The sequence below is a fragment of the Acidovorax sp. SUPP950 genome, from assembly GCF_030158935.1.
Taxonomy (GTDB): Bacteria; Pseudomonadota; Gammaproteobacteria; order Burkholderiales; family Burkholderiaceae_C; genus Paracidovorax.
This window is the reverse complement of the sequence record NZ_BQXE01000001.1, coordinates 843,772-955,278: the sequence shown is the minus strand read 5'-3', so window position 1 is coordinate 955,278 and position 111,507 is coordinate 843,772. Positions and strand designations below refer to the sequence as shown.

The following is a 111,507-nucleotide window of genomic DNA, read 5'->3' as shown; positions in this document are numbered from 1 at the left end:
GAAAAACCTCTTGTGGATCAAGAAGTTGGGTCGGAAGCGAGCATTCGTTTCCCGCTCCGTTTTGCAAGGGAAGCTTCGGCTTCCCTTTTTTATTGCGCGAGTCGGTTGCTCTTTGGATTGGCCGATCCGCATTGGCAGCGTTGCGCACCTGCGTGGCCCGGGTTACGCTTGAATGCAAGGTGCGCACCGCGCAGCCGGCGCCCCGATGGTGAAATTGGTAGACACTGCGGACTTAAAATCCGCCGCTTCCTGAAAAGGGGCGTGCCGGTTCGACCCCGGCTCGGGGCACCACTACGATTCGATCATGTCAAGTTACAACGCTCCCTTTGAAATCCATGTCCACGGCCAGGTGCAGTTGCGGGCCGATACGGGGTTCGACCAGTTGCAAGAGGCCTTGAAGCCGCTCTGGAAATACGCCGGGGCCCGTTCCTTGGCCGATGGTGCGGCGAGCGCCTATGAGGAAGAGCCCGGCATCCAGTTCGACGCCAAGGAGCACACCCTGCAGATCTGCTGGACGGTGCGCGGTGACGAGGACTTCCGCCAGTCGCTCGACGAGATGTGCATGAGCCTCAACGAGTTGTCGGAGCAGGGCGCGGCCATCGAGGTCACGTTCTATGACACCGACTTCGACGAGGACGAAGAGGATGACGGCACCGAAGCGCGTGACGACTTCCTCATGCTGTTCGTGGGGCCGACCCCCGCGGCCATCATGCAGGTGCAGCGCGATCTGCTCGTGCAGGATGTCGTGAACATGATGGAGCGCCACTTCGACGGCGCCGAACTGGGCGGCGTGGTAGCCGAGATCGACAAGCTGTTCTCGCAGCGTTTCGATGCCCTGGTGAACTCGCTGGAGATCGGCAAGCCGCCACGCGGCAGCGGCGGTTCCGGTGGTGGCCATGGCGGCAGCGGCGGGCGCCGTCCCCGCCATCTGCACTGAGAACACCCCCGTTTTTCCGAACGATCCAATGGCCTCTCATCCAGAGGCGGCCAGCGGGTCGGGACCGATGGCGATCGAACTGCCTTACCTTCGTGCGTACCCGGATGCCTTGCAGGATCAGGTGCGCACGCTCATCGCCGAAGGGGGCCTGGCGGCCCTGCTGCAGCGTCGCTATCCCCAGGCGCATGCCGTGCGCACCGACAAGGCGCTTTACCAATACGCCGCCGACCTGAAGGCGCAGCATCTGCGCAAGGCCGATACGGTGCAGAAAGTGGTGTTCGACAGCAAGATCCATGTGGTGCGGCACGCGCTGGGGCTGCACACCTCGTCGGCGCGCGTGCAGGGTGGGCGCCTGACGGCGCGGCACGAGATCCGCATCGCCTCCATGTTCAAGCAGGCACCGGAAGAGTTTCTGCGCATGATCGTCGTGCACGAATTGGCCCACTTGCGCGAGAAGGACCACGACAAGGCCTTCTACCAGTTGTGCGAGCACATGGAGCCCCGCTACCACCAGTATGAGTTCGATACGCGGTTGTATCTGACCCACATCGAGCATGCGGGTGAGCGCCTCTGGGGCGTCTGATGGCCTTTTCGTCTGCTATTGTTTTTGTAGCTAGACGCCGGGAACTTTATTGCGCCGGAGCCCGATTGGCTTCATGAACCATTGCACCTGCACCTGCACCTGCACCTGCACCGTCCGCCGGCACGGTGGCCGTGCTGCAGCACCGCGCCGGTAGCTGCAGCCAGCGCTGGGCTGCGGCCTGCAGGGGCAGCAGCGAGCCCGTGGTGATCAGTTGCATGCGGTCGCATGCGGCGGGGATTTCGCAGGGGTCCGCCAGCAGGCCGGTCGCCTGCAGCAGGCGGCGGGTTTGCCTGGCAACCGGCTCGCCGGTGTCCACCAGGCGCACCGCCGGGCCGATGAGGGCGCGCAACTCCTCTTCGGCGAACACATAGTGGGTGCAGCCCAGCACCAGGGTGTCGATGTGGCCTGCCGTGGTGCCGAACGCACCCATGGCGGTGATGTAGCGCGTGCACAGTTCGCGCACCTCGGAGGATTCGGCGGCCTCAGGCACCGCATGTTCAGTGCTGCGTTCGATGGCGTAGGCCAGCCCGTCGCAGGGCTGCACCACGAATTCGGCCTGCGACTGCAGCGACCCCAGCAGCAACGCGAACTTGCCGCTGGTGAGCGTGCCCCGTGTGCCGATGACGCCGATGCGCCCGGTCTGGCTGAGCGCCACCGCGGGCTTGATGGCCGGCTCCAGGCCGACGAGGGGCAGGTCCGGGCATTGGGTCCGGACCTCGTGGATGGCGGCGGCGGTGGCCGTGTTGCAGGCGACGACCAGGGCCTTGATGCCGTGCACCGCCTGCAGGTAGCGGGTGATGGCGTGGGTGCGCGCGGCGACATAGGCGTCGCCCCGCTCGCCGTAGGGCGCGTGACCACTGTCCGCCAAGTAGACGAAGCGCTCGTGCGGCAGTTCGGCCTGCAGCGCGCGCAGCACGCTCAGGCCGCCGATGCCGCTGTCGAACACACCGATGGGGCGTTGCTGCGAGGTGGGCGTCATGCGTGCCTTGGTGCCATGTGAACGGAAAAATCAGACAACTCCGGCGGCCCCAGCGGCTGCTGGGCCGATCCGCGGCCCGGGGCCGCCACCAGGCGACGCCTGGAGCCGCCGCCGAGGCCGGAGATGGAGTTCAAGCGGCGACGAGGTCGATGGACTTGAACTCGCCCGTGGCGATGCGCTTTTGCCACTCCGCCGGGCCCGTGATGTGGGCGCTGGTGCCGCCGGCGTCCACGGCCACGGTCACGGGCATGTCCACCACGGTGAACTCGTAGATGGCTTCCATGCCCAGATCGGCAAAGCCGACGACCTTGGCTTCCTTGATGGCCTTGCTGACCAGGTAGGCGGCGCCGCCCACGGCCATCAGGTAGGCGCTCTGGTGCTTCTTGATGGCTTCGATGGCGACCGGGCCGCGTTCGGACTTGCCGATCATCGAGATCAGGCCCGTTTCGGCCAGCATCATCTCGGTGAACTTGTCCATGCGCGTGGCGGTGGTCGGGCCGGCGGGGCCCACGGCCTCGTCCTTGACCGGGTCCACGGGGCCCACGTAGTAGATGACGCGGTTGGTGAAGTCGACGGGCAGCTTCTCGCCCTTGGCCAGCATGTCCTGGATGCGCTTGTGCGCGGCATCGCGGCCGGTCAGCATCTTGCCGTTGAGCAGCAGGGTGTCGCCCGGCTTCCAGCTCGCCACTTCTTCCTTGGTGAGGGTGTCCAGGTTGACGCGGCGGCTCTTGTTGTAGTCGGGCGCCCAGTCGATCTTGGGCCACAGGTCGAGCGAAGGCGCCTCCAGATAGGCGGGGCCGGAGCCGTCCAGCACGAAGTGCGCGTGGCGCGTGGCGGCGCAGTTGGGGATCATCGCCACGGGCTTGGAGGCCGCGTGCGTGGGGTACATCTTGACCTTGATGTCCAGCACGGTGCTCAGGCCGCCCAGGCCCTGCGCGCCGATGCCCAGGGCGTTGACCTTCTCGTACAGCTCCAGGCGCAGTTCCTCGACCTGGTCGAGCTTTTCGCCGCGCGCGGCCTTGGCCTGCAGCTCGTACATGTTCAGGTCGTCCATCAGGCTTTCCTTGGCCAGCAGCACGGCTTTTTCCGCCGTGCCGCCGATGCCGATGCCCAGCATGCCGGGCGGGCACCAGCCGGCGCCCATCGTGGGCACGGTCTTGAGCACCCAGTCCACCAGGTTGTCGCTGGGGTTCATCATGACCATCTTGGACTTGTTCTCGCTGCCGCCGCCCTTGGCCGCGACGGTGATGTCCACGGTGTCGCCCGGCACGATCTGCGTGAAGATCACCGCAGGCGTGTTGTCCTTGGTGTTCTTGCGGGCGAACTGCGGGTCGGCCACGACGCTGGCGCGCAGCGTGTTGTCGGGGTGGTTGTAGCCGCGGCGCACGCCTTCGTTGATGGCGTCTTCCAGGCCGCCGGGAAAGCCTTCCCAGCGCACGTCCATGCCGATCTTCAGGAACACGTTGACGATGCCGGTGTCCTGGCAGATGGGGCGCTGGCCGGTGGCGCTCATCTTGCTGTTGGTGAGGATCTGCGCCATCGCGTCCTTGGCCGCCGGGCTCTGCTCGCGCTCGTAGGCGCGCGCCAGGTGGGCGATGAAGTCGGCGGGGTGGTAGTAGCTGATGTACTGCAGAGACGCAGCAACGGACTCCACGAGGTCGTGGTACCGGATGGTCGTGGTCATGGTGGGGTGTGTTTTGGGGAAAGAACGAACCGCGCAATTATCGCCGCCCGCTCCGGACGGCGCTGGCGGCGGTCAGCCGCGGGGGGCGGCGTCGAACGGCAGGCTTTCGAGCGCCTCGAGCCCGCCGATCACGGAGGGCGCGAAATCCGCCGAGCCTTCCGGCTTGTCGCCCTGGGCCCAGGCCAGCAGCACGTCCGCCGGCATGGGGCGGGCGTAGAAAAAGCCCTGCAGCTCGTCGCAGCGCATGGCCAGCAGGATGTCGCGCTGGCCGCTGGTTTCCACGCCCTCGGCCACCACGCGCAGGCCCAGGGCGTGGGCCAGCCGCACCACGGCATCGACCACGGCGCGGGCGTCTTCTTCATGTTCGAGGTCGTTCACGAAGCTGCGGTCGATCTTGAGCTGCTGGGCCGGCAGCTGGCGCAGGTAATTCAGGCTCGAATAGCCGGTGCCGAAGTCGTCGATGGACAGGAACACGCCGATGCGCGCCAGGCCTTCGAAGGTGCGCTGCGTGGCCTTGGTGTCTTCCATGGCCACCGATTCGGTGATCTCGCACAGCAGTTGCGATGAATCCAGGCCATGGAACTGCAGGGCGTGCTCGATGCGCTCGGCCAGCCCGCTTTCGCGCAGCTGGTGCACCGACAGGTTGATCGCCACGCGCATGCGCAGGCCGCTGCGCGCCCAGTCGGCCATCTGCCGGCACGCCTCTTCGATGACCCAGGCGCCCAGCTGGCCGATCAGCCCGAAGCGCTCGGCCAGGCCGATGAACACCAGCGGGCTCACCATGCCGCGCTTCGGGTGGTGCCAGCGCAGCAGCGCCTCCACGCCGTTGATGCGGCCGCGCTTGCCGTCGATCTTGGGCTGGTAGTGCAGGGCGAGTTCGCCGCGCGACAGGGCGTGGCGCAGGTCGTTTTGCAGCTCCAGCTGGTCGGATGCGTCGGAGCCCATGTGGGGTTCGAACATGGCGTAGCCGTTGCCGCCCGCGCGCTTGGCGGCATACATGGCGGCATCGGCATTGGCGACCAGCTTGTCGCGATCGCCGTGATCGGGGTGCAGCACCACGCCGATGGAGCAGCCGATCTGCACCTGCCGGCCCGCCACCTGGAAGGGCAGGGCGAGCGCTGCCAGGATGCGGTTGGCCACCACGATGCAGTCGGCCGTGTTGCCCACGTCTTCCAGCAGCAGCAGGAATTCGTCGCCGCCCACGCGGGCCACCGTGTCGCTTTCGCGCGCTTCGGCGCGCAGGCGCTGGGCGGCTTCCGATAGGATGGCGTCGCCCGCGGCATGGCCGAAGGAGTCGTTGATGGGCTTGAAGCCGTCCAGGTCCACGAACAGCACGGCCAGGCGGTCCAGCACGCGGTGGTGGTTGGTGCGCTCCAGGCGCAGCAGCGCATGGGCGAGCCGGTCTTCGAACAGCAGGCGGTTGGGCAGGCCGGTGAGCGCATCGGCGAACGCGCGCTTTTGCAGCTCGGCATTGGCCTGCTGCAGCTTGGCGTTGCTGTCCTGGAGCGATTGGGTGAGCCGGCGCGCGACGTTCTGCAGCCGCGCATCGAGGATGGAGATGAACAGCGTGCTGAGCATGAGCAGCAGCGTGAAGATCGCCACCATGGCGGCCAGCCCCGAGCCGCCCAGCGAATCGGCGCTCAGGCACACGGTGCCCTGCGGGAACTGGGCGGCGGCCATGCCGATGTAGTGCATGCCGCAGATGGCCAGCGCCATCACCAGCGATGCCGCGGCCTGGAACATCCTGCGCCGGTGGCCATGCATGCCCCGCAGGGCCTGGAACAGGTAGAGTGCCGTGGCCGAGGCCAGCACCGCCACGGCCACCGACAAGGCGACATAGAAGCCGTTCCACACGATGCCGATGGACAGGTGCATGGCGCGCATGCCGATGTAGTGCATCGCGCTGATGCCCGCGCCCATGGCGAGCGCCCCGACGGTCAGGTGCCGATGCCGCACGCGCTCCATGCTGGCCAGGCCCAGCGCGACGGCCGATGCCGCCACGGCGGCCAGCCAGGACAGGGCGGTGATCGCGGGGGTGAAGCCCAGGGCGATGGGCAGCTCGAACGCCAGCATGCCCAGGAAATGCATGGACCAGATGCCCGTGCCCATCACCAGCGAACCCGCGGCCCACCAGGCCAGTCCGATGCGGCTGTGGGAGGTGCGCACGCGGCGTGCCAGGTTGAGCGTGACGTACGAGGCCAGCACCGCCACGGCGAACGACGCTGCGACCACCAGGGGATCGTGGTGCGACGGCAGGAAGCCGGTCAGCGGTGGGGCGAGCGGGGAGGGCATGGAAGGTGCGGCGGCAGCGGGGCGCCAAAGGTGTCCAAGTGTATCCACCGCGGGCTCTCCCGGGGGCCGGGAGGGTCTCTGCGCCACGCGGTCCCCACCGATGAGAATGGTTTTGTTTCGCGTTATGCTTTTGGACGATGCGCACCCTTGTGCGCCCTTCGTTTCTTCACCACCGGACCCGCCAGACATGACCTCCCGCATCGAACGCGACACCTTCGGCCCCATTGAGGTGCCGGCCCATCAGCTCTGGGGCGCGCAGACGCAGCGATCGCTGCAGAACTTCGACATCTCCGGCGAGCAGCAGCCGCGCGAGATCATCCGGGCCCTGGCGCAGGTCAAGCGCGCCTCGGCCGTGGTCAACCAGGCGCTGGGCCTGCAGGACGCGAAGAAGACCGACGCCATCGTGGCCGCGGCCGACGAGGTGATCGCCGGCCGGCATCCGGGCGAGTTCCCGCTCGTGGTCTGGCAGACGGGCTCGGGCACGCAGACCAACATGAACGTCAACGAGGTGCTGGCCAACCGCGCCAGCGAGATCCTGGGCGGCGAGCGCGGCGAGGCCCGCCTGGTGCACCCCAACGACGACGTGAACCGCAGCCAGTCGAGCAACGACGTGTTCCCCACCGCCATGCACGTGGCGGCGGTGGAGGCGCTCACGCACCGGCTGCTGCCCGCCCTGGCCAAGCTGCGCGCCACGCTGGCGCAAAAGGCCGAGGACTTCGACGGCATCGTGAAGATCGGCCGCACCCACCTGCAGGACGCCACCCCGCTCACGCTGGGTCAGGAGTTCTCGGGCTACGTGGCGCAGCTCGATCACGGTGAGCGCCACGTGCGCGCCGCGCTGCCGCACCTGTGCGAACTGGCCCTGGGCGGCACCGCCGTGGGCACCGGCCTGAACGCTCCCAAGGGCTATGCCGAGCAGGCCGCCGCCGAGCTGGCGCGCCTGACCGGGCTGCCGTTCGTCACGGCGCCCAACAAGTTCGAGGCCCTGGCTTCGGTCGACGCCCTGGTGCATGCGCACGGCGCGCTCAAGACCCTGGCCGCCAGCCTGATGAAGATCGCCAACGACGTGCGCTGGCTGGCCAGCGGCCCGCGCAGCGGCATCGGCGAGCTGAGCATTCCCGAGAACGAGCCCGGCTCGTCCATCATGCCGGGCAAGGTCAACCCCACGCAGAGCGAGGCGGTGACCATGCTGGCCGCCCAGGTGTTCGGCAACGACGTGGCGATCAACTTCGGCGGTGCCTCGGGCAATTTCGAGCTGAACGTGTTCCGCCCCATGGTGGCCCACAACTTCCTGCAGAGCGTGCGCCTGCTGGCCGACGGCATGGTCAGCTTCAACGACCACTGCGCCGTGGGCATCGAGCCCAACCGCGACCGCATCACCGAGCTGGTGGACCGCTCGCTGATGCTGGTGACCGCGCTCAACACGCACATCGGCTACGACAAGGCGGCCTTCATCGCCAAGAAGGCGCACAAGGAAGGCACCAGCCTGCGCGAGGCGGCCGTGGCGTCGGGCCACGTCACCGGCGAGCAGTTCGACCAATGGGTCGTTCCGGGGAACATGGTCGGCCGCTGAAGGCCGGCCGCTGAGCGGGCACTGAAAAGGCGCCAGCGCCCCGTCGCCCGCCGGCTCAGTGCGTGGTCTTGCGCGCGCGCGGGGCGCGCACCGGGCGGTCCTGGTGCCGCAGGAACGCCAGCAGCCGCCGCTCGGCGGCCTGCAGCGCGCGCGGCGTGTTCGTGCCGCCAATGCGCTCCCACAGCACCTGCATGTCCGGACCTGCGTCGGACGTGAGCCGCGACCCCAGCGCCAGCACCGAGGGGTGCACGTACGACTTCTTGCACACGGCCGGCGTGTTGCCCAGTTGCCGCGCCACTTCGATCAGGATGTGCTTGGCCGTCACCGCGGGCGCGCCGGGCTGGGGCGAGCAGGCCAGCCGCGTCAGCTCCAGCGCCTGCACGGTGCCGTGCCAGGTGCGGAAGTCCTTGGCGGTGAAATGCTCGCCCTCCTGCGTGCCGGTGATCTCGCGCAGGTAGTCGTTCACGTCGCCGGAATCGACGGCATGCAGCGCGCCGTCTTCTCCCTCGTACTGGAACAGTTCCTGACCCGGCAGCTGCTGGCAGCGGCGCACCACGCGGGCCACGCGCGGGTCGTCGAGCGTGGCCTCCTGCTGCACACCGCTCTTGCCGCGAAACCGCAGCTGCAGTTGGTTGCCGCGCAGCGCCGCATGGCGGGTGCGCAAGGTTGTCAGGCCGTAGGAGCGGTTGGTGCTGGCGTATTCCTCGTTGCCCACGCGCAGGTAGGTGGTGTCCAGCAGGCGCACCAGCGTGGCGAGCACCCGCTCTCGGGACAGGGTGGGGCCCGACTTGGCCCGCAGGTCGCGCGCCACCCGGGCGCGGATGCGGGGCAGGGCGCGGCCGAAGGCCTGCATGCGTTCGAACTTGGCCTCGTCGCGCTGCAGCCGCCAGTCGGCGTGGTAGCGGTACTGCCGCCGGCCACGCGCATCCAGCCCCGTGGCCTGCAGATGGCCGTTGGGCAGCGGGCAGATCCACACCTCGGTGTAGGCGGGCGGGATGGCCAGGCGCTGGATGCGGGTGATCTCGTCCGGGTCGGTCAGCCACTGGCCGTCGGGCTGGCGGTAGCGAAAGCCCTCGCCCTTGCGCTCGCGGCTCAGGCCCGGCATCTCGGGGTTGACGTAGCGCAGTCCACGGGCCAGGCGGGTGGCGGGCGGGCGGGCCGGCGAAGCGGCGGCAGGGGCGGTGGCGGTGCGTGGCATATGGGAAGGCAGGCGGTGCGGCAAAAAGGGGGCGCGAAGCGCGCCCCCCGATCTCAGCCCAGCCGGCGCGGGCCGGCTGTAGGAGGCAGCCCGCTGCGCCGGTGGGAGTGCATCCGCGCCGCGTCGGTCCGGTGGGCGCTCGCGCCGCGGTCCATGGGTAAAAATGGCCTGCAGTGCAATATCCACTAGGGCATTTTGCTATGAAAAATATAGCATTCGAGGTGGTGCAGCGGTGGCTACCGCGCCGCCGCAGGCACCGCCCGGGCCTCAGAACCGCGCCGTGGCCCCCACGAAATAGGTGCGCCCGCCGTTGTCGTAGTTGCTGCCCAGCTCCCGCGTCTGCTTGTCCGCCACGTTGAGGATGCCGGCCCGCAGGGTGAAGGTTTCGTTCAACCGGTAGCTGGTGGTGAGGTCCACGGTGGTGTAGGCCTTGGCGAAGGTGGTGGCCGCGCCGGTGACGACGAGTTCCTTGCCCACGTAGCGGGCGCTGGCGTCGGCGGTCCAGGCCGGGGCGATGCGCCACTGCAGCGACGAATACACGGTCAGGCGCGGCACGGACAGCAGCGAGGCGCCGGTGGTGAGGTTTTTGGACTCGAACATCTTCGTGGCATTGGTGCGCCAGTCGAGCGACGGCGCCAGCGGCACGGTGGCGTTGGCCTCCAGCCCGCGCGTGCGGGCGCGCTGGGCGTTGGCCATGCGCGTCCACCAAAAGCCGTTGTACAGGCCCAGGGGCTGGTAGTCGATCTTGTTCTTGAAGTCGGTGTGGAAGTAGGTGGCGCCGAAGGCCCAGCCGTCCTGCTCGTAGCCCGTGCCCAGCTCGAAGTTGGTGCTGGTCTCGGGCTGCAGGTCGGGGTTGCCGGCCATGTAGCAGCCGCGCGTGCCGTCGGCATTCACGCGGGTGCTGGTCCAGCCCAGGCCCGCCAGGCTGCGGCAGCCGTTGCCGCCGGACTGCGTGGCGGCATTGGGCGAGTTCTCTTTCAGGCCCGGCGCGCGGAAGCCGCGCGACACGCCGGTGCGCACCGTCCACGCCGAGGCCGGGTGGTAGACGAAGTAGGCGCGCGGGCTCCAGTTGTTGCCGTACTTTTCGTGGTGGTCCATGCGCAGGCCGAGCGTGAGCGCCAGGTTCTCGCGCAGGAAGATCTGGTCCTCGCCGAACAGCGCCCAGGTGGTGGCCGACAGGGACGATCCCGACACCGGCCGCCCGCTGTAGTCGATGGGGGCGAGGCCGATGGTGTCGCGGTTGTCCAGTTCTTCCTGCTTCCATTGCAGCCCGGTGGTCAGCATCTGGTCGAAGCCCAGGAGCTTCAGCGGCATGTCCACGCGGCCGTCCAGCGTGGTTTCGCGCGAGTGGTTGCCGATGGTGTCGCCCAGGTCCTCGTACTCGTGGCGCGACAGGTTGACCTTGGAGCGCACGTCGCCCCAGCGGCCGTCGTGCCCCAGGCCGAACGAGGTGTGCCGCAGCCGGCTCAGGCCCCAGGGGCTGACGACCTGCCCGCCGCTGGCGGTGCGCGCATCCGAGCCGGTGGCGCGCTGCGTGGCCTGGGCCGCCTCGAGCGACACCGACTGGTCGGGCGTGAGCTGCCAGTTCAGCAGCGCGTTCAGGCCCTGATTGCGCGCGCCGGCCGTGGACAGGTAGGTGCCCGCATGCCCGCCCGTGCCTTCATCGGCGTCGCGCTCGGTGTAGTTGCCCGACACGCGCAGGCCGATGCGGTCGGTCACCGGGCCGCTGACGGTGAAGCCCGTCTGCCGCGTGTCGCCGCGCTCCGAATCGGAGGGTTTGGAGTAGTTGACCGTGGCGGAGCCGCCCCAGCGCAGGCCGATCTTGCGGGTGATGATGTTGATCACCCCACCCATGGCGTCCGAGCCGTACAGCGACGACATCGGGCCGCGCACCACCTCGATGCGCTCGATCATCTCGGGCGAGATCCAGTCCAGGTCCTGCTGGCCCAGGTCGTCGCGGTAGTTCACGCCGGCCGAATTGCCCTGGCGCTTGCCGTCCACGAGGATGAGCGTGTACTTCTCGGGCAGGCCGCGCAGGCGGATCTTGGACTGCGCGCCCGTGCCCGACAGCCCGCCGGTCACGCCGGGAATGGTGGACAGCAGCTCGCCCAGGCTGGTGACGGGCTTGCGCTCGATGTCTTCGCGGGTGATCACGCTGATGCTGGCAGGTGCCTCTTTGATGTCCACGGCCGTGCCCGAGGCCGTGACCACCACGGTGGACAGGGCGGCCTGCGCGGGTTGCGCAGGTTGCGATTCGGACGGCTGGGCGGTCTGGGCGTGGGCACCGGCGCTCAGCGCCAGGGCAATCGCGAGGGACAGGGGCTGGGGGCGGAGCGAAGACGGCAAGATCATGAAAGCAGTTTCCTGTAAAAACTGCAAATGATAGTGATTCGCTTTTACTATTTGACCAATCGGTGGGTTTCAGAAGAAATTTCGGGCTTCGCCGAACGGTGGAAGGAGGTATTGAAAAAGCGGCAAGCCGCAGTTTTAGAAAGGGTTTTAAGCTATTGAAAAAATAGCAAAATCCTGTGCCATCGGCCATCGGCCATCGGCCATCGGCCATCGGCCATCGGCCATCGGCCATCGCTCACTGACTGGCTACCCGGCCTCCGCCTGCCGTTCCTGGCCCGACCCCTGTGTCTCGCCCGCGTCCTCATCGAACGCGAAGCCCACCCCGTACACCGACCGGATCCACTCCACGCCGTCGCCGCTGGCGGCCTTGAGCTTCTTGCGCAGGTTCTTGATGTGGCTGTCGATGGCCCGTTCGTTCACGTCCAGCGTGTCGCCGTAGGCCAGGTCGAGCAATTGCGCGCGCGAGAAGATGCGCCCGCTTTGCCGCGCCAGCGCCTGCAGCAGGCGGAACTCGCGCGGCGTGAGCGCCACGTGCGCGCCACGCAGCGTGACCTGCCAGTGCGCCTCGTCCAGCGCCAGCGCCAGCACCGGCGGGCCGGCCGTGGCCGGCGCCTGGGCCATGCCGCGCCGCAGCACGGTCTTGACCCGCGCCACCACCTCGCGCGGGGAGAACGGCTTGCAGATGTAGTCGTCCGCACCCAGCTCCAGGCCGATCAGGCGGTCCACCTCCTCGACGCGGGCGGTGAGCATGATGATGGGCTTGTCCGTGTGGCGGCGCGCCTGGCGCAGCACCGACAGGCCGTCGAGCCCCGGCAGCATCACGTCCAGCAGGGTGAGATCGGGCGGCGTGGGGCCGGTCAGCCGGGCCAGGGCGCCGGGGCCGTCGGCCACGTGCTCGGCCTCGTAGCCGGCGTGGCGCAGGTAGTCGAGCACGATGTGGGCGATGTCGGTCTCGTCCTCGACCACGAGGATGCGCGCTGTCATGAAGAGTTCTCCAGCAAGGGCAGGGTGAGGGTGGTGCGCAGCCCGCCAAGCGGCGAGGGCTGCGCGGTGATGCGGCCGCCGTGCGACTGCACGATGGCGCGGCAGATCGCCAGGCCCAGGCCCGATCCGCCCAGATCGCCCGTGGCGCGGGCGCGCGACGCCTCGGCGCGGTACAGGCGGTCGAACAGGCGCGGCAGGTCGTGCTCTGCCACGCCGGGCGCGGTGTCGTCGAACTGCAGCACGAGCGAGGGCGCGGGCCCGTTGCGCTCGGTCTGCGCCTGGATTTCCAGCCGGCCGCCGGGATCGGTGTAGCGCACGGTGTTTTCCAGCAGGTTCAGGAACACGCGGTGAAGCTGCTGCGCGTCGCCGCGCACCAGCGGCGGGGGCGACAGGCTGGCGAGCGCGGCCAGCCCGTGCGTGTCCACCGCGAGCTCGGCCTGGTCGAAGCGCGGCTGCATGGAGGCCACGGCCTCGGCCAGCAGCGACAGCGGGTGCACGGGCACGAGCGCGGAGGGCGCGCTGCCCGCGGCGGCATCCAGGCTGGCGCGCAGGTCCCCCACCAGCTGGATGAGCCGCATCACCTGCCGGTGCAGGCGCAGCGCGGTCTTGTCGTCGAACGGGCGCACGCCGTCCTGCACGGCCTCGATCTCGGCGCGCATCGCCGCCAGCGGGGTGCGCAACTCGTGCGCCACATCGCCGATCCATTGCCTGCGCGAGGCTTCCATGCCGCCCAATTGCTCGGCCATGTCGTTGAAGTTGAGCGCCAGCCGGGCCAGCTCGTCGTCGCCGTGCACGGCCACGCGCGTGTCCAGCCGGCCCGCCGCCACGCCGCGCGCGCCGTCCACCAGCGCGCCGATGGGGGCGAGCCAGCGGCGGGCCAGCGCCCAGGACAGCAGCAGCGCGAGCGCCAGGCCGGCAATGCCGGTCCACACCACGAAGCCCAGTTGCCGGGCGATGAAGGCGCGGTCGGCCTCGGTCTCCATGTGCGAGGGCGGGCTCAGCACCAGCTCGCCGATGGGGGTGCCGTCGCTGCCGCGCAGCGGCAGGCGGGCGGCATCGGGCGTGGGGCGCACGCCGGCCACCAGACGGCCCTGGGCATCGAGCACGCCGAGCCGCTGCGACAGCATGGAGCCGGGCGGCGGTGGCGGACGGTCGCGGCCATCGGAGGCGATGCGATCGGGCGAATAGCCGTCGGGCGGCGGGCCTTCGCCGGGTTCGCCGAAGTCGGGCGGCGGCGGTGGGCGCTCCCGAAAGCCGCCGCCGCGGCCCTCGTTGCCGGCGGTGGTGTTGTCGCCGCTGCGGCCGTTCGGGCTGGCCGCGCCCTGGGCGCTGCTGCGCAGCGCGGGACTGTCGCCGGGGCGGCGCATCTCGCGCCACAGCTCGGGCTGGGTGCGCAGCGTCTGCCAGCCGCCATGCAGCAGGTGCATGCGCTGCAGCCGCGCGGCCAGCCAGTCCATGCGGGCCAGCTCGATCTCGGCCACGTACGGGCCCAGCCCGCGTTGCAGCCCCAGGCGCGAGAACCCCACGAAAAGCAGCAGCAGCACGGCCAGCAACAGGGTGAGCGCGAGAAAGGCTTTGCTTTGCAGCGTGAGGCGGGGCATGGGCGGCTGGTCGGGGGTCAGCGGGAGGGGGGCGGGCCGCCAGCGCCTGGAGGGGGGCCGCCGGCGGGCATGGCCACGAGGGTGCCGTTCATTGTGCGGCATGTGCCGGGCAGGGTCTTGCCGTCCGGCATGGTCAGCGTGACCGAGGCGCCTTCGGTCTGGCCCTTGCAGGCGGTGTAGGCCTCGGGCGGCGGGCCGGGGGGCTGCCCGCCCGGCGCGCCCTGGGCCAGGGCGCCGCAGGTGAAGGCGGCGAGGGACAGGCCCAGGCAGAGGCCGGCGAGGGTGATGGTCGTGTGGCGAGGAGGGTGCATGGTGTCACGTGCCTTTCTGGCGGGGGGAAGAAGGCCCGGGGCCGGGCCCAGGGGCAGGGAACACACCGGGGCAACGGCCCCGGTGGCGCTCAGGCGGCGATCGAGATCGTGATGGCGGCGGTGTAGCCGCCGCTGCCGTTGCTTTGCATGGTCACCATCTCGAGGTCGGTGCCGTCGCTGAACACGTTGTCGGTGGCGAAGGTGATCGCCGCCAGGTTGGACACGCTGGCGCTGTAGCCCGAATTGGCCGTGTAGATGGAGCGCAGGATGTCCGTGGGGAACGCGAGCTGGGTGGTCTTGACCTTGTTGCTGGCCGTGGTGGCCACCGACAGGCTGGGATACACCTCCAGGTGCATGTGGGGCATGCGCCCGGCATAGCAGCCCGGCACGATGGTGGTGAAGGTGACCGTGCCGCTCGCATCGGTGGCCTGCACGCCGCGCAGGTAGTTGGCGGCGATGCTGCGCTCGGTGTAGACCGAGTAGTCGCCGCCCTGCGAGCAATGCCACAGGTAGATGGCATAGCCCTGCAGCGTCGCGCAGCTGGCACGCGTGTTGGTGAGCGTGATGGTGAGGGTGAGCGGCACGCCGCCCACGGTGGTGGACGCGCCGATGTTGCTGCGGATGTCCTGGCGCACGATGCCGCTGAGCGCGAGCACGTTGTAGTTGGAGTTGCTGGCGTTGGAGCCGTCGGCGGGGTAGGGGCCGGCGGTTTCCTCGGGGACGACGGAGCAGGTGGTGTCCGTGCCGGTTCCCGTTCCGGTACCCGTGCCCGTGCCCGTGCCCGTTCCTGCCCCGGTTCCAGTGCCCGTACCGGTGCCTGTCCCCGTGCCCGTCCCGGTGCCCGAACTGTCGGCCACGGCGTCGGAGCCGCCTCCGCCGCAGCCCAGCAGGGTGGCGATGCCCAGGGAGCCGATGGTGCCGAGTGCCAGGCGCCGCCGCTGGTCCGCGGTGGATGCTGCGATGTCAGTGGCTGCGGTGGCCAATGGGGTGGATGTGTTCATGGTTCCTCTCCTTTTCCTTCGTTGGGGATGGAGGAACTTTGCAATCCAATTGAGGAGAAATTGAGGCGGTGCACGCCTTTCTCCCCGTCAGGCGGGCGGTGCATGATGCTATTGTTTTGATAGCAAAATGCCCTAGTAGTCCATGCGCTGGAGGCCTTTTTCGCCTCCAGTGTGGCCGGCCCGCTGCTCACGCCGCGGCGAACGCCTGGGCGATGTCCTGCGTCACCGCGAGGAACCGGTCCACGTCGGCCGTCGAATGGCAGTGCAGCGGCGAGACGCGCACCGCGCCCGCGAGGCCGAACGACTCCAGCATGCGGCGCGAATACAGGCTGGAGGCCGAACGCTCGTACACCGTCACGCCGCGTGCGCCGTACTCGCGCACGGCGCTGGTGCAGTCCAGGTGCGGAAAGCCGATGCCGACGATCAGGTCGCGCCGGGTGAGGTCGGGGTGGTCCAGGAACACCTCCACGCCCGGCATGGCGCGCAGCCCGGGCACCGCACCCACGCCGTCGCCGCCGTTCAGCAGGCGCGACAGCAGCGCGCGTTCGTGCAGCTCGATGGCCGCGATGCCGGCTTCGAAGCGCGCCCGCCGGTCGCCAGGGGCCGCATCGCCGGCGGGCCCGCCCTCGGGCGCCTGTGCGCCGAGCCAGCACACGTAATCCACGATCTCCGTCACCACGGCGAACTGCCAGGGCGCGGTGCTGCCCAGGTCCCAGAAATCGGCGGGCTTGGCCGACAGCTTGTGGTGCGGCAGGGCGGCCGCGCGGTCGGACAGCCAGGCGAAGCCCGAGCCCCGGCAGCCGAAGAACTTGTAGGGCGCGATGTTGATGCCGTCCACCGGCGTCTTCTGCAAATCGATGAGGCCGTGCGGCGCGTGCTGCACCGCGTCCACCAGGATGTACAGGTCGGGCCGGATGGCGCGGGCCCGGCGCACGATGGCCTCCAGGTCCAGCTTGGCGCCGGAGATGTTGGAGGCGTGGATCACGTTGAGCACGCTGGTGCCCTCGTCCACCAGGGCCACGATGGCGTCCACGTCCACGCCGCCAGTGGCGCGGTTGCTGGGTGCCACGCGCAGCTCGCGGCCCATCTCGCGGGCGTAGCGCTCCATGGCGTCGTACGACGAGGGGTGCTCCAGCACGGTGGTGACCATGTTGGTGCCTGGCACGTTCTGCGCCACGGCCCGCACCATCTCGAACATGGCGCCCGAGGCGGTGAGCGCGGCGTACACGCTGCCGCCCGTGGCGTTGAGCAGCAGCCGCACGTCGGCCACGCCGGCGGCCTGGATATCCTGCAGCTCGCGCGCCGTGGCGTGGATGCGCTCGGTGTTGTCCGGCACGGCATCGATCTGCGCGAAGCGCTCCACCGCCGCCTTCAGCCGGAACGAGCCGCCCGCGTTGTCGAAATACAGCCGCTCGTGGCCGTGGTGGTCACGCTCCACCTGCAGGAAGCGCTCGCGCACCTCGCGCATCAGGGCGTCGGGGAAGAGGCGACCCTGCGGGTAGGGTGTGGTGTTGCTGTGGCCTGCCATCACACGCCCTTGTTGCTGGGGTTGCGGAAGGCTTCGCGCACGGCGTCGGACATGGGGAAGTTCAGGTTCACGTTGCTCGGCGGGATGGGCTGGGTGAACCAGCGCGCGTACAGCCGCTCCATTTCGCCGGAGCGCATCAGGCCGGTGACCGTCTGGTCCACCAGGGCCTGGAACTGCGGGTCGTTCTTGCGCAGCATGATCCCGTAGGGCTCCTGGCGCAGCACCACATCCTTGAGGATGCGGAAGTCGCCCGGGTTGGGCGCAGTGGCGATCAGGCCGGCCAGCTGCACGTCGTCCAGCACGTAGGCGGCGGCGCGGTCGCTGGCCAGCAGCAGGAAGGCGTCGGCCGTGTCCTTGCCCGAGATTTCCTGCACCTCCAGGTTCTCGGCGCGCTTGTAGGTGCGCAGCAGCTGGATCGACGTGCTGCCCGCCACGGTGGCCACCGTCTTGCCGGCCAGGTCGGCCAGCGACTGGATGCCGGAGTTCTTCTTCACCGCCACGGTGATGTTGGTCACGAAATGGCTGGGCGCGAAATTCACGTGCTGCTGGCGCACGACCGAATTGGTGGTGGTGGCGCAGTCCAGGTCCACGGTGCCGTTCTGCAGCAGCGGAATGCGGTTGAGCGAGTTGAGCAGGGTGTATTGCACGCGCAGCGTGGGCAGGCCGAGCTTGGCCTTCACCGCCTCGGCGATCTTCAGGCAGATGTCGTTGGAAAAACCGATGGGGTCGCCGCTGCCGGTGGGCTTGTACGAAAACGGAATGGAGCTGTCGCGGCTGCCGATGATGAGGGTGCCGCTCTCCTTGATCTTGCGCAGGGTGTCGATTTCCTGGGCGCTGGCCGCGGTGGACAGCAGGGCGGCGCAGACCGCCAGGGACAGGGTGCGGCGCAGGGCGAAGGCAAGGGGGCGGGGCAGGCGGTGCATGGCGGGCTTTCGGAAGAGGGCGCTGGGGACCTCGCGTTGGCGAGGGGCTGAAAGGCATTCTCAAAGCGCCGACGCTTTTGAAAAAGCGATTTTTTGTGCTCGAATCGGATGAATAAAAGTGTTCTGAAATCCCCGCCATGATGACCTTCAAGCAACTCGAAGCGCTGTACTGGATCGGCCAGCTCGGCGGCTTTGCGCAGGCGGCCCAGAAGCTGCACACCTCGCAGTCGGCCGTGTCCAAACGGGTGCACGAACTGGAGCTGCTCTTCGACACGCCGCTGTTCGACCGCAGCCAGCGCACGGCGCGGCTGACCGAAAAGGGCGAGGAGATGTTCGTGCTCGCCCGCAAGCTGCTGCGCCAGCGCGATGCGGCGGTGGAGCAGTTCGGCAAGCCCGGCGTGATCGAGCGGCGCCTGCGCATCGGCGTGACCGAACTCACCGCGATGACCTGGCTGCCCCGGCTGGTCGCCCTGGTGCAGCAGCACTACCCCAAGGTGACCCTGGAGCCCGATGTGGACGGCAGCCTGCCCCTGCGCGACAAGCTGCTGGCCGACGAGCTGGACCTCATCATCGTGCCCGATGCCTTCGCCGATGCGCGCCTGCCGGCCAAGGCGATCGGCCAGGTGGAAAGCGCGTGGATGTGCAAGCCCGGGCTGGTGCCGGCCGGCACGGTGCGGTTGCACGAACTGGCGCGCCACCGCCTGCTGGTGCAGGGCAACGCCTCGGGCACCGGGCGGCTCTACGACGCGTGGATGAAGGAGCGCGGGGTGGAACTGGCCGACGCCATCGTGGTGAGCAACCTCGTCGCGCTCACAGGTCTCACCGTGTCGGGCCTGGGGGTGGCCTACCTGCCCCGGCACTGCCTGGCGCCGCTGATCGCGGCGGGCATGCTGGCCGTGATCGACGTGGTGCCCGCGCTGCCCAGCGTGCCCTACGTGGCCATGCACAAGGGCGAGCACCGCAGCGCGCTGGCCGCCTCGATCATCATGCTGGCGCAGTCGTGCTGCGACTTCACGCGCGCCTTCCAGGCGCAGGCCGATGGCGCGGCGTGATGCCCTCGGGCAGCGCGTGCCCGGGGCCTGCGCGCCGCCTCAGGGCCTGGCCGCGGCGAGCGCCTGCTGGATCCAGCCGTCGAAGGTCTTCTGGTGGGCCTTGATCCAGCCGTCGGTGTGGCGCGCCACGTCGGCCGGCTGGTTCTGGCCGTTCTTCATCGCCAGGTTCTGGGCGTTGATGTCGCCCACGGGCAGCTGCATCACCTCGAACAGGCGCGCGGCGGCGGGATTCTTCTCGGCGAAGGCCTTGTTGGCCACGATGCGCTGGGTGTTCAGCACGAAGCCGTAGTTCTTGCCGTCGGGCAGGGCGGTGTCCTGCCCGGCCTGCGCGCCCGGCAACGAAGACCGCGGCACCTGCAGCCACACCACGTCCTGGCCCGGGCGCAGCACGCCGCTCACCCAGTAGGGCGTCCAGGTGTAGTAGAGGATGGGCTGGCCCTGCTTGAAGCGCGCGATGGTGTCGGCGATCAGCGCCGAGTAGCTGCCCTGCACGTGCGTGACCGTGGCGCCCAGGCCGAAGGCCTTCAACTGGTGCTCGATCACGCCCTCGCAGCCCCAGCCGGGATTGCAGCCCGTGAGGTCGGCCTTGCCGTCGCCGTTGGTGTCGAAGAGCTTGGCGAGCTTGGGGTCCTTGAGCTGGTCGATGTGGGTGATGCGGTACTTCTCGGCCGTCTTGCGGTCGATCAGGTAGCCCTGCGCGGCGTTCTGCGAATAGGTGCCTTGGCGCCACAGCCTGGCATCGCCGCCGGCGTTCTTGTAGAAGTCCGCGTGCAGCGGGTCCCAGTGGTCCGCCATGAAGGTGGCGTCCCCGTTGGCGATCGCCACGTGCGCGGTGGCGTACTCGATCTCCTTGATGGGCTGCACGTCGTAGCCCAGCTTTTGCAGCGCGCGGCCGACCAGCAGGGTCTGGAAGGTTTCTTCCGCGATGGAGCTTTGCAGCGGCTGCACGCGCACGCCCTGGCCCGGCAGGGGCTGTGCAGCGGCGCCACCGGCCAGGCCGACGGCCAGGGTGCTGGCGGCCAGCCAGGTGCGGGCGAGGGAGCGCGAGGGGCGCAGGGAAGGGGTGATGCAGGTCATGTGGTCGTCCTTGTTTCTGAGAGGGGATGGGCGGGGCTCAGCGGCTGGCGGTGGCCCATTGCGGGGCGGCACTGGAGCCGCCTTGCGCGCCAGGCGAGGGCGATGCCGCATCGGCTGCGGGGGCCGCCGGGGCGGCGTGGTCGCGCCGCGCGGCGAGGCGCCACACCAGGCCGGCCGGGCCGGTCTGCCACCAGTGGCGCACGCCGCGGCGCGGCTGGCCCATGGACTGGGTGATGCGGTCCAGCGTGATGGCCAGCAGCACGATGCCCAGGCCACCCACGGTCGCCAGGCCCATGTCCAGCCGGCCGATGCCGCGCAGCACCATCTGGCCCAGGCCGCCCACGGCGATCATCGAGGCGATCACCACCATCGACAGCGACAGCATCAGCGACTGGTTGATGCCCGCCATGATGGACGGCATGGCCAGCGGCAGCTGTACCTTGGCCAGCAACTGCAGCGGCGAGGCCCCGTAGGCCCGGGCGGCCTCGATCAGGTCGGGCCGCACCTGGCGGATGCCCAGATTGGTCAGGCGCACCAGCGGCGGCAGCGCGAACACGATGGTCACCACCACGCCCGGCACGTTGCCGATGCCGAACAGCATCACCACTGGCACCAGGTACACGAAGGCCGGCGTGGTCTGCATGGCATCGAGCACCGGCCGCATCACGCGCTGGGCCCGGTCGCTGCTGGCCAGCAGGATGCCCAGCGGCAGCCCGATCACCAGGCAGAAGGCCAGCGAGGTCAGCACCAGCGACAGCGTCACCATGGCCTCGGGCCAGATGCCCAGCATGGCCACGAGCAGCAGCGAGACCACCGTGCCCACGGCCAGCGCGCGCCCCGCGAACTGCCAGGCGAGCACGCCGATCAGCGCGATCATGGCCAGCGTGGGCACGCTGGTGAGCAGGCCTTCCACCCAGGCCAGCGTGCCGTCGATGGGCGCGCGCACGGTCTGGAAGAACGGCCGGAAATGCGCCACCACCCACGACAGGCCGTGGTTGATCCACGACTCCACGGGCAGGCTGCCGTCCCACAGCTGGTGCAGGTGAAAGCCGCCGGCCGTGGGGTCGAAGCCCGTGGCGGCGTCGCCGGGCGTGGCGCTGGCGGGGGCGTTCAGCCAGTCGGTGTTGCCGGCGTCGCTGGGTGCGGTGGACGCGGCCCAGGGATCGGCCGCCGCCTCGGGGGCGGGGGCCTGCTGCGCCGCGGCGGCCGGGCTATCCCAGGGCGAGGCCGAAGCCGCGGGCGGTGCCTCTGCGGCCGGCGTCCAGGGGGTGGACTCGCCGGCCGTGGGGTTGGCGGTGGAATCGAGCGCTGGGGCTGTGGACTGGGTCATGCCGGGCTCCTTTCGGATGGTTCATTGGCGGGCGGGTTGGCGATGGCGGGCGCGGGCGCGGATGGCAAAGGGTCCGGCGGCACGGGCGGCGTGTCGCGGTCGAGAAAGCGCAGCAGCGTGGTCTTGCTGATCGCGCCGCGGAAGCGGCCGCCGTCCTCCACCACCGGCAGCGGGCAGGGCGCCTGCGCCACCTGGCCGAACAGGTCCGCCACCGGCGCATCCACGGGAATGGGCACCACGCCGTCCAGATAGGCGTGCTGCAGGCCCAGCGGGCCCACGTGGCCCTGCAGCGCGGCGCGCAACGAGTCGGCCGACACCGTGCCCAGGTACATCCGCGCCGGGCTCACCACGTAGGCGAAGTCGCGGTCCTGCTCCTCCAGCTGCTGCAGCGCGGCGCGCGAGCCCCGGTCGCGCTGCTCCGACACCACGGTGAGCGGGCGCCGGGCGATGTCGCCGGCCTTGAAGACCGCCGCCGCGTCCACGCCGCGCACGAAGCTGCGCACGTAGTCGTTGGCCGGGTTGCGCAGGATCTCGTCGGGCGTGCCCACCTGCACCACGTAGCCGTCCTTCATGATGGCGATGCGGTCGCCGATGCGCATCGCCTCGTCCAGGTCGTGCGAGATGAAGACGATGGTGCGGCGCTGGATCTGCTGCAGGCGCAGCAGCTCGCTCTGCATCTCGGTGCGGATGATCGGGTCCAGCGCGGAGAACGCCTCGTCCATCAGCAGGATGGATGGGTCCGACGCCAGCGCCCGGGCCAGGCCCACGCGCTGCTGCATGCCGCCCGACAGCTCGTCCGGGTAGCTCTCGGCCCAGCCGGACAGGCCCACCTGCTCCAGCGCCAGTGCGGCCTGGCGCTGGCGCTCGGGCCTGGCCACGCCCGCCAGTTCGAGGCCGAACGCGGTGTTGTCCAGCACCGTGAGATGGGGCATGAGCGCGAACGACTGGAACACCATGCTGATGTCCTTGCGGCGCAGCGCGCGCAGTTGCCGGTCGGACAGCGCGTTGATGTCCTGGCCGTCCACCAGGATGCGGCCCGCCGTGGGCTCGATCAGCCGGTTGAGCATGCGCACCAGGGTCGACTTGCCCGAGCCCGACAGCCCCATGACGACGAAGATCTCGCCCGCCTCGATGGTGAAGCTGGCGTCGAACACGCCGATGGAATGGCCGGTGCGCGCCAGGATGTCCTGCTTGCTCAGGCCCTGGCTGGCGAGTTCGAGCGCGGCTTGCGGCGCATCGCCGAAAACCTTGAACACATGTTCGATGGTGATTTGTTTGGCCACGGTGTGGGTCCTCCCTCGGTTGGAGCGGGTTGAACACGCCCCGGCCGCCCGAAGGCGGGCGGGGCTGCGAAGGCCTGGGCATTCGAGACCCTGATGCGGCAGCCGAACCCGGACGCCCAGGGCGCGCGGGAACAGTAGCGAAAGGGTGGGCACCGAGGTGACCGGGATCGGCCCGAATGGCACGCGAGGCGGTGCGCAAGGGCCTGGGGCGTGCCGGGAGAGGTCGGTCGGAGGACTCCCGGGGATCACGCGGCGCCGAGCCCGACGAACGGGCGGGCGCCTTGGGGCATCAGGGCCGAATGGGTCGGCCATGGGCCAGGGGGAAGCGGCCGGGCCTGGGGCCGGGCCGCCGTTTTCCTGGCGGGATCCGCTCCGGTGAAAGCGCCGCGTTGCGGGCCGGAAAGAGCGGATTACCTGCATTGCAGGTTGTAAAACACTCCAAAAGTATAGTTATTGGGTGTTTTTGTGTCAAAAGACCCGGGTTTGCCCGATGTGTTAATCGCGGGCGCAGCAGCGGAGCCGGGTGGATACCGGATTGCTATGTTTTTGGTAGCAATCAGGCCAATAAGTACTAAGGCAAGAGCCCCGAAAGCCCCCTGTCTGGGGGCCTTGCCGGGGCTCGGTGGGAGAGGGTGTGGGCGCTCAGTGCTTTTCGTGCGAAACGTTCAGCAATTTGTCAGTGTAGGCAATGGCGATGGCGCTCAGCAGGAACACCACGTGGATGATCGTCTGCCACATCAGCACCTTCTCGTCGTAGTTGGCGGCGTTGATGAAGGTCTTGAGCAGGTGGATGGAGCTGATCCCGATGATCGACAGGCCCAGCTTCACCTTGAGCACCGAGGCGTTCACGTGGCCCAGCCATTCCGGCTGGTCGGGGTGGCTTTGCAGGTTGAGCCGGCTCACGAAGGTCTCGTAGCCGCCCACGATCACCATGATGAGCAGGTTGGAGATCATCACCACGTCGATGAGCGCCAGCACGACCAGCATGATCACCGTCTCGTTGAGCGCCGTGACCTCCACGCCCGGCTTGTAGCCGATGCTGGTGACCAGCGACTGCAGCGCGCCCTGGTGGCCGAACGCGGCCTCGATCAGGTGCCACAGCTCCACGAGGAAGTGCCACACGTACACGCCCTGGGCGGCGATCAGCCCCAGGTAAAGCGGCAGTTGCAGCCAGCGGCTGGCGAAGATCAGCGAGGCCAGCGGGGTGAGGGACTTGCTGCCGTTGCGGGAAGCGGGGGGTTGCGGGAGGGCCATGGGAGGGTTTTCTTGAAAATCGCTAGAAATGAAACTCGCGCGATTCTAGAAGCACCGGCCGCTTGCCCTGTGACAGAAACCCGCCGCCTGCACAGGCGTAGCATCGGAGCCTTTGGCGGCCGCCGGCATCCGTCAGTGGCATGTAAGTGCGGCCCCCGAAAGTACCGCCAAATTATGTTGACTCCAGGAGACAAAACCCATGAGTGCGTCCTCGTCCACGATTGAATCCGTGCTGGTGGAAAACCGCGTTTTCCCGCCCTCCGAAGCCCTGCAGAAGGCCGCGCGCATTTCCGGCATGGCCGGCTACGACGCGCTGTGCGCCGAGGCCGAGCAGGATTTCGAAGGCTTCTGGGCCCGCCTGGCGCGCGAAAACCTGCAGTGGGACAAGCCCTTCACGCGCACGCTCGATGCCTCCAAGGCGCCGTTCTACGAATGGTTCGCCGACGGCCAGCTGAATGCCAGCGCCAACTGCCTGGACCGGCACATCGGCACCCCGGTCGAAAACAAGACCGCCATCATTTTCGAGGCCGACGACGGCACCGTCACCCGGGTCACCTACAAGGAACTGCTGGCCCGCGTGGGGCAGTTCGCCAACGCGCTCAAGGCCAACGGCGTGCAGCAGGGCGACCGCGTGCTCATCTACATGCCCATGACGGTCGAGGGCGTGATCGCCATGCAGGCGTGCGCGCGCATCGGCGCCACGCACAGCGTGGTGTTCGGGGGCTTTTCTGCCAAGGCGCTGCAGGAGCGGATCATCGACGCGGGCGCGGTGGCCGTCATCACCGCCAACTACCAGATGCGCGGCGGCAAGGAGCTGCCGCTCAAGGCCATCGTGGACGAGGCCCTGGCCATGGGCGGCTGCGACACCATCCGCAGCATCCTCGTTTACCAGCGCACGGCCACCGCCTGCGCCATGGTGGCGGGCCGTGACAAGACCTTCGCCGAGGCGCTGCAGGGCCAGAGCAGCGACTGCCCGCCGGTGCCCGTGGGCGCCGAGCACCCGCTGTTCATCCTGTACACCAGCGGCTCCACCGGCAAGCCCAAGGGCGTGCAGCACGCCACCGGCGGCTACCTGCTGTGGGCCAAGCTCACCATGGACTGGACGTTCGACCTGCGCCCGGACGACGTGTTCTGGTGCACGGCCGACATCGGCTGGATCACCGGCCACACCTACGTGGCCTACGGGCCGCTGGCCGCGGGCGCCACGCAGATCATCTTCGAGGGCATTCCCACCTTCCCGAACGCCGGCCGCTTCTGGCAGATGATCGAGCGCCACCGCTGCACGATCTTCTACACCGCGCCCACGGCGATCCGCTCGCTCATCAAGGCGGCCGAGGGCGATGCGGCCGTGCACCCCGCGCGCTCGGACCTGTCGAGCCTGCGCATCCTGGGCAGCGTGGGCGAGCCCATCAACCCCGAGGCCTGGATGTGGTACCACAAGAACGTGGGCGGCGAGCGCTGCCCCATCGTGGACACCTTCTGGCAGACCGAGACCGGCGGCCACGTCATCACCCCGCTGCCGGGCGCGACGCCGCTGGTGCCGGGCAGCTGCACCTTGCCGCTGCCGGGCATCGCGGCCGCGATCGTGGACGAGGTGGGCAACGACATCGCCAACGGCACGGGCGGCATCCTGGTCATCAAGAAGCCCTGGCCCAGCATGATCCGGACCATCTGGAACGACCCCGAGCGCTTCAAGAAAAGCTACTTTCCCGAAGAGCTCAAGGGCTACTACCTGGCGGGCGACGGCGCGGTGCGCAGTGCCGATCGCGGCTACTTCCGCATCACGGGCCGCATCGACGACGTGCTGAACGTCTCGGGCCACCGCATGGGCACGATGGAGATCGAATCGGCCCTGGTGTCCAAGACCGACCTGGTCGCCGAGGCCGCCGTCGTGGGCCGGCCCGACGACGTGACGGGCGAGGCGATCTGCGCCTTCGTCGTGCTCAAGCGCTCGCGCCCCACCGGCGACGAGGCCAAGGCCATCGCCAAGGAACTGCGCGACTGGGTCGCCAAGGAGATCGGCCCCATCGCCAAGCCCAAGGACATCCGCTTCGGCGACAACCTGCCCAAGACCCGCAGCGGCAAGATCATGCGCCGCCTGCTGCGCTCCATCGCCAAGGGCGAGCAGATCACGCAGGACACGAGCACGTTGGAAAACCCTGCGATCCTGGATCAATTGGCTGAAACCAATTGATCCAGGGGGCCGCCGCAGGGCGGCCCGGCGCGAAGCGCTTCGCAGGGTTTGACGGCACTCATATCGCCGCAGGCGATGTGAGTGACGGCAAAATCCCCCCACCGTCAGTACGGCGCCTCTGTTTTTATGCTTTCAAAACCACCGCACGCTCGCGTCCGGTGGTTTTTTCACGCCCGCCCCGCACTGTAGGACAGTGCCGGTTTCAATTTCCAGCCAGCGATAACCGCCCCCGCACAGGTTAAAAACGTCCCCCAACCGCGCCTGCCAGGCTGCGGATTTCGACACCTTCCGGGAGATTGACATGAATTTCAGAACCATCGCGCTGCTGCTAATCGTGGCCGCCATGGCCGTGCTGGCCGCGCTCAACTGGACCACGCTGGCCACCCCGTCCGTCATCTCGCTGGGGCTGACCTCCTTCGAGGCCCCGCTGGGCCTGCTCATGCTGGGGCTGACCGTGCTGCTGGGCATTTTCTTCATCGCCTACGTGCTGTCGCTGCAAGGCTCGGTGCTGCTGGAGACGCGCCGCCACGCCAAGGAAATGACGGCCCAGCGCGACCTGGCCGACAAGGCCGAAGCCTCCCGCTTCACCGAACTGCGCGCGTTTCTCGAAAACCAGAACCTGCAGTCCCATTCCGCCCTGATCGCGCGCATCGATGCGCTGGAACTGCACCTGGCCCAGCGCGCCCAGGAATCGGACAACACCACGGCGGCCTACGTGGGCCAGCTCGAACACCAGCTGCGCGGCACCCCGCGCGTCGATTCCCGCATCGACCCGATCTGATGTGGTGATGCGTCGGCGGCATAGCTTGCCTGCCGACCCTCCAAAACGAACGCCGCGCTGCACGGGAACCCTTGCAGCGCGGCGTTTGCGTTGGCGTTGGCGTTGATCGGCAGCGCGATGGATGGATTTACTTCAGAGACAGCACCCAGGCGGCCAGCTTCTTGGCGTCGGCATCGTTCACCTGGGCATTCGCCGGCATGGGCACCGGGCCCCACACGCCCGAGCCGCCCTTCATGATCTTGGCGGCCAGCTTGTCCACCGCATCCTTTTGGCCGGCGTATTTGGCGGCCACATCCTTGTACGACGGGCCCACCAGCTTCTTGTCCACCGCATGGCAGGCCATGCAGTTTTTCGAGGTGGCGAGGGCCTGGTCGGCCAGGGCCGGCACGGCCACCGACAGGGCCATCGCGAGGGTGATCAGGGTGCGCTTCATCGGGGGTTTCCTGTGGGTTGTGGGTTAGTATCCGGCTCAATGAAATTGTAGTGGCGGGGGTTGACCCCTGGCACGTAAAGTCCGTACCGCACAGGAGATCACCATGTACGCGCTGGGTCTGGGAGTGCTTCTTGTGCTGCTCAAATACCTCGAGATCGGGCCCGTGGCCCTGTGGTCGTGGTGGTGGGTTCTGTCCCCCTTTGCCGTGGCCTTCGTCTGGTGGGCCTGGGCCGACGCCACCGGCTACACCAAGCGCCGCGCGATGGAACGGATGGACCAGCGCAAGCAGGACCGCATCAACAAGAACAAGGAAGCCCTGGGCATCCAGCCGCGCAACCGCCGCTGAACGCACCGCCCCGATCGGCACCGACCCATCCAACCAAAAGCCCGCGCGCCTGACCGGCCGCGGGCTTTGTCTTTTGCAATGGCCGGCGCGCGGCCGGCCTGGATCAGTAGGCGTCCAGCACCGCGCCCTTGCTGGCGCTGGCGGCATTGAAGGCGAACTTGGCCTGCACGCCGCGCGTGTAGCGCGGAGCGGGAGGCGTCCAGCCTTCGCGGCGGCGGGCCAGTTCGGCCTCGGGCACGTTCAGTTCGAGCCGCAGCGTGTGCGCGTCGATGGTGATGGAATCGCCTTCGTTCACGAACGCGATGGTGCCGCCCGCCGCCGCTTCCGGTGCCACGTGGCCCACGACCATGCCCCAGGTGCCGCCGGAGAAACGCCCGTCGGTGATGAGGCCCACGCTCTCGCCCAGGCCCGCGCCGATCAGCGCGCCCGTGGGTGCCAGCATCTCGGGCATGCCAGGGCCGCCCTTGGGGCCCAGGTAGCGCAGCACCATCACGTCGCCCGCCACGATCTTGCCGTCCAGGATGGCCTTCAGGGCCGACTGCTCGTCGTCGAACACGCGCGCCGGGCCGGTGATGACGGGGTTCTTCAGGCCCGTGATCTTGGCGACCGCGCCCTCGGGGCTCAGGTTGCCCTTGAGGATGGCCAGGTGGCCCTGCTCGTACATGGGCCGGTCGATGGGGCGGATCACGTCCTGATCGGCGCGGGGCGCGTCCGGCACGTCCTTCAGCACCTCGGCGATGGTCTTGCCTTCGATGGTGAGGCAGTCGCCGTGCAGCAGGCCGGCGTTCAGCAGCACCTTCATGACCTGCGGAATGCCGCCGGCCTGGTGCAGGTCCACGGCCAGGTACTTGCCGCTGGGCTTGAGGTCGCACAGCACGGGCGTCTTCTGGCGCACGCGCTCGAAGTCGTCGATGGACCATTCCACGCCGGCCGCGTGCGCGATGGCCAGGAAGTGCAGCACCGCGTTGGTCGAGCCGCCGGTGGCCATGATGACGGCCACGGCGTTTTCGATGGACTTCCTGGTCACGATGTCGCGCGGGCGGATGTCCTTCTTGATCGCCTCGATCAGCACCTTGGCCGATTCCTTGGCCGAGTTCTGCTTCTCGTCGTGCGGGTTGGCCATGGTGCTGGAGTAGGGCAGGCTGATGCCCAGCGCCTCGAACGCGCTGGACATGGTGTTGGCCGTGTACATGCCGCCGCACGAACCGGTGCCGGGAATGGCGCGCTTTTCGATCTCCTTGAGGTCGAAGTCGCTCAGATTGCCGGCGGCGTTCTGGCCCACGGCCTCGAACACGCTCACGATGTTCAGGTCCTGGCCCTTGTACTTGCCCGGCAGGATGGTGCCGCCGTACACGTAGATGGCCGGCACGTTGGCGCGCAGCATGCCCATCAGGCCGCCGGGCATGTTCTTGTCGCAGCCGCCCACGACGACCACGCCGTCCATCCACTGGCCCTGCACGCAGGTTTCGATGCAGTCGCTGATGACCTCGCGGCTCACCAGGCTGTACTTCATGCCTTCGGTGCCCATGGCCATACCGTCGCTGATGGTGGGGGTGCCGAACACCTGGGCGTTGCCGCCGGCTTCCTCGATACCCTGGATGGCCGCATCGGCCAGCTTCTGCAGGCCCGAGTTGCACGGCGTGATCGTGCTGTGCCCGTTGGCCACGCCCACCATGGGCTTCTTGAAGTCGCCTTCTTCGTAGCCCATCGCGTAGTACATCGAGCGGTTGGGCGCGCGCGACTTGCCTTCGGTGATGTTGGCGCTGCGGCGGTTGATCTGCAGGGGTTTGTTTTCCATGGGGGCGTCCTTCGTGGGAGGAAATTTCGTGTCGCCGGGCCGGCCTCGGGTGGGCGGGCGGCTTTTGGGGCAGCGCGGAGTATGCGCTGTTTGATTGATTGGTTCCAATCCGTTTTCAAGGGGTCATTGATATGATTGGCATATGAATGACGCATTGATCGAGCTGCGCGTGTGGCGCCAGTTCCTGGCCGTGGCGGAAGAGCTGCACTTCGGCCGCGCCGCGCAGCGCCTGCACATGACCCAGCCCCCGCTCACCCAGGCGATCGCTCAGCTGGAGCGCGCGTTGGGCCTGCTGCTGTTCGACCGAACGCGCCGCCGCGTCGCGCTCACGCCGGCCGGCGAGGCGCTGCTGCCCGACGTGCGCGAGGTGCTGGCGCGTGCTCAGGCCCTGCCGGCGCGCGCCCGGGCCGCGGCGCAGGGCGAGGTCGGGCGCATCCGGCTGGCCTTCGTGTCCACCGTGGGCTTCGAGCAGTTGCCCGCCTGGGTGCGCGCCTTTCGCAGCGCCTGCCCGCAGGTGTCGCTGGAACTGGTCGAGGCGACGGGCGACGTGCAGCTGCAGTTGCTGGAGCGCGGAGAGATCGATGCCGGCCTGCTGCTGCATTCGCCGCAGTTCGCCCCGCCGGGCCTGGCCGGCCTGCGCGTGGCGCGCGAGCCGCTGGTGCTGGCACTGCCGGCGGCGCACCCGCTGGCGGTGCAGGCGAAAGCCCCGCCACTGGCCGCCGTGCTGGCCGAGCCGCTGGTGATCTTTCCGCGCCGCATCCTGCCTTCGGTGTACGACGCGATCTTCGCGCTTTACCACGCGGCCGGGCATTCACCGCAGGTGGCGCAGGAAGCCATCCAGATGCAGACCATCGTCAACCTGGTGGCGGCCGGCCTGGGGCTGGCCTTCGTGCCGCAGAGCGTGATGCAGTTCCAGCGCACCGGAGTGGTCTACCGCCGCGTGGCCACGCCGCCCCGCCGGCCGGGGCCGGCGCTGCCCGAGTGCGAAACCCGGCTGGTGTGGAACGCCCCCGCGGCCGGGCCGGCCCTGCTGCGCTTCGTGGCCTTCGTGCAGGCGCTCCAGGGCACGGCGCCGGGCGAAGGAGCGGATCGGTCGAGTGGGGATGGTTTGCTATCAAATGAATAGCTTCCGGGGCAATGAAAACGCCGGCGTGGGGCTTGAACGGCTTGGAAAAAAGAACAGCGCGCACACCGCCCTGGCGTGCGCGCCTTGGCCGGGCGCAGGATCAGTCCGCGGAGGCCGATTGTGTTTGCAGGTAGTTCTGCAGGCCGACCTTGTCGATCAGGCCGATCTGCTTTTCCAGCCAGTAGGCGTGGTCTTCCTCGGTGTCGCGCAACTGGGCGAGCAGCAGGTCGCGGCTCACGTAGTCCCGCACGCTTTCGCACAGGGCCATGCCTTGCTGCAGCGCGGCGCGCACTTCGTATTCGGTGGCCAGGTCCTTGCGCAGCATCTCGGGCACCGTGGTGCCGGGGGTGAACTCCTTCGGGCGCATGTCGGGCATGCCGCCCAGGAAGAGAATGCGCCGCAGCAACGCGTCGGCGTGCTGGGTCTCTTCCTGCATCTCATGGTCGATCCGCGTGTAGAGCTTCACGAAGCCCTGGTCTTCGTAGAGGCGCGAATGGATGAAGTATTGATCGCGCGCGGCCAGTTCGCCGCGCAGCAGGTCCTTGAAATAATCGATGACCTGTGGGTTTCCCTGCATGTGTTTTCCTTGGAATCAGGGCAGGAGTATCGCGCGGCCGCCCGGCCCGCGGGTGAAAGCCCCCGGGCCGGCGCTCTGCATGCGTACCGGGATCAGAAGCGTTCGCGTTGGGGGTGCTTTGATGATGATAGCGCTCGGCGTTGATGGAGCCGATCGGTATTTCGTGCATCGATGGTCAATTGCAGGAAAAGATGCTCGACTTTCAACAAGGAGATGTGCTGCCAATTCGTCAAGCGAGAGTAATTCGTTATTTTTGCCATTGCTTCGTGCTCGATCATTGGGTTTCCTTTGCATTTTTTAAGATGATTTAACGAATTGCATGGAGTCCCCTAATGAAGTCATCGCCCATTGATTCATCATCACGTCGTGGTAACCCGACTGCATCAGGGGAAAGGCCGAGTACCCAACGCCCGCCTCTCAGGCATCGGGCTGCGCTCCATCGCCCATCTGATTTGCCTCCACGCGTCGAGGGCAACTCATCGAGTTCCAGTTCGTCTGCTCCAAGAAAGGCATTTGCGTTTCAGCCCCGTGGACCTGCGCTGGATCGGCGAAGGATGACGGAAATTGCCGAGCGGGTCGCATCCGAGCCGGGGTCTGCCCTGATGATGTCTCCCTCGATAAGGGGTCGATCGGGCAGGGCGGAAATCAGGCCAGTATTGCCACAGAGCAAGAGCGAGCAAAGGGAAATGCTCCAAGATTTTTTGACGAATTGGTCAGGTCCCCAGTCGGTAAAAACCAAAATTCTCAAAGCCCACGAGGAGGAGTCCTTCGTTCTAGACTTGGAAGGGAAACATCTGAGCAGTCTTCCGGATGGGCTTTTCTTGCTGCCACATTTGGGAAACCTCATTGTGAATGGCAACCCTTCACTCAAAAATTTGCCGCCCGATCTGGCTTACGCCCCCGCATTGGCCCGCATCCAGGCAAACGATTGTGACCTGCATGAGTTGCCGGAAAACATCGGTCAGGCGGGGGAGCTGGTCATGCTGGAGATTAAAAATAACGGCCAATTGACCGAACTCCCTGCATCGATGGCGGATTTGAAAAAATTCGAGGTGATCGAGGCGACCCGTTGTAATTTGGTGGTCTTGCCGGAAGGCGGGATGGGCCCAAAAATCCGGCAAATCGATCTCTCTAATAATCCGAGACTCAGCCATTTACCGGAGAAATTAGGCGAGAGCCCCAATATTGAACATCTGGAATTAAAAGGTTGCTCGCTCTCGAGCATTCCTTCTGGTATTGGTGCCCTCCCAAAGCTGAAGTCGCTGAACTTAGCGGACAACGCGGCCATGCAGCAGCTTCCACCAGGCCTGAACTTCAAAAAGGTGCATGTCGGCACGCGAGGCACGCAGATCCGCCTGATGGACTTGGTTTTAAACCAACCCATCAGTCCGCCTGTGCGCAAAGAGCAAGACGCCAAACTCAAGCACGTGCAAAAGCACTGGGGAACGATCCAGAAGCTGATCGAAACCGGCGGCGCTAGAGTGGCACAGAAGGCAGAGGCCGCCCGCTTGGAAGTGGACCAGGGCAGGGCCGGTCTCTCCAATACCGCGCAATCAACACCACTGGCAGGGCGCAATTGGAAGGCCGCCAATCATCAAATCAAAGAATGGATCGGCCAGCACCAGCCGTTGGATACCGACCATCTGAAGCGCCTGAATGCGATGCTGGGCCAAGGCACCATGCCTTTCAACGACCCTGATGCATTTGAAAAATTTGGCGCGCGATTTGGGGAGTTTCGCCGGCAACCGACCGGATTTCCCCAGGGAAGCGCTGCTGCTGCGGTGGTAGACGAGCGAGAAGTGGGTGCGGAGATGGCTCAGTTCGATGAATGGTTTGAACAGGCATCCGCTCAGGTGTCGCAAGGCCAAATGAGTCCTGCCGAACTGTCAGCGGCAACGGTCCAGCGCTTGATGAGCATTCACCCGTTCCCCGATGCCAACGGCCGCACGGCCAGGCTTGCGGGTGACTGGGTTTTGATGAGCTATGGTCTGCCGCCCGCCAACAGTCCAAAACATCCAATCATCGTGTTCTCCAGCGGACGCAACCCAGAAGGTCCTGACGATGCCTTTGCCTTAACGGTCGAGGGCATGACAAAGACCGTCGAGATTTACGAAAAACATTTGGGATTGAAAACCTCAAGGCGTTAAAACTCACTATGTCCAAAGATGCCTTTTGACAAACCCGTCTCCGCACGGCGTGTCCTGCGCAGCACTTTGGTGCTTTGTTTTGTCTCCACCGCTGCGATGGCGCACGCTGGAGGAGCAGGTATCTACCGCTTGGACTGGCCCTACCGCGGCGAAGTGCTCAACTACCGCTCCTGCGGCTGCGCCGACGCATGCTGGGTGGCCGAAGTTCGGATTCAGCGGACAAAGGCCTTGAAAGCCCGGTTGCGGTGCGACTGCGAGTCCCTGCGCTACGCCCGGTCCCCGAGTCTGTCCAAAGAAACGGCGCTGGGGAATTGCGAAACCATCAACCGCAGTGGAAGCAAACCGGAAGCGATTCGCGAAAAGCTGGAGCAGATTCTGCACCCCACCGGCGCGAATCGAGGTTCAGCGTCCTCTGCACCATGAGGCTGACACGGCAACGCCGGCGGCGTTGTTCGGGCCTCTAATTTCCTGCCAGGCAACCTAGCGTCAGAAATCCACAGCCGCCGACAGCATCAGCGTGCGTGGCGCACCCACGGTCACGTAGTTGCTGACCACCCAGTAGTTCTTGTCGAACGCGTTTTCCAGGCTGGCGCGCAGCACCACGGGCTTGCCGGAGACCTTGGTGGCGTAGCGGGCGCCGATGTCCAGGCGCGTCCAGTTGCCCACGCGCAGGCGGTTGGCGGCGTCGGCATAGACCGGCGAGGTGTGGATGACGCGGCCGTTCAGGCTCAGGCCCTGCACCCAGGGGGTGTCCCAGTCCAAGCCCAGGTTGAAGGTGCGGTCCGGCACGCCGGCGGCGTTGTTGCCCTGGTTCAGGCCGCCTGCGGTGCGCGTGAGCTTGGCGTCGTTGAAGGCGGCGCTGGCCATCAGGCGCAGGCCGCGCTGGACTTCTCCGTAGGCCGTTAGCTCCAGGCCGCGGTTGCGCTGCTCTCCGCCGAAGCTGTACACATTGGTGGCCGGGTCGGTGACCGCGCCGGGCTTCTTGATCTGGTAGATGGCGGCCTGCGTGGTGAGCTGGCCCCAGTCCACTTTCACGCCCACTTCGTGCTGCTTGGATTTTTGCGGGGCGAAGGTCTCGCCGGCATTGGCGGTGGTGATCCCGGCGGTGGCACCGCGGGTGAGGCCTGCGGTGTAGTTGGCATAGACCGAGATGTTCTTCGCGGGCTTGAACACCACGCCCGCCAGCGGCGTCACGGCGCTCTTGTCGTAGCGGCTGGTGGAGACGCCGGTGGTGGGCGTGAAGTTTTCCTGCTCCATGGTCTGGTGGCGCAGGCCCAGGGTCACCAGCAGGCGGTCGTCGAGGAAGGCCATGGTGTCGGCCAGGGCCAGGCTCGACTGGTCGGTGACCGAGCTTTTGCCGGGTGCGCCGCGCGCCACGGTCATGGCGGGCAGGGGCGAGGGGTTGTACAGGTTGGAGGCGTTGGTCGTGGCCGAGGTGGCGTAGAAGTAGCCCGTTTCCTGGTTCAGGTAGTTCGCGCCCAGGGCCAGCGTGTGGCCGACGCTGCCGGTCTTGAAGCGCGTGCGCAGGCCGACGTCGGCGGCCTTGGACTTCGTGTACTGGTCGTAATAGGCGTTCGACACCCGGAAGTTGCCCAGCGCGTCGGGCCGGCCGCTGGGGAAGGTCTGCTCGTAGTCCATGTCCATGTAGCCCAGGCTGCCGTAGACGGTGGTGCGGTCGTTCAGGTCGTGCTCCAGGCGCGACATGACCGTCTTCACGTTGTCCTGCAGCTTCGTGCCGGGGTAGAAGTTGAGCCGCGCGTCGGGCACGGCCGGCACCGAGGTGGCCGTGCCGGCGAAGTTGATCTGGGGCCGGAATTCCTTGGTTTCGCCGCGCGTGGCGAAGGCGTCCAGCGACCAGCGCGTGCGGGCGCCGGCGTAGTCCAGGCCGACCGAGCCCAGGCCCAGGTTCTGCTTGCCGCCGTCGATGTTGCCCTCGCCGCCGCGCACCAGGCCGTTCACGCGCACGCCCCACTGGTTGTCTTCGCCGAAACGGCGGCCCACGTCCAGGTGGGTGCCGAACTGCGCCTTGCCCATGTAGGTGGTGGTCAGCCGCGTGAGCGGCACGTCCGCCGCGCGCTTGGTCACCACGTTGATGCTGCCGCCGACGCTGCCGCTCGGGCCCACGCCATTGGTCAGCGCGCCGGGGCCCTTCAGCACTTCGACGCGCTCGATGGTCTCCAGCGGGATGCTGGTGGACGGCGCCAGGCCGAACAGCCCGTTCATGCTGATGTCGCTGTTGGACAGGGTGAAGCCCCGCACCTGGAAGTCGTCGCCGAAGCCGCCGCGCGAGGTGAGCGTGCGCACCGAGGCGTCGTTCATCACCACGTCCGCCACGGTCCGTGCCTGCTGGTTGTCGATCAGCTCCGAGGTGTAGTTGGTGGTGCTGAACGGCACGTTCATCAGGTCGGTGTTGCCCAGGATGCCGAGGTTGCCGCCGCGCGCGAACTGCCCGCCCGAATAGGTCTTTTGCAGGCCGCCGATGGCCTCGGCCTGGTCGGATACGACCACTTCGTCGAGCGCCGTCCGGGCGGCGGTCTGCGCGCCGGCGCCGGTGGCGGCGATGAGAAGGCCGGCGCCGACGCAATGGCGGACGAGGCGGGCGAGCGGGGTGGGGGCGAAGCGGGGTTCTGCGCGGCTGGCGTGTCGGTGCATGGTGTTCAGGAGCGGGCTTTGCGGCCGGCGGGCCGGGGTCCGTGGCCAGGCCGTGAAGGGCCGGGAGAGGACCGCCGGGCGGCGGAAAGCGGTTAGAAGAATGAGAAGCGTTATCAATTATGAAGTCACCACCACGGGCCGATCGGGGTCGTCGGCCGGGCGCGTGGGATTGGTGCTATCAATTAAATAGCGTCGAAGGCAATCAAAACGCCGGCATGGGCCCGATTCGGCCCATATCCCGCCCGGCGGAATGCGATGACGAAGTCCGCCGGGCGAACCGCGGCGGCGCCTGGCCGGCCGGCGCGCCGCGCCGCCGCCGCAGCGGCCGCCGCTCCAGGGCGCCGGCCGGAACCGTCATGCCGGGCGGGCACAATACCGCCCACCATGCTGATGTACCCCCAAATCGACCCCATCGCCCTGCAAGTGGGCCCGCTGGCCATCCACTGGTACGGCCTGACCTATCTGGCGGCCTTCGCGCTGTTCATGTTCCTCGGGGTGCGGCGCCTGCGCCACGAGCCCTTCGCCTCCATCACCGGGCCCGGTGCCTGGACGCGGCGCGACGTGGAGGACATCCTCTTTCTCGGCGTGGTGGGCGTGGTGGCGGGGGGGCGGCTGGGCTACTGCCTGTTCTACAAGCCGGGCTACTACCTGTCCAACCCGCTGGAGATCTTCTACATCTGGCAGGGCGGCATGAGCTTTCATGGCGGGCTGCTGGGCGTGATCGCCGCGATGGTGTGGTTCGCGCATTCGCGCAAGCGGCCCTGGCTGCAGGTGGCCGACTTCGTGGCGCCGTGCGTGCCGACGGGGCTCGCGGCCGGGCGCGTGGGCAACTTCATCAACGGCGAGCTGTGGGGGCGCTTCAGCAGCCCGGACCTGCCCTGGGGCATGGTGTTCCCGCAAAGCGGCTCGCTGCTGCCGCGCCACCCGTCGCAGGTGTACCAGTTCCTGCTGGAGGGCGTGCTGCTGTTCGTGCTGCTGTGGCTCTATGCCCGCCGCGAGCGCCGCCAGGGCGAGGTGGCCGCGGCCTTCCTGGTGGGCTACGGCAGCTTCCGCTTCATCGCCGAATACTTCCGCGAGCCGGATGCGTTCCTGGGCATCCTCTCGCTGGGCATGAGCATGGGCCAATGGCTGTGCGTGCCGATGATCGTCGCCGGCATCGCCATGTGGGTGTGGGCGCGGCGCCAGCCGGTGCTGCAAAGGGCTTGAGGCCCCAGGGGCCTCCAGCACAATAAATACCAGGGCATGTTGCTATTGAAAATATAGCAAACGCCCTGGGGTCGAATCGGCACCGCAGGGTGCCTCAGACCGCCGCGCGCCGCGGCGCCATCGACCACAGCAGGCCCAGTGCCACGGCCAGCAGGACCAGCATGGCCGCATTGATGGCGGTCCATCCGATGCCCGACAGCAGCGCGCCCGAGCCGAACGACATGGCCACGGCCATGCCGCCGTTGCACAGCTCCATCAGCGCCTGGGCCGGGCCGCGTTCGTGCTCCGCATGGTTTTCGGACAGCAGCGTGGTGCCGGCGATCAGCATCAGGTTCCAGCCCACGCCCAGCAGCAGCGAGCTGGCCAGGAACTGAGCGAACCCCAGGCCCGACAGCGCCACCGTCGCGCTGGCCACCAGCGCCAGGGCGCCCGCGCCGGCCACGCGCCGGCTGCCCCAGCGGTCCACCAGCGGGCCGGCGAAGAACGCCGGCAGGAACATGCCCACCACGTGCCACTGGATCACCCGCGCCGCCTGGGCCGTGGAGAAGCCGCACCCATCCATGGCCAGCGGGGTGGCGTTCATGGCCAGGATCATCAGGCCGTGGCCGATGGCCGTCATGCCCACGGCGGCGCGCAGGGCGGGGCGCCGCAGCAGCGCGAGCAGCACCGCGCGCCCGGCGGCGGCCGGCTGCGGCGCCACGCCCTCGCGCAGCCGTGCCATGGTGGCGACGCCCAGCGCCGCCAGGGCCGCGATGGCCAGGTAGGAGCCCACGAACGGCGTGGCCAGCGCATCGCGCGAGCCCACCGCCACGGCCGGCGCGAGCAGCGCGGCGCACAGGCCCCCGCCCACCACGCAGGCGGCGGCCCGGCCCTTGTGGCGCGGGTCCACGGCCTCCAGCGCAGCGTAGCGGTAGTAGCCTGCCGAGGCCTGGTAGACACCGATGCAGGCCGTGCCCACGCACAGCAGCGCGAAGCTGCCCGCCGCCACCGCCAGGGCGCACACCAGGCCCCCGGCCACGCCGAAGGCGGCGCCCAGCACCAGGCCCGGCCGCCGGCCGCGCCGCTGCATGAACAGCGACAGCGGCGACACGGCCAGCAGGTTGCCCAGCACCAGCAGCGCCAGCGGCAGGGTGGCGAGCGCGCCCCAGGGCGACAGCCGCAGCCCGACGAGGGACGTGAGGGTGATGCCGATGATGGAGCACGACCAATAGAGCGCCTGGCCGGCGAACAGCAGACGGATGGCGGGATTGCGAAGCAGCATGGCAGGACCTGTGAGGGAGATGAAAAACGGAAAAGGGAAGGGCGGCCGAGCCGTGGCGCGGTGCGATGGGCCGGCCGCAGCGACCCGGGGCTTTCTCTGCCGGCCGCCGCGTCAGCCCGGCCGGGCTGCGCCGGCCGTCCCGGCGCCGAAGCGCTCGGCATAGGCCTGCGGGCTCACGGCCCGGTGCTTGTGGAAGGCGCGCCGCAGCGTCTCGGGGTGCTGGAACCCGCACAGCCGCGCCACGGTGGAAACCGAGGCCTGCGCCTGGGCCAGCAGGGCCGATGCCGCCTCCACCCGCACCCGCTCCACGTAGCGAGCGGGCGTGGTGCCCAGTTCGCGCTGGAACACGCGGGTCAGGGTGCGCGGCGGCATGCAGGCGCGCGCGGCCAGGGCGTCCAGCGACAGGTCGCCGCCCAGGTGGCCGGGAATCCATTCCAGCAGCGGCGTGAGGCGGGGCGCGTGCGCCGCATCGGGCGCCAGCAGGGGGCTGAACTGCGCCTGCCCGCCCGGGCGGCGCAGGTACATCACCAGGCGCCGCGCCACGGCCAGCGCCATGGCGCGGCCCAGGTCGTGCTCCACCAGCGCCAGGGCCAGGTCGATGCCCGCCGTCACCCCGGCCGAGGTGAAGACGTGGCCGTCGCCGTCGATGCCGCCCGGGTCGTAGGTGTGCAGCCGGTCGCCCGCCACCCGCACCTGCGGATGGCCCTGGCGCAGGCCGTCCACGCTGTCCCAGTGGGTGGTGGCGGGCCGCCCGTCCAGCAGGCCGGCGCGGGCCAGCAGCAGCGCGCCCGAGCACACCGATCCCACGCGCCGGGCGGTGCGCTCGGCCTGCCGCAGCCAGTCCTGCAGGGTCGTGTCGTCCAGCTGGGCATCGACGCCCATGCCGCCGGGCACGAGCAGGGTGTCCAGGCCAGGGAGCGCCACGTCGCGCCGCGCCGCGTCGGCCACCACGGCGAAGCCGGCGGAGCACGCCACCGGGCCCGCCACCTCCGCCACCAGTTGCAGGGCGTAGGCCGGCGGGCGGCCCTGGCGCTCCATCTCGACATTGGCGGAGGCGAAGACCTGCAGCGGCCCCACCACGTCCAGGCTCATGAAGCCGGGGTACAGCAGGCAGGCGATGCGGCGGGGGCGGGGTGGGGTCATGCGCCGCAGTGTCGCGCGGCGCGGCGGTGGCTGCAATGACAACCATCGCACAGATCCGGCCACTGTCTGCGGAGCCAGTCGGCCGCGCAGGCGCCACCGCATGGGGGTTTTCGCGGCCCAGGGAATCCCTGATGGGAAAGTGGCGGCTCCATCGCCATAATTATGTGAAATTACGCACATTGCCGCGCGATGCCGGCAGGTTGCGTTTCGTTGCCACCGCTTGCGAGGTCGATCGAGCCACTCACCGCCCCCCTGCCGCCGCTTTTTTTCATGTCCTCCCTTCCCGCCACCGCGCGCGCACTCCCCCTGTCCTTGCATTCCGAGGCGGCCGAGCGCATCCGCGAGCTGATCTTTGCCGGGCAGCTGCCCCCGGGCGGGTTCGTGGACGAGATCGCGCTGTGCGACCGGCTGGCCATCTCGCGCACGCCGCTGCGCGAGGCGCTCAAGGTGCTGGTGGCCGAGGGCCTGCTGCGCCACGAGCCGCGCCGGGGCTGCTTCGTGGCCGAGGTGACCGAGCGCGACCTGGACGAGATCTTCCCCGTCATCGCCCTGCTGGAGGGCCGCGCGGCGCACGAGGCCACCCTGCGCGCCAGCGAGGCCGACCTGGCCGCGCTGGAGGTGCTGCACGAGCGCCTGCGCGAGCACGCCGCGGCCGGCCGCATCGGCGAGTACTACGCGGCCAACCACGCCATCCACGAGGCGCTCATCACGCTGGCCGACAACCGCTGGCTGGCCCAGGTGATCGGCGACCTGCGCAAGATCCTGCGGCTGGCCCGCCTGCAGCAATTGCGCGCCCCGGGGCGGCTGCAGCAGAGCCTGGCCGAGCACCTGGAGCTGTTCGATGCCATCAAGCTGCGCGCTCCCGAGGTGGCCGAGGAGGCCATGCGCACCCACCTCGTGCGCCAGCGCGCCGCGCTGCGCGACATCGCCCGCAACCCCCCTTCGAGGATCACGCCATGAATGCCACTGCGGAATGGATCACGCGCAGCGTCTCCCGCCTGCGCCCCGCTGACAAGACCACCGGATCGGCCGACGGCGCGGGCAGCGGCCCGGCCAAGGCGCCGGTGCCGCGCTCCACGCACGAGCGCCTGCAGGCCACGCTGCGCCGCGGCCAGGAGGCGCTGTCGCCGCGCGCGCTGCGGCGCCTGCTGGCCGACCTGCAGGAGGTGGGCGCGCCGCAGGTGAGCGAGGTCGAGGGCGGGCGCCGCGCCGAGGCCGTCGCCGCCTGGTACCACGCGGCCGAGCCCGAGGAGCGCCGCGACATGTGGCTGCTGCTGTGCGAGCAGTTCGCGCCCGACGCCACGCGTTTCAAGTCGGCGCGCCAGCGCTACGAGGCGGCGGCCGGCACGGCCGAGGAGGCCCATGCCGAGATCCACCTGCGCCGCGCGCTGGTGTCGCCGCGCACGCGGCTGCTGCAGCGCTTTGCGGTGTTTCCGAACGGCATGCGCTTTCTGCTGGACCTGCGGGCCGAACTGCTGCCGCAGCTCAAGGGCGACAAGCGGCTGCTCGCGCTCGATGCCGAGCTGGAGCAGCTGTTTTCCACCTGGTTCGACGTGGCGTTCCTGGAACTGAAGCGCCTGTCGTGGGATTCGCCCGCCTCGCTGATCGAAAAGCTCATCAAGTACGAGGCGGTGCACGACATCCGCAGCTGGGCGGACCTGAAGAACCGGCTGGACAGCGACCGGCGCTGCTACGGCTTCTTCCACCCGCGCCTGCCCAACGAGCCGCTGATCTTCGTGGAGGTGGCGTTGGTGGCCGACCTGTCCAGCAGCATCACGCCGCTGCTGGACGAGGGCGCGGCGCCGTCCGACCTGTCGAAGGCGACCACGGCGATCTTCTACTCGATCAGCAACACGCAGACGGGGCTGCGCGGGGTGAGCTTCGGCGATTCGCTCATCAAGCACGTGGTGGAGACGCTGAACGCGGAGTTTCCGCGCCTGCGCACCTTCGCCACGCTGTCGCCGATCCCGGGTTTCCGTTCGTGGCTGTCCAAGCACTGCGCCGCCGCGCTCGATGCGCTCGATGACAAGCGCCGTGCCGAGCTGGGCAAGGCCGTGGGGTTCGAGCCGCCGCAGGCCGCCCACGTGCTGGCCGCGGCCGACAAGGCGCTGGAGCTGCCCCCGAAATCGCCCGTGCGCCAGCTGCTGCTGCAGTGCGCCGCGCGCTACCTGGGGCGCGAGCTGCAAGAGGGCAAGCCGGTGGACCCGGTGGCGCGCTTTCACCTGGGCAACGGCGCGCGCGTGGAGCGCCTGAACTGGGCGGGCGACCCGTCGTCCAAGGGCCTCAAGCAATCGTTCGGCCTGATGGTCAACTATCTCTACGATCTCAAGCGGATCGACAAACACCGCGGCCTGCTGGCGCAGGGCCGCGTGCCGATGTCGGGAGACATCGAGAGCCTGTGCCGGGACTGAGGCGGTGTGAGCGGGGCAGAAAGAAAAAAGGCCGGTGCGCGCCATGAAGGAAAGCGCCCGAGCCTTTCGCCCCGCGGGTCAGATGGCACCGGCGCCATGAGCGCGCCTTCCTTGCATGCATGACAAAGACCCACAACGACAGGAGACAGACACCATGAACCATTCCCCTTTGCAGCGCCGCGGCGTGCTGCGTGGCGCGGCCGCGGCCGGGCTGGCGCTGGCCACCGGCCGGGTGTTGGCGGCCGACCCCTGGCCGGCCAAGCCGGTCAACCTCGTCGTGCCGTTCCCGGCCGGCGGCGGCACGGACGCCTTCGCGCGGCCGTTCGCGGCGCAGTTCGCCAAGTCCACCGGCAAGATGCTGATCATCGACAACCGCGGCGGCGCGGGCGGCACCGTCGGGGCCAGCTTCGCGGCCAAGGCGCAGCCCGACGGCTACACGCTGTTCATGGGCGGCACGCACCACGTGATCGCGCCCTCGATGTACCCCAAGCTCGACTACGACATCGAGAAGGACTTCATCCCGCTGGCGCTGCTGGCCAACGTGCCGCAGGTGCTGGTGGTCAACCCGCGCACGGTGCAGGCCACCACCATGCCGCAGTTCCTGGACTTCCTGCGGCGCAACCCGGCCAAGCTCAACTACGCCTCGGCCGGCGCGGGCACCTCGCACCACCTGGCGGGCGAGCTGTTCAAGCTGCAGACCAACACCTTCATCACGCACATTCCCTACCGCGGGGCGGGCCCGGCGCTGCAGGACCTGATCGGCGGCAACGTGGACATGATGTTCGACGGGCTGGGCTCGTCCGCCGCGCACATCAAGGGCGGGCGGATCAAGGCGCTGATGGTGGCCGGCGCCCGGCGCAACCCGGCCTTCCCCGACGTGCCCTGCGCGGCCGAGGTGGGCCTGCCCGACTACACCGTGACCACGTGGTACGGCCTGTGGGCGCCCAAGGGCACGCCGGCCGACCTGCAGGCGCGCATCGTCGAGGAGACGCAGCGCTTGGGCACCGCCGAGGACTTGAAGGCCGTGTGGGCCAAGAACGGCGCCGACTACGGCGGCCTGTCCCAGACGCAGTTCGCCGCCATGGTCCACTCGGAGGTTCGCCGCTGGGCGAAGGTGGTCAAGGATTCGGGCGCCAAGCTCGATTGACCGGGGGCCCCGGGCGGGGCGGCAAGGCGGCCGATGCGGCCAGTGCAAACGGCGGACATGGCGGACATGGTGGAGAGGGCGGACATGGCGGGTGACATCGGTGTGGAGCGGGTCGACGGGGCGGATGGCGCCCCCGGGGTGGTGCGCGTGGTGCTGCGCCACCCGGGGCGGCTCAACGCCATGTCCCGCGCCATGTGGCGGCAGCTGCGCGCCGTGTTCGAGCAGCTGCAGGCCGATGCCGGCGCGCGCTGCGTGCTCATCGAAGGCGAGGGCGATGCCTTCTGCGCGGGCGGCGACATCTCCGAGTACCCGGCCTTCCGCTTCGACCGCGAGGCGCTGCGCGACTTCCACGAAACCGACGTGTGGGGCGGCCTGGCGGCCATGCTGGCGTGCGACGTGCCCATCGTGGCCGCGATCCGCGGCGCCTGCATGGGCGCGGGCGTGGAGATCGCGAGCTGCTGCGACGTGCGCATCGCCGGCGCGGGGGCCCGCTTCGGCGCGCCGATCGCGCGGCTGGGCTTTCCGATGGCCCCGCGCGAGGCGCAGCTGGTGGCCGGCGCGGTGGGCGAGCTGATCGCCCGGCAGATGCTGCTGGAGGCCGCCACCTTCGGCGCCGAGGCCATGGCGGCGCGGGGCTTCCTGAACCGCGTGGTGGCCGACGAGATGCTGGCCGCCGAAGCCCTGGCCAGCGCCCGGCGCATCGCCGCGCTCGCCCCCGCCGCGGCGCGCATGAACAAGCAGACGCTTCGTGCCTTGAAAGGGCCTGCAGTGCATATTCCACTAGGGCATGTTGCTATGAATAATGTAGCAGTTGACCCGGCGGCCAACGCACCGGGGCAGGGACCGGGCGCTTTCGCCGGCCCCGACCCCTATGCCTACGCGGACAGCCCCGAGCACCGCGAAGGCATCATGGCGTTCCTGGCCAAACGTCCTCCCGTCTTCTGACACCCGACCGTTTTCCTCTTTTTTTGTATGAGCCAACACAACCTGTACACCGCCCTGCGCGCGGCCTTTCCGGACGACCTGGATACCGTCGCCGTCGAAACCACGGCGGCCGACGGCACGCCCCTGCACTACACCTGGAGCGACCTGGACCGCGCCAGCGCGCGCATCGCCAACCTGCTGGCGTCGCTGGACCTGCCGGACGGCAGCCGCATCGCGGTGCAGGTCGAAAAGTCGGTCGAGGCCCTGCTGCTGTACCTGGCCACGCTGCGCGCGGGGCATGCCTTCCTGCCGCTGAACACGGCCTACCAGAGCGGCGAGATCGAATACTTTGTCGGCAATGCGGAGCCCGCGGTGGTGGTGTGTTCGCCCGCCAACTTCGGCTGGGTGTCCAAGATCGCCTTCACGGCCGGCACGCAGCATGTGTTCACGCTGGGCGACGACCGCACCGGCACCCTGCTGGAGCGTGCCGCGCACCACGGCGACACGCACCTGCCCGTGCCGCGGGCGGCCGACGACCTCGCCGCCATCCTCTACACCAGCGGCACCACCGGCCGCAGCAAGGGGGCGATGCTCACGCACGGCAACCTGCTGTCCAACGCGCAGGTGCTCAAGGAATACTGGGGTTTCCGGCCGGACGACGTGCTCATCCATGCGCTGCCCATCTTCCATGTGCACGGCCTGTTCGTGGCGATCCATGCGGCGCTGCTCAACGGCAGCAAGATGATCTGGCTGGCGCGGTTCGACCCGCGCGCGGTGGTCGCCGCGATGCCGCGCGCTACCGTCTTCATGGGCGTGCCCACGCTGTACGTGCGCCTGCTGGCCGAGCCGGGCCTCACCCGCGAGGCGGTGCGGAACATGCGCCTGTTCATCGCGGGCTCGGCGCCGCTGCTGATCGAGACCTTCCGCGAATGGCAGGAGCGCACCGGCCACACCATCTTGGAGCGCTACGGCATGAGCGAGACCATCATGCTCACCTCCAACCCCTATACGGCCGACCCGCGCCACGGCGGCCAGGACGAACGCCGGGGCGGCACCGTGGGCTTTGCGCTGCCGGGCGTGGGCCTGCGCGTGGTGGACGATGCGGGCGCGCCGCTGCCCGTGGGCGAGATCGGCAATATCCAGGTGCGCGGGCCCAACGTGTTCAAGGGCTACTGGCGCATGCCCGAGAAGACGCAGGAAGAGTTCAGCACCGATGCCGAAGGGCACCGCTGGTTCAAGACCGGCGACGTGGGCCGCGTGGACGAGCGCGGCTACGTGAGCATCGTGGGCCGCAGCAAGGACCTCATCATCAGCGGGGGCTACAACGTCTACCCGGCCGAGATCGAGGGCTACATCAACGAGATGCCCGGCGTGGCCGAGAGCGCGCTCATCGGCGTGCCGCACCCGGACTTCGGCGAGGTCGGCGTGGCCGTCATCACGCCCAAGCCCGGCGCGCAGCTCGATGGCGACGCCATCGTGGGGCGGCTCAAATCGCAGCTGGCCAACTTCAAGATTCCCAAGCGCTGCTTCATCGCCCCCGAGCTGCCCCGCAACGCCATGGGCAAGGTGCAAAAGAACCTGCTGCGCGAGCAGCACAAGGGGCTCTTCGCCTGACCCGGTGGCCGGCGACGGCAGGCCCGGGCAGGCAGGGGCCGTGGAACGCGGGGGAAAAGCCGCTTCACCGATGGGGTGGCAGGTGCTAACCTGACCCTTGCCCTTGCCCTCTGGAGTCCTGCCGCATGCCTGCCGTCTTGCCCCGGTCCCCAGCGACCCCGGCCCCCCCGAAACTGCCGGACAAGGACCGGTCGGTCGCCTCGGCGGTCCTGTTCGTCGTGCTGGTCGCGCTGCTGCTGGTGGCCTCCAACGTGTGGCTGGCCTGGCGCGCGCGCGATGCCGGGTGGCAGCAGGCCGCCGATGCGTCGCGCAACCTGACGCATGCCGTCGCCCAGCAGATCGATGCCATGTTCGCCGAGGTCGGCCGCGTGGTCGGCAGCGTGGTGTACGAACTGGAGCGCTCGGAGATGGCCCCCGATGCGCTGGACCGCCTGCAGCCCGTGCTGGTCACCCACGTCGCGCAGTCCGAGCACCTGCACGGCATGTTCGTCTTCGGGCCCGATGGCCGCTGGCTCGTCAACTCGCAGCCGGTGCAGAACCCCCAGGCCAACAATGCGGACCGCGCCTATTTCATCCACCACCGCGACAGCCCGAGCACGCGCGTCGCCATCGGCAAGCCCATCGTCAGCCGGTCCTCGGGCGTGTGGGTCATTCCGGTGTCGCGGCGGATCGACGATGCCGAAGGGCAGTTCGCAGGGGTGGCGCTCGCGACCATCCGGGTGGACTACGTGCTCGGCCTGCTCAACGGGCTGCAGATCGGCGACAAGGGCGCCATCGCGCTCCTGCTGGACGACGGAACCGTCCTGGCCCGGCGGCCCTTCTTCGCCGAAGACCTGGGCCGCAGCCTGAGCGGCACGCCGCTGTTCCAGATGCTGACGCAAAGCCGCGCCGGCATCGCCACCGCGCCGTCGCCCATCGACGGCGTGCGCCGTCTGGTGGGCTTCGAGCACACCCGCAGCAATGCCCTGCTGGTCACCGTCGCGCTGGCGGAAGACGAGGTGCTGGCCGAGTGGCGCCGCTCGGCCTCGGTGCAGGCCCTGGGCATCCTGCTGCTGGTGGTCGTGGTCGGGCTGGCTGGGGGCGGCGTGATCCAGGCGGTCCGGCACCGCCGCGACGTCGAGCGCGACCTGACCGCGGCGCGCGATGCGCTGGTGCTGGCCAACGACAAGCTGGAGCACCTGGCCGAGCACGACGGCCTGACGGGGCTGTACAACCGCCGCGCCTACGACCAGCACATCGCCAGTGCCATGGCCCGCTGCCGGCGCAGCCGCATGCCGGTGTCGGTCGTCCTGTTCGACGTGGATTTCTTCAAGAAGTACAACGACTTCTTCGGCCACCTCAGCGGCGACGAATGCCTGCGGCAGGTCGCCAAGGCGCTGGAGGCGTCGGTGCGCCGGCCGGAGGACATGGTGGCGCGCTATGGGGGCGAGGAGTTCGTGATCGTGCTGCCCGAGACCGACGCAGCCGGCGCGGCCCTCGTGGCCTCGGCGGCGCGCGCGGCGGTGCGCGCGCTGCAGATCGCGCACCCGCAAAGCCCCTTCGAATGCGTGACGGTCAGCGGCGGCCTGGCGTGCTGCGACTGGACGGACGGCGCGCCCGACAGCGCCCAGGACCTGCTGGCCAGCGCCGACGCCGCGCTGTATGCCGCCAAGCAGGCCGGGCGCAACACGGTGCTCTCCCTCGCCGGGCGCGGCGCTCGGGCGGCCTGACCGGCGCGGCGCGGGTCACTGCCAGCACCGCGGCGCAGGGCAGGGCGATGCCCCTGAGTCAGGCCGCCGCCGCTGACCCGCTGGCGCAAAAGATGCAGCCGGCCGCGGGCGAGGTGCCTTCGCCCGGATCGGTGCCCGCTGCGTGGCTGCAGCAGTGCTCCAGCCAGCCGCTCACCAGGCGGTACACCGACAGGTTGGTGCGGGCCGTGGGCGCGCACAGGTAGTAGCCCAGCGGGCTCTGGAAGCGCTGGCCCAGCGGCTCGACCAGCGTGCCGGCCTGCAGCTCGTCCTCCACCAGGCAGGTGGGCACGATGCCCACGCCGAAGCCCGACACGGCGGCCCGGATGATGAGCGAGTACAGGTTGAAGCCCGGCCCGAAGCGGCTGCCGCCGGTGTCGCAGCCGTTCGCCGCCATCCAGTCGTGCCAGGCCAGCGGCACCTCGATGTGCTGCAGCAGCGTGGCGTGCTGCAGGTCGGCCTGGGTGCGCAGCGGCAGCGTGTCGCGCAGCTGGGGGCTGCAGACGATGCTGGTCTCCTGCCCGATCAGGTAGCGGGCGTTGGCGCTGGGCCAGTTGCCGTAGCCGTACTGGATGGCGGCATCGAACTCGTGCGGCACCGCGAAGTCGTGCGCGTGCTGGTAGCGCACGAAGTTCAGCGACACCTGCGGCAGCGTGCGCTTGAAGTGCCCCAGGCGGGGAAACAGCCATTGCGCGGCGAACGTGGGCGGCACCGAGAGGTTCAGCGCCCCGCCGTCGCCGCCATAGGACATGAGCTGGGCCGTCGCCGACTCCAGCGCGGCGATGGCCGGGCGCGTGGCGTTGAGGTAGGTGGCACCCGCATCGGTCAGCTCCAGCCCCGACGAGCGGCGGATGAAGAGCTTCTGGCCCAGGTAGTCCTCCAACGAGGCGATGTGGCGGCTGATGGCGCTTTGCGTCACGCACAGCTCCTTGGCCGCCATGGTGAAAGCCTGGTGCTTTGCCGCAGAGTGGAAAGCGTTCAGTTCGGAGAGGGTGGGGCAGAGGCGGCGCATGCAGTGGTATGAGCTGTAGTCATGGGCAGGTGAGATTTTAGGCGTTGCGACAAGACGCCATTGGCCCGATAAATGCAACCTGTGACGGCGTTGTGACGGTTTTTTTCGAATGAAGGTGTCAGCGTGCACCGCTTTCGGGACGGTACGGGGCCTTGGCCCCTATCGCCGGCAGCCCATGAGTAATTTCGAAGCCCCTATTTTGGATTTTTTGATTCCATGACCGCTTTGTTGATTGAAAACAGCCAGGTGCTGGACGTGCATGCGCTGGCGCTGCGCCCGGGTCTTTCGGTGCTGGTGCAGGACGGGCGCATCGCCGCGGTGGGCGAAGGCCTACAGGCCCCCGAAGGCGCCACGGTGGTCGATGCGCGCGGCATGACGCTCATGCCCGGCATGATCGACTGCCACGTGCACGTGGTGGCCTCGTCGTTCAACCTCGGCGCGGTGGCCCGAATGCCCAACGTGTTCACCATGCTGCGCTCGCTGCCCATCATGAAGGGCATGCTCGAGCGCGGCTTCACCTCGGTGCGCGATGCGGGCGGCGGCGACTGGTCGCTGGCCGAAGCGGTGCGCACGGGGCTGGTGCAGGGCCCGCGCATCTTCCCCTCGGGCAAGGCGCTGTCGCAGACCGGTGGGCATGCGGACTTCCGCCAGCGCAACGACGACCTGGACGTGTGCTCGTGCGCCTACAAGCTGGGCAACATCGGCCGCGTGGTCGATGGCGTGGACGCCTGCCGCCTGGCGGTGCGCGAAGAGATCCTCAAGGGCGCCACGCAGATCAAGGTCATGGCCTCGGGCGGCGTGGCCTCGCCCAACGACCCGATCAACAACCTGGGCTATTCCGAGGCCGAACTGCGCGCCATCGTGGAAGAAGCCTCCAACGCCAACACCTACGTGATGGCCCATGCCTACACGCCCCGCGCCATCGCCCGCGCCGTGCGCTGCGGCGTGCGCACCATCGAGCACGGCAACCTGGTGGATGCCCCCACGGCCGAGCTGATGGCCGAGCTGGGCGCCTTCATGGTGCCCACGCTCATCACCTACGAGGGCCTGGCCAACGAGGGCGAGCGCTATGGCCTGCCGGCGGTGTCCATCGCCAAGATCGACTCGGTGCGCGGCCAGGGCAGGCAGGCCATCGAAATCCTCGCCAAGGCCGGCGTGAAGATGGGCCTGGGCAGCGACCTGCTGGCCGAGACGCACTACCTGCAGGCCGACGAGCTGCGCCTGCGCGCCGACGTGCTGGGCAACGGCCCGGTGCTGCAGCAGGCCACGCTGGTTGGCGCCGAGATCCTGGGGCAACAGGGCCAGCTGGGCGAGGTGACGCCCGGCGCCATCGCCGACCTGCTGCTGGTGGACGGCAACCCGCTCACCGACATCGCCTGCCTGCTGAACCAGGGCGAGCGCATCCGCGCCATCGTCAAGGACGGCGCCTTCGTGAAAAACAACCTCTGACACCAACCCCCTGACCTGACCGGAGAACACCATGCAACGTAGAAATTTCGTCAAGCTCGGCGGCGCCGCAGCCGCCCTGCAGTGCCTTCCCTCCATCGGCTTCAGCCAGCAGGGCGAGGTCTTCCGCATCGGCTCGCTCACGCCCATCACCGGCGCCGGCAGCCCCTACGGCCCGGGCATGCAGCAGGCCATCCGCCTGGCGGTGGATGAGGTCAACGCCGCGGGTGGCGCAGGCGGGCGCAAGCTGGAACTCTTCACCGAGGACGACCAGACCAAGCCCGACGCGGCCGTGCTGGCCGCCAAGAAGCTGATCGAAGTGAACAAGGTGCAGGCCGTGCTGGGCACCTGGGCTTCGGGCGTGACGCTGGCGGTGATGCCGCTGACCGATGCGGCCGGCATCATCCAGATGAACGTGTCGGGCGCGCCCGCCATCTCCACGCTCGACACCAAGGACCTGGTGTGGCGCTTTCAGGCCACCAACGACCGCTTCGGCGCGGCGTTCGCCGAGATCTGCGCCAAGCGCGGCTTCAAGCGCCCGGCCACCATGGCGTTCAACAACGCCTCGGGCCTGGGCAACGTGGAAGGCTTCACCAAGGTCTGGGAAAAGCGCGGCGGCAAGGTGGCGGCGCACGTCACCTACGAGCCCAGCCGCCCCAGCTACCGCAGCGAACTGCAGAAGATCCTGGCGGCCAAGCCCGATGTGATCGTGATGGGCTCGTACCTGCCCGACACCACCATCATCCTGCGCGAATGGTTCCAGTCCGGCGCCGACAACCAATGGGTCATCCCCGGCTGGGCGGCCAATCCCGACCTGGTGAAGGCCCTGGGCGCTGAAGTGTGCGAGGGCATCATCTCGGTGGAGACGGTCTCCAACGAAAAGAGCACCTCGTACGCGCAATTCGACGCGGCCTTCACCAAGGCCACGGGCAAGGCGGCCTCCACCAACATCTACGCCGCCATGGCCTACGACATGGTGATCTCGCTGGCCCTGGCCATGGAAGCGGCCGGCCCCAAGGCCACGGTGGAGCAGGTCAACGCCAAGCTGCGCGAGGTGTCCAACGCCCCCGGCACGGCCGTGTACTCGTTCGCCGAAGGCAAAACGCAGCTGGGCAAGAAGGCCAAGGTCAACTACGAGGGCGCGTCCAGCAAGCTGGACTTCGATAAGTTCGGCGACGCCACGCCCGACTTCGGCGTGTTCATCATCGAAAAGGGCCAGCTGGTGCGCCGCGACGTGGTGTCCATCACGGTGTGAGCGGGCGCAGCCCGGGCGGCCCCCGAGCGGGGGCGCCCGGGCTTTTCTTGACAAGGCAGGGTAAGAACGAGATGACGCAATGACCTGGATAGCTTTCGCAAACCTGTTGATCAATGGATTGATCGAAGGCCTGGTGGTGGCGCTGCCCGCACTGGCCATGACCCTGGTGATGGGCGTCAACCGCTTTCCCAACGCGGCCACGGGCGACTTCCTGACCACGGGCGCCTATGCCGCCGTGGCGGTGCAGATGCTGGGCGGCTGGCCGCTGTGGGCCGCGGCGCTGGCGAGCATGGCCGCGACCGCCGTGGTGTCCGCGGGCTCGTACACGCTGATCTTTCGCAAGCTGGCCGGGCGGCCCATGGTGTCGTCCATGCTGGCGGCCATCGGCCTGGGCTTTCTGCTGCGCAGTTTGATTTCTTTCTTCGCCGGGCACGACCAGCGCACGTTCGACCTGCCGCTGGTGCGGGCCTGGAACTTCGGCGGGGTGCGCCTGCTGCCGACCGACGTGGCCATCGCGGGCATCGCCGTGCTGTGCCTGCTGGTGGTGTTCGTGCTCATCTACAAAACGAGCTTCGGGCGCCAGTTGCGCGCCGTGGCCGACAGCGCCGACCTGGCGCGCGCCAGCGGCATCCGCGCGGGCGGGCTCATGCTCAGCCTGTGGGTGCTGGTGGGTGCGCTCTCGGCCATTGGTGGCGTGCTGCTGGGCATGAAGGCCATCGTCAGCCCCGAGATGGGCTGGGAGAGCCTGATTCCCGCCTTCGCCGCCATGGTGCTGGGCGGCATCGGCAGCCCGGTGGGCGCGGTGCTGGGCGCGCTGCTGCTGTGCGTGGCGCAGGAGCTGGCCGTGCCGCTGCTGGGCCCGTCCTACAAGCTGGTGCTGTCGTTCGTGGTGCTGGCGCTGGTGCTGCTGCTGCGCCCGGCCGGCATCATGGGCCGTGTGCAGCTCGTGCGCTGATGCCGAAGGAGCCGAATCCATGATTGCCTACCTTTGCGCCATCGGCGTCATCGCCCTCATCTACTGCCTGCTCGCGCTGGGCCTGAACCTGCAGTTCGGCCTCACGCGGCTGGTGAACTTCGGCGTGGTGGCGTTCTTCGCCGTCGGCGCCTACACCTCGGGCCTGCTGTCGCTGCAGGGCGTGCCGCTGGCGCTGTGCTTCGTGGCCGCGGGCGTGCTCTCGGGCCTGCTGGCGCTGCCCATCGGCCTGTTGTCGCTGCGGTTGCGCGACGACTACCTGGCCATCGTCACGCTCGGCTTCTCGGAGGCCGTGCGCATCTCCATCCAGCAGGAAAGCTGGCTCACCAAGGGCGTGCAGGGCCTGCCGGGCCTGCCCAAGCTGTTCGCGGCCTGGGGACCGGTGTCGGACGTGGCGACGTTCGCCACCTTGCTCGCGCTGGTCGCGCTGGTGTCCTGGGGCACGGTGCGGCTCACGCGCAGCCCCTTCGGGCGGCTGCTGAAAGCCATCGGCGACGACGAGGCCGCGCTGTCGGCCCTGGGCAAGGACCCGGCCTGGTTCAAGGTGCAGGTGTTCATGCTGGGCGCGGCGCTGGCCGGCGTGGCGGGTGCGTTCTACGCGCACTTCATCACCTTCATCACGCCCGAGCAGTTCATTCCGCTCATCACCTTCTACGTGTGGATGGGCCTGGTAATGGGCGGCGCCGGTTCGGTGCGCGGCGCGGTCTTCGGCTCGCTGCTGCTCATGGTGTTCCTGGAGGGCTCGCGTTTCGCCAAGGACTGGGTGCCGGGCGTGTCCGAAGTGGGCATGGCCAGCCTGCGGCTCGCGGCCGTGGGGCTGGCGCTGATCCTGGTCACCCTGTATCGCCCGAGCGGCCTGTTCGGAGGGAAGTCGCAATGATGGCAACGACAGCAGCACCGATGCTGAAAGTGGAGGCCGTGACGCGGCAGTTCGGCGGCTTCAAGGCGGTGGACGGCGTGTCGCTGCAGCTGGCCGAGCAGGAGATCCTGGGCATTGCAGGCACCAACGGCGCGGGCAAGAGCACCCTGTTCGCCGCCATCGCCGGCCAGCAGCCCGCCGATGCCGGGCGCATCACCTTCACCGGCCAGGACATCACCCGCGTGCCGCCGTACCGCCGCGCGCGCATGGGCCTGGTGCGCACCTTCCAGATCCCGCGCGAGTTCAAGAGCCTCACCGTGCACGAGAACCTGCTGGCTGCCGCGGCCAACCCGCAGGGCGAGCGCCTGGTGAACGCGTTCTTTCAGACGCGCAGCCTGCGCGAGCACGAAGCGCAGCTGGCGGCCAAGGCCGACGGCATCCTCCAGTTCCTGAACCTCGCGCGTGTGCGCGATGTCAAGGCGGGCGGCCTGTCGGGCGGGCAAAAGAAGCTGGTGGAGTTGGGCCGCGTGCTCATGCTGGACCCGCGCTGCATCCTGCTGGACGAGCCCTTCGCGGGCGTGAACCCGGTGCTGATCGAGGAAATCTGCGACCGCGTGCGCGAGCTGCACGGCCAGGGCATCGCCTTCATCGTGATCGAGCACCACCTGCAGGCGCTCAAGGCGCTGTCCCACCGCATGATCGTGATGGACCGCGGGCGCATCCTCGCCGAGGGCGATCCGCACACCGTGCTGGACGACCCGCGGGTGCAAGAGGCCTACATGGGAGGGGTGGTATGACCAGTGCATCGCACAACGGCAGCGGCAGCGGCAACCTGCTGCAGATCGGGCAGCTGCGCGGCGGCTATTCGGACGTGGACATCATCCATGGCATCGACCTGGCCGTCGCGCCGGGCGAGATCGTCACCATCGCCGGCACCAACGGCGCGGGCAAGTCCACGCTGGTGAAGGCGCTGCTGGGCCTGCTGCCGCGCGTGTCGGGCAGCATCCACCTGGGCGGGCGCGACATCACGCGGCTGTCGGCCGAAGACCGGTTCGACGCGGGCCTGGCCTACGTGCCCCAGGTGGCCAACGTGTTCCCCTCGCTCACCGTGCGCGAGAACCTGCTGGTGGTGCGCGGCGTGCCGCACGTCAAGCGCCGCATGGACGCGGTGCTGGCGGATTTTCCCGCCCTGGTCGAGCGACTGCCGCAGCCAGCCAGCAACCTCTCGGGCGGCGAGCGCCAGCAGCTGGCCTTCGCCCGCGCGCTGATGCCCTCGCCGCGCATCATGGTGCTGGACGAGCCCACGGCGGCGCTGGCGCCCTCGCTGGTCGGCAAGGTGTTCGACATGGTGAGCACGCTGCCCGCCGCCGGCGTGGCGGTGCTGATGGTGGAGCAGCGCGCGCGCCAGGCGCTGCAGATCAGCCAGCAGGGCTACATCCTCGACCAGGGGCGTTGCGTGCTGCAGGGCCCGGCTGACGGGCTGTTGGCCGACGAGCGCATGGCGCAGCTGTACCTGGGCAACCACTGAGGCGGGGAAGGAGCGCCCGCTGCGGTTGGTTGCTCCTTTTTTGATAGCGCAATGCCCTGGTACTGATTGCGCTGGAGGGCGATTCGATGCGCAATCGCCCTGTAGCGCGGATCGCCCTCGGTCAGCGCAGCACCAGCACGGGGATGTGCGAGTGGGTCAGCACGTGCTGCGTCTCGCTGCCCAGCAGCAGCCGCTGCAGGCCCTTGCGCCCATGCGAGGCCATCACGATCAGGTCGCACTGGTGCTTGCGGGCCGCGGCGATCACCGCCTCGGCGACGAGGTCGGACTTGCTCACCACCGCCTTCACCGCCACCCCCTGGGCGCTCCCCAGCGCCTTGACCCCGTCCACCAGTGCCTTGGCGGATGCGGTCCACTGCGCCTCGATGCGCTTGGCATCGCCCGTGTCCACGATGGAGCCGCCCTCGAAGTAGCTGCGCGGATAGCGCGGCACCACCTTGAGCACGACCACGGCGGCGCCGCTCAACGCCGCCAGGGCCAGCCCATGGTCCACGGCCTTGCCGGAGAGTTCGGAGCCATCGGTGGCGATCAGGATGCGTTGGTACATGGAAGACTCCCGAAGTGGACGGAGGACGCCAGCTTACGAAGCCTGGGCAAGGGCAGGCTTGATCCAGGTCAATGTGCGGACGGGGGAGGGCGCATAGCCTCGGGGCCATGCTTTCCCACCGCTTCGAGCCGCCTCCCGACCGCCCCGACCTGGCTGCGGGAACGCCGGCCCCGGACGCTCCGTGCGCCGAGTTCGCCTCGCTGCTCGACGATCCGCAGGAATGGCCATCGTTCGGCCGCGCCCGCATGCCTGCGGGTGCCGGCGCTGACGCTGACGCCACCGCGCAGACCTGGGAATCGCATGTGGTGCTGGAGGGCATGCACTGCGCCGCCTGCGCCCTGACCATCGAAGACGTCCTGCGCGCCGTGCCCGGTGTGGCGCAGGCCGATGTGAGCGCGGCCACCCGGCGCGCGCGCGTCGTGTGGAATGCAGCGCAGGTGCGCCCCTCGCAGTGGATCGCGGCGGTGCGGCGCGCGGGCTACCGGGCCCTGCCGGCCATGGACGCCTTCGCGCGGGCGCAACGCCAAGGCGAGCACCGCCGCGCGCTGTGGCGCTGGCTGGTGGCCGGCTTTTGCATGATGCAGGTGATGATGTACGCGTGGCCCGCCTACGTGGCGCAGCCGGGCGACCTCACGGCCGAGATGGAGCAGCTGCTGCGCTGGGCCTCGTGGGTCATCACTCTGCCGGTGGTCATCTTCGCCTGCGGGCCGTTCTTTGCGAACGCGCTGCGCGACGTGCGCCTGCGCCGGGTGAGCATGGACCTGCCCGTGGCGCTGGGCATGGCCATCACCTTCGGGGTGAGCACGGCGGGCACCTTCGATCCCAGCGGAATCTTCGGGCGCGAGGTGTTCTACGACTCGCTGACCATGTTCGTGTTCTTTTTGCTCACCGGCCGCTGGCTGGAGCTGCGCCTGCGCGACCGCACCGCCGGCGCGCTGGAGGCGGTGATGAACCGCCTGCCCGACAGCGTGGAGCGCCTGCAGGCCGATGGCGCCTTCGTGCGCGTGGCCGTGCGGCGCCTGGCCGTGGGCGACACGGTGCGCGTGCTGCCGGGCGAGGCCTTCCCGGCCGATGGGCGCATCACGCGGGGCGACACGCTCGCGGACGAGGCCCTGCTCACGGGCGAGTCCACGCCCGTGGCGCGGCCCGAGGGCAGCGCCGTGACCGCCGGCAGCTACAACCTGCAGTCGGCCGTGCAAGTGAAGGTGGAGCGGGTGGGGGCCGACACGCGCTTCGCCCAGATCGTGGCGCTGATGGAAAGCGCCTCGCTGCAAAAGCCGCGCCTGGCGCAGTTGGCGGACCGCATCGCGCGGCCGTTCCTCATCGCCGTGCTGGCGGCGGCTGCGCTGGCTGCGGCGTGGTGGTGGCCCACCGACCCGGGCCATGCGCTCATGGTGGCGGTGGCGGTGCTCATCGTCACCTGCCCGTGCGCGCTGTCGCTCGCCACGCCCGTGGCCATGCTGACCGCGGCGGGCACGCTGGCGCGCCAGGGCGTGCTGGTGCGCCACCTGCAGGCGCTGGAGGCCCTGGCGGGGGTGGACACCGTGGTGTTCGACAAGACCGGCACCCTCACGCGCGACGGCATGGCCGTGCGCGGCGTGCATCCGGCGCCAGGTCTGGACCGGGCCGACGCCCTGGCACTGGCCGCGGCCGTGGCCCGCCATTCGGTGCACCCGGTGTCGCGGGCGCTGGTGGCTGCGGCATCGCGCGAGGGGCTGCCCACCGCTTCGCGCTGGCACGTGCTGGAAGTGCACGAACTGGCCGGGCAGGGCCTGGTGGCGCGTTTGCGGGAGGCGGATGAAGGCGCGGATGGCGCCGCCGATGCGCGCGGCCGGCTGGCCCTGGGCGAGCGCACCGTGCGCCTGGGCTCCGTGCGCCATGCGGGCGCCAGCGTCCCGGCAGGTGACGGGGGCGAGGGCGGCGCCACGGGTCAGCAGGTGGTGCTGTCCGAGCAGCGCGGCGACGGCACGCGCGTGGAGCTGGCCCGGTTCGACTGGAGCGAAGACCTGCGCCCCGAAGCGCCCCGCGAGATGCGCCGCCTGCGCGATGCGGGCGTGGCCGTGCAGTTGCTCTCCGGCGACCGGCCCGGCGCGGTGCGGCGCGTCGCCAGGCAGGTGGGCATCGAGCGGGCGCAGGGCGACTGCACGCCGCAGGACAAGCTCGCGCTGCTGCAGGCCGAACAGGCGCGCGGCCACCGCGTGGCCATGGTGGGCGACGGGCTCAACGACGGCCCGGTGCTGGCAGGCGCCCATGTGTCGTTCGCCTTCGGCCGCGCCGTGCCACTGGCGCAGTCGCGCGCGGATTTCGTGGTGATGGGCGGCGACCTGGAGCAGGTGGTGCAGACGCTGCTGCTGGCCCGCCGCACCCTGCGCGTGGTGCGGCAGAACCTGTGGTGGGCCGCGCTCTACAACGCGCTGTGCGTGCCGCTGGCCGTCTTGGGCTGGATGCCGGCGTGGCTCGCCGGGCTGGGCATGGCGCTCAGTTCGCTGCTGGTGGTCGCGAATGCGGCGCGGCTGGCAGCTGGTACCGGCTCCCCGCACGCTCCCGCTGCGGCACCAGCCGCCCACAGCGACGTGCCGCTGCTGGAAGGTGTGTGATGGACATCCTCTACCTGCTCATTCCCCTGTCCGTCGTGCTGGTGCTGTTGGTTTTGATGGGCCTGGGCTGGGCGGTGTCCCGGGGCCAGTTCGAGGATGTGGAGCAGGAGGGCGAGCGCATCCTGCGAGATGAATGACCGGAGCGCCAAGCCAAACCGTCCCGGCATTCAACGCCCGCCGCGTCACGCAGCGGCTAACGGGCCCCTATGGCAGACCAACCGCTGCTGCCGCCACCCGTCGCCCGCGTGACAAACGCGCGGGAAAACCCGCACAGGGGTAACGCAAGCCGTGCCTAGACTGGCGCCGCCAATCCGGGCGTCATTGCTCCCCTAACGAGAGAGACACAAGCATGCAGCCGATCCGCTTTTTGATTCCTTCCCGCACGGCTGCCATCGGCGCCGTCAGTGCGTTGCTGCTCTCGGCTTGCGGTGGTGGAGGAGGCCTCGTGCCAGAGGAAACCCGTGTGCAAGACACCCGCACCAGTTTTGCCGTGGCCACCGCCAGCCTGCCTTTCGCGGCCATGGATGGCACCACGGTGCAGACCGACCGCTGGAGCGGCACGAATGCCGGCGCGGGCTACCGTGTAGAGGTTCCGAAGAACTGGAACGGTATTCTGGTGATGTACGCCCATGGCTATGCGGGTGAAGGCAATGCGCTGACCGTGTCCAACCCGGCCTTCCGGCGCTACCTGATCGAAAACGGCTACGCCTGGGCGGCATCCAGCTACACCAAGAATTTTTATGACGTGCGCGTGGGCGTGGAAGACACGAATGCGCTGGCCAATGCGTTTGTGGCAATTGCCGCCGCCAACGGCCGTGTGCTGTCAGAGCCTGCCCGCACCTATGTCACCGGTGTCTCGATGGGCGGCCACATCGCCGCCGCCGCCATCGAGGACGAGGCGCAGCAAACGGCGGTCCACAAGCGGCGCTACCAGGGCGCCCTGCCGATGTGCGCCGTGCTGGGCGATCTGTCGCTGTACAACTACTTCGGTGCCTACCAGTTGGCGGCGCAGAAGCTGGCCGGTGTGCCCGCCGTCGCCGCACCCACCACCGACTGGGCCGCGCTCGCTCCGCGCGTGCGCGACGCCATGTTCGGCAGCCAGACATCGTTTGCGCCGGTGACGCCGCAAGGACAGAAGCTCAAAGACATCGTCATGAACCTGACCGGCGGGCCGCGGCCGATCTTCGACCAGGGCTTTGCCAATGCTCCGCTGCAAAACACCGTGTGGGGCACCTTCGGACGCGACGGCACCCTCAACGGCATCCTGAACAAGCAGGGAATCGACACCACCGGTACGGTCTACCGGTTCAATGCCAGCGCGGCAGAGGTGGCAGACTTCAACGCCACCATCGCGAAGTGGGTGCCGGCACCCGACGCCAACCGCCTGCGCACCGATGGCCTGCGCTGGGTGCCACAGGTCAATGGCCAGTTCCGCATCCCGGTGGTCACCCTGCATACGCTGGGCGACATGTATGTGCCCTTCCACATGGAGCAGGTCTACCGCGACCGCGTCGAGGCCAACGGCAATGGCCAGTGGCTGGTGCAGCGCGCCATTCGCGCCCCCAGCCACTGCGATTTCACCGTGGCCGAGCAGTCCGAAGCATTCAAGGCGATGGCCGATTGGGTCGAGAAAGGCTCCAAGCCCGCGGGCGACGACGTGAAAACGCCCGCCACCGTCGCTGATGCACGTTATGGCTGCACCTATACCCGCAATGCAGGTGGGCGCGACGACAGTGCTGCAACCGTGGCGACCCGCGCAACCTTGCCCGGGTGCAGCGGCAGCTGATCTGGCGTCGACTCGAATGCAGGGCTAAACCCCGTGGGGCGGACCTTCTGGCACCGCCTCATGTGCGTCCCCTCTGCCGCTCAACCAGCCCAAGGGCAACTCTCCTTCGCTCCCTAAGCGGGACTGAGCCGACAGGAATCGCGGGTGTTTCAGGTCAGTTGCTACCAAGGTGCTTAGGCTCCTTCGGCTCGGCGCAGAAAGCGAGTCTCGTCTGGGTGGTCGGTGTAGCGGCGAAGCAGTGACGTCCCTGTTGAACGACCAGTGAGGCCCGCCATCCAGAATTTGGTCCTGGAAGGATGCCAAACCGCTCGTACACGCGGGTCTGGATCGCGTTTTGCATTGACAACACAGGTGTTGCGCTTCAGGTTCGAATCCGCCCGGTGACCACGGCGTGACTCCTGATTTCTTGGTAGAGATCCATTGGCGATTCTCTGGTGGTTGCTGACTCATGCCAACCCCTGTACGGGCAGCCGTGCTGCCAGTGGTTGGCCTGACGCTCTGTGACTCCGGCCGCATTCATCGCAACGATTGACATGCGTCAATGCCCCCAACGGGTATCCGGAAGAAACTTTCCGTGCAATCAAAGAGGTGCACGATGGAATCTCCAAAAACCGCTGCCGCGCATTACGACGACACCGTCGTGCGGCAGTTTTCGATCATGGCCGTGGTGTGGGGGGTGGTGGGCATGCTGGTCGGCGTCTTCATCGCCGCCCAGCTGGCCTGGCCGGAACTCAACTTCGGCATTCCCTGGCTCAGCTACGGCCGTCTGCGGCCGCTGCACACCAACGCGGTGATTTTCGCCTTCGGCGGCTGCGCGCTGTTCGCCACGAGCTACTACGTGGCGCAGCGCACCTGCCAGGTGCGCCTGTTCGCGGGGCCGCTGGCGTCGTTCACGTTCTGGGGCTGGCAGCTCGTCATCGTGGCGGCGGCCATCAGCCTGCCGCTGGGCTACACCACCGGCAAGGAATACGCCGAGCTGGAATGGCCCATCGACATCCTGATCACGCTGGTGTGGGTGTCGTACGCCATCGTGTTCTTCGGCACCATCGGCCGCCGCAAGGTGCGCCACATCTACGTGGCCAACTGGTTCTTCGGCGCGTTCATCCTGGCGGTCGCGCTGCTGCACCTGGTCAACAGCGCCGAAGTGCCTGCCGGCTGGATGAAGAGCTACTCGGCCTATGCCGGCGTGCAGGACGCGATGGTGCAGTGGTGGTACGGCCACAACGCGGTGGGCTTCTTCCTCACCGCGGGCTTCCTCGGGATGATGTATTACTTCATCCCCAAGCAGGCCGGCCGCCCGGTGTACAGCTACCGCCTGTCGATAGTGCACTTCTGGGCGCTGATCTTCACCTACATGTGGGCGGGCCCCCACCACCTGCACTACACCGCGCTGCCGGACTGGACGCAATCGGTGGGCATGGTGTTCTCGCTGATCCTGCTGGCCCCCAGCTGGGGCGGGATGATCAATGGCGTGATGACGCTGTCGGGCGCCTGGCACAAGCTGCGCGACGACCCCATCCTGCGCTTCCTGATCGTGTCGCTGTCGTTCTACGGCATGGCCACGTTCGAGGGCCCGATGATGTCCATCAAGACCGTCAACGCGCTCAGCCACTACACCGACTGGACCGTCGGCCACGTGCATGCCGGCGCCCTGGGCTGGGTGGGCCTGATCACCATGGGTTCGCTGTACTACCTGATCCCGCGCCTGTTCGGCCGGGAAAAGATGCACTCGGTGCCTGCCATCGAGCTGCACTTCTGGATGTCCACCATCGGCATCGTGCTGTACATCGCCGCGATGTGGATCGCCGGCGTCATGCAGGGCCTGATGTGGCGCGCGGTCAACCCCGACGGCACGCTCACCTATACCTTCGTCGAAAGCGTGAAGGCCACCTATCCGTTCTACGTGGTCCGCTTCGCCGGCGGCCTGCTGTACCTGGGCGGCATGCTGGTGATGGCCTGGAACGTGTGGGCCACCGCCATCTCGGGCCGCTCGGTCAAGGTGTCGATCCCCGCCGTGAACACGGCCCATGCCTGAGCCCCGAGGAGCGCATTCCATGTCCGAACACAACCCCAAATCGGCCGGCTTCTCGCACGAGAAGATCGAAACCAACAACTTCCTGATGATCGTGCTGATCGTGCTGGTGGTCGCCATCGGCGGCCTGGCCGAGATCGTGCCGCTGTTCTTCCAGAAGTCCACCACCGAGCCCGTGACGGGCGTGCAGCCCTACACCGCGGTGCAGCTGCTGGGCCGCGACATCTACCTGCGCGAGGGTTGCTACAACTGCCACTCGCAGATGATCCGCCCCTTCCGCGCCGAGACGCTGCGCTACGGCCACTACTCGGTGGCCGGCGAGTTCGTGTACGACCACCCCTTCCAGTGGGGCAGCAAGCGCACCGGCCCCGACCTGCATCGCGTGGGCGGCAAGTACAGCGACGAGTGGCACCGCATCCACCTGAACAACCCGCGCGACGTGGTGCCCGAATCCAACATGCCCGCCTACAGCTGGCTGGAGAAGACGCCCGTCGATCCCGCCGTGGCCGCGCCGCGCATGAAGGCGCTGCGCACGGTGGGCGTGCCCTACACCGACGAGCAGATCGCCGCCGCGTCCGAGGAGGTCAAGGGCAAGACCGAGATGGACGTGCTCGTGGCCTACCTGCAGGTCATGGGCCGCGCCCTCAAGTAACGAACCGCAAGGAGCTGGTCATGGACATCACCACTGTGCGCATCGTCGCCACGCTGGCATCGCTGGCGTGCTTCCTCGGCATCCTGGTCTGGGCGTTCTCGCGCCGCAACCGCGCCCGGTTCGAGGAGGCCGCGCGCCTGCCCTTCGAGCAAGACTGATCCGCAAAAAACAATGAGAACGACATGAGTGACTTCACCCACAATTTCTGGTCGGTCTACGTGGCGGGGCTGACCGTGGTCGGCATCCTGGGCTGCCTGCTGCTGCTCTGGATCACGGCCCGCAAGAAGGTCGCGCCCAGCACCGACAACACCACGGGCCACGTCTGGGACGAGGACCTGCGGGAGATGGACAACCCCATGCCGCGCTGGTGGATGTGGCTGTTCGTGCTCACAATCGTCTTCGGCTTCGGCTACCTGGCCGTCTATCCGGGCCTGGGCCGCTTCGCCGGCCAGTTCGGCTGGACGCAGGCCGGCGAGTACGAGGCCGAGATGGCCAAGGCGCGCACCGAGCTCGCGCCGCTGTACGCCCGGTTCGCCGCGATGAAGACGGAGGACATGGCCGCCAACCCCGAGGCCATGGCCATTGGCGAGCGCCTGTTCATGAACAACTGCGCGCAGTGCCACGGTTCGGACGCACGGGGCAGCAAGGGCTTTCCCAACCTGTCCGACAACGACTGGCTGCACGGCGGCGCGCCGGAGAACATCCGCGAGACGCTGGAGAAGGGCCGCATGGGCACCATGCCGCCCATGGCCGCGGCCGTGGGTTCGCCGGAGGACATCCGCAACCTCGCGCACTATGTGCTGAGCCTGTCGGGCAGTCCGCACGACTCGCTGCGCGCCTCGCTGGGCAAGTCCAAGTTCACCGCCTGCGCGGCCTGCCACGGCATGGACGGCAAGGGCAATACGGCCCTGGGCGCGCCCAACCTGACCGACGACGTCTGGCTGCACGGCTGGGGCGAGGCGGCCATCACCGCCATGGTCAACCACGGCAAGGTCAACGTGATGCCGGCCCAGGCCGACAAGCTGACCGAGGCCCAGATCGGCGTGCTCACCGCCTACGTGTGGGGCCTGTCCCACCGCGCGAACGCGGTGCGCTGACGGCGCCGATGCCACTGGGGAACGCGATCCGGGCCTTGCCCGCGGCGCGCCCTGGCCGGCGGCGCAGCCGCTGACGCGGTCCCTTGCCGGCCCACCCTTTCGAGAACTGCCATGAAGCCACCCAGCGGGCCTGCCCGCAAGGTCATTCCCATCACCCCGGTCGCGCCTGGCGCCGCCGATGCGGCCGCCGAGATGGTGTCGCTGTACGAGGCGCAAAAGAAGATCTACCCGCGCTCCATCCGCGGCCTGTTCGCCCGCTGGCGCTGGGCCATGGTGGCCCTCACGCAGCTCGTTTTCTATGCGCTGCCCTGGCTGCAGTGGGGTGAGCGGCAGATGGTGCTGTTCGACCTGGGCGCGCGGCGCTTTTACCTGTTCGGGCTGGTGCTGTACCCGCAGGATTTCATCTACCTCACGGGCCTGCTCATCGTCAGCGCGATGTCGCTGTTCCTGTTCACCGCGGTGGCGGGGCGCCTGTGGTGCGGCTTCGCCTGCCCGCAGACGGTGTACACCGAGATCTTCATGTGGATCGAGCACCGGGTGGAGGGCGACCGCAGCGCCCGCCTGCGCCTGGATGCCGGGGGCTGGACCTTCGAGAAGGTGCGCAAGAAGGCGCTCAAGCAGTTCCTCTGGATCGCGGTGGCGCTGTGGACGGGCTTCACCTTCGTGGGCTACTTCGTGCCCATCCGCCAACTGTCGGGCGAGTTGCTGGCGATGCAGGGCGGCTGGCAGATCTTCTGGGTGCTGTTCTACGGCTTCGCCACCTACGGCAATGCCGGCTTCATGCGCGAGCAGGTGTGCAAGTACATGTGCCCCTATGCCCGGTTCCAGAGCGCCATGTTCGACCGCGACACGCTGATCGTCACCTACGACGACGCGCGCGGCGAGCCGCGCGGCCCCCGCACCAAGACGGTGGATTACAAAGCCCGGGGCCTGGGCGACTGCATCGACTGCACGCTGTGCGTGCAGGTGTGCCCGGTGGGTATCGACATCCGCAACGGCCTGCAATACGAGTGCATCGGCTGCGGGCTGTGCGTGGACGCCTGCAACACCGTGATGGACAAGATGCACTACCCGCGGGGGCTGATCCGCTTTTCCACGCAGAACGGCGTGGCGGCCCGCTGGGGCCGGGCGCAGATGCTGCGCCGTGTGCTGCGCCCCCGCGTGCTGATCTACACCGCGGTGCTGGTGGCGCTGTGTGTGGGGCTGCTGTCCAGCTTGGTGTTGCGCACGCCGCTCAAAGTGGACGTGGTGCGCGACCGCGCCGCGCTCTCGCGCATCGTGGCCGGCGGGCAGCTGGAGAACATCTATCGCCTGCAGATCATGAATGCCACCGAGTCCGGCCAGCGCTACCGCATCGGTGCGAGCGGGCTGCAGGGGCTGCGCGTGGCGTCCGACGCCGAGGTGGAGATCGGCGCGGCCGAGTCCCGCTGGGTGGCCGTGCGCCTGCAGATCCCCTACGGCTCCGCGCCGCCCGGATCGCATGCCGTGCAGTTCGACGTGCAGGCGCTGGGCTCGGGCGGCCATGTCGCCGAGAAGTCGGTCTTCCTGGTGCCGCGATGAGCGCCGCCGGCCACACCGTCACCGTTTCAGGCGCCAGACCGCTGGTCCGACCGCCTTTCTTCTTTTCCTGTCAGGAGTGAACACCATGCCATCCCCTATCGCCGCCGCACCGGCTCCCCTTCCTTCGGCCGCTCCCTGGTGGAAGTTCGGCTTCGTCTGGATGGTCATTGCCGGGCCGGCCATCGTGGTCGTGGCGGGCTTCACCACGCTGTGGGTGGCGGTCGTGCGCCCCGACCCGGTGGTGGCCGAGGATTACTACCGCCAGGGCATCGAGATCAACAAGACGCTGCAGGGCGCGCCGAACAGCCTGGCCCCGGCCATGAAGGCGCGCAACCATGCGGCCACCCCCGTGCAGGACCAGCCGCGCTGAAGGCGGCCTGTCCGCACCACCCCCCGAAACGAGGAGACAAGCGCAATGTGGACCCAACGCCTCATGTGGATTGCATGGCCCGCCTTCCTGATGGCGGGCGTGCTGGAAATGCTGGTCTTTGCCCTGGTGGACCCACAGGACATGCACTGGTTCGGACAGCCGCTGGCGCTCTCGCGCGAGGGGGTCTACACCATCGCCTTCTTCGCTTTCTGGCTGGTGACGATGGCGTCGAGCGCGCTCACCACGCTGCTGGCCATGTCGCCGTTCGAGCTGAACCGCTGCCCCGTGCCGGTGACCGACCGGCCCGCCGACTGCGCGCGGCACCACCCGGGCGCATGAAATGCCAGCGCCGGTGCCGGAGGCCGGCCGCTCAGTGGCAGTTCTGCGAGTTCACGATGCGCTTGAGAGCCGCGGTCTCCAGGATGCGCACGTGGCGCTGCTTGACCTCGACGATGCCGTCCTCGACGAACTTCGAGAAGGTGCGGCTCACCGTCTCCAGCTTGAGGCCGAGGTAGCTGCCGATTTCCTCGCGCGTCATGCGCAGCACGAGTTCGGACTGCGAGAAGCCCCGGGCATGCAGGCGCTGCACCAGGTTGAGCAGGAAGGCCGCCAGGCGCTCTTCCGCCCGCATGCTGCCCAGGAGCAGCATCACGCCGTGCTCGCGCACGATCTCGCGGCTCATGATCTTGTGCACGTGGTGCTGCAGCGCCGTGACCTCGCGCGACAGCTCCTCGATGCGGTCAAAGGGCATGACGCAGACCTCGGCGTCTTCCAGCGCGACGGCGTCGCAGGTGTGGTGGTCGCTGACGATGCCGTCCAGGCCGATGATCTCGCCGGCCATCTGAAAGCCCGTGACCTGGTCGCGGCCGTCTTCGGTGGCCACGCAGGTCTTGAAGAAGCCGGTGCGGATGGCGAAGAGCGAGCTGAAGGGCTCGCCATTGCGAAACAGGGTGGCCCCCCGCTTGACCTTGCGGCGCACGGCCACGATGTCGTCGATCCGCTGCAGTTGCTGATCGTTCAGGCCCAGCGGCATGCACAGCTCGCGAAGGTTGCAGTTCGAGCATGCCACTTTGATGGTTTGCGGATTCATGGGAAAAGGCCTTTGTGGTGAGGGGAGGGCGGGCGGCCGGCAGGGTGGTAGAGCCCGGGCGAACGCCGGGCACCTGTCATGGATCAATTGTGGCAGCGTGCGCCTGCAGAACCCTTGACCCAGGTCAAGGGTTTCCCCCGGGGCCTGCGGCACATTGGGCAGGCACAAGGAAATCCCATGATCGCTGTCACCCCTGAACTCCTGCGCCGCTTCGACGTGCCCGGCCCCCGCTACACCTCCTACCCGACCGCCGACCGGTTCGTGGAGGCCTTCGGACAGGACGACTACGTTCTCGCGCTGCAGCAGCGCCGCCTGGGGTCGGCCGCCAAGGCACTGCCCTTGTCGCTGTATGTGCACATTCCCTTTTGCGAGTCGCTGTGCTACTACTGCGCCTGCAACAAGATCATCACCCGCCACCCCGAGCGGGCCGAGGTGTACCTGCGCTATCTCAGCCGCGAGATCGACCTGCACACGGCCCAGTGCGGCGTGGGCCAGGTGGTGAGCCAGCTGCACCTGGGCGGGGGGAGCCCGACGTTCCTGTCGGATGACGGCCTGCGGTCGCTGATGGCCATGCTCCAGCGCAGCTTCACGCTTGCGCCCGGCGGCGAGTATTCGATCGAGATCGATCCGCGCACGGTGGACGCGGGCCGGCTGGCGCTGCTGGCGGAGCTGGGCTTCAACCGCCTGAGCTTCGGCGTGCAGGACTTCGACCCCGAAGTGCAGAAGGCCGTGCACCGCATCCAGCCGGCCAGCCAAGTCTTCGACCTGGTGGCCAGCGCGCGTGCGCTGGGCTTCGAGTCCATCAACGTGGACCTGATCTACGGCCTGCCGCGGCAGACACCCGAGTCCTTCGAGCGCACGCTCGAGCAGGTGGGCCGGTTGCGGCCGGACCGCATCGCGCTGTATGCCTACGCCCACCTGCCCGAGCGCTTCAAGCCGCAGCGCCGCATCGTGCCGGCGGATCTGCCGCTGGCGGCGTCGAAGGTGGCCATGCTGTCGCAATCGCTGCGGTCGTTCCAGGATGCCGGCTACGTCTATGTGGGCATGGACCACTTCGCGCTGCCGGGCGACGCCCTGGCCGTGGCCAAGCGCCAGGGCCGGCTGCACCGCAACTTCCAGGGCTACAGCACCCAGCCCGATTGCGACCTGCTCGGCCTGGGCGTGTCGGCCATCGGCCGCGTGGGCGCCACCTACAGCCAGAACGCCAAGACGCTGGACGAGTACTACGACTTCATCAACCAGGGGCGCCTGCCGGTCGTGCGGGGCCTGGCGCTCACGCGCGACGACCTGGTGCGCCGCTCCGTCATCATGGCGCTGATGTGCCAGGGCGAGGTGCTGTTCGAGCCGGTGGAGCAGGCGTGGCTGATCGATTTCCGGCAGTACTTCGCCACCGAACTGCAGGCACTGGAGGACCTGCAGGCGCAGGGCTTGGTCGTGCTCGGCCAGGAAGGCATCGAGGTCACGGCCATGGGCTGGTTCTTCGTGCGCGGCGTGGCGATGCTGTTCGATCGCTACCTGCAGGCGGACCGCAACCGCGCGCGCTTTTCCCGCATCATCTGAAGGACGCCGCCATGCCCGACACCCTGATCTGGACCGCGTTGGCCATGGGGCTGGCGGGCGGCCCGCATTGCCTGGCGATGTGCGCGGCGCCCTGCGGGGCGCTGGTGCGCGCTGGCGGCCCGGCCCACGCCGCGGCGGAAAACGCAGGGGCGCAGACGGTGCGATGGGCGGGCCGCGGCCTGGCTTTGCCGGCGGACCGGGTGTGGGCACGGCCCTTCGCTTTCCATCTGGGCCGGCTGGCCGGGTACGCCCTGGCGGGCGCGATGGCGGCCTGGGCCATGGACCGCCTGGCCTGGCTGACCCAGCACGCGGCTGCGCTGCGGCCGGCATGGACGCTGCTGCACGTCGCCGTGCTCGCCTGGGCCGTGCTGCTGGTGTTCCGGGCGCGGCAGCCGGCCTGGGTAGACCATGCGGGCCGGGTGCTGTGGCAGCGGGTCGCCCCCTGGGTGCGCTCGCCCGGCGGCCTGTTCTCCACGGGCCTGGCCTGGGCCTGCATGCCCTGCGGCCTGCTGTACTCCGCGCTGCTGCTCGCGGCGTTGACCGGAAACCCCTGGCGCGGCGCGCTGGCCATGGTGTGCTTCGGCGTGGGTGGCGCGGCCTGGCTGGTGGCAGGCCAGTGGCTCTGGCAACGGCTGCGGGGCGGCGGTGCTGCGGGGGACGCGCGGGGCGGGTGGGGCGTGCGGTTGTCCGGCCTGCTGCTGTTCGGCATTGCCGCCTGGGGGCTGTGGATGGAAGTTTTCCACCGCCAGGCCGAGCCCTGGTGCCTGTAGCCAATCCCTGCGCGCAGGGGGTTGGCAAAGCCTATCGTGACCGTAGTCCGTGAAGTTTTTGACATTTGATTCGGGGGTGTATTAACTGGTGATAATGGTTACCAATACCCCGGCGTCCCCGTGGCGCCCTCCGGTGCCCCCCGAAAGTGACTAATCCCCTCCTCATCGATGTCGGCCGGCTGCGTGTAGGCATGTACATCCAGCTCGATCTGGGCTGGATGAACCACCCTTTTCCGGTCAGCAGTTTCCGCATCGCCTCGCCGGAGCAGATCAATACCCTGGCCGCCCTGGGCCTGTCCCAGGTGCGGTGGATTCCTTCCAAAAGCGATCCCTCGGTGCAGGGCCTGCTGCCGCCCGGCCACCCTTCCGCGCCCGATCCCGTGACCGAAGCCGCCCGCGCACCGGTGGAGACAGGGCCTTCGATCGCCCAGGCCTCCATGGCGGAGTTCCGCGAGCGCATCAAGGCGCAGAGCCGTTCCCTGGCTGCCTGCGACGAGCGCTTCGCCCGTGCCACGCGGGTGTACGAGCGCCTGGCCACCAGCGCCGAGCAAGACCCCTCGGAGGCGCGTGCTTCCACCAACGCGCTGGTGTCCACCTGCGTGGATGAGCTGCTCGACCAGGGCGACTCCGCCATCCGCCTGCTCTCCGAGCGCGTCGGCACGCGCGCGGCGCTGCATTCGGTCAACGTGATGGTGCTTTCGCTGCTGCTGGGCAAGGCCCTGGGCCTGCTGGGCGACGACTTGCAGCCCCTGGGCGCGGCCGCGCTGCTGCACGACCTGGGCAAGATCACGCTGCCGCCCCATGTGGCCCAGCCGCATTCCGCGCTGGGTCCGGCCGACCAGGCCCTGTACGAGGCGCATGTCGGCGAATCGGTGGTGCTGGCAGAACGCATGGGCCTGGGCGCCGCCGTCATCGAAGCCATCGCGCATCACCATGAAATGGCCGATGGCACGGGCTTTCCGCTCCAGCTCAAAGGGGCCGACATCTCCCGCGGAGGGCAGGTGCTGGCGCTGGTCAATTACTACGATCGGCTGTGCAATCCGCTGCGGGGCGCCAACGCGCTGACTCCGCACGAGGCGCTGTCGGTGATCTTCGCGCAGCACAAGCAACGGTTCGACGCCGTGGTCCTGCGGGCCTTCATCCGCATGATGGGCGTGTACCCGCCGGGCTCGATCGTGCAGCTCGTGGACGACCGCTACGCCATCGTGACAGCCGTGAATTCGGCCCGCCCGCTGCGGCCCAAGGTGATCGTGCACGAGTCCGGCGTCTCCAAGGACGATGCCCTGGTGATCGATCTGGAAGACCAGCCGGCGCTGGGCATCCGCCGCAGCCTGCGGCCCGCGCAGCTGCCGCGCGATGCGCTCGACTATCTGTCGCCCCGAAAGAGGATTTGCTACTACTTCGAACGGGCCGTCGACGCAGCGCCGACCGGGGCCCCGGCGTGATCCGCGGCCCGCAAGGCAGCGTGTGGCGCGCCGTGTTCGACGGGTTGCTGGAGGCCGTGTGGCTGGTCGAGCCCGAGGGGCTCACGGTGCGCTTCGCCAATCAGAGCGCGGCCGCGCTGCTGGGGCGCTCGCCCGAAACCATGGAAGGCGCGGACGCCGTCGAACTCCTGGCCTGCACGCCGGAAGACCTGTACTTCTGGGCGCAGGGGCGGGATGCGCTGATGCGCGGCATCCAGTCGCACTCCGGCCTGCTCGGGGGCGATGGCCAGTTCATTCCGGTGGACCGGCGCGTGTCGCGCGTGGATTCGCCCGAGGGCGAGGCGCTGCTGCTGGTGACCATGATCGATCGCCGCGAGCAGGCCTCGACCGAGCGCGAGCTGGAAATCCTGCTGTCCGAACTGCGCGCCACGCTCGACTCCGCCGCCGACGGCATGCTGGTGTACGACATGGCCGGGCGCATGCGTGCCTTCAACCAGCGGCTGGCGCAGCTGTGGGGCATGCCCGAGGACCTGCTGGTGCAGCGCAATGATGCTGCCGTGGTGGCCCACATGCAGCAGCAGGTGGCCGATGCCGATGCCTACCGTGCGCGGCTGTCGTCCATCGCGCTGGAGCCGGGGCGCGAGACCACGGACATCCTGCACCTGCGCAACGGCACCATCATCGAGCGCCGCTCAGTGCCGCAGCTGAGCCAGGGCCGCCCCGTGGGCCGGGTGTTCTCGTTTCGCGACGTGACGCTGAACGCCGAGGCGCAGGCCAGCCTGCGGCTGGCCGCGCGGGTGTTCGACTCCAGCCTGGATGCCATCTTTATCGCCGATGACCGGCACCAGATCGTGCGCATGAACCCGAGCTGCGAGCGGCTGATCGGCGCGCCCGCGGTCGCCTTGCAGGGCGTGCCCGCGGTTTCGCTCTTCGGAGCCGAGGGCGCGCAGCCCGGCTGGATGGAACACGTGCTGGCGGCTTGGGACCGCGACGGCTTCTGGGAGGGCGAGCTGCGCCTGCCCGAGGGCGGCGCGAACGGGGCCGCGCGACGGGCCTGCGCGGTGCACCTGTCGTGGGTGGTGCTGCGCAGCGAGACGGGCAATGCGCTGCAGAGCATCGGCTTCATGCGCGACCTCACGCAGCAGCATGCGGCGCGCACGCGCATCGAGGAGCTGGCGTACAGCGATGTGCTCACCGGCCTGCCCAACCGGCTGCGCCTGTCGCGCCGCGTGGGCGAAGCCATCGACGCGATTGAGCAGGGCCCGCGGCCGGATGCCGGCAGCTTCGCCATCCTGTTCGTGGACCTGGACCGGTTCAAGATCATCAACGACTCCCTGGGCCACCTGTTCGGCGATCGCGTGCTGCAGATCGTGGCCAAGCGCCTGCAGGGCTGCCTGCGCCAGAGCGACATGCTGTGCCGCCTGGGCGGCGACGAGTTCGTGGTGTACCTGCACGGGGGCGATGCCGCGATCGCCGAAGGCGTGGCGCGGCGCATGCTCGAGGACATGCTGCGCCCCTTCATGCTCGACGGCATGGGGTTTTCCATTCAGTGCAGCATCGGGGTGGCGCTGTATCCGCAGGACGGCGAGACGCTGGACGACCTCATCAAGCAGGCCGACACCGCCATGTACCGCGTGAAGGAGCGCGGCCGCGGAAGCTACGGCTTCTACCAGCCGCAGATGAATGCCGACCTGCTGTCGCGCATGAAGCTCGAACACGCCATGCGCCAGGCCCTGGGCCAGCAGCGCATGGTGGTCCACTACCAGCCGCAGGTCGCCATGGCGACCGGCAGCGTGGTGGGCGCCGAGGCGCTGCTGCGCTGGACCGATCCGGAACTGGGGCCCATTTCGCCGGGCGTTTTCATTCCGCTGGCCGAAGAGTCCGGCTACATCATCACGCTGGGTTCATGGGTCATGGAGCAGGCCGTGCAGGAGGCTGCGCGCTGGATGCGCTCGGGCTCGCCGCTCGTGATGGCCGTCAACGTGTCGGCGCTGGAATTCCGCCAGCCCGATTTCGTCGATCGGCTCACGCAGCTGTTGCTCAAGCACGGCCTGCCGGCCTCGCTGCTCGAACTGGAGCTGACCGAGACCATCCTGCTGCAGGATGCGCTGGAGATGGAGCAGCGCCTGCAGGCGCTGGCCGAACTGGGCATCGGCCTGGCCATCGATGATTTCGGCACCGGCTATTCCAGCCTGGCCTATCTGAAAAAGCTGGCGATCCACAAGCTCAAGATCGACCAATCGTTCGTGCGGGGGTTGCCCGACGACGACGGCGACCGCGCGATCATCAATGCCATCGTGCACATGGGGCGCGCGCTGCACATCGAAGTGGTGGCGGAGGGCGTGGAAACGCAGCAGCAGCGCATGGCGCTGGAGCAGATGGACTGCCGCTACTTCCAGGGGTATCTGTGCGCGCCGGCGATGCCGGCCGAAGCCTTCAGAAGCCTGCTGGCGAGCCGCCAGAGCTATTCGTGGGGACTGTCGACGCCGGCGTGAAAACCGCCGGGCCGTGGGAGAAACAGGTGTCTGCGAATGCCACCGGACCGGCATCCTGAACCGGGGGTTCAGGTGGGCGAGGGCAGCCAGGCGTTGGGTTCATCTGACGCGAGATGATCACGCTCACCGGGCAATGTACCAAGCCCGTGCTCAATGAGCATTGGTTCAAGGAAATATAAAGCCCGGCAGCACCGCAGACGTCTCCATTGTAGGCGCTGCATGCACGGCGCGCGAGCGGCCGTTGCGTAACCCTTTTTAAAGAAGGCGGCCGTCGTCGCCGAGCGCATCGTCCAGCCGGCGCAGCAGCAACTGCATCTGGCCGGACGGGTCGCCCGCCAGCGAGGCGTGAGAGGCGTGCAATGGCGCCGGGGCATCGGTGGATTGCGGGCCGGCTGCCGGGGCCAGCGGCGCGGGCTCCGTCGGGGCTGCCGCCTGGGCCTGTGCAGCGGACGCCAGATCGGCCTCTTCGCGGTCGGCGATCTCGAAGGCCAGGTTGAGCGCTGCCAAAACGGCGATGCGCTCGCGGGCCCGCACCTTGCCGGCATCGCGGATGCGCGTCATGGCGGTGTCCACGCGCTCAACGGCCTGCAGCAGGCGCGATTCGTGGCCCTCGGGGCAGCCCAGCAGGTAGCTCTGCTGCATGATCTGGACTTCGATCTGCTTCATTCGGCGTCCTTCGAGGGGGGCGTCGCAGGCAGGCTCTCCAGCAGCGCGTCCACACGGGCGCGCGCGGTATTGAGCCGGGATTTGAGCGAGTCTCGCTCTTGGGTGAGATGGACCACCTGGGCGGTCAGCAAGGCATTGGCGCGTTGCAGTTCCGCATGGCGCAACAGCAGCCGCTCCACGCGTTCGGCGATCTGGTCGATGGGAGAGGATGGATCCATACAGCCGCAATTGTAGGGTTGGCGCCACCACCCGCCCATCCGGCGGCGTTTACAGGCTGCAACACCCGTAAAATCCGCGGGTTGGTGCTCGCAGCATGGTTCGCATGCTGCAGTTCAACGGGAAGCAGGGAGGTTTGCGTTCGCCAGAGCGCGCCGTGCCTGCGCTGCCCCCGCAACGGTCAGCGGACGGGTCGGCCCTTTTCTCCGACTCACTCTCCAGCCATGAGCCACTGGGCGCCTTGAACAAGCGCCTGGGAAGGCGCTGGAGGGCGCTCCGCCAGCCCGGATACCGGCCAACAACGTGGCCGCGCTTTGGACCGCCATGGTCCTGAAGGCGCGGCTGTTTCGCCCAATGCCGGCGGGGAAGCCGGCGCGGGGATGTTTGCCAGTCTGTCTGTTTCCATGAAAAAGCCCTTGTTCCCCGCGCGCGCCGCTGCCATTGCCGCTGCCGTGCCTTCCTCGCCCCTGCGGCCTGCCGCCCTGGCTGTTTCCCTGGCCCTCACGTTCGCCGCCGCACCTGCCGCCCAGGCGCAGGACGCCCCCGTGCTGCTGGCGCAGAACCAGCGCGTGCCCTCCCTGGGCGAAACCGTGGTGGCTGCCACGCGCACGCCCCAGCCGCTGGCCGACCTGGTGGCCGACGTGTCCGTGCTGGACCGCGAGGCCATCGAGAACAGCGGCGCGACTGGCCTGGCCGACGTGCTGGCCCGCCTGCCCGGGGTCGAGATGGTCCGCAACGGCGGCCCGGGCAGCGCCACCAGCCTGTACCTGCGCGGCGCCGAGACGCGCTTCACGGCCGTGTACATCGACGGCGTGCGCATGGACTCGCAATCCACCGGCGGTGCGCCGTGGGAGGCCATTCCGCTGGCCGTCATCGACCGCATCGAGGTGCTGCGCGGCCCGGCCGGCGCGGTGTACGGCTCGGACGCCATCGGCGGCGTGGTGCAGATCTTCACGCGCCGGGGCGAGGCCGGCACCGCTCCCTACGTGGGCGTCGGCGTGGGCAGCCAGGGCACCTACAAGGCCGAGGCCGGCGTGAGCGGTGCCAGCGGCGCGGTGGACTATGCCGTGGGCCTGGCGCGCGAGACGAGCCAGGGCTTCAACGCCCGCACCGTCGCCACGCAGAACCCCGACAAGGACGGCTATCGCCGCACGTCCGGCAACGCCCGGATGGGCCTGCAGATCGATGCAGTCCACCGCCTGGAAGGCACGCTGGTGGCCAGCGAGATGAACTCCGGCTACGACACCCTGCCGCTGGGCAACGACGACCGCAACCTGCACAAGATGCACGCCCTCGGCCTGAACTGGGCCGCGAAGTGGAGCCCGCAATACACCACCCGCGTGTCGGTCACCGACTCGCGCGACCGCTACGAGACGCGGCCTTCCGTGTACCTCACCGACACGCGCCTGCGCGGCTACCTGTTCCAGAACGAATGGCGCCAGGGCCCGCACCTGTTGACGGCGGCCCTGGAGCGCCGCGAGGACCACCTGGAGAACGCGCCCATCGACCGCAAGCGCTCGCAGGACGCGCTCGCGCTGGGCTATGGCTTCAATGCCGGCGGCCACACGCTGCAGTTCAACGTGCGGCACGACTCCGACAGCGAGTTCGGCGGCCAGAACACCGGCAGCGCCGCGTACGGCTATGCCATCACGCCGCAGTGGCGCGCCACCGCGTCCGTGGGCACCTCGTTCCGCGCGCCCACCTTGTACCAGCGCTTCAGCGAGTACGGCCTGGCATCGCTCAAGCCGGAGGAGGGTCGCAATGCCGAGGTGGGCCTGCGCTGGGCCGAGGGCGCCGGCACCTTCTCGGCCGTGGCCTACCGCAACCGCGTGAAGAACCTCATCGTGTTCGGCGGGGCGGGCGGCTGCCAGTCCAATTTCGGCTGCTATGCCAGCACGGCGCGCGCCAAGTACGACGGCGTGACGCTGTCAGGCTCGTACAAGGTGGCCGGCGTACAGTTGCGCGGATCGGTGGATTTCCAGAACCCGCGTGACGAAGACACGGGCCGGCTGCTGGCGCGGCGCTCCAAGCGCCACGGCACGCTGGGGGCCGACACCCAGGTCGCCGGCTGGACGCTGGGCACCGAAGTGCAGGCCTCGGGCCGGCGCTTCGACACCGCGGCCAACACCACGGTGCTGGGCGGCTACACGCTCGTCAACCTGTATGCCAGCACGCGCATCGCACGCGACGTGACGCTGCTGGCGCGCGTGGACAACCTGGCCGACAAGGATTACCAGCTGGCCCGCACCTATGCCACGGCGGGGCGCACGTTCTATGCGGGCCTCAAATGGGCACCGCAATGACCGCGGCGCAGCCAGCGATGAAGAACCCATGAGGGCGAGGGGAGAAGCAGCGCGAGAAGAAGAAGCGGCTGGCATGGCGGGCAGCGTGGGCTGTCCCGCCATCGCCATCGCCGCACCCGCGTCCGGCCAGGGCAAGACCACCGTGACGGCGGCGCTCGCGCGGCTGCACGCGCGCCAGGGGCGCCGGGTGCGGGTCTTCAAGTGCGGCCCTGATTTCCTCGATCCCTGCTGGCACCAACTGGCCAGCGGCGCCCCGGTGCACCAGATCGACCTGTGGATGACCGGCGAGGCCGACATCGCCCAGCGCCTGCATGCCGCCGCGCGCGAGGCCGACCTGATCCTCATCGAAGGCGTGATGGGCCTGTTCGACGGCGCCCCCAGCCTGGCCGATCTGGCGCAGCGCTTCGGGCTGCCGGTGCTGGCGGTGGTCGATGCGTCGGCCATGGGCGCCACGCTGGGGGCCGTGGTGCACGGCCTGCGGCACTACCGCGCGGGCCTGCCATGGGCCGGGGTGCTGGCCAACCGCGTCGCCACCGAACGCCATGCCGACCTGCTGCGCGCAGGTCTCAACGATCCCGCGGACTGGCTGGGCGCGCTGCCGCGCGTGCAGCGGGATACGCAGGACGGTGCCACGGCCACACCCGCTGCCCCCACACGGGCGCGGGCCGGCCTGCTGCCTGAGCGGCACCTGGGCCTGGTGGCCGCACACGAACTGGCCGATGGCCTGGCGCGGCTGGACGCCGCGGCCGATGCGCTGGCGGCCACGCCACTCGGCCGCCTGCAACCGCACGAACTGCAGCGCTGGGCCGTGCGCTTTGCGGCGCCCGAACGGCCCGAGCCTGTGCCGCCGCTGCTGGAGGGCCGCACGGTGGCGGTGGCGGACGATGCGGCGTTCTGTTTCATCTACCGCGCCAACCTGGACACGCTGGAGGCGCTGGGCGCGCGGGTGGTGCGGTTTTCGCCGCTGGCCGATGCCGCGCTGCCGCCGTGCGATGCGGTCTGGCTGCCCGGCGGCTACCCCGAGCTGCATGCCGACCGCATCGCCAGCCACACCGGCATGCGGGCCAGCCTGCGGGCGCACGTGCAGGCCGGCCGCGCGGTGTGGGCAGAATGCGGCGGCATGATGGCGCTGTTCGAATCGATCACCCTGGCCGACGGCCAGCACCGGCCCCTGTGGGGGCTGCTGCCGGGCCGTGTGGCCATGCAGAAACGGCTGGCGGCCCTGGGGCCGCAGCAACTGGACGTGGACGGCCACGTGCTGCGCGGCCACACCTTCCACTACTCCACCTGCGACAGCCCGGCCCCGGTGCGGGCGCGCACCGAGCGGCCCGCGCACGCGGGGCCGCCCGGCCCGGGCGAGGCGCTGTACCGCCACGGCAGCATCCACGCGAGCTACTTCCACGCCTGGTTTCCGTCGGCCCCGCGCGCGGTGGCGGCCCTGCTGGGCGCCGGCCCGGATGCGCCACGGGGGGCGGCATGAGCGGCCCCGGCCCCATTGCCACCAGCGAGCTGATCCTGGGCGGCCAAAAGAGCGGCAAGTCGCGCCGTGCCGAGCTGCTGGCGCGCCAGTGGCTGGCCGATTCGCCCACGCACCGCGCGCTGCTGATCGCCACCGGGCAGCCCTGGGACGACGAGATGCGCGAACGCATCGCGCGCCACCAGCGCGACCGCGCCGAGCGCGTGCCCGGCCTGCGCACGCTGGAAGAGCCGCTTGACCTGGCCCGCGCCATCGCCCGCCACGGCAGCGCCGATACGCTGATCGTGGTGGACTGCCTCACGCTCTGGCTCACCAACTGGCTCATGCCGGCCCCGGCCCCAGCGCCGGTCTCGGAGGGTTCGGAGCCAGATCGGCCTCCAGCGCATGATTGGCTAGGGCAGTGCGCTATGTTTTTAGGAGCAATCCGCCAGTGCCCCGGCCCGGTGGTGCTGGTGGGCAACGAGATCGGCCTGGGCGTGATTCCCATGGGCCGCGAGGTGCGCGCCTTCGTCGATGCACTGGGGAGCCTGAATCAGCGCGTGGCCGAGGCCTGCCAGCGCGTCACCCTGGTCGCGGCGGGCCTGCCGCTCACGCTGAAGGACACGCCATGACGCACCGCTTCTTGCAACGCCTGCGCTGCCATGCCGCTCGCCGGTGGCCCGCGGGGCTGGCGTTGGCGGCTTTCTTCTGGATGGCCGGTGCCACGGCCGCGCAGGCCTTCGAGGTGACCGATGCGCGCGGTCGCACCGTCGCATTCGCCCAGCCGCCGCAGCGCATCGTGAGCCTGCTGCCCTCGCTGACGGAGAGCGTGTGCGAGCTGCAGCAATGCCAGCGCCTGGTGGGGGTAGACCGCTACTCCAACTGGCCCGAAGCCGTGCAGCGCCTGCCGCAACTGGGCGGCGGCATCGATCCGAACATCGAGGCCATCGTCGCCCTGCAGCCCGACGTGGTACTGCTGGCCACCAGCTCGCGCGCCAGCGACCGGCTGGAGGCGCTGGGCCTGAAGGTGGTGGCTCTGGAGCCCAAGACCCATGCCGACGTGCGCCGCGTGCTCGCCACGCTGGGCCAGCTGCTCGGCGTGCCGCAGGAGCAGGGGGCCGACCGGCTGTGGCGCGTGATCGACGCCGGCGTGCAGGCCGCCACGCAGTCGCTGCCAGCACGCGCGCGCGGGGCCCGCGTGTATTTCGAGGTGAGCCGGGGGCCGTATGCGGCGGGCACGGCGTCGTTCATCGGCGAGACGCTGGCGCGCCTGGGCGCGCGCAACGTGGTGCCGCCCGAGCTGGGCCCGTTCCCGCGGCTGAACCCCGAGTTCGTCGTGCGGGCGCGGCCCGACGTGATGATGGTGGGCAACCGCAGCATGCAGTCCATGGCGATGTACCCCGGCTGGAACAGCCTGAAAGCCGTGCGCGAGCAGCGCGTGTGCCTCTTCGGTCCCGGCGAGGCCGACGTGGTGGTGCGCCCCGGCCCGCGCATGGCCGAGGCCGCGCGCATCATGGCGCGCTGCCTGGCGGACAAGGCGCCATGAGCGTGCCCCCGGACGGCGCACCCGCCATGCCATCGTCATCGCCCATGCCATCGCAGCCCGTGCCGGCGGCCTCGCATGCCGCGCAGCCCGGCCCCGGCCCGCGCCGCGCCGCGTGGCTGGGCGCCTGCCTGCTGGTCGTCAGCGCGCTGCTGCTGGTCGTCGGCGCCTGCGTGGGCAGCACCGGCTTCGACAGCCTGCTGCGCATGGGCCAGGACCCGGTGGCCTGGCAGATCGTGTGGGAGATCCGCCTGCCGCGCACGCTGGGCGCCTGGCTGGCCGGCGCGCTGCTGGGGCTGGCGGGCGCGGTGGCGCAGGGCCTGTTCCGCAACCCGCTGGCCGATCCGTACCTGCTGGGCTCGGCCTCGGGCGCGGCGCTGGGCGGCGCGCTGGCGATGGTGGTGTTCGGCGTCTCGCCCATGGCGGCGCAGTGGCTGGCGCGGCTGGGCGTCACCGGCATGGCGTTTCTCGGCGCGGCCGGCGCCGTGGCCCTGACCCTGGTGCTGGCGCGCGGGGTGCAGCACACGCTGCGCCTGCTGCTGGCCGGGGTGATCGTGGGCGTGGTGCTGGGCGCGCTGCGCGACCTGGTGGAGCTGGCCTCGCCGGACATCCTGCAGGCCATGCAGGCCTTCACGCTGGGTAGCACCAGCTTCGTCGGCTGGGTGGCCTGCGCGCTCATGGCCGGGGCGTGGGCACTGTGCGGCATCGCCGCGTGGACCCTGGCGCGCGCGCTCGACGGCCTGACGTTGGGCGAGGCCACGGCCGCCAGCCTGGGCCTGCCGCTGGCGCCCATGCGCGCGGGGCTGGTGGCGGCCATGGCGCTGGCCACCGGCACGGCCGTGGCGCAGACCGGCCTGATCGCCTTCGTCGGGCTGGCCGCGCCGCACCTGGTGCGCTCCATCGTCAAGGTCACGCACCAGCGGCAAATCGTGCTGTCCAGCCTGATGGGCGCGGCGCTGCTGCTGGCGGCCGACATCCTGGCGCGCTGGATCCTGGCGCCGCAGGAGCTGCCCGTGGGCGTGCTCACCGCGGCGCTGGGCGGCACCTACCTGCTGTGGCTGATGCACCGGCGCTCCATGCAGGGCCATTCGCTATGAAAAACATAGCAATCGAGGCCATCAACATTGCGGCACACATCGGAAATGCCCCGATATTGAACGGCGTGGACCTGGCCGTGCCCGCCGGCCGCTGGACCAGCGTGGTCGGCCCCAACGGCGCCGGCAAGTCCACCTTGCTCAAAGTGCTGGCGGGCCTGCTGCGCGGCGCGGCGGTGTCGGGCCGGGTCGAACTGCTGGGCCGGCCCCTGGCCGCCATGCCGGCCCGGGAGCGCGCCTGCCGGCTGGCCTGGCTGGGGCAGAACGAAGCCTCGGCGGACGATCTCACGGCCTACGACGTCGCCATGCTCGGGCGCCTGCCGCACCAGCGCTGGATGGCCCCGGCCAGCGCCGCAGACCATGCGGCGGTGGAGCAGGCCCTGCGCACCACGCAGGCCTGGGACTGGCGCCACCGGCCGCTCGGGCAACTGTCGGGCGGGGAGCGCCAGCGGGTGCTGCTGGCGCGCGCGCTGGCCGTGCAGGCCGAGGTGCTGCTGATGGATGAACCCCTGGCCAACCTCGATCCGCCGCACCAGGCCGACTGGCTGCACGCCATGCGCGCGCTGGCGGCGGGCGGCGGCACGGTGGTGAGCGTGCTGCACGAGGTGTCGCTCGCGCTCCAGGCCGACGACATGGCCATCATGGACCGCGGCCGCATCGTGCACCATGGCGCCTGCGCCGACCCAGCCACCCACGCCGCGCTGCAGGCCGTGTTCGACCAGCGCATCCAGGTGCAGCAGGTGGCGGGCCTGTGGGTGTCGCTGCCGCGCATCGACTAGGGCCCGGCCGGCGTCCCGACCACCGCTTTCGCCCCTTTTTTTCGAACGACTTCCGAGACATTGCGCATGCAGATCGAAACCCCTCCCGCCGAACGGCGCTCCGAAAAACCCGACGGCGAGCGCCGCGGCATCGTGCTGGTCAACACCGGCAACGGCAAGGGCAAGAGCACCGCCGCGTTCGGCCTCGCCCTGCGCGCCCACGGGCGCGGCAAGCCGGTCAAGATCTTCCAGTTCATGAAGGTGCCCACCGCGCGCTTCGGCGAGCACCGCATGTTCGAGCAGCTGGGCATCCCCATCGAGGGCCTGGGCGACGGCTTCACCTGGAAGAGCCGCGACATCGACCAGTCGGCCGAACTGGCCCGCGCCGGCTGGGAGCGCGCGCGCGCCGCCGTGCTGGGCGGCGAATTCTTCCTGGTGGTGCTGGACGAGATCACCTACCCGCTCATCTACGGCTGGCTGCCGCTCGACGAGGTGCTGCAGGTGCTGCGCGACCGCCCGCGCCATGTGCACGTGGTGCTCACCGGCCGCCGTTGCCCGCCCGAGGTGATCGAGCTGGCCGACACGGTGACCGAGATGGGCATGGTCAAGCACGCGTTCCAGGCCGGCGTGCCGGCGCAGCGCGGCATCGAGGATTGAGCCCCGCCGACCGCCCCCGCGCCGCGATGCCATCCCCCACGCCGCCCAACGGCAGTGCGCAGGGCTCCGCCTTCTCCGCAGAGGAGCGCGCCGCCGTGTACCGCGCCATCCGCGAGCGCCGCGACATGCGCCACTTCGCGGGCGGGCAGGTCGCGCCCGAGGTGCTGGCGCGGCTGCTGGAGGCCGCGCACCACGGCCCCAGCGTGGGCTTCATGCAGCCCTGGCGTTTCATCCGCGTGGCCGATGGGGCGCTGCGCGGGCGGCTGCATGCCTGTGTGGAGGCCGAGCGCCTGCGCACGGCCGAGGCGCTGGGCGAGCGCGGCGCGGAGTTCCTGCGCCTGAAGGTCGAGGGCCTGCGCGATGCGGCCGAGTGCATCGCCGTGGCGCTGGCCGATGGCCGCGAGGCGCACGTCTTCGGGCGCCGCACGCTGCCGCAGATGGACCTGGCCTCGGTCGCCTGCGCGCTGCAGAACCTGTGGCTGGCCGCGCGCGCCGAGGGACTGGGCATGGGCTGGGTGTCCATGTTCGACCCTGCCGCCGTGGGCGCGCTGCTGGGCCTGCCGCCCGGTGCCGAGGCGGTGGCGCTGCTGTCCATCGGTCCGGTACACGGCTTCTACGAAGAACCCATGCTGCAGCAGGAGCGCTGGGCGCGCCGCGCGCCGCTTCACACCGTGGTGTTCGACAACGCCTGGGGCCAGCCGGCGCCCTGGCTGGCGGAAGGCGTTGCCGCGGACCCGATGCCTGCCGCTGGCGAAAAGGGCCCCGATTGATGGACGCCGCCTGGGCCCTGGCCCTCACGCCCGCCGCGGCAGTGCCGCTCGCGCTGGCCATCGACCGGTGCTTCGGCGAGCCGCCTGTGGCCGTGCACCCCGTGGTCTGGATGGGCCGCGCGCTGCAGGCCGGCGGCGACCGGGTGGCGCCCCGCGCGCCCACTGCACGCGACTGGCGGTCTTTCGGGCTGGCAGCGCTGCTGTGGTGTGCGCTGGCCGCCGTGGTTTTGATCGTCTCGGCGGTGCTGCAATGGGCCGTGCTGCGCCACGCGCCGCCATGGCTGGCCGCGGTGCTGATGGCGCTGCTGCTCAAGCCGCTGCTGGCCTGGCGCATGCTGCGCGACGAGGTGCTGGCGGTGGAAGCCGCCCTGGCCGAATCGCTGGAGGCCGGGCGCGCGCGACTGGCGCGCCTGGTGAGCCGCGACGTGCAGGCGCTCGATACGGTGCAGGTGCGCGAGAGCGCCATCGAGTCGCTGGCCGAGAACCTCAACGACTCCGTGGTCGCGCCGCTGTTCTGGTTCGCGCTGCTGGGCCTGCCCGGCGCCGCGCTCTACCGTTTCGCCAACACGGCCGATGCCATGTGGGGCTACCCCGGCATGCGCGGCGGGCGCTACTGGCAGTGGGCTGGCAAATGGGCGGCGCGCGCGGACGATGCGCTGTCGTGGCTGCCGGCGCGGCTCACGGCGCTGCTGCTGCGGGCCATCGCCGGCGGCCCGCGCTGGAGCGTGCTGGCAACCGAAGCACGCCGCACGCCGTCGCCCAACAGCGGCTGGCCCATGGCCGCCATGGCGCTGGCCCTGGGCGTGCGCCTGGCCAAGCCCGGCGTGTACACGCTCAACCACGAAGGGCGGGGCGCTGACGCCCGCGACACGCCCCGGGCGGCAGGCTGGGCATCGAAAGTGGTGGTTGCCGGCGGATTGATTGTCCTGGTTGCTCACTTTTCAATAGCATTCTGGGTGCTGCAATGGATGTGACGTTGCACGCCCCCCTGCACGGCGGCCCGGACGCCCTGGGCGTGCCGTTGCACGACTTTTCCACCAACAGCAACGCCTGCGGCTCGTGCCCCGGGGCGGTCCAGGCGCTGCGCGAGGCCGATGCCCGGCATTACCCCGACCCGGCCTATACCGCGTTGCGCGAGCGCCTGGGCGCCTTCCACGGCGTGGCGCCGGCGCGCATCGTGATCGCGGGCAGCGCGAGCGAATTCATCCACCGCATCACCGCCTTCGCCGCCCGGCGGGGCGTGCGGGCCGTGGCGGTGCCGGTGCATGGCTATGGGGACTACACGCGCGCGGCGCAGGCCTGGGGGCTGGACGTGCGGCCCGCCGCGCCCGGTGCGGACCCGGCGGTCACCGGCCTGTGCTGGGCGTGCGATCCCTCCAGCCCGCTCGGCACACCCGACCCCGCGCTGGCCGCCTGGGCCCGGATCGGGGCGCAAGACGGCGCACTGCGCGTGATCGACTGCGCCTACGCCCCCCTGCGCCTGGAGGGCACCGCCCCCCCCATGCCCGCCAACGCCTGGCAGCTGTGGACGCCCAACAAGGCCCTGGGCCTGACGGGCGTGCGCGCGGCCTATGCCATCGCGCCGCAGGCGCAGCCGTCGCAAGACCTGGCCGCGCTGCGGTCGCTGGCGCCATCGTGGCCCATCGGCGCCCATGGCGTGGCGCTGCTCACGGCATGGACCCTTGCCTCCCCCCAGCGCTGGCTGCGCGACAGCCTGGACGCGCTGCGCGCCTGGAAGGCGGAGCAGCAGGCGCTGTGCGAAGCGCTGGGCTGGGCCGTCGTGCCCGGGAGCCTGGCCAACTACTTCGTGGCACGGCCTGGGGTGGATGACCTGCCGGCGGCCCTGCAGCGGTTGCGAGCCCACGGCATCAAGCTGCGCGACGTCACGTCGTTCGGGCTGCCGGGGCAGGTGCGCCTGGGCGTGCTGCCGCCGGGTTCCCAGCAGGCGCTGCGCCAGGCCTGGATCGGCTGACTGCCGCTACCATCCCCGCCTCACCCGCGACCGCTCGAAGGAAGCCGCTCCGCCATGCGCACCATCACCGTCAGCCGCTACGTCACGCCCCTGCGTGAGGGCGGCTCCATGCCCGCCGTCGTCGAGGGTGACGACCTGGGCCTGTATGTGCTCAAGTTCCGTGGCGCGGGGCAGGGCGTGCGGGCCCTGCTCGCCGAGATGATCGCCGGGGGCATCGCCCGCGCGCTGGGCCTGCCCGTTCCCGAGATCGTGCTCGCGCAGTTGGACGTGGCCCTGGCGCAGACCGAGCCGGACCCCGAGATCCAGGACCTGATCCGTGCCAGCGGCGGCCTCAATGTGGGGCTGGACTACCTCTCGGGCGCCGCGAACTTCGACCCGGCGGTGGATGCGGTCTCGGACGACTTCGCCTCGCGGCTGGTCTGGTTCGATACGCTGGTGGGCAACGTGGACCGCACGGCGCGCAACACCAACCTGCTGGTGTGGCACCGCAACCCGTGGCTCATCGACCATGGCGCGGCGCTCACTTTCCACCATGCGTGGAACGGCACGGTGGCCGTGCCCGCCAAGCCCTTCGCCCCCATTGCCGACCACGTGCTGCTGCCCCGCGCCACCGCGCTGGCCCAGGTGGATGCGGAACTGGCCGCGCGCCTCACGCCCGCCGTGCTGCAGGGCGTGCTGTCCGAGGTGCCCGATGAATTCCTGCAATTGGCCGGTGCCGACCACGCCGAAGGCCCGTTGACCGCGACCGGCACCCACCGGCAGGCCTACGCGGATTACTTCGCCGCACGGCTGGCCGGGCGCGGCGCCTGGCTGAAAGGAGCGATCGATGCACGCGGCTGATGTGTACGACTACGCCATCGTGCGCGTGGTGCCGCGCGTGGAGCGCGAAGAATTCATCAATGCCGGCGCCATTCTTTCGTGCCAGCGCACGGGCTTCCTTCAGGCCGCCATGGCACTGGACGAGGCGCGGCTGCTGGCCCTGGACCCTGCGGCCGACCTGGACACGGTGCGCCGGCACCTGGCGGCCATCGTCGCCATCTGCGCGGGCGACACGGGCTGCGGGCCCATCGCGCAGATGCCTTACCGATCGCGCTTTCACTGGCTGACCGCGCGGCGCAGCGGGATCATCCAGACCTCGCCGGTGCACACCGGGCGCTGCACCGATGCGGGCGCGGCGCTGGAGCACATCATGGACCGCATGGTGCGCCCGCTGGTTTAAGGGGTGTTCGCCAAAGGGGCGGCGCCGGGCATGGTCCCCGCCCCGTGCTGCCGTGCGCCGCCGGTGTGCGGCCTTGGCTGACAGGCGGACGGGCGCATGGCGCCGGTCCCGCGCGGGCGATGCGCCGAAGAATGGCCGTTTACGCGCCTGCCGTGCGATGCCCTCTCCAGCGGAATGCCATCGCGGCGTGTCCGTCGAGGCAGGCCTGGCATCGCCAGCAGCGCATTCACCCCACACGAAAGGAAACCCCATGGCCCAGCCACCGTCCTCCACTCCGCTGCAGCGCTTCACGGACCAGGTCGTCATCGTCACCGGCGCAGGGTCCGGCATCGGCGCTGCCACGGCTCGGCGCTTTTCGCAGGAGGGTGCCAAGGTGGTCATCGCCGACCTCAGCGACGACAAGCTGGCGGCGACGCGCGCCGACCTGCCGGCCGACCGCACGCTCGCCCATCCGGCCGACGTCTCGAAGTTCGACGAAGTGCAGGCCCTCGTCGATGCCACGGTGGAGCGATTCGGCCGCCTCGACGTGATGGTCAACAACGCCGGCATCGCCGTGCAGGGCAAGGTCATGGAAGCCAGCCTGGAAGACTGGCACCGCATCCTCGCGACCAATGTCTCGGGCGTTTTCCACGGCGCGCGCGCGGCCCTGCCGCACCTGCTCAAGACGCGGGGCTGCATCGTCAACACCTCGTCCGTCTCCGGCCTGGGCGGCGACTGGGACATGAGCTTCTACAACGCCTCCAAAGGCGCGGTCTCCAACTTCACCCGTGCCTTGGCGATGGACCACGGCAAGGACGGCGTGCGCGTCAACGCTGTGGCGCCCAGCCTGACGTTCACGGGCATGACGCAAGACATCAAGAACGATCCGGAGCAACTGAAGAAATTCGCCGAACGCATTCCCCTGGGCCGCGGCGCGGAGCCCGAGGAGATCGCGGCGGTGATTGCCTTCCTCGCCAGCCCGGATGCGAGCTTCGTCACCGGCGTGGTGCTGCCGGTGGATGGGGGCGTGTCCGCATCGAACGGCCAGCCGGTGCAGTGAGCGGCGGCGCGGACGCGCAGCCGCTTGCGCGGCGTTGAAAAAACGCGGGCGGGGCAGGGGACAATACGGCCTCCTTCGCTTTCCAAGCTGCGTCCGTGCCCTTTGCCGCCTTCGCTTTTCCTGGCCCCGCCACCGCCTGCCAAGGCACCCTCGTCCCTGCCCGGCAGGGCACGGGTGGCGCCGGGCGCTGACATGGCGGCGCGCTGCGTCATGGTGCTGGGCACGACCAGTGGCGCCGGCAAGAGCTGGCTGGCCACGGCCCTGTGCCGCTGGTACAGCAACCAGGGCCTGAAGGTCGCGCCGTTCAAGGCGCAGAACATGAGCAACAACGCGCGCGTGGTCGCCGGGCCGGGTGGCGGCCACGGCGAGATCGGCAGCGCGCAGTATTTCCAGGCCCTGGCGGCGCGTGCCGAGCCCGATGTGCGCATGAACCCGCTGCTGCTCAAGCCGGAGGCCGATACGCGCAGCCAGGTGGTGCTGATGGGGCAGGTGAGCGAGGAGCTGTCCGCATTGCCCTGGCGCGGCCGCAGTGCGCGCGTGTGGCCGCAGATCGCCGCCGCGCTCGATGCGCTGCGCGCCGAGAACGACGTGGTGGTGATCGAAGGCGCGGGGTCCCCCGCCGAGATCAACCTGCAAGCGAGCGACGTGGTCAACCTGCGCGTGGCGCGGCATGCGGGCGCGAGCTGCCTGCTCGTCACCGACATCGACCGGGGCGGCGCCTTCGCCCACCTGTACGGCACCTGGGCCCTGGTGCCCGAGGACGAGCGCGCGCTGATCCAGGGCTTCGTGCTCAACAAGTTCCGGGGCGACGCGGCGTTGCTGGCCCCCGCGCCCGAGATGCTGCAACAGCTGACCGGCGTGCCCACCGTGGCCACCATCCCCATGCAGTGGCACCATGGCCTGCCCGAGGAAGACGGGGTGTTCGACGATGCCGCGCGCGCCAGCGGCGTGGTGCACACGACCATCGCCGTGGTGGCCTACCCGCGCATCAGCAACCTCGACGAATTCCAGCCCCTGAAGGCCGTGCCGGGCGTGCGGCTGCTGTGGGCGCGCAGCCCGGCTGACGTGGCGGGGGCCGACTGGATCGTGCTGCCCGGCTCCAAGGCCACGGCGGCCGACCTGGCCTGGCTGCGCGCGCAGGGGCTGGACGCCGCCGTGGCCGCGCACGCGGCGCGGGGCGGGCGGGTGCTGGGCATCTGCGGCGGCCTGCAGATGCTGGGCGAGGCCCTCATCGACACGCACGGCGTGGACGGCAACGCGGCGGGCCTGGGCCTGCTGCCGCTGGTGACGGCCTTCGAGCCTGCCAAGACCGTGCGCCACACCCGCACCGCGTTCGGCGCCGCGCACGGCGCCTGGCAGGCGCTGGCCGGCACGGCGGTGCAGGGCTACGAGATCCACCATGGCCAGACCGCGCAGCACCCGGCGATGGCTGCGGCGGGCGACGTGGCGCATGCCGTGATCCCGGGCCTGGCATGGCAGAACGCGCGCGGCAACGTGCTGGGGCTGTACCTGCATGGCCTATTCGAGGACGCGGGCATCCTGCGCGCGCTCTTCGGGGCCGACGCTCCCACGCTCGACGCCGTGTTCGACCGGCTGGCCGGCGGCATCGACACGTGGTTCAGCCCGCAGTGGCTGCAGGCCCACCGGGGCCGCGCATGACCCGGTGCGGAGCGCCAGCCACGGCGTGCGGCGCGGAAGCCTTTCCTGTTTTGTTTTTCCCACCGTTTTCGTGGAGTGAATGACCGATGACCCTTGCCGCCAACCCGCCGCTGCCCGCCGTGGCTCCGTTGTCCGATGAGGCCCTGGCCGCGCGCCTGCAGCACCTGCTGGACCACAAGACCAAGCCGCTGGGCGCTCTGGGCCGGCTGGAGTCGCTGGCGCTGCGCATCGGCCGCATCCTGGGCACCGAGGCGCCCGAGCTGCGCCAGCCGCAGATGCTGGTGTGCGCGGCCGACCATGGCCTGGCGGCTCGCGGCGTGTCGGCCTTTCCGAGCGATGTGACCTGGCAGATGGTGGAGAACTTCCTGGCCGGCGGCGCGGCGGTGAGCGTGCTGGCGCGCCAGCACGGACTGGACCTGACCGTGGCCGACTGCGGCGTGGCGCGCGCCATTGCGCCGCGCGACAGCGCGCCGGGCCAGCCCCGCCTGCTCAGCCACTGCCGCGTGGCATCCGGTACGGCCGATGCATCGGTGGGCCCGGCGATGACCGTGGGCCAGTGCGCCCAGGCGGTTGCCAACGGGTGCGAGATCGTGCGCGGCCTGCCTGGCAACGCGCTGTTGCTGGGTGAAATGGGCATCGGCAACACATCGGTCGCCTCGCTGCTGCTGTCGCGCCTGTGCGGCCTGCCGATCGGCGATTGCACGGGCGCGGGCACCGGCCTGGATGCCGAGGGCGTGGCGCGCAAGCGCGCGGTGCTGCAGCAGGCGCTGGAGGCCAATGCCGACGCCATCGAGCCCTTGCAGGCACTGGCCGCGCTGGGCGGGCTGGAGGTGGCCACCCTGGTGGGCGCGGTGCTGCAGGCCGCCAGCGAGCGCCGGGTGATCGTGGTGGACGGCTTCATCACCAGCGCGGCCGTGCTGGTGGCCAGCCGCCTGGCGCCCGCCGTGCTGGAGCGCTGTGTGTTCGCCCACCGATCGGGCGAGCGGGGCCACACGCTGCTGCTGGGCGAATTGCAGGCCGAGCCGCTGCTGGACATGGGCCTGCGGCTGGGCGAGGGCTCGGGCGCTGCGCTGGCCTGGCCCCTGCTGCAATCGGCCTGCGCGGTGCTGCGCGAGATGGCGAGCTTCGAATCGGCGGGGGTCGCCGGCAAGGTGTGACCCGGGCGGCGCGGGTGCCGGAAAGCGTGCCCTGGACTACCGGGCCGCGGGCCGGGCCAGCGCGACGAAGTTCTGCACGAAGGGCGAACGGTCGCCCTCGCGGTGGGCGACGGCCAGGCTCACCAGGGCCGACTGGCTGCTGAGCGACCGGTAAGCCACGCCCTTGAAGGCCAGGTGCCGCATGGAGGCAGGCACCAGTGCCACGCCCAGCTCGGCGGCGACCAGTGCGAGGATCGACACGATCTGCGGCGCCGTGGGGCCCAGTTGCGGCTCGAAGCCCGCCGCGCGGCAGGCCGCCACCGAGGCATCGAACAGGCTGGGGCCGAGCGGCCGGGGCGTGAGGATGAAGGGCTCGCCGCGCAACTTCTGCAGGTCGATGCGCGGGCCTCTGCGCGAGGCGGCGTGGCTGGTCGGCAGCGCCACGATCAGCGGCTCGTCCGGATAGCGGTGAAAGTGCAGGCCCGTGGCGTCCAGGCCGTCCGGGCGCAGGATGGCGATGTCCAGCCGCCCGTCGCGCAGCCGCTCCACCAGCGTGAGGGAGTTGCCCTCGTCGATCCTGAGTTCCACCTGCGCGAATCCGCGGCGGTACGAGCGGATGGCCTGCACGACCACGGAATTGAGCGCGGACGAGCCGGTGAAGCCCAGGTGCAATACGCCCGCCTCGCCGCGCGCCGCCCGCTGCGCTGCGCGCACGGCGTCGAAGGTGCGCGCCGGCAGGCCACCCACGCCGTCCAGGAAAGCGCGGCCCGCGTCGGTGAGCTGCGCGCCGTGCGGCACGCGGTGGAACAGCGGCACGCCCACTTCGGCTTCCAGGTCCTTGATCTGCAGGCTCAGCGGCGGCTGCGCGATGCCCAGGCGCGCCGCGGCGCGGGTGAAGTTGCCTTCCTCGGCCACGGCGATGAAGTAGCGGATGTGGCGCAGTTCCATCGGGTATCTGAAATAGGTATGGTAATGAGACGAATCATATATTGGACATATATGAGGGAAGCGCCTAGATTCCAGCGCTGGCTGCCTTTCGGCGCAGCGCCTTTCCCTTGCCGCCTTGCTCTGCTGTCCATTGTTCGACCCATGCCTTCGTTGACCGCCTCTCCAGACCTCGCCCCGCCTTCCGCCATGCCCTTGGCCGAACCGCCCTCGGCCCGATCCACGCCGCCGGGCACGTCCGCTTCGGGCTGGATCGCGCGCGGCTCCGCGGATTACCGGCGTGCCGCCGCGGCGCTGTTCCTGGCGGGCTTCGCCAGTTTTTCGCTCATCTACTGCGTGCAGCCGCTGCTGCCGGCGTTTGCCCGATCGTTCGGCATCAGCCCCGCGCAGAGCGCCTTGCCGCTGTCGCTGACCACCGGCCTGCTGGCCGTGGCGATCGTGCTGGCGGGGGCGTTTTCGCAGGCGCTGGGGCGGCGCGGGTTGATGTTCGCCTCGATGGCGCTGGCCTCGCTGCTGAACATCGCCGCGGCCATCGTGCCCAGCTGGCATGGTCTGCTGGTGGCCCGCGCGCTGGAAGGGTTGGTGCTGGGCGGCGTGCCGGCCGTGGCCATGGCCTACTTGGCCGAGGAGATCGACCCGCGCCATCTGGCGCACACCATGGGCCTGTATGTGGCGGGCACGGCGTTCGGCGGAATGATGGGGCGCGTGGGCATGGGCGTGCTCACCGAATGGGTGAGCTGGCGCGCCGCGCTGGGCTGCCTGGGCGCGCTGTGCCTGCTGTCGGCCATCGGCTTTCTCGTGCTGCTGCCGCGGTCGCGCCACTTCACGCCCCAGCCCGGGCTGCAGATCCGCTACCACCTTCGGGCCTGGGGCGGCCACCTGCGCCACCGCGGGCTGCTGCGGCTGTTCGCCATCGGCTTTCTGCTGACGAGCATCTTCGTGACACTGTTCAACTACGCCACGTTCCGCCTGTCCGGCGCACCCTACGGCCTCAGCCAGACGCAGATCAGCCTGATGTTCCTGGTGTTCGGCTTCGGCATCGTGTCGTCGTCCGTGGCGGGCCGGCTGGCCGACCGCCTGGGGCGGCGAGGGCTGCTCGCCGCGGGCTTCGCGTTCATGCTGGGCGGCACGCTGCTCACCCTGTCGCCGTCGCTGTGGGGCGTGTTCGCCGGCATCGCGCTGGTGACCACCGGTTTTTTCATCGGCCACTCGATCGCCAGTTCATCCATCGGCCCGCTGGCCGGGCTGACCAAGGGGCACGCGGCATCGCTCTACCTCTGGTTCTACTACATGGGTTCGAGCGTGGTCGGATCGGTGGGCGGATGGTTCTGGCAGCACGGCGGGTGGCCGGCCATCGTGGGGCTGACGGGGGCGCTGGCGGTGCTGGGCATCGGAATGTCGGCGGTGGGGCCGCGGGGGACCGGGGCGAAGGCGTGAACCGGGCGGCGGTGGGCAAGGCGCCGCCGTTTTGCGGCCGGAGCGCTTCAGTTCACGAACCACCGCCCGTTGCCGTCGCTGAGCAGGAAGTACTTGAAGGCGCCCTGCAAGGTGCTGCCGATGCCGTTGCCGCTGAAGCTTGCATTCACGATGGTGTCCGCGCCCGAGGCCTGCAGGATGACCGACGCGCCGTTCTGTGGATCGAGGGTGATGATGGTGAGCGTCTGCCCCGCCACGTTCGCGGGGGGCAGGTTCAGCGTGCTGCCGCCCTGGGCCGCGTAGTAGACCCCTCCTGTCGGGGTGCTGGGCACGGTGGAGCCCGATGTCAGGGTGCCGCCCTGTACGAGCTGCCCGGGCTGCACCCACACGCCGTCCGAGCGCAGGTAGGTTCGGGCCCCGGCGGAGGCACCTCCCTGCAATTTGGACACGCTCACCGCATCGTCGGCCAGCTTGACGTTGGTCACCGCCGAGTCCAGCAGCTTGAGCGTGGAAATCGCTTGGTCGGCCATCTTGCTGGTGGTCACGGTGCCATTCGCCACCTTGCTGGTGGTGATGGCATTCACGGCAATGTTGGCATTGTTGATGCTGAGGTTGGCGATCTTGTTGCCGGTGATGGCGCCGTCCGCGATGGTGAGCACGCCGGCATTGCTCAGGCTCGCGTCTCCCGTCAGCGTGACGGGCGCCTGCGGGCTGAAGGGCGCGGACGACGACGTCAACGTGATCTGCCCACCAGCCGTGCCGTTGGCATAGCCCTCGCCCGTGGCACCTGTCGACCCGGTCGCTCCCGTCGCACCGGCGGCGCCTGTCGGCCCGGTGGCTCCGGTGGCTCCCGTGGCGCCTGCAGCGCCGGCGGTGCCCGCAGGTCCCGTGGCACCCGCAGCGCCGGTGACACCGGTGGCGCCAGTCGCCCCGGTCGCGCCCGTGGCGCCGGTCGGACCGGCCGCCACGCCTGCTGCACAGGGACCCAGGGCGCCCGTCGTGGTTTCAAAGCACAGCACCGTGGCCACGGGTGTGCGCGTGGAGAGGGTGGGCAGAAAGACACCGCCACCATCCTGCACCCGCAGCCCCTCTTGCGTTCCATTGGCGCTGCGCACCACGAAGCCGCCTGCTGAAGGCACGGTGATGCGCACGTCCGCTGCCAACACCAGAGGAGCATGGACCAGGCAAGCGGCAGCGAGGGCGGCATTCAGCAGGGAGAGGCGGATTTTTCTGGAGTGGTTCACAGGTCGTTTCCTGGGTGATCGCGTTGGGCCGAAGGGACGGCCACGTGCCGGTGTGCGGCCGAGGCGCTAGAAATCGGCGCCAGACTATCTTTCGCCGGTGTTTATGTAAATAGGTGTTTCAATCTTGATAGGTACTTGCTTGCACGCGGAATGTGCGTGTGAGGCGTGCTCGCGCGGATGCCGATGAATGGGTCCGCCCCAGGCTGAAACCGTTGGAAGCATGGGCGATGCGGCCGCACGCCATCATGGTTCGGTACCGGTGCACTGGAGTCGCTTGGCGACTGACCTGTCCTCCGGCTTTCTGGTCCATCGCGCCGGCGGTGGTCTCCTCAGCTCACCGGATGCGTTCTGCACGTCAGCCCGCCAGTTGCGCAGTGCAGTGCGGCGCCATCCACCAGGGAAGATCAATGTCAATGGTTCTATGGAAAGTGCGGCACGCGATGCCTTTTTCCCGCAGCGGGCGCAAGGCCGTCCTGGCGGCTCTGGCCTGGGTGGCGTTGTCTTGCGCTTGCCTGGCGCAGGCACAGACGCTGTGGCCCACGCCCCGGCAATGGGATCAGGCGCGAGAACAATCGGCCACCGTCCCCGCATGGCGCAGTGCCATGGCCGCCCAGCGGCGCATCGCCGAAGACGCGATGAAGAGCGAGCCCCGGCCCGTGGCCGTGCTGACCACTGGCGGCCGGCTGCGGGGCGATCCGCTCAAGGCCCAGACCGAAGCGGGCCTGCAGGACATGGACAAGATCCAGGCGCTGGCCATCACCTACCGGGTCGACCACGACCCGCGCCATGCGGCGAAGGCGGGCGACTACCTGCTGCGCTGGGCACAGGTCAACCGACCGACCGGCCAGCCCATCGATGAAACCGGCCTGGAGCCCGCCATCTTCGGGTATCGGCTGGTGCGGGCCGACCTGGACGCTTCCACACGCGGATCGGTCGATGGCTGGATGCGCCGCATCGCCGAAGCCGAGATGGGGTCGCGGGAGATGAAGAAGAAAACCGCCACCAACAACTGGCACAGCCATCGCCTGAAGATCGTCGGCCTCATCGGTTTCGCAATCGGCGATGCACGGCTGATCGCCTACGCGCGGGACGGCCTGCGTGCGCAGATCAACGACAACCTGCTTGCCAGCGGCGAAAGCGTCGATTTCCAGGAGCGCGATGCGCTGTCCTACCACGTGTACGACCTGCGCCCGCTCGTGACGCTGGCGCTGGCCTTCGCGGAGCAGGGCGAGGATTTCTACCACTGGAAGGCGGCGAACGGTGCCTCCATCGCCCACAGCGTGGCGTGGCTGATGCCGTACCTGAGGGGTGAGAAGACGCATGCCGAGTTCGTGGGCAGCGATGTGCGATTCGACAAGGCGCGCTCGGACAATGGCGAGCGGGGCCATGTGGTCGGCAGCCTGTACGAGCCGCGCGACGCACTGCCGCTGCTGTTCTTGGCCGCTGCCTACGACCCCGAGTGCGCCGCCCTGGCGGAGCGGCTCGGCGGGGGGCGCACGAACTGGCGCCTGGCGTTCAGCCGGCTGCCTGCCGCACGCACCCAGGGAGGGTGAGTGGGGCGCCTGAACACCCTGCATGAACGCGGTGGGTCACGCAGGCCAGGGGGCCGTTCAGGGCTTGACCTCCAGCCGCACGCGGCGTCGGTCCGTGCTGACCGTGACCGACAGGCAATCGTCGGCCCACACCGGGCGAAGTGCGTCGGCGTCCGAATGCTCGGCGCGTCCATACGACCGCCCGGCCTGGTCCACCAGTTTCACGTAGCCCGCGCCGTCGCTGTAGTCGTAGAACTCCAGGCTGTAGTCACTCCCGCCGCACACATCGGTGTGCATGAGCTCTGCGGTGTTGAAAGCGCGGGAGGAGAGCAGGGACCCGGCCAGCAGGGCCAGCGGCATGCCCGCGATAAGCAGCAACGCCCATCGCGGCCAGGTCTGCCAAAAGCGGGGCTGGCGGAAGGCCGCGCGGTGGGTGGAGAGTGAAGAGGTGTGGGATTTCATGGGAAGACGATTGGGGGCGCAGCGATCAGGTGCCTGAGCGACGTGGACGCTCTGCCAGCACGAGGCATTGGTGTGGTGGCCTCGACGAAAGTGCGCTGCCATCGCAGCCAGGGGGCTTTTCCCTGTGCATGTCTGGCCATCGGCCGGTTGGCACGAGGTGCGGTGTCTTCCCATGCGTTTGTCATTTTTTCTCCCTGATGGCGTTGTCTTCTTCTGTTCGTCGTTTCAAACGAACGGGCTCAGCGGCTCCGAGCGGCGCATCTTAAAAGTGCTGCTCCGCGAAACCACCGTTTGCAACGCTCTCTTACTTTATTTGCATGAAAATCACGTAACCGGCTGGCAGGTGGCTACGCTGGTGCTTCCAATCGCCAGCCCGGTGCGCTGATCTCCCAAACGCGCGGTTTTTGTATACAAAACGGTGCAAAAACCGTATTCCAGGCTGGCATGGCGTTTGCGTGATGCCCCGGCATGGATGCCACCTCCCACCCCTCGGCCCCCGCCGCCATCGAAATCGTTGCGCTCACCAAGCGCTATGCGCAGGGCAAGCCTGCCGTCGATGGCATCGATCTGCGCATTGCCAGCGGCAGCTACTGCTGCCTGCTGGGGCCTTCGGGCTGCGGCAAGAGCACCACGCTGCGCATGATCGCGGGGCACGAGTCGGTGACCAGTGGCGATGTGCTGCTGGAGAACCGCAACATCACCGATCTGCCGGCGGCCGAGCGGGGCACGGCGATGATGTTCCAGAGCTTCGCCCTCTTTCCCCACCTGTCCGCGCTGGACAACGTGGCGTTCAGCCTCAAGATGAAGGGCGTGGGCAAGGCCGAGCGGCAGGCGCGCGCGCGGGCGCTGCTGGAGCGCGTGGCGATGGGGCACCTGGCCGACCGCAAGCCGGCGGAGCTGTCGGGCGGGCAGCAGCAGCGCGTGGCGCTGGCGCGCGCCCTCATCACCGAGCCGCGCGTGCTGCTGCTGGACGAGCCGCTGTCCGCGCTCGACCCGTTCCTGCGCATCCAGATGCGCGCCGAGCTGCGGCGCTGGCAAAAGGAGCTGGGGCTGACCTTCATCCACGTGACCCATTCGCAGGAAGAGGCCATGGCCCTGGCCGACACGATGGTGGTGATGAACCATGGCCGCATCGAGCAGGTGGGCTCGCCGCACACGGTCTACAACCGGCCCGCGAGCGAATTCGTGGCGCGCTTCATGGGCGGGCACAACGTGATCGCCACACCGTCCGGCCCGGTGGGCGTGCGCACCGACCACCTGCAGATCGCCGCGGTGGGCGAGGCGCTGCCGGCCGGGTCGAGCCACATCGGCGCGGTGGTGACCGATGTGGAGTACCAGGGCACCTACGTGCTGCTGGGCCTGCAGGACGAGGGCGCCGTGGTGTCGTCCAGCACCACCGCCGCTTATTCCGTGATGGTGTCTGAAGACGCCTACGCCGCCCGGCCTTACCAGGTGGGCGATGCGGTGCGCTTGCACTGGCGGCCTGAGCGCGCGCATCCGCTGCAGGCGCCGTCCACACCGGCCTCGGCAGGTGCCGCCGTCGCGGTGCCGGCCTGAGGCGCTGCAGGCCGGCAGCCGCAACGCACCGGGCGTCGCGGCTCCTGCCTCCGTTGGTCGACAAAAGATTTCCCTTTCCCCCTGTCCCTTCGTTCAACCTAGGAGCTTTCCATGTCCGATGCGTCTTCCGAATCCCTCGCTGCCCCGTCGTCCGCCGTGCAGCGCCGCTCGCTGCTCAAGGGCACGGCCGGCATCCTGGCCGCCGGCATGTTCCCGGCCATCCATGCGCAGGAGAAGATCGTGCTGCGCTACCTGGGCACGGCGGTGAACCAGGACAAGGCCATCGCTGAAAAATTCAAGGCCGACACGGGCATCGAGATCCAGTACGTGGCCGTGACCACGGACGACGTGACCAAGCGCGCCGTCACCGCGCCCAACAGCTTCGACCTGATCGACACCGAGTACTTCTCGCTCAAGAAGATCGTGCCCACGGGCAACCTCAAGGGCATCGACACCAAGCGCATCAAGAATGCCGACAAGATCACCCCGCTGTTCACCACGGGCATGGTGGGCGGCAAGGCGGTGGGCGAGCAGGGCACCGCGCCCAAGAAGGTGATCTACCTCGAAGGCGAAAAGAGCAAGGTGTTCGCCAAGAGCCCGACGCAGTTCATGAGCCTGATTCCCACCGTGTACAACGCCGACACGCTGGGCATCCGCCCCGACCTGATCAAGCGCCCCATCGATTCCTGGGCCGAGCTGCTGAACCCCGAGTTCAAGGGCAAGACGGCCATCCTGAACATTCCTTCCATCGGCATCATGGATGCGGCGATGGTGGTCGAGGCCATGGGCCTGTACAAGTACCCCGACAAGGGCAACATGACCAAGAAGGAGATCGACCTCACGATCAAGACCCTGATCGAAGCCAAGCGCGCCGGCCAGTTCCGCGCGCTGTGGAAGGACTTCAACGAGTCGGTCAACCTGATGGCCTCGGGCGAGGTGGTGATCCAGTCCATGTGGAGCCCGGCCGTGACGGCGGTGCGCACCAAGGGCATCGCCTGCAACTTCCAGCCGCTCAAGGAGGGCTACCGCGCCTGGGCGGCGGGCTTCGGGCTGCCGGCCACGCTGTCGGGCAAGAAGCTGGACGGCGCGTACGAGTTCATCAACTGGTTCCTCGACGGCTGGGCCGGCGCGTACCTGAACCGCCAGGGCTACTACAGCGCCGTGCTGGAGACCGCCAAGGCCAAGATGGAAGCCTACGAGTGGGCCTACTGGATGGAAGGCAAGCCCGCCGCGCAGGACATCAAGAGCCCGAACGGCGACCTGCTGGCCAAGGCCGGCAGCGTGCGCGACGGCGGCAGCTACGAGTCGCGCATGGGCGGCATCGCCTGCTGGAACGCGCTAATGGACGAGAACAACTACATGGTTCAGAAATGGAATGAATTCGTCGCGGCCTGACCGATGAACCCGGGCGGCACCCGCTGCCCGGGTTCACCGATCGGCCAGTCTCGCAAGCCCTTTCCTTCAGCACGTTCCACCGCACCATGAGCCCTCCTTCGACCTCCCATACCGCCGCCGTGGCCGCCGCGCCCGGCCGCGGCATCGCGGCCTGGTGGCAGGCTGCGCCGTTCACCGCGGTGTTCGTGCTGTTCTTTCTCGTCCCGCTCGGGCTCATCCTGATGGTGAGCTTCTGGGACTTCAACGAATACGAGCTGCTGCCCGGCTTCACCTTCAAGAACTACCTGTCGGTGTTCGAGGGCTGCGGCAATACGGCCGACCTGTGCACCACGTTGCGCACCTACCTGTCCACCCTCAAGTTCAGCCTGCTGGTGTGGGGCATCACGCTGGTGCTGGGCTTCGCGGTGGCGTACTTCCTGGCCTTCCACGTGCGCTCGCCGGGCATGCAGACGCTGCTGTTCGTGCTGTGCACCATCCCGTTCTGGACCTCCAACGTGATCCGCATGATCTCGTGGGTGCCGCTGCTGGGGCGCAACGGGCTGGTGAACCAGACACTGATCGACCTGCACCTGATCCAGACCCCGATCGAGTGGCTGCTGTTCTCCGATTTTTCCGTGGTGCTGGCCTTCGTGCACCTGTACACCATGTTCATGATCGTGCCCATCTTCAACAGCATGATGCGCATCGACCGCAGCCTGCTGGAGGCCGCAAGCGACTCCGGCGCCTCGGGCTGGCAGACGCTGTGGAACGTGATCGTGCCCCTGTCGCGCACCGGGATCATCATCGGCTCGATCTTCGTCATCACCATCGTCATGGGCGACTTCGTCACCATCGGCGTGATGGGTGGGCAGCAGATCGCCTCGGTGGGCAAGATCATCCAGGTGCAGACCTCGTACCTGCAGTTTCCGCTGGCGGCGGCCAATGCCGTGATCCTGCTGGCCGTCGTGCTGATGATCATCTACGGCCTCACGCGGCTGGTGGACATCCGCAAGGAGCTTTGAGCCATGGCCGTTCACGCACGCACATCCTTTTGCGCAGTGCCCCGCCCAGGCACCGCCCCGTTCGTCTTTCCCATGGCATGGAGGCCCTTTCCATGAACAAAACCCGCCTGCGCGAGCCGCGCCCGCTCAGCTTCTGGCTGCTGGCGATGGTGTTCGTTCTGTTCGTGCTGTTCATGTACGGGCCCATGCTGGTCATCTTCGTGCTGAGCTTCCAGGGCCCCGAAGGCGGGCTGACCTTTCCGATGCGCGGCCTGTCGCTGCACTGGTTCCGCCAGCTGGCCGAGGGGCTGGGCGTGGTGGACATCGGCGCGGCGCTGCGGCGTTCGCTCGCCCTCGGGCTGGCCGTGATGGCGTGCACCGTGGTGCTGTCGGTGCTGGCGGGCCTGGCCTTTCGCAAGCGGCTGGCAGGCGGCAACACGCTGTTCTTCGTGGTGGTGGCCAGCCTCATCATGCCGTCCATCATCGTGTCGCTGGGCATCGGGCTGGAGTTCCGCCTGATCGATACCGCCATCAAGGCGGTGCTGGGCTGGCTGGGCCTGCAGGAGACGCTGGAGGGCTTCGGCACCTCGCTGGGCCTGTTCACCTCGGCCCTGGGCGCGCACCTCACGTGGACGCTGCCGTTCGGCCTGCTCATCATGTTCGCGGTGTTCAACCGCTTCAACCCGGCCTACGAAGAGGCGGCGCGGGACCTGGGCGCCACGCCGTGGCAGGGCTTCGCGCACGTGGTGCTGCCGCTGGTGGCGCCGTCGGTGGTGGGCATCGGCATGTTCGGCTTCACGCTGAGCTGGGACGAGATCGCCCGCACCTCGCAGGCCATCGGCGACGTGAACACGCTGCCGCTGGAACTGCAGGGGCTGACATCGACCGTGACCACGCCGTCGATCTACGCGCTGGGCACGCTGACCACGGTGGTTTCTTTCGTGGTGATGGGGCTCACCCTGGCGCTGGTGTGGCTGCTCGGGCGCGGTCGCCGCGCGGGGGCCGCCCGATGAAGCCTCCCGCACCCGCCGGCCGCGCCCCCCGTGCGGCGGCCGCGCCGCGCCGCAGGGCCGCGTCCCCGCGCACCGCCGCGCTGCCTGCGACCGATGCCGACGACGGCCTGCTGAGCGACAACGACATGTACGAGCGCATGGTCTCGGCCATCCTGGACCATCGCCTGCCGCCCGGCACCAAGCTGGTGGAAGACAAGCTGGCCATGGCCTTCGGCGTATCGCGCACCCGCGTGCGGCCGGTGCTGGTGCGCCTGGCGGGCGAGCAGGTGGTCACCCTCACGCCGCGCCGTGGCGCCTCCATCGCCCAGCCCACGGTGCAGGAGGCGCGCGAGGTGTTCGAGGCGCGCCGCCTGATCGAGCCGCGCCTGGTGTCGCTCTTCGTGGAGACGGCCACCGCGCAGGACGTGGCCTGGCTGGTGCAGAGCGTGGCCGACGAGGAGGCCTCGCGCCAGGCGGGCGACATGCGCCGGGCGATCCGGCTGTCGGGGGACTTTCACCTGCACATCGCGCAGGCGGCCGGCCACCAGACGCTGGGGCGCATCCTGCGCGAGCTGGTGTCGCGCACATCGCTCATCCTCATGACCTACAGCCCCAGCCATGTGCAGGCCCGCGAAGAGGCCACGGCCTGCGGCTGCCGCGAGCACCGCGCGCTGATCGACGCGATCCGCCTGCGCGATGCGGGCGAGGCCGCGCGGCGCATGCTCGACCACCTGGCGCGCATCGAATCGCAGCTCGAATTCACGCCCCCTCAGGACGCGGCGCCGGATCTGGTGCAACTGCTGGGTGCGGGCCGCGCGGCCTGACGCGCCGCGCACCCGGACAACAAGGCAACGCATGCGCCAACTGCTCGTCATCAACCCCAACACCTCGGCCAGCGTGAGCGCCTTGCTGCAGCGCCATGTGCAGGCCGCCGCCGGATCGCACGTGCAGGTGCGAACGGCCACGGCCCGGTTCGGCGCGCCCTACATCGCCTGCGAGGCCAGCTACGCGGTGGCCTCTCATGCGGCGCTGGACGCCTGGGCCGCTGCGCTGGCGGACGGCGGCCGCGCGCCCGATGCGGTGCTGGTCGGCTGTTTCGGAGATCCGGGCCTGATGGCGCTGCGCGAGAGCAGCCCGGTGCCGGTGACCGGGCTGGCCGAGGCCTCTTTCATCACGGCGGCGCGGCAAGGGCGCTTCGGCATCGTCACCGGCGGCGAGCGCTGGGGCCCGATGCTGCAGCGCCTGGCACAGGCACTGGGGCATGCGCCCATGCTGGCGGGCATCCACACGGTGGCACCCACCGGCGCGCAACTGGCCGCGGACCCTGCGGCGGCGCGGGCGCTGCTCGCCCAGGCCTGCCGCGACGTGGTGCGGCAGATGGGCGTGCAGGCCGTCATCCTCGGGGGCGCGGGCCTGGCCGGCATGGCCGGCGCGATCCAGCCCGAGGTGGGCGTGCCGGTGATCGACAGCGTGGTGGCCGGCGCGCAATGGGCGCTGCGCACGCCCGCGTTGCCGAGCGAGCGCACGCAGCCCCGGTGCGACGTGGCCTGGGAGCGGGTGTCGCCCGAGCTGGCGGCGCTGGGGCTGGCACCGCGCCCACCTGACGGAGCCGCAGCGGCCTGAAAAAAGCGCAGGCCCCGGCCCGCTGCGCAGCCAGCATGCCGCGCGTCGGGCCGGAGCCTGGCCTTCAGGGCCGATTCTTCAAGGCAGCGGCGTGAGCGTGATCCGGCCGTAGTTCAGTTGCGACCGGCGCGGCGTCGCGCCGTTGCTGTCCACCGGCACCAGCGTGACGGTGACGGCCTTGTCCCGCGCGATCAGGCGGGCCGTCTCCTCGTCGATCACGAACGAATAGCGGATACCGGCCTGGTGGTGCGCCGCATGCCCCGCCGTGTTCGCGGGCGTGGTCTTGGCCACGCTGGAGATCATTCCCACGAAGTTGGGCGACTCGGTGGTGGTGCTGGCGTTGGCGTTGGGCAGATTCACGTACACCTTGGCGCTCACGCTGCGGTCGGGCGGGGTGGTCACGTCGTCGATGTGCAGCAGGTACAGCCGCGACGACTGGTTGGCCGCCAGCGCGGCGAGCGGCTTGCGAAAGCCTTCCGGCAGCGCGGCCTTGTGCGTGACGGGCGCGGTGCCCAGGTTGCGCTTTTGCGGCGCGGCCAGCACCACCAGCGGCTGCGCGGGATGCGCCAGGGCCGCGTTCTCGGCCGGTGCCGGCTGGCTGGCGCCTGCCGTCCGCACGGCGCTGCGCAGGGGCTTCGGGGGCGTGGCCAGGGAGTCGTACACGTAGCCCAGGTTTTCGGAGTTGACGACGTCGCTGACCTTCATGGAGGTCCACACGCCGTTTTCGTCGTAGAAGTTCCAGGCGTGGCCGTTCCAGTCCGCATCCGGCGGGTTGGTGTGCGAGGGGTCGACCGCCACCCAGCTGCTCCACATGCGGTCCACGTTGGAATGGTGGGCGAAGAAGACCGGGTCACGGGCGGCCGTGGAGAGCACGCCCATGTCGGAGCCGTAGTTGGGCGCCTGGCTGCCATCGGTGCCCGTCCACACGTGCACGTGGTTGTGGGGAATGGTCTCCAGCGTGCCGGGGCTGCCGCCGCCGATGGCCGTGTTGACCCCGCCGAACAAGGCGTAGGTGGGCGAGTTCAGCACGATGGACATGGCCTTCGGGCCCACGAAGGCGGCAGGGATCCGGGCCCCCGGCTTCACGTTGGCGGGGTTGCGCAGCGGGTCGTACAGGGCGCTGCCGGCGCTGGCGTAGATCTGCGGGAAGGTCTGGGTCGAGGGGCTCTGGGTGCTCCAGTCCCAGTACGGCAGGCGCAGGTCGGGGTCGCCCGAGGCCTTGACCAGGGCGCGCTCCAGGAAGAACAGGTAGGCGCGGTGCCATGGCGGGAACCACCAGCTCGAATGGATTTCCTCGCCCTGCTGGCCGTCGGTGCCGCCGCCGCAGGCCCAGCAGTGCACGTAGCTCTGGCGCAGCCAGCCGGTGGGGCTGTTGGGGTTCTGGGCGGTGATGTCGCGCAGCCCTTGCCAGCCCTTGGTGAGGCTGGCGATCTCGGCGTCGGTCAGGGCGAAGGCGCTCTTGCGTGGCTTGACGGCGATCTTGCCGCCCTGGAAGGGCGTCGCCGGGCCGGGCGGCGGGGGCGGGGCGCAGTTCTGCGGGTTGTCGGCCGGGTTCTGCGCCCAGGCGGCACTGTGCTGCAGGCTCCACAACGAAAAGCCGGCGGTCAGGCTGGCCAGGTGCTGCAGGGCTTGCCTGCGGGAAGTATGGGAATGGCTCATGCCGCGGTCCTCCGAATTGATTTTTTGCCGTGGCGCGGGTCAGGGCCCGTGCCACGGCGATCAATGTACGCGGGGGAGGGCGGCCCGCGAAGGCGCGGGCGAAGGGCTGCAAGGGGTGCTGGCGCGACCTGATGGCGGCGCCAAGTCCTTGTCGGGAATGGATTTTTTGCGCTGCAGCGCACCGGGTTTCGCGGCTGGCGAGGCCACTGGCCGGCACCTTAAAAGTTCTGAATTCGGTGGCCCAGGCACTCGGCGGCAGGGCGCGGGGCGATGCGGGGGGCGGTGCGGCCCGGCCGATGCGGCCGGGCCGGCCCCGTCAATGGTCGTGGTGCAGATAGCTCGCCTGGCGCGGCAGGCGCAGGCTGACCACGAACGCCAGCACCATCATGCCGGTCACGTACCAGAAGAACACCGTCTCATGGCCGATGGATTTGAGCCCCAGCGCGACGTATTCGGCCGAGCCGCCGAAGATCGCGTTGGCCACCGCGTAGGCCAGGCCCACGCCCAGTGCGCGCACCTCGGGCGGGAACATCTCGGCCTTCACGATGCCGCTGATGGAGGTGTAGAAGCTCACGATGCCCAGGGCCAGCGCGATCAGCACGAAGGCGACGTAGGGGCTGGTCGTGTGCTGCAGCGCCGTGAGAATGGGCACCGTGCACAGCGCGCCCAGCGCGCCGAACAGCAGCATGTTGTTGCGCCGGCCGATGCGGTCCGACAGCGCCCCGAACAGCGGCTGCATGCACATGTACACGAACAGCGCGCACGTCATCACATAGCTGGTGGTCTTGATGGGCAGGCCCACCGTGTTCACCAGGTATTTCTGCATGTAGGTGGTGAACGTGTAGAAGATCAGCGAGCCGCCGGCCGTGTAGCCCAGCACGGTGAAGAAGGCCGCCTTGTGGTGGCGGAACAGCCCGCCCATGGTGCCGGCCTCCTTGTTCTGCTTGGCGGCGTCGGTCTGCGTCTCGTGCAGGGTGCGGCGCAGCAGCAGCGCGACCACGGCCGATATGGCGCCGATCACGAACGGAATGCGCCAGCCCCAGGCCTTCAGCTCGGCCTCGCTCAGCAGCGTCTCCAGGATCACGATGACCAGCACCGCCAGCAGCTGCCCGCCGATCAGCGTCACGTACTGGAACGAGGAGAAGAAGCCGCGCTGGCCGCGCAGCGCCACCTCGCTCATGTAGGTGGCGGTGGTGCCGTATTCGCCGCCCACCGACAGCCCCTGGAACAGTCGGCACATCAGCAGCAGGAAGGGCGCCCAGGCGCCGATGGCGGCATAGGTGGGCAGGCCGGCGATGACGAGGGAGCCCGCGCACATCATGGTGACCGAGATCAGCATCGAGGTCTTGCGCCCGTACTTGTCCGCGATGCGCCCGAACAGCCACCCGCCGATGGGCCGCATGAGAAAGCCCGCGGCGAACACGCCGGCGGTGTTCAGCAACTGGGCGGTGGGGTCCGATTTGGGGAAGAAGGCCGGCGCGAAGTACAGCGCCGAGAAGGCATACACGTAGAAGTCGAACCATTCGACGAGGTTGCCCGACGAGGCCGCCATGATGGAGAAGACGCGGTGGCGCTTCTCCTCGGCGGTGTAGGCGCGGGGCGCGGGCGCGTCGGCGTCGGCCGCGGTAGGGACGGGTGCAGTCATGGAAGACGGGCCTTTCTGGTCCGCATGCGCGGCATGCAGGGTGTGTTGTTGTGGCAGGCCGCATTGTCGTCGGGACTACGAAGTCCTGGCTGTCAGCCAAATCCGGCATCGCGCGCCACCGGCCTATTGAAAACCGCGCTTTCGCTCCTAGATGCAGCCCGGGAATCGCTCCGCCATTGCGGCGGCTGCGCTCTCCTTCCTCTGCAAAACCAACGCATACAGCGCAGCGGCAACCCGGATCGGCTCCGCGCCGGCCCGCCAGCCTGTTGGAGGCCGGCGGCCCGTGCACGCGGCGCCGGCCGACCGTCTCTCCCCTTTGACGCCTTTTCGTTTTTGCCACCCGAGGAATACCGAACCATGCAACCCGAACACACCCGCGCCGTGATGGCCATCAGCCTGATGGCGGCCTTTGCCGACGAACACAAGGACGAGCGCGAGCGCGAACACCTGCGCCAGCTGGCCGAGTCGCTCAGCGCCGGCACCGGCCTGGACCTGATGAAGCTCTACCAGGACGTGCTGCTGCAGCGCGTGCGCATCGAGGACGCGGCCCAGGCGCTGGACACGCCGGCGCTGCGCCAGCTGGCCTACGAAATGGCCGTGGGCGTGTGCGATGCCGACGGTGTGTGCAATGCCCAGGAAAAGGCCTTTCTGCAACGCCTGGGCGCGGCCCTGCAGATGGCGCCGGACGAAGCCGCCGCCGTGGTGCGCGAGGCCGACGCACTGGCGGCTGCGCCGCTGCGCGATGCACCCGTTGATTCGCAAGGCGCATCGCAGGTTTGGGCCGAGCCTGCCGCGGTGGCCGTGGCGGGGGCGGGTGCCGCCGCGGCGGTGGCGGCGGGCACCGCGCCCGTCTCCGCCCCGGTACCGGCGCTGGCACCAGTGCCAGCGCCGGTGCCGGGTGGCGCGCCGGCGCCGGCCGTCGATCCCCATGCGGCCGAGATCGACTCCATGGTGCTGAATGCCTCCATCCTGAACGGGGCGCTGGAGCTGCTGCCGCAGTCGCTGGCCTCCATGGCGATCATTCCGCTGCAGACGCGGCTGGTCTACCGCATCGGCAAGCTGTACGGCTACGAGCTGGACAAGGGCCACATCACCGACTTTCTCGCCACGGTGGGCGTGGGCCTCACCTCGCAGTACGTGGAGCAGTTCGGCCGCAAGCTGGTGGGCGGGCTGCTGGGCAAGGTGATGGGCGGCATGGGCCGCGCGGTGGGCAGCGCCGCCACGGGCTCGGCGTTCTCGTTCGCCACCACGTACGCGCTGGGCAAGGTGGCGCAGCGCTACTACGCCGGGGGCCGCACGCTGGGCAAGGACGCGCTCAAATCCTCCTTCTCGCGCACGGTGGACGAGGCGCGCAACCTGCAGCAGCGCTACGCGCCGCAGATCCAGCAACGTGCGCAGGGCCTCGATGTGGGCAAGCTGCTGCGCGAACTGCGCGCCTGATCCGGCGGCGCGCGGTGCCGGCCGTGGGGTGAATCCGCCACCCACGGGCGCTAGGGCGTGGTGCTATGAAAAATATAGCTATATGCCCTAGTATCAATTGTGCTGGAGGCACTTTTAATGCCCAGCCGTCCTGTCACGGCGGCGGGGTCTTGGGCTGGTAGTCGCAGTACGGCGCCACCACGCATTCCCAGCAGCGCGGCTTGCGCGCCTGGCACACGTAGCGGCCCAGCAGGATCAGCCAGTGGTGCGAGTCCACCGCATAGGCCGCAGGAACACGCTTCATGAGCTGCAGCTCCACCGCCAGCGGGTTCTTGCCGGGCGCGAGGCCCGTGCGGTTGCTGACGCGGAAGATGTGCGTGTCCACCGCCATGGTGGGCTGGCCGAACGCCACGTTCAGCACCACGTTGGCCGTCTTGCGGCCCACGCCGGGCAGGGCCTCCAGCGCCTCGCGGGTGCGGGGCACCACGCCGCCGTGCTGCTCCACCAGGATGCGGCAGGTGGCCATCAGGTGCCGTGCCTTGCTGCGGTACAGCCCGATGGTCTTGATGTAGCCCTCTAGCCCTTCCAGCCCGAGGTCGAGGATGGCCTGCGGCGTGCCTGCCACCGGAAAGAGCTTGCGCGTGGCCTTGTTCACGCCCACGTCGGTGGCCTGGGCCGAGAGCAGCACCGCGGCCAGCAGCTCGAACACCGTGGTGTATTCCAGCTCCGTGTTGGGCATGGGGTTGGCGGCCTTCAGGGCGGCGAAGAAGGGTTCGATCTGCGCGGTCTTCATGGTGGGAATGTCGTTGTGGGCACGCGGGGAGCCGCATTGTCCCGCAGCCGGCCGCCCGGGCGCCTGCCGGCCCGGCGGCGGGCCGCCGCCCGGGCCGGTTGACGGGGAATTGACAGGCGCCGGCGCATTTTTTACGGCGTTTTTATGCCGGCGTTCCTAGACTGGGGCCATGTTCCACCCGCAGCCCGCCACCGCCCGCCGGCACCCCTCCGGCCCCGTGGCGGCGACTCGCCCCATGCCGCATTCCTGCGCTTTTCCGACCCTTCACCGCGTGGCCCTGGAGGCCCGGCCGCCGGCCGACAGCGACATCGTCGTGCTGCCGCTGCGCCTCTTTCATACCGACGTGCTGGAAGGGCGCCGCTCGCTGCACCGCATCCTCGGCCCGCGCGTGCAGGGCTACCGCATCGACGTGGATGCGGCCCGGCACTGCATCCGCATCGAGATGAACGTGCGCCGCGGCGAACTGGCCGCGTGCCTGCGGCTGCTGACGGCCGGCATGCCCTGCGCGGAATTCGGCCGCATCGCCCGGCCCACCCACTGGATGCACTGAGAACCTGTTCGATGCACGACGTTGCCCTGCACCTCTTTCTGGCCCTGCTCGTGGTCTTCCTGCCGCTCGGCGGCGCCTGGTGCCTGCTGTACTGGATGGAGCGCCCGGCCCCGCGCGCGGACAGCGGGCGCGATCATGAATAAGGCCCGGCCCCGTGCCACGCCCGGGCGGGCGATCGATGCCGGCGTGCCTGCCGATGCCCGTGCGCTGGAGGCGATCGAGCGCGCCTCGTTCCTGGGAGACCGCATCTCGCTGCCGAGCTGGCGGCGCCTGCTGCGCAGCCGTTCGGCCCGCGTGATGGTGGCGCGGCCGGCGGCGGGCGCGGCCCCGGGCGGCGGCGCGCTGCTGGGCGCCTGCGTGGTCCTGCGCCGCCGGGGCACCTCGGTGGCGCGGCTGTATTCCATCGCCGTTGCGCCCCAGGCGCGCCACGGCGGCATCGCCAGTGCGTTCCTGGCCGAGGCGCTGGACTGCGCGCGCCATTGGGGCTGCGCCCTGCTGCGCCTGGAGAGCCGGGCCGAGAACGTGGCCGCCCACCGGCTGTTCCAGCGCTTCGGGTTCGTGGCGGTGGGCCGCGCGCCCGGCTACTACGCGGACGGCGCGGATGCGATCCGCTTCGAGAAGGACGTGTTCGACGGCCACCGCCGGGACCGGCTGATGCTGCCGGGGGCCCGGCACTACGGACAGACACTGGACTTCACCTGCGGCCCATGCGCGCTGCTGATCGCCATGTCGGCCCTGGCGCCGGACACCGTGCTGGACCAGGCCGCCGAGATCCGCCTGTGGCGCGAGGCGACCACGGTGTTCATGGCCGCGGGCCATGGCGGCTGCGGCCCGTTCGGCCTAGCCTGCGCCGCCCTGCGCCGTGGCTTCGGTGTGGCGGTGTACGCCGCCGCGGGCTCGTCGCTCTTCATGGACAGCGTGCGCGAGCCCCACAAGAAGCGCGTGATCCAGCGCGTGGAGGACGATTTCCGCGCCGAACTGGTCGCGCATGGCGCGCCGGTGTTCGCGCTGCCCGTCTCGCCCGAGGGCGTGATCGAGCAGTTGCGCCACGGGCATGTGCCCATCGTGCTCATCAGCCTGTGGCGCCTGCACCGCGAAAAGGCGCCGCACTGGGTCGTCATCACCGGCTTCGACGGCACGGTCTTCCGGGTGCTGGACCCGATGGCCCGTTCGGGCGAGGGCGACGGCGGCGTGTCGGTGAGCCTGTCCGAATTCAAGAAGATGGCCCGCTACGGGCGCCGCCGCCGGACAGCGGCCGTCATCCTGTCCAGAAAGCCTTGAAGTGACTTCAGAACATGTGATCGTGGTGGAAAGACGCTCGGATTTCCGCTGGAGCGACCCCGGGGTGCGCATCGTCACCGCGGAGGCGTTCATCGCCGAAGAGCCGCGCCTCCGAGCGCGTGCGCGCAAGGTCACCAATCTGTGCCGCAACTACAGCTACCTGGGCATGGGCTACTACTGCTCGCTGCTGGCCGAAGCGCGGGGCGACCGGGTCACGCCCAGCGTCGAGACCATCGTGGCACTGCAGCGCGGCAAGCAGCAGGCGGCCTCGCTGGCCGCGCTGGACCGCCTGATCGGTCCGCTGGACAGCGTGCCGCAGTCCGTCAGCTCGCTCACCCTGCACGTGTTCTTCGGACTGGCGGAGGACGCGGAACTGACCGCCCTTGCGCGCAAGAGCTTCGAGCTGTTCCGCTGCCCGCTGCTGCAGTTGCAGCTGCAGCGGCGCGAGCCATCGCCCGGCTGGCACGTCGCCGCGCTGCAATCGCTGGATCCGCGCGATGTGGATGCCCACCGCGACGGCCTGTTCGACGAGGCCCTGGCGCATTTCACGCGCCGCCACTGGCGCCCCGCCGCGCCGGTGGCCGCGCCGCGCATGGACCTGGCCATCCTGCACGACCCCAACGACCCGCTGCCGCCGTCCAGCCGCCGCACGCTGCAGAAGATCGTGGACGTGGGCCACGGCATGGGCATCGCGGTCGAACTGATCGAGAAGAAGGATTTCTCGCGCCTGACCCAGTTCGATGCGCTCTTCATCCGCGAGACCACGGCGGTCAACCACCACACCTTCCAGTTCGCCAAGAAAGCCGCGGCCGAGGGCATGCCGGTGATCGACGATCCGGTGTCCATCCTGCGATGCACCAACAAGGCGTACCTGGCCGAGCTGCTCAAGGGCCACGGCATCGCCACGCCGCGCACGCACCTCGTGAGCCGCCGCACGCTGGGCGATCTGCCGCGGGGCCTGGCCTACCCGGTGGTGGTGAAGGTGCCGGACGGCTCGTTCAGCCGCAGCGTGAAGAAGGCCGAGAACGCCGAGGCGCTGCACGCCATTGCGCGCGAAATGCTCCGCGAGTCCGGGATCATCCTGCTGCAGGAATTCATGTACACCGACTTCGACTGGCGCATCGGCCTGGTGGGCGGGGAGCCCCTGTTCGCAGCGAAGTACTACATGTGCGAAGGCCACTGGCAGATCCTGCGGCACGGCGAAGACGGCGGGTACGTGGAGGGCCGCACCCAGGCCGTGTCCCTGGATGCCGTGCCGCCGCCGGTGCTGCAGGCCGCCACGCGCGCGGCGCGGCTGGTCGGCAACGGCTTTTACGGCGTGGACCTCAAGTGCAATGCGGCCGGCGCCCATGTGATCGAGATCAACGACAACCCGAACCTGGATGCCGGCGTGGAGGATGCGCTGGTGGGCGATGCGCTGTACCGCACGCTGCTGGGCCATCTGCTCGCGCGCATGGACTGGCGGCTGAACCGGGAGGGCGATGCGTCCCCCTGCAGCGGGCCGGCGCCGCGGCATCCGGCCGCCTGCCAGGGGACGGCGCGGTGGTCCGAGCCCGCCGGCACCGGTGCGGCCGTGCCCGCGCGGTAGGACGCGGCAGGGCCCGCTGCCCCGCAAAACTCCGGCCAAACCCCGGCCCGGCACAGGGCAAGCCGGGGCGGCGAAAATCCCCGAAGACCGGCCGTGCCGGCCCGGACCGCCATCCCTCAAGGAACCCATGCCCGAATCCACGCCGCCCATCGCAACGCCCGCCCACGATCCCGCGCAGGATGAAGACCCCCACCAGTGGCTCGAAGCGGTGGACAGCGAACGCGCCCTGGCCTGGGTGCGCGAGCGCAATGCGCATTCCGAGGCGGTGCTGACGGCCCGGCCCGAATATGCCCCCACGCGCGAGCAGTTGCTGGACATCATGGACGCCAAGGACCGCATTCCCAGCGTGGTGCGGCGTGGCGACTGGCTCTACAACCTGTGGCAGGACGGGCACCACCGCCGCGGGCTGTGGCGGCGCACCACGCTGGCCGGGTACCGCGCGCCCGAACCCGCGTGGGAAACGGTGCTCGACCTGGATGCCCTCGCCCTGGCCGAGGACGAGAACTGGGTCTGGGGCGGGGCCGAGGTGCTGGGCCCGGAGTACCGCCACGCCCTGGTGTCGCTCTCGCGCGGCGGGGCCGATGCCACGGTGATCCGCGAGTTCGACCTGGTGTCGCGGCAGTTCGTCGAAGCGGGTTTCGCCCTGCCTGAGGCCAAGTCGGACGTGACCTGGATCGACGCCGAGACGGTCTACGTGAGCACCGATTTCGGCGAGGGCTCTCTGACCGAATCGGGCTACCCCCGCATCGTCAAGCGCTGGCGGCGCGGCACGCCGCTGGCCAGCGCGGTCACGGTGTTCGAGGGCGAGGCGTCGGACGTGGGCGTGGGGGTGGGCGTGGACCGCACGCCGGGCTTCGAGCGCACCGTGTTCACCCGCATGATCGACTTCTACCGCCACGAGGTCTGGCTGACCGAGGGGCCTGCCGAAGCGCCGGATGCCGCCCCCGTGCGGCTGGACGTGCCGGACGACGCCATTCCCGACTTCGTGCGCGGCACGCTGCTCCTGGAACTGCGCAGCGACCTGGTGCTGGGGGAGGCGCACTTCGCCGCCGGCTCGCTGCTGCATGCCGACGCGGCGGCCTGGCTGCGTGGCGAGCGCCGGGCTGCGGCGCTGTTCACCCCCACGGCCACGCGCTCGCTGGCCGGCTACGACACCACGCGCGACCACGTGCTGCTGCAGGTGATGGACAACGTGGCCGAGCGGCTGGAGCTGTGGCACCGGCCCGGGGGCGAGGGCGTTCCCTTCGTCGGCCGCGCGGTGGACACGCCGTTCCCCGGCCAACTGGGCGTGACGGCCCTGTACGACCCGCTGCTGGCCGACGACCCGCTGGCCGAGCATTACCTGCTGTCGTACACCGACTTCACCACGCCCGCCTCGCTGTTCCTGGCCAGCACCGCCGATGACGAGCGCGAGTTGCTCAAGGCCGGGCCGGCGCGC

At 69.3% G+C, this 111,507-nt stretch carries 100 protein-coding genes, 1 tRNA gene and 1 riboswitch (1 of these 102 only partly in view); of the genes, 68 read left to right on the top strand and 33 right to left on the bottom strand.

From position 1 onward, the window contains the following. Positions 1 to 199: 199 nt before the first annotated feature. The 3 genes from AVME950_RS04550 (at position 200) to AVME950_RS04540 (ending at position 1,520) form a co-directional block, all read left to right on the top strand. Positions 200 to 291: transfer RNA gene (locus AVME950_RS04550), tRNA-Leu, on the top strand. Positions 292 to 304: 13 nt separating this feature from the next. Beyond that, positions 305 to 937, top strand: coding sequence for a DUF6806 family protein (locus tag AVME950_RS04545; protein WP_272564201.1), 633 nt, complete (start codon positions 305 to 307; stop codon positions 935 to 937). Positions 938 to 965: 28 nt separating this feature from the next. After that, positions 966 to 1,520 (top strand): M48 metallopeptidase family protein, encoded by a 555-nt coding sequence (locus tag AVME950_RS04540; RefSeq protein ID WP_284428902.1) that lies wholly within the window; start codon positions 966 to 968, stop codon positions 1,518 to 1,520. Positions 1,521 to 1,566: 46 nt separating this feature from the next. Here the strand turns inward: AVME950_RS04540 and murI are convergent, their stop codons facing one another. The 3 genes from murI to AVME950_RS04525 form a co-directional block, all read right to left on the bottom strand. Next, positions 1,567 to 2,499, bottom strand: coding sequence for a glutamate racemase (gene murI / locus AVME950_RS04535; RefSeq protein WP_284428901.1), 933 nt, complete (start codon positions 2,497 to 2,499; stop codon positions 1,567 to 1,569). A gap of 130 nt (positions 2,500 to 2,629) precedes the next feature. After that, on the bottom strand, positions 2,630 to 4,183 hold the full coding sequence (locus AVME950_RS04530; protein ID WP_272564198.1) for a fumarate hydratase: 1,554 nt from the start codon (positions 4,181 to 4,183) through the stop codon (positions 2,630 to 2,632). Positions 4,184 to 4,255: 72 nt separating this feature from the next. Next, entirely contained in the window at positions 4,256 to 6,475 is a 2,220-nt protein-coding gene (locus tag AVME950_RS04525; RefSeq protein ID WP_284428900.1) for a putative bifunctional diguanylate cyclase/phosphodiesterase, read from the bottom strand. A 187-nt stretch (positions 6,476 to 6,662) separates the two neighbouring features. Between AVME950_RS04525 and fumC the strand changes: the two genes are divergently transcribed. Next, on the top strand, positions 6,663 to 8,048 hold the full coding sequence (gene fumC / locus AVME950_RS04520) for a class II fumarate hydratase (RefSeq protein ID WP_272564196.1): 1,386 nt from the start codon (positions 6,663 to 6,665) through the stop codon (positions 8,046 to 8,048). Between the two features lie 55 nt (positions 8,049 to 8,103). Here fumC and AVME950_RS04515 read toward each other — a convergent pair whose 3' ends face one another. The 8 genes from AVME950_RS04515 to AVME950_RS04480 all read right to left on the bottom strand — a co-directional run bounded on the left by AVME950_RS04515 (position 8,104) and on the right by AVME950_RS04480 (position 17,946). Next, positions 8,104 to 9,246 carry a DNA topoisomerase IB gene (locus tag AVME950_RS04515; protein ID WP_284428899.1) on the bottom strand — a complete coding sequence of 381 codons (1,143 nt, stop codon included), beginning with the start codon at positions 9,244 to 9,246 and terminating at the stop codon, positions 8,104 to 8,106. A gap of 267 nt (positions 9,247 to 9,513) precedes the next feature. After that, complete coding sequence (locus AVME950_RS04510; RefSeq protein ID WP_284428898.1) at positions 9,514 to 11,598, bottom strand: TonB-dependent receptor domain-containing protein; 2,085 nt, start codon at positions 11,596 to 11,598, stop codon at positions 9,514 to 9,516. Between the two features lie 246 nt (positions 11,599 to 11,844). Beyond that, entirely contained in the window at positions 11,845 to 12,582 is a 738-nt protein-coding gene (locus AVME950_RS04505; RefSeq protein ID WP_284428897.1) for a response regulator, read from the bottom strand. Further along, positions 12,579 to 14,183: an ATP-binding protein gene (locus tag AVME950_RS04500; protein ID WP_284428896.1), complete on the bottom strand. Its 1,605-nt coding sequence runs from the start codon at positions 14,181 to 14,183 to the stop codon at positions 12,579 to 12,581. Before AVME950_RS04500 ends, AVME950_RS04505 begins: the two co-directional genes overlap by 4 nt. Positions 14,184 to 14,200: 17 nt before the next feature. Next, a complete protein-coding gene (locus AVME950_RS04495) occupies positions 14,201 to 14,494 on the bottom strand; it encodes a hypothetical protein (RefSeq protein ID WP_284406815.1) in 294 nt (97 codons plus the stop codon). Between the two features lie 89 nt (positions 14,495 to 14,583). After that, positions 14,584 to 15,495 (bottom strand): dioxygenase family protein, encoded by a 912-nt coding sequence (locus AVME950_RS04490; RefSeq protein ID WP_284428895.1) that lies wholly within the window; start codon positions 15,493 to 15,495, stop codon positions 14,584 to 14,586. Between the two features lie 187 nt (positions 15,496 to 15,682). Beyond that, a complete protein-coding gene (locus AVME950_RS04485) occupies positions 15,683 to 17,023 on the bottom strand; it encodes an aminotransferase class V-fold PLP-dependent enzyme (protein WP_284428894.1) in 1,341 nt (446 codons plus the stop codon). Continuing rightward, positions 17,023 to 17,946, bottom strand: a complete 924-nt coding sequence (locus AVME950_RS04480; protein WP_284406812.1) for an amino acid ABC transporter substrate-binding protein — start codon at positions 17,944 to 17,946, stop codon at positions 17,023 to 17,025. Before AVME950_RS04480 ends, AVME950_RS04485 begins: the two co-directional genes overlap by 1 nt. 140 nt (positions 17,947 to 18,086) lie before the next feature. Between AVME950_RS04480 and AVME950_RS04475 the strand changes: the two genes are divergently transcribed. Beyond that, the gene (locus AVME950_RS04475; RefSeq protein WP_272553302.1) at positions 18,087 to 18,998 is read left to right on the top strand and encodes a LysR family transcriptional regulator; all 912 of its coding nucleotides are present in this window, start codon (positions 18,087 to 18,089) and stop codon (positions 18,996 to 18,998) included. Positions 18,999 to 19,037: 39 nt separating this feature from the next. Here the strand turns inward: AVME950_RS04475 and proX are convergent, their stop codons facing one another. From proX to AVME950_RS04455, 4 genes are all read right to left on the bottom strand, one after another. Then, positions 19,038 to 20,075, bottom strand: a complete 1,038-nt coding sequence (gene proX, locus AVME950_RS04470) for a glycine betaine/L-proline ABC transporter substrate-binding protein ProX (protein ID WP_284428893.1) — start codon at positions 20,073 to 20,075, stop codon at positions 19,038 to 19,040. 37 nt (positions 20,076 to 20,112) lie between these two features. Further along, entirely contained in the window at positions 20,113 to 21,405 is a 1,293-nt protein-coding gene (gene proW, locus AVME950_RS04465; RefSeq protein WP_284428892.1) for a glycine betaine/L-proline ABC transporter permease ProW, read from the bottom strand. Next, positions 21,402 to 22,688: a glycine betaine/L-proline ABC transporter ATP-binding protein ProV gene (proV, locus tag AVME950_RS04460; protein ID WP_284428891.1), complete on the bottom strand. Its 1,287-nt coding sequence runs from the start codon at positions 22,686 to 22,688 to the stop codon at positions 21,402 to 21,404. Before proV ends, proW begins: the two co-directional genes overlap by 4 nt. Before the next feature lie 642 nt (positions 22,689 to 23,330). Then, positions 23,331 to 23,942 (bottom strand): TIGR00645 family protein, encoded by a 612-nt coding sequence (locus tag AVME950_RS04455; RefSeq protein ID WP_092740989.1) that lies wholly within the window; start codon positions 23,940 to 23,942, stop codon positions 23,331 to 23,333. A gap of 199 nt (positions 23,943 to 24,141) precedes the next feature. Here AVME950_RS04455 and acs point away from each other — a divergent pair, with 199 nt between their 5' ends. Then, a complete protein-coding gene (acs, locus tag AVME950_RS04450; protein WP_284428890.1) occupies positions 24,142 to 26,136 on the top strand; it encodes an acetate--CoA ligase in 1,995 nt (664 codons plus the stop codon). A 301-nt stretch (positions 26,137 to 26,437) separates the two neighbouring features. Beyond that, on the top strand, positions 26,438 to 26,917 hold the full coding sequence (locus AVME950_RS04445; RefSeq protein ID WP_272564182.1) for a LapA family protein: 480 nt from the start codon (positions 26,438 to 26,440) through the stop codon (positions 26,915 to 26,917). A 127-nt stretch (positions 26,918 to 27,044) separates the two neighbouring features. Here AVME950_RS04445 and AVME950_RS04440 read toward each other — a convergent pair whose 3' ends face one another. Next, on the bottom strand, positions 27,045 to 27,350 hold the full coding sequence (locus AVME950_RS04440; RefSeq protein ID WP_272564181.1) for a c-type cytochrome: 306 nt from the start codon (positions 27,348 to 27,350) through the stop codon (positions 27,045 to 27,047). Between the two features lie 103 nt (positions 27,351 to 27,453). On the opposite strand from AVME950_RS04440, the gene AVME950_RS04435 reads away from it, so the two are divergent. After that, a complete protein-coding gene (locus AVME950_RS04435; RefSeq protein ID WP_284399149.1) occupies positions 27,454 to 27,696 on the top strand; it encodes a TIGR04438 family Trp-rich protein in 243 nt (80 codons plus the stop codon). 103 nt (positions 27,697 to 27,799) lie between these two features. On the opposite strand, the gene ilvD is transcribed toward AVME950_RS04435, so the two are convergent. Beyond that, complete coding sequence (gene ilvD / locus AVME950_RS04430) at positions 27,800 to 29,494, bottom strand: dihydroxy-acid dehydratase (RefSeq protein WP_284428889.1); 1,695 nt, start codon at positions 29,492 to 29,494, stop codon at positions 27,800 to 27,802. A 142-nt stretch (positions 29,495 to 29,636) separates the two neighbouring features. Here ilvD and AVME950_RS04425 point away from each other — a divergent pair, with 142 nt between their 5' ends. Next, the gene (locus AVME950_RS04425) at positions 29,637 to 30,620 is read left to right on the top strand and encodes a LysR family transcriptional regulator (RefSeq protein ID WP_284428888.1); all 984 of its coding nucleotides are present in this window, start codon (positions 29,637 to 29,639) and stop codon (positions 30,618 to 30,620) included. A 100-nt stretch (positions 30,621 to 30,720) separates the two neighbouring features. Here AVME950_RS04425 and bfr read toward each other — a convergent pair whose 3' ends face one another. Further along, a complete protein-coding gene (gene bfr, locus AVME950_RS04420) occupies positions 30,721 to 31,197 on the bottom strand; it encodes a bacterioferritin (protein ID WP_272548335.1) in 477 nt (158 codons plus the stop codon). 92 nt (positions 31,198 to 31,289) lie between these two features. Next, positions 31,290 to 31,475, bottom strand: a complete 186-nt coding sequence (locus AVME950_RS04415; protein ID WP_284428887.1) for a hypothetical protein — start codon at positions 31,473 to 31,475, stop codon at positions 31,290 to 31,292. A 276-nt stretch (positions 31,476 to 31,751) separates the two neighbouring features. Between AVME950_RS04415 and AVME950_RS04410 the strand changes: the two genes are divergently transcribed. Both AVME950_RS04410 and AVME950_RS04405 read left to right on the top strand, forming a co-directional pair. Further along, on the top strand, positions 31,752 to 33,344 hold the full coding sequence (locus tag AVME950_RS04410; RefSeq protein ID WP_284428886.1) for a Fic family protein: 1,593 nt from the start codon (positions 31,752 to 31,754) through the stop codon (positions 33,342 to 33,344). Positions 33,345 to 33,362: 18 nt separating this feature from the next. Next, on the top strand, positions 33,363 to 33,767 hold the full coding sequence (locus AVME950_RS04405) for a hypothetical protein (RefSeq protein WP_284428885.1): 405 nt from the start codon (positions 33,363 to 33,365) through the stop codon (positions 33,765 to 33,767). Positions 33,768 to 33,830: 63 nt separating this feature from the next. Here AVME950_RS04405 and AVME950_RS04400 read toward each other — a convergent pair whose 3' ends face one another. Then, positions 33,831 to 35,996 (bottom strand): TonB-dependent receptor, encoded by a 2,166-nt coding sequence (locus tag AVME950_RS04400; protein ID WP_284428884.1) that lies wholly within the window; start codon positions 35,994 to 35,996, stop codon positions 33,831 to 33,833. A gap of 384 nt (positions 35,997 to 36,380) precedes the next feature. On the opposite strand from AVME950_RS04400, the gene lgt reads away from it, so the two are divergent. Further along, a complete protein-coding gene (gene lgt / locus AVME950_RS04395) occupies positions 36,381 to 37,202 on the top strand; it encodes a prolipoprotein diacylglyceryl transferase (protein WP_284428883.1) in 822 nt (273 codons plus the stop codon). A 94-nt stretch (positions 37,203 to 37,296) separates the two neighbouring features. Here the strand turns inward: lgt and AVME950_RS04390 are convergent, their stop codons facing one another. Both AVME950_RS04390 and AVME950_RS04385 read right to left on the bottom strand, forming a co-directional pair. Further along, on the bottom strand, positions 37,297 to 38,463 hold the full coding sequence (locus AVME950_RS04390; protein ID WP_284428882.1) for an MFS transporter: 1,167 nt from the start codon (positions 38,461 to 38,463) through the stop codon (positions 37,297 to 37,299). A gap of 111 nt (positions 38,464 to 38,574) precedes the next feature. Further along, entirely contained in the window at positions 38,575 to 39,606 is a 1,032-nt protein-coding gene (locus tag AVME950_RS04385) for a GlxA family transcriptional regulator (protein ID WP_284428881.1), read from the bottom strand. 270 nt (positions 39,607 to 39,876) lie between these two features. On the opposite strand from AVME950_RS04385, the gene AVME950_RS04380 reads away from it, so the two are divergent. From AVME950_RS04380 to AVME950_RS04355, 6 genes are all read left to right on the top strand, one after another. After that, positions 39,877 to 40,566, top strand: coding sequence for a GntR family transcriptional regulator (locus AVME950_RS04380; RefSeq protein ID WP_284399171.1), 690 nt, complete (start codon positions 39,877 to 39,879; stop codon positions 40,564 to 40,566). Next, positions 40,563 to 42,017 (top strand): malonyl-CoA decarboxylase, encoded by a 1,455-nt coding sequence (locus tag AVME950_RS04375; RefSeq protein WP_284399174.1) that lies wholly within the window; start codon positions 40,563 to 40,565, stop codon positions 42,015 to 42,017. The genes AVME950_RS04380 and AVME950_RS04375 overlap by 4 nt, the downstream gene beginning before the upstream one ends. Before the next feature lie 154 nt (positions 42,018 to 42,171). Next, positions 42,172 to 43,164, top strand: a complete 993-nt coding sequence (locus tag AVME950_RS04370; protein WP_272564166.1) for a Bug family tripartite tricarboxylate transporter substrate binding protein — start codon at positions 42,172 to 42,174, stop codon at positions 43,162 to 43,164. An 84-nt stretch (positions 43,165 to 43,248) separates the two neighbouring features. Further along, on the top strand, positions 43,249 to 44,109 hold the full coding sequence (locus tag AVME950_RS04365) for an enoyl-CoA hydratase/isomerase family protein (protein WP_284429570.1): 861 nt from the start codon (positions 43,249 to 43,251) through the stop codon (positions 44,107 to 44,109). 27 nt (positions 44,110 to 44,136) lie between these two features. Continuing rightward, a complete protein-coding gene (locus AVME950_RS04360) occupies positions 44,137 to 45,702 on the top strand; it encodes a malonate--CoA ligase (RefSeq protein WP_284428880.1) in 1,566 nt (521 codons plus the stop codon). Between the two features lie 125 nt (positions 45,703 to 45,827). Continuing rightward, positions 45,828 to 47,411 (top strand): sensor domain-containing diguanylate cyclase, encoded by a 1,584-nt coding sequence (locus AVME950_RS04355; protein WP_284428879.1) that lies wholly within the window; start codon positions 45,828 to 45,830, stop codon positions 47,409 to 47,411. 58 nt (positions 47,412 to 47,469) lie between these two features. Here the strand turns inward: AVME950_RS04355 and AVME950_RS04350 are convergent, their stop codons facing one another. Further along, entirely contained in the window at positions 47,470 to 48,441 is a 972-nt protein-coding gene (locus tag AVME950_RS04350; protein ID WP_272564163.1) for a LysR substrate-binding domain-containing protein, read from the bottom strand. A 216-nt stretch (positions 48,442 to 48,657) separates the two neighbouring features. On the opposite strand from AVME950_RS04350, the gene AVME950_RS04345 reads away from it, so the two are divergent. The 6 genes from AVME950_RS04345 to AVME950_RS04320 all read left to right on the top strand — a co-directional run bounded on the left by AVME950_RS04345 (position 48,658) and on the right by AVME950_RS04320 (position 54,502). Next, a complete protein-coding gene (locus AVME950_RS04345) occupies positions 48,658 to 49,890 on the top strand; it encodes a metal-dependent hydrolase family protein (RefSeq protein WP_284428878.1) in 1,233 nt (410 codons plus the stop codon). Between the two features lie 31 nt (positions 49,891 to 49,921). Then, positions 49,922 to 51,142, top strand: a complete 1,221-nt coding sequence (locus AVME950_RS04340; RefSeq protein ID WP_284428877.1) for an ABC transporter substrate-binding protein — start codon at positions 49,922 to 49,924, stop codon at positions 51,140 to 51,142. A gap of 79 nt (positions 51,143 to 51,221) precedes the next feature. Continuing rightward, positions 51,222 to 52,097, top strand: coding sequence for a branched-chain amino acid ABC transporter permease (locus AVME950_RS04335; protein WP_272564160.1), 876 nt, complete (start codon positions 51,222 to 51,224; stop codon positions 52,095 to 52,097). 19 nt (positions 52,098 to 52,116) lie between these two features. Further along, a complete protein-coding gene (locus AVME950_RS04330) occupies positions 52,117 to 52,995 on the top strand; it encodes a branched-chain amino acid ABC transporter permease (RefSeq protein ID WP_284428876.1) in 879 nt (292 codons plus the stop codon). Next, positions 52,992 to 53,771, top strand: a complete 780-nt coding sequence (locus tag AVME950_RS04325) for an ABC transporter ATP-binding protein (protein ID WP_284428875.1) — start codon at positions 52,992 to 52,994, stop codon at positions 53,769 to 53,771. Before AVME950_RS04330 ends, AVME950_RS04325 begins: the two co-directional genes overlap by 4 nt. Then, positions 53,768 to 54,502 carry an ABC transporter ATP-binding protein gene (locus AVME950_RS04320; protein ID WP_284428874.1) on the top strand — a complete coding sequence of 245 codons (735 nt, stop codon included), beginning with the start codon at positions 53,768 to 53,770 and terminating at the stop codon, positions 54,500 to 54,502. Before AVME950_RS04325 ends, AVME950_RS04320 begins: the two co-directional genes overlap by 4 nt. Before the next feature lie 121 nt (positions 54,503 to 54,623). Here the strand turns inward: AVME950_RS04320 and AVME950_RS04315 are convergent, their stop codons facing one another. Beyond that, positions 54,624 to 55,067 (bottom strand): universal stress protein, encoded by a 444-nt coding sequence (locus AVME950_RS04315; RefSeq protein WP_284428873.1) that lies wholly within the window; start codon positions 55,065 to 55,067, stop codon positions 54,624 to 54,626. A gap of 107 nt (positions 55,068 to 55,174) precedes the next feature. Here AVME950_RS04315 and AVME950_RS04310 point away from each other — a divergent pair, with 107 nt between their 5' ends. The 10 genes from AVME950_RS04310 (at position 55,175) to AVME950_RS04265 (ending at position 65,500) form a co-directional block, all read left to right on the top strand. Continuing rightward, positions 55,175 to 57,664 carry a heavy metal translocating P-type ATPase gene (locus tag AVME950_RS04310; RefSeq protein WP_502869362.1) on the top strand — a complete coding sequence of 830 codons (2,490 nt, stop codon included), beginning with the start codon at positions 55,175 to 55,177 and terminating at the stop codon, positions 57,662 to 57,664. Further along, positions 57,664 to 57,801 carry a cbb3-type cytochrome oxidase assembly protein CcoS gene (gene ccoS, locus AVME950_RS04305; protein ID WP_272564155.1) on the top strand — a complete coding sequence of 46 codons (138 nt, stop codon included), beginning with the start codon at positions 57,664 to 57,666 and terminating at the stop codon, positions 57,799 to 57,801. The genes AVME950_RS04310 and ccoS overlap by 1 nt, the downstream gene beginning before the upstream one ends. Before the next feature lie 212 nt (positions 57,802 to 58,013). Next, the gene (locus AVME950_RS04300) at positions 58,014 to 59,450 is read left to right on the top strand and encodes an alpha/beta hydrolase (protein ID WP_284428872.1); all 1,437 of its coding nucleotides are present in this window, start codon (positions 58,014 to 58,016) and stop codon (positions 59,448 to 59,450) included. Positions 59,451 to 60,045: 595 nt separating this feature from the next. After that, positions 60,046 to 61,485 carry a cytochrome-c oxidase, cbb3-type subunit I gene (gene ccoN, locus AVME950_RS04295; protein WP_272564153.1) on the top strand — a complete coding sequence of 480 codons (1,440 nt, stop codon included), beginning with the start codon at positions 60,046 to 60,048 and terminating at the stop codon, positions 61,483 to 61,485. Between the two features lie 19 nt (positions 61,486 to 61,504). Next, positions 61,505 to 62,134, top strand: a complete 630-nt coding sequence (ccoO, locus tag AVME950_RS04290) for a cytochrome-c oxidase, cbb3-type subunit II (RefSeq protein WP_272548311.1) — start codon at positions 61,505 to 61,507, stop codon at positions 62,132 to 62,134. A 20-nt stretch (positions 62,135 to 62,154) separates the two neighbouring features. Further along, a complete protein-coding gene (locus tag AVME950_RS04285) occupies positions 62,155 to 62,292 on the top strand; it encodes a cbb3-type cytochrome oxidase subunit 3 (RefSeq protein WP_272548310.1) in 138 nt (45 codons plus the stop codon). Between the two features lie 24 nt (positions 62,293 to 62,316). Next, entirely contained in the window at positions 62,317 to 63,231 is a 915-nt protein-coding gene (ccoP, locus tag AVME950_RS04280; RefSeq protein WP_284428871.1) for a cytochrome-c oxidase, cbb3-type subunit III, read from the top strand. Between the two features lie 111 nt (positions 63,232 to 63,342). Further along, positions 63,343 to 64,791 (top strand): cytochrome c oxidase accessory protein CcoG, encoded by a 1,449-nt coding sequence (gene ccoG, locus AVME950_RS04275; RefSeq protein WP_284424818.1) that lies wholly within the window; start codon positions 63,343 to 63,345, stop codon positions 64,789 to 64,791. An 85-nt stretch (positions 64,792 to 64,876) separates the two neighbouring features. Further along, positions 64,877 to 65,161, top strand: coding sequence for a FixH family protein (locus AVME950_RS04270; RefSeq protein ID WP_284428870.1), 285 nt, complete (start codon positions 64,877 to 64,879; stop codon positions 65,159 to 65,161). 45 nt (positions 65,162 to 65,206) lie between these two features. After that, positions 65,207 to 65,500, top strand: coding sequence for a hypothetical protein (locus AVME950_RS04265; protein WP_272548306.1), 294 nt, complete (start codon positions 65,207 to 65,209; stop codon positions 65,498 to 65,500). Between the two features lie 31 nt (positions 65,501 to 65,531). On the opposite strand, the gene fnr is transcribed toward AVME950_RS04265, so the two are convergent. Continuing rightward, positions 65,532 to 66,251: a fumarate/nitrate reduction transcriptional regulator Fnr gene (gene fnr, locus AVME950_RS04260; RefSeq protein ID WP_272564148.1), complete on the bottom strand. Its 720-nt coding sequence runs from the start codon at positions 66,249 to 66,251 to the stop codon at positions 65,532 to 65,534. Positions 66,252 to 66,428: 177 nt separating this feature from the next. Here fnr and hemN point away from each other — a divergent pair, with 177 nt between their 5' ends. The 4 genes from hemN to AVME950_RS04240 all read left to right on the top strand — a co-directional run bounded on the left by hemN (position 66,429) and on the right by AVME950_RS04240 (position 72,500). Continuing rightward, the gene (hemN, locus tag AVME950_RS04255; protein ID WP_284428869.1) at positions 66,429 to 67,811 is read left to right on the top strand and encodes an oxygen-independent coproporphyrinogen III oxidase; all 1,383 of its coding nucleotides are present in this window, start codon (positions 66,429 to 66,431) and stop codon (positions 67,809 to 67,811) included. A gap of 11 nt (positions 67,812 to 67,822) precedes the next feature. Next, complete coding sequence (locus AVME950_RS04250) at positions 67,823 to 68,581, top strand: sulfite exporter TauE/SafE family protein (RefSeq protein WP_284428868.1); 759 nt, start codon at positions 67,823 to 67,825, stop codon at positions 68,579 to 68,581. 146 nt (positions 68,582 to 68,727) lie between these two features. Next, a complete protein-coding gene (locus AVME950_RS04245) occupies positions 68,728 to 70,026 on the top strand; it encodes a cyclic di-GMP phosphodiesterase (protein WP_284428867.1) in 1,299 nt (432 codons plus the stop codon). Further along, positions 70,023 to 72,500, top strand: a complete 2,478-nt coding sequence (locus AVME950_RS04240) for a sensor domain-containing protein (RefSeq protein WP_284428866.1) — start codon at positions 70,023 to 70,025, stop codon at positions 72,498 to 72,500. Before AVME950_RS04245 ends, AVME950_RS04240 begins: the two co-directional genes overlap by 4 nt. Positions 72,501 to 72,755: 255 nt before the next feature. On the opposite strand, the gene AVME950_RS04235 is transcribed toward AVME950_RS04240, so the two are convergent. Together AVME950_RS04235 and AVME950_RS04230 are read right to left on the bottom strand one after the other, a co-directional pair. Beyond that, the gene (locus AVME950_RS04235) at positions 72,756 to 73,166 is read right to left on the bottom strand and encodes a cell division protein ZapA (protein WP_284406778.1); all 411 of its coding nucleotides are present in this window, start codon (positions 73,164 to 73,166) and stop codon (positions 72,756 to 72,758) included. Then, entirely contained in the window at positions 73,163 to 73,384 is a 222-nt protein-coding gene (locus tag AVME950_RS04230; protein WP_272548299.1) for a DUF904 domain-containing protein, read from the bottom strand. The genes AVME950_RS04235 and AVME950_RS04230 overlap by 4 nt, the downstream gene beginning before the upstream one ends. Before the next feature lie 66 nt (positions 73,385 to 73,450). Further along, positions 73,451 to 73,696, top strand: a riboswitch (cobalamin riboswitch). Positions 73,697 to 73,786: 90 nt separating this feature from the next. Between AVME950_RS04230 and AVME950_RS04225 the strand changes: the two genes are divergently transcribed. The 15 genes from AVME950_RS04225 (at position 73,787) to cobT (ending at position 89,009) form a co-directional block, all read left to right on the top strand. Next, positions 73,787 to 75,685, top strand: a complete 1,899-nt coding sequence (locus AVME950_RS04225; protein WP_284428865.1) for a TonB-dependent receptor domain-containing protein — start codon at positions 73,787 to 73,789, stop codon at positions 75,683 to 75,685. Between the two features lie 73 nt (positions 75,686 to 75,758). Beyond that, entirely contained in the window at positions 75,759 to 77,165 is a 1,407-nt protein-coding gene (locus tag AVME950_RS04220; RefSeq protein ID WP_284428864.1) for a cobyrinic acid a,c-diamide synthase CobB, read from the top strand. Then, a complete protein-coding gene (locus tag AVME950_RS04215) occupies positions 77,162 to 77,773 on the top strand; it encodes a bifunctional adenosylcobinamide kinase/adenosylcobinamide-phosphate guanylyltransferase (protein ID WP_284428863.1) in 612 nt (203 codons plus the stop codon). Before AVME950_RS04220 ends, AVME950_RS04215 begins: the two co-directional genes overlap by 4 nt. Positions 77,774 to 77,853: 80 nt before the next feature. Beyond that, positions 77,854 to 78,687: an ABC transporter substrate-binding protein gene (locus AVME950_RS04210; RefSeq protein ID WP_272569755.1), complete on the top strand. Its 834-nt coding sequence runs from the start codon at positions 77,854 to 77,856 to the stop codon at positions 78,685 to 78,687. A 44-nt stretch (positions 78,688 to 78,731) separates the two neighbouring features. Next, a complete protein-coding gene (locus AVME950_RS04205) occupies positions 78,732 to 79,781 on the top strand; it encodes a FecCD family ABC transporter permease (protein WP_284429568.1) in 1,050 nt (349 codons plus the stop codon). Beyond that, the gene (locus AVME950_RS04200; protein WP_284428862.1) at positions 79,778 to 80,557 is read left to right on the top strand and encodes an ABC transporter ATP-binding protein; all 780 of its coding nucleotides are present in this window, start codon (positions 79,778 to 79,780) and stop codon (positions 80,555 to 80,557) included. Before AVME950_RS04205 ends, AVME950_RS04200 begins: the two co-directional genes overlap by 4 nt. A gap of 66 nt (positions 80,558 to 80,623) precedes the next feature. Next, a complete protein-coding gene (gene cobO / locus AVME950_RS04195; RefSeq protein ID WP_272564138.1) occupies positions 80,624 to 81,193 on the top strand; it encodes a cob(I)yrinic acid a,c-diamide adenosyltransferase in 570 nt (189 codons plus the stop codon). A 26-nt stretch (positions 81,194 to 81,219) separates the two neighbouring features. Beyond that, on the top strand, positions 81,220 to 81,963 hold the full coding sequence (gene bluB, locus AVME950_RS04190) for a 5,6-dimethylbenzimidazole synthase (protein WP_284428861.1): 744 nt from the start codon (positions 81,220 to 81,222) through the stop codon (positions 81,961 to 81,963). Then, complete coding sequence (gene cbiB, locus AVME950_RS04185) at positions 81,963 to 82,937, top strand: adenosylcobinamide-phosphate synthase CbiB (RefSeq protein WP_284428860.1); 975 nt, start codon at positions 81,963 to 81,965, stop codon at positions 82,935 to 82,937. Before bluB ends, cbiB begins: the two co-directional genes overlap by 1 nt. Continuing rightward, positions 82,928 to 83,935, top strand: a complete 1,008-nt coding sequence (locus AVME950_RS04180) for an aminotransferase class I/II-fold pyridoxal phosphate-dependent enzyme (protein WP_502869361.1) — start codon at positions 82,928 to 82,930, stop codon at positions 83,933 to 83,935. Before cbiB ends, AVME950_RS04180 begins: the two co-directional genes overlap by 10 nt. A gap of 54 nt (positions 83,936 to 83,989) precedes the next feature. Then, entirely contained in the window at positions 83,990 to 84,775 is a 786-nt protein-coding gene (locus AVME950_RS04175) for a HipA family kinase (protein WP_284428859.1), read from the top strand. Continuing rightward, positions 84,762 to 85,154: a DUF3037 domain-containing protein gene (locus AVME950_RS04170; protein WP_284428858.1), complete on the top strand. Its 393-nt coding sequence runs from the start codon at positions 84,762 to 84,764 to the stop codon at positions 85,152 to 85,154. The genes AVME950_RS04175 and AVME950_RS04170 overlap by 14 nt, the downstream gene beginning before the upstream one ends. A gap of 250 nt (positions 85,155 to 85,404) precedes the next feature. Next, positions 85,405 to 86,193, top strand: coding sequence for a meso-2,3-butanediol dehydrogenase (gene budC, locus AVME950_RS04165; RefSeq protein ID WP_284428857.1), 789 nt, complete (start codon positions 85,405 to 85,407; stop codon positions 86,191 to 86,193). A 192-nt stretch (positions 86,194 to 86,385) separates the two neighbouring features. Beyond that, a complete protein-coding gene (locus AVME950_RS04160) occupies positions 86,386 to 87,852 on the top strand; it encodes a cobyric acid synthase (protein ID WP_284428856.1) in 1,467 nt (488 codons plus the stop codon). Positions 87,853 to 87,938: 86 nt separating this feature from the next. Further along, on the top strand, positions 87,939 to 89,009 hold the full coding sequence (gene cobT, locus AVME950_RS04155; RefSeq protein ID WP_284428855.1) for a nicotinate-nucleotide--dimethylbenzimidazole phosphoribosyltransferase: 1,071 nt from the start codon (positions 87,939 to 87,941) through the stop codon (positions 89,007 to 89,009). Positions 89,010 to 89,045: 36 nt separating this feature from the next. On the opposite strand, the gene AVME950_RS04150 is transcribed toward cobT, so the two are convergent. Beyond that, the gene (locus AVME950_RS04150) at positions 89,046 to 89,936 is read right to left on the bottom strand and encodes a LysR family transcriptional regulator (protein WP_284428854.1); all 891 of its coding nucleotides are present in this window, start codon (positions 89,934 to 89,936) and stop codon (positions 89,046 to 89,048) included. A 186-nt stretch (positions 89,937 to 90,122) separates the two neighbouring features. On the opposite strand from AVME950_RS04150, the gene AVME950_RS04145 reads away from it, so the two are divergent. Continuing rightward, positions 90,123 to 91,370: an MFS transporter gene (locus AVME950_RS04145; protein WP_502869377.1), complete on the top strand. Its 1,248-nt coding sequence runs from the start codon at positions 90,123 to 90,125 to the stop codon at positions 91,368 to 91,370. 47 nt (positions 91,371 to 91,417) lie between these two features. Here the strand turns inward: AVME950_RS04145 and AVME950_RS04140 are convergent, their stop codons facing one another. Then, positions 91,418 to 92,593 (bottom strand): hypothetical protein, encoded by a 1,176-nt coding sequence (locus tag AVME950_RS04140; protein ID WP_284428852.1) that lies wholly within the window; start codon positions 92,591 to 92,593, stop codon positions 91,418 to 91,420. Positions 92,594 to 93,033: 440 nt separating this feature from the next. On the opposite strand from AVME950_RS04140, the gene AVME950_RS04135 reads away from it, so the two are divergent. After that, positions 93,034 to 94,146, top strand: coding sequence for an alginate lyase family protein (locus tag AVME950_RS04135; RefSeq protein WP_284428851.1), 1,113 nt, complete (start codon positions 93,034 to 93,036; stop codon positions 94,144 to 94,146). Between the two features lie 57 nt (positions 94,147 to 94,203). On the opposite strand, the gene AVME950_RS04130 is transcribed toward AVME950_RS04135, so the two are convergent. After that, a complete protein-coding gene (locus AVME950_RS04130; protein ID WP_284428850.1) occupies positions 94,204 to 94,587 on the bottom strand; it encodes a hypothetical protein in 384 nt (127 codons plus the stop codon). 172 nt (positions 94,588 to 94,759) lie between these two features. Between AVME950_RS04130 and AVME950_RS04125 the strand changes: the two genes are divergently transcribed. The 7 genes from AVME950_RS04125 to AVME950_RS04095 all read left to right on the top strand — a co-directional run bounded on the left by AVME950_RS04125 (position 94,760) and on the right by AVME950_RS04095 (position 101,134). Next, positions 94,760 to 94,972 (top strand): hypothetical protein, encoded by a 213-nt coding sequence (locus tag AVME950_RS04125; protein ID WP_284428849.1) that lies wholly within the window; start codon positions 94,760 to 94,762, stop codon positions 94,970 to 94,972. Between the two features lie 83 nt (positions 94,973 to 95,055). Next, on the top strand, positions 95,056 to 96,144 hold the full coding sequence (locus AVME950_RS04120) for an ABC transporter ATP-binding protein (protein ID WP_284428848.1): 1,089 nt from the start codon (positions 95,056 to 95,058) through the stop codon (positions 96,142 to 96,144). A 111-nt stretch (positions 96,145 to 96,255) separates the two neighbouring features. Continuing rightward, a complete protein-coding gene (locus AVME950_RS04115; RefSeq protein ID WP_272564121.1) occupies positions 96,256 to 97,539 on the top strand; it encodes an ABC transporter substrate-binding protein in 1,284 nt (427 codons plus the stop codon). A gap of 86 nt (positions 97,540 to 97,625) precedes the next feature. Continuing rightward, entirely contained in the window at positions 97,626 to 98,540 is a 915-nt protein-coding gene (locus AVME950_RS04110) for an ABC transporter permease (protein WP_272548276.1), read from the top strand. Between the two features lie 92 nt (positions 98,541 to 98,632). After that, positions 98,633 to 99,532 carry an ABC transporter permease gene (locus AVME950_RS04105; protein ID WP_272564119.1) on the top strand — a complete coding sequence of 300 codons (900 nt, stop codon included), beginning with the start codon at positions 98,633 to 98,635 and terminating at the stop codon, positions 99,530 to 99,532. Next, positions 99,529 to 100,335 (top strand): GntR family transcriptional regulator, encoded by an 807-nt coding sequence (locus AVME950_RS04100; protein WP_372588155.1) that lies wholly within the window; start codon positions 99,529 to 99,531, stop codon positions 100,333 to 100,335. The genes AVME950_RS04105 and AVME950_RS04100 overlap by 4 nt, the downstream gene beginning before the upstream one ends. Before the next feature lie 31 nt (positions 100,336 to 100,366). Beyond that, a complete protein-coding gene (locus tag AVME950_RS04095; protein WP_284428847.1) occupies positions 100,367 to 101,134 on the top strand; it encodes an aspartate/glutamate racemase family protein in 768 nt (255 codons plus the stop codon). Positions 101,135 to 101,212: 78 nt separating this feature from the next. Here the strand turns inward: AVME950_RS04095 and AVME950_RS04090 are convergent, their stop codons facing one another. Both AVME950_RS04090 and AVME950_RS04085 read right to left on the bottom strand, forming a co-directional pair. After that, positions 101,213 to 102,793 (bottom strand): tyrosinase family protein, encoded by a 1,581-nt coding sequence (locus tag AVME950_RS04090; protein WP_284428846.1) that lies wholly within the window; start codon positions 102,791 to 102,793, stop codon positions 101,213 to 101,215. A 316-nt stretch (positions 102,794 to 103,109) separates the two neighbouring features. Next, the gene (locus AVME950_RS04085; RefSeq protein ID WP_284428845.1) at positions 103,110 to 104,438 is read right to left on the bottom strand and encodes an MFS family transporter; all 1,329 of its coding nucleotides are present in this window, start codon (positions 104,436 to 104,438) and stop codon (positions 103,110 to 103,112) included. Positions 104,439 to 104,795: 357 nt separating this feature from the next. Between AVME950_RS04085 and AVME950_RS04080 the strand changes: the two genes are divergently transcribed. Then, entirely contained in the window at positions 104,796 to 105,878 is a 1,083-nt protein-coding gene (locus tag AVME950_RS04080; protein WP_284428844.1) for a YcjF family protein, read from the top strand. Between the two features lie 133 nt (positions 105,879 to 106,011). Here AVME950_RS04080 and nth read toward each other — a convergent pair whose 3' ends face one another. Continuing rightward, complete coding sequence (nth, locus tag AVME950_RS04075) at positions 106,012 to 106,650, bottom strand: endonuclease III (protein WP_272564115.1); 639 nt, start codon at positions 106,648 to 106,650, stop codon at positions 106,012 to 106,014. A 169-nt stretch (positions 106,651 to 106,819) separates the two neighbouring features. Here nth and AVME950_RS04070 point away from each other — a divergent pair, with 169 nt between their 5' ends. The 5 genes from AVME950_RS04070 to AVME950_RS04050 form a co-directional block, all read left to right on the top strand. Continuing rightward, the gene (locus AVME950_RS04070) at positions 106,820 to 107,200 is read left to right on the top strand and encodes a hypothetical protein (RefSeq protein ID WP_284399342.1); all 381 of its coding nucleotides are present in this window, start codon (positions 106,820 to 106,822) and stop codon (positions 107,198 to 107,200) included. Positions 107,201 to 107,211: 11 nt separating this feature from the next. Further along, the gene (locus tag AVME950_RS04065; protein ID WP_284428843.1) at positions 107,212 to 107,343 is read left to right on the top strand and encodes a hypothetical protein; all 132 of its coding nucleotides are present in this window, start codon (positions 107,212 to 107,214) and stop codon (positions 107,341 to 107,343) included. Continuing rightward, a complete protein-coding gene (locus AVME950_RS04060; protein WP_284428842.1) occupies positions 107,336 to 108,481 on the top strand; it encodes a GNAT family N-acetyltransferase/peptidase C39 family protein in 1,146 nt (381 codons plus the stop codon). Before AVME950_RS04065 ends, AVME950_RS04060 begins: the two co-directional genes overlap by 8 nt. Before the next feature lies 1 nt (position 108,482). Continuing rightward, positions 108,483 to 110,069 carry a RimK family ATP-grasp domain-containing protein gene (locus AVME950_RS04055; protein ID WP_284428841.1) on the top strand — a complete coding sequence of 529 codons (1,587 nt, stop codon included), beginning with the start codon at positions 108,483 to 108,485 and terminating at the stop codon, positions 110,067 to 110,069. Between the two features lie 127 nt (positions 110,070 to 110,196). Continuing rightward, on the top strand, positions 110,197 to 111,507 hold the 5' portion of the coding sequence (locus AVME950_RS04050; protein WP_284428840.1) for a prolyl oligopeptidase family serine peptidase. The gene runs 828 nt beyond the window's last position; 1,311 of the gene's 2,139 nt are visible here — the first part of the coding sequence; the start codon lies at positions 110,197 to 110,199; its stop codon lies off the right edge, out of view.

Excerpts from the sequence above, each read along its gene's own strand:
- AVME950_RS04540 (WP_284428902.1), top strand. The coding sequence starts at position 966 with ATGGCCTCTCATCCAGAGGCGGCCAGCGGGTCGGGACCGATGGCGATC.
- AVME950_RS04380 (WP_284399171.1), top strand. The coding sequence starts at position 39,877 with ATGTCCTCCCTTCCCGCCACCGCGCGCGCACTCCCCCTGTCCTTGCAT.
- ccoS (WP_272564155.1), top strand. The coding sequence starts at position 57,664 with ATGGACATCCTCTACCTGCTCATTCCCCTGTCCGTCGTGCTGGTGCTG.
- AVME950_RS04455 (WP_092740989.1), bottom strand. The coding sequence starts at position 23,942 with ATGGCCCTCCCGCAACCCCCCGCTTCCCGCAACGGCAGCAAGTCCCTC.
- bluB (WP_284428861.1), top strand. The coding sequence starts at position 81,220 with ATGCCATCCCCCACGCCGCCCAACGGCAGTGCGCAGGGCTCCGCCTTC.
- cobT (WP_284428855.1), top strand. The coding sequence starts at position 87,939 with ATGACCCTTGCCGCCAACCCGCCGCTGCCCGCCGTGGCTCCGTTGTCC.
- AVME950_RS04270 (WP_284428870.1), top strand. The coding sequence starts at position 64,877 with ATGCCATCCCCTATCGCCGCCGCACCGGCTCCCCTTCCTTCGGCCGCT.
- AVME950_RS04390 (WP_284428882.1), bottom strand. The coding sequence starts at position 38,463 with ATGCTGCTTCGCAATCCCGCCATCCGTCTGCTGTTCGCCGGCCAGGCG.
- AVME950_RS04230 (WP_272548299.1), bottom strand. The coding sequence starts at position 73,384 with ATGGATCCATCCTCTCCCATCGACCAGATCGCCGAACGCGTGGAGCGG.
- AVME950_RS04115 (WP_272564121.1), top strand. The coding sequence starts at position 96,256 with ATGTCCGATGCGTCTTCCGAATCCCTCGCTGCCCCGTCGTCCGCCGTG.
- cobO (WP_272564138.1), top strand. The coding sequence starts at position 80,624 with ATGCAGATCGAAACCCCTCCCGCCGAACGGCGCTCCGAAAAACCCGAC.
- AVME950_RS04340 (WP_284428877.1), top strand. The coding sequence starts at position 49,922 with ATGCAACGTAGAAATTTCGTCAAGCTCGGCGGCGCCGCAGCCGCCCTG.
- ccoG (WP_284424818.1), top strand. The coding sequence starts at position 63,343 with ATGAAGCCACCCAGCGGGCCTGCCCGCAAGGTCATTCCCATCACCCCG.
- AVME950_RS04375 (WP_284399174.1), top strand. The coding sequence starts at position 40,563 with ATGAATGCCACTGCGGAATGGATCACGCGCAGCGTCTCCCGCCTGCGC.
- budC (WP_284428857.1), top strand. The coding sequence starts at position 85,405 with ATGGCCCAGCCACCGTCCTCCACTCCGCTGCAGCGCTTCACGGACCAG.
- AVME950_RS04200 (WP_284428862.1), top strand. The coding sequence starts at position 79,778 with ATGAAAAACATAGCAATCGAGGCCATCAACATTGCGGCACACATCGGA.
- AVME950_RS04370 (WP_272564166.1), top strand. The coding sequence starts at position 42,172 with ATGAACCATTCCCCTTTGCAGCGCCGCGGCGTGCTGCGTGGCGCGGCC.
- AVME950_RS04515 (WP_284428899.1), bottom strand. The coding sequence starts at position 9,246 with ATGCCACGCACCGCCACCGCCCCTGCCGCCGCTTCGCCGGCCCGCCCG.
- AVME950_RS04415 (WP_284428887.1), bottom strand. The coding sequence starts at position 31,475 with ATGATCGAGCACGAAGCAATGGCAAAAATAACGAATTACTCTCGCTTG.
- AVME950_RS04080 (WP_284428844.1), top strand. The coding sequence starts at position 104,796 with ATGCAACCCGAACACACCCGCGCCGTGATGGCCATCAGCCTGATGGCG.
- AVME950_RS04315 (WP_284428873.1), bottom strand. The coding sequence starts at position 55,067 with ATGTACCAACGCATCCTGATCGCCACCGATGGCTCCGAACTCTCCGGC.
- AVME950_RS04545 (WP_272564201.1), top strand. The coding sequence starts at position 305 with ATGTCAAGTTACAACGCTCCCTTTGAAATCCATGTCCACGGCCAGGTG.
- AVME950_RS04180 (WP_502869361.1), top strand. The coding sequence starts at position 82,928 with ATGGATGTGACGTTGCACGCCCCCCTGCACGGCGGCCCGGACGCCCTG.
- AVME950_RS04160 (WP_284428856.1), top strand. The coding sequence starts at position 86,386 with ATGGCGGCGCGCTGCGTCATGGTGCTGGGCACGACCAGTGGCGCCGGC.
- AVME950_RS04235 (WP_284406778.1), bottom strand. The coding sequence starts at position 73,166 with ATGAAGCAGATCGAAGTCCAGATCATGCAGCAGAGCTACCTGCTGGGC.
- AVME950_RS04095 (WP_284428847.1), top strand. The coding sequence starts at position 100,367 with ATGCGCCAACTGCTCGTCATCAACCCCAACACCTCGGCCAGCGTGAGC.
- AVME950_RS04130 (WP_284428850.1), bottom strand. The coding sequence starts at position 94,587 with ATGAAATCCCACACCTCTTCACTCTCCACCCACCGCGCGGCCTTCCGC.
- AVME950_RS04060 (WP_284428842.1), top strand. The coding sequence starts at position 107,336 with ATGAATAAGGCCCGGCCCCGTGCCACGCCCGGGCGGGCGATCGATGCC.
- hemN (WP_284428869.1), top strand. The coding sequence starts at position 66,429 with ATGATCGCTGTCACCCCTGAACTCCTGCGCCGCTTCGACGTGCCCGGC.
- proX (WP_284428893.1), bottom strand. The coding sequence starts at position 20,075 with ATGACCTGCATCACCCCTTCCCTGCGCCCCTCGCGCTCCCTCGCCCGC.
- AVME950_RS04490 (WP_284428895.1), bottom strand. The coding sequence starts at position 15,495 with ATGAACACATCCACCCCATTGGCCACCGCAGCCACTGACATCGCAGCA.
- AVME950_RS04435 (WP_284399149.1), top strand. The coding sequence starts at position 27,454 with ATGTACGCGCTGGGTCTGGGAGTGCTTCTTGTGCTGCTCAAATACCTC.
- AVME950_RS04525 (WP_284428900.1), bottom strand. The coding sequence starts at position 6,475 with ATGCCCTCCCCGCTCGCCCCACCGCTGACCGGCTTCCTGCCGTCGCAC.
- AVME950_RS04510 (WP_284428898.1), bottom strand. The coding sequence starts at position 11,598 with ATGATCTTGCCGTCTTCGCTCCGCCCCCAGCCCCTGTCCCTCGCGATT.
- AVME950_RS04425 (WP_284428888.1), top strand. The coding sequence starts at position 29,637 with ATGAATGACGCATTGATCGAGCTGCGCGTGTGGCGCCAGTTCCTGGCC.
- AVME950_RS04150 (WP_284428854.1), bottom strand. The coding sequence starts at position 89,936 with ATGGAACTGCGCCACATCCGCTACTTCATCGCCGTGGCCGAGGAAGGC.
- AVME950_RS04360 (WP_284428880.1), top strand. The coding sequence starts at position 44,137 with ATGAGCCAACACAACCTGTACACCGCCCTGCGCGCGGCCTTTCCGGAC.
- AVME950_RS04405 (WP_284428885.1), top strand. The coding sequence starts at position 33,363 with ATGCCTTTTGACAAACCCGTCTCCGCACGGCGTGTCCTGCGCAGCACT.
- AVME950_RS04330 (WP_284428876.1), top strand. The coding sequence starts at position 52,117 with ATGATTGCCTACCTTTGCGCCATCGGCGTCATCGCCCTCATCTACTGC.
- ccoN (WP_272564153.1), top strand. The coding sequence starts at position 60,046 with ATGGAATCTCCAAAAACCGCTGCCGCGCATTACGACGACACCGTCGTG.
- AVME950_RS04170 (WP_284428858.1), top strand. The coding sequence starts at position 84,762 with ATGCACGCGGCTGATGTGTACGACTACGCCATCGTGCGCGTGGTGCCG.
- cbiB (WP_284428860.1), top strand. The coding sequence starts at position 81,963 with ATGGACGCCGCCTGGGCCCTGGCCCTCACGCCCGCCGCGGCAGTGCCG.
- AVME950_RS04365 (WP_284429570.1), top strand. The coding sequence starts at position 43,249 with ATGGCGGGTGACATCGGTGTGGAGCGGGTCGACGGGGCGGATGGCGCC.
- acs (WP_284428890.1), top strand. The coding sequence starts at position 24,142 with ATGAGTGCGTCCTCGTCCACGATTGAATCCGTGCTGGTGGAAAACCGC.
- AVME950_RS04400 (WP_284428884.1), bottom strand. The coding sequence starts at position 35,996 with ATGCACCGACACGCCAGCCGCGCAGAACCCCGCTTCGCCCCCACCCCG.
- AVME950_RS04205 (WP_284429568.1), top strand. The coding sequence starts at position 78,732 with ATGCCATCGCAGCCCGTGCCGGCGGCCTCGCATGCCGCGCAGCCCGGC.
- AVME950_RS04110 (WP_272548276.1), top strand. The coding sequence starts at position 97,626 with ATGAGCCCTCCTTCGACCTCCCATACCGCCGCCGTGGCCGCCGCGCCC.
- AVME950_RS04320 (WP_284428874.1), top strand. The coding sequence starts at position 53,768 with ATGACCAGTGCATCGCACAACGGCAGCGGCAGCGGCAACCTGCTGCAG.
- AVME950_RS04355 (WP_284428879.1), top strand. The coding sequence starts at position 45,828 with ATGCCTGCCGTCTTGCCCCGGTCCCCAGCGACCCCGGCCCCCCCGAAA.
- AVME950_RS04100 (WP_372588155.1), top strand. The coding sequence starts at position 99,529 with ATGAAGCCTCCCGCACCCGCCGGCCGCGCCCCCCGTGCGGCGGCCGCG.
- AVME950_RS04500 (WP_284428896.1), bottom strand. The coding sequence starts at position 14,183 with ATGCCCCGCCTCACGCTGCAAAGCAAAGCCTTTCTCGCGCTCACCCTG.
- AVME950_RS04445 (WP_272564182.1), top strand. The coding sequence starts at position 26,438 with ATGAATTTCAGAACCATCGCGCTGCTGCTAATCGTGGCCGCCATGGCC.
- AVME950_RS04530 (WP_272564198.1), bottom strand. The coding sequence starts at position 4,183 with ATGACCACGACCATCCGGTACCACGACCTCGTGGAGTCCGTTGCTGCG.
- AVME950_RS04350 (WP_272564163.1), bottom strand. The coding sequence starts at position 48,441 with ATGCGCCGCCTCTGCCCCACCCTCTCCGAACTGAACGCTTTCCACTCT.
- AVME950_RS04220 (WP_284428864.1), top strand. The coding sequence starts at position 75,759 with ATGGCGGGCAGCGTGGGCTGTCCCGCCATCGCCATCGCCGCACCCGCG.
- AVME950_RS04345 (WP_284428878.1), top strand. The coding sequence starts at position 48,658 with ATGACCGCTTTGTTGATTGAAAACAGCCAGGTGCTGGACGTGCATGCG.
- fnr (WP_272564148.1), bottom strand. The coding sequence starts at position 66,251 with ATGAATCCGCAAACCATCAAAGTGGCATGCTCGAACTGCAACCTTCGC.
- AVME950_RS04065 (WP_284428843.1), top strand. The coding sequence starts at position 107,212 with ATGCACGACGTTGCCCTGCACCTCTTTCTGGCCCTGCTCGTGGTCTTC.
- AVME950_RS04175 (WP_284428859.1), top strand. The coding sequence starts at position 83,990 with ATGCGCACCATCACCGTCAGCCGCTACGTCACGCCCCTGCGTGAGGGC.
- AVME950_RS04495 (WP_284406815.1), bottom strand. The coding sequence starts at position 14,494 with ATGCACCCTCCTCGCCACACGACCATCACCCTCGCCGGCCTCTGCCTG.
- AVME950_RS04385 (WP_284428881.1), bottom strand. The coding sequence starts at position 39,606 with ATGACCCCACCCCGCCCCCGCCGCATCGCCTGCCTGCTGTACCCCGGC.
- AVME950_RS04135 (WP_284428851.1), top strand. The coding sequence starts at position 93,034 with ATGCCTTTTTCCCGCAGCGGGCGCAAGGCCGTCCTGGCGGCTCTGGCC.
- AVME950_RS04105 (WP_272564119.1), top strand. The coding sequence starts at position 98,633 with ATGAACAAAACCCGCCTGCGCGAGCCGCGCCCGCTCAGCTTCTGGCTG.
- AVME950_RS04440 (WP_272564181.1), bottom strand. The coding sequence starts at position 27,350 with ATGAAGCGCACCCTGATCACCCTCGCGATGGCCCTGTCGGTGGCCGTG.
- AVME950_RS04480 (WP_284406812.1), bottom strand. The coding sequence starts at position 17,946 with ATGCACCGCCTGCCCCGCCCCCTTGCCTTCGCCCTGCGCCGCACCCTG.
- AVME950_RS04300 (WP_284428872.1), top strand. The coding sequence starts at position 58,014 with ATGCAGCCGATCCGCTTTTTGATTCCTTCCCGCACGGCTGCCATCGGC.
- AVME950_RS04505 (WP_284428897.1), bottom strand. The coding sequence starts at position 12,582 with ATGACAGCGCGCATCCTCGTGGTCGAGGACGAGACCGACATCGCCCAC.
- nth (WP_272564115.1), bottom strand. The coding sequence starts at position 106,650 with ATGAAGACCGCGCAGATCGAACCCTTCTTCGCCGCCCTGAAGGCCGCC.
- bfr (WP_272548335.1), bottom strand. The coding sequence starts at position 31,197 with ATGCAGGGAAACCCACAGGTCATCGATTATTTCAAGGACCTGCTGCGC.
- fumC (WP_272564196.1), top strand. The coding sequence starts at position 6,663 with ATGACCTCCCGCATCGAACGCGACACCTTCGGCCCCATTGAGGTGCCG.
- AVME950_RS04210 (WP_272569755.1), top strand. The coding sequence starts at position 77,854 with ATGGCCGGTGCCACGGCCGCGCAGGCCTTCGAGGTGACCGATGCGCGC.
- AVME950_RS04325 (WP_284428875.1), top strand. The coding sequence starts at position 52,992 with ATGATGGCAACGACAGCAGCACCGATGCTGAAAGTGGAGGCCGTGACG.
- AVME950_RS04410 (WP_284428886.1), top strand. The coding sequence starts at position 31,752 with ATGACGGAAATTGCCGAGCGGGTCGCATCCGAGCCGGGGTCTGCCCTG.
- AVME950_RS04145 (WP_502869377.1), top strand. The coding sequence starts at position 90,123 with ATGCCCTTGGCCGAACCGCCCTCGGCCCGATCCACGCCGCCGGGCACG.
- AVME950_RS04310 (WP_502869362.1), top strand. The coding sequence starts at position 55,175 with ATGCTTTCCCACCGCTTCGAGCCGCCTCCCGACCGCCCCGACCTGGCT.
- AVME950_RS04265 (WP_272548306.1), top strand. The coding sequence starts at position 65,207 with ATGTGGACCCAACGCCTCATGTGGATTGCATGGCCCGCCTTCCTGATG.
- ilvD (WP_284428889.1), bottom strand. The coding sequence starts at position 29,494 with ATGGAAAACAAACCCCTGCAGATCAACCGCCGCAGCGCCAACATCACC.
- AVME950_RS04070 (WP_284399342.1), top strand. The coding sequence starts at position 106,820 with ATGTTCCACCCGCAGCCCGCCACCGCCCGCCGGCACCCCTCCGGCCCC.
- ccoO (WP_272548311.1), top strand. The coding sequence starts at position 61,505 with ATGTCCGAACACAACCCCAAATCGGCCGGCTTCTCGCACGAGAAGATC.
- AVME950_RS04485 (WP_284428894.1), bottom strand. The coding sequence starts at position 17,023 with ATGGCAGGCCACAGCAACACCACACCCTACCCGCAGGGTCGCCTCTTC.
- AVME950_RS04215 (WP_284428863.1), top strand. The coding sequence starts at position 77,162 with ATGAGCGGCCCCGGCCCCATTGCCACCAGCGAGCTGATCCTGGGCGGC.
- AVME950_RS04125 (WP_284428849.1), top strand. The coding sequence starts at position 94,760 with ATGCGTTTGTCATTTTTTCTCCCTGATGGCGTTGTCTTCTTCTGTTCG.
- AVME950_RS04120 (WP_284428848.1), top strand. The coding sequence starts at position 95,056 with ATGGATGCCACCTCCCACCCCTCGGCCCCCGCCGCCATCGAAATCGTT.
- AVME950_RS04090 (WP_284428846.1), bottom strand. The coding sequence starts at position 102,793 with ATGAGCCATTCCCATACTTCCCGCAGGCAAGCCCTGCAGCACCTGGCC.
- AVME950_RS04475 (WP_272553302.1), top strand. The coding sequence starts at position 18,087 with ATGACCTTCAAGCAACTCGAAGCGCTGTACTGGATCGGCCAGCTCGGC.
- AVME950_RS04285 (WP_272548310.1), top strand. The coding sequence starts at position 62,155 with ATGGACATCACCACTGTGCGCATCGTCGCCACGCTGGCATCGCTGGCG.
- murI (WP_284428901.1), bottom strand. The coding sequence starts at position 2,499 with ATGACGCCCACCTCGCAGCAACGCCCCATCGGTGTGTTCGACAGCGGC.
- proW (WP_284428892.1), bottom strand. The coding sequence starts at position 21,405 with ATGACCCAGTCCACAGCCCCAGCGCTCGATTCCACCGCCAACCCCACG.
- AVME950_RS04250 (WP_284428868.1), top strand. The coding sequence starts at position 67,823 with ATGCCCGACACCCTGATCTGGACCGCGTTGGCCATGGGGCTGGCGGGC.
- AVME950_RS04335 (WP_272564160.1), top strand. The coding sequence starts at position 51,222 with ATGACCTGGATAGCTTTCGCAAACCTGTTGATCAATGGATTGATCGAA.
- AVME950_RS04225 (WP_284428865.1), top strand. The coding sequence starts at position 73,787 with ATGAAAAAGCCCTTGTTCCCCGCGCGCGCCGCTGCCATTGCCGCTGCC.
- lgt (WP_284428883.1), top strand. The coding sequence starts at position 36,381 with ATGCTGATGTACCCCCAAATCGACCCCATCGCCCTGCAAGTGGGCCCG.
- AVME950_RS04085 (WP_284428845.1), bottom strand. The coding sequence starts at position 104,438 with ATGACTGCACCCGTCCCTACCGCGGCCGACGCCGACGCGCCCGCGCCC.
- ccoP (WP_284428871.1), top strand. The coding sequence starts at position 62,317 with ATGAGTGACTTCACCCACAATTTCTGGTCGGTCTACGTGGCGGGGCTG.